Consider the following 115343-nt stretch of genomic DNA (forward strand, 5'->3'; position numbering starts at 1 on the left):
GGCCACCGCGTTCCTCTCCTTCGTTCTTGATCATCCATCTCGAAGGATCTACGCGGTGGCCGTCTCACGTCACGACGCCACGCTCTTCACCTGCGGAAACTCGTACACCACCTCCGTGGACGCAACCCCACGCGCGCCTTCTACCGTGACCAGAAGGCCACACTCACGGCGGATGAGTCGGTTCCTCTAATTGCTGCGAGAACCGATGAAGATCACGCGGACCAGGTCGCCGAACGCGATCTCGTCCTGGCCGCACTGCGAACCCTTCCGCCCCGTCAACGGGAGGTGATGGCCTGGACGATCGACGGGTTCCGACCAGAACAGATCGCACTGGAGTTGCGGACGACCCCCGAGAATGTTCGCAAGTCACTTCAGCGCGCCCGTGAGCGGCTCAAGGGCATGCTGGAGGCGCACGCTCAGAGGAGATACCAGTGACCGACGGTAAGTCTGGGAGGACGGCGTCTCGAGAGCTGATGGCAGACGCGGATTTCGACGCGCTCCTGTCTGACGCGGACATGCGTCGGGAAGCAGGGCTCCGCCGGTCGATCGACACGGCCGAGCGGCTCTCGGCTGCGCTTCAGAAATCGGCACTAGGCCCAGTCCAGGGAGAGCGCCCCTGGTTCACCCGGCGTCCAGTGAGCACGATCCGCCCAGGCGAACACGCGTGGCTGGCGTTCAGCGCCGAGCCAGAACGCGACCGCGTTATCGGAGCCTTCATTCGGGACGCCCTCGAGATGAACGAGAAGATGGTGTACATCACCGACAGCGGTCCGAAGCAACTCTCTGGCGTGCTCCCCCGACACGGCTACGACTTGCCCACGCTCACCATGACCGGGCACTTGTGCTTCATTCCGCGCGAGAAGGCCTGTCTCGACTCGCGCGGCCGGTTCGATGTCGACCGGATGTCGAAGACCCTCGAGCAGCAGGCGGCTGATGCCTTCGACCAGGGTTTCCGCGCGGTTCGGATGACCACTTGGCTATGACGGTCGTAAGTGGCCCCGGCAGGACGTCTTGAACCGGCCCCACCCCGTGATCGTTTGGGGTGGGTAAGGATGAAGTGACGGTCTGAAGTGGCCCCGGGGCGCCTCTTGCGGTGGGACGCTTGACGTGTTCTCACCGGTCAGGGGGACTTCGGGTGTCTTTGACCAAGCAAGAGCTGTTTCGCTCCATTCGCCACGACTCGTGGCGGGAGGGGCTGTCGGTGCGCGCGTTAGCGCGTAAGTACGGAGTGCATCGGCGGCTGGTCCGTGAGGCCCTGGCGACACCGGTGCCTGCCCCGCGCCGGACACCACAGCGCAGCACGCCGCAAATGGGCGCATTCACCAAGACGATCGATGAGTGGCTACGTGCCGATCTGGAGGCACCGCCCAAACAGCGGCACACGGCCCGGCGGATCACCGCTCGACTGGCCGAAGAGTTCGCCGTCCAGATCCCGTACCCGACAGTGCGGGACCATGTCCGCAAGCGTCGGACGGTGGTCGCGACGGAGGCGGCCGCTCCGGCGGAAGGGTTCATCGTCCGTCACAACCGGCCCGGCTATGACGCCGAGGTCGACTTCGGCGAGGTCTGGGTCCGTCTGGACGGGCAGATGACCAAGTGCTTTCTGTTCGCGTTCCGGATGGCGTACTCGGGCAGAGCGGTGCACCGGATCTCATCCTCGTGCGGGCAGCAGGCGTTTCTGGCTGGCCACGTGCACGCGTTCACCACGCTGGGCGGCGTTCCCGCTGGTCAGATCCGCTACGACAACCTATCCGCGGCAGTGTCGCGGGTGATCTACCGCAGCCGGTCGCGCCAGGAGAGCCCCAGGTGGCGGGAGTTTCAGACGCACTATGGTTTCACCCCGTTCTACTGTCAGCCGGGCGAGCGTGGAGCGCACGAGAAGGGCGGGGTGGAGGGGCAGATCGGCTACTTCCGCCGCAACTACCTCACGCCCGTCCCCGAGGTCGGGGCGCTGACGGAGCTGAACGCTCGGCTCTTGGCCTTCGAGCGTAAGGAGGACCAGCGCCGCATCGGGCATCGGATCCGCACGATCGGCCAGGACTTCGAGTTGGAGGCGGCGGTGTTGCTGCCGCTGCCGGCCGAGCCGTTCGGAACCGGCCTGACCTTCACGCCCCGGGTGGACCGCTACTCACTGATCACGGTGAAAATGTGCCGCTACTCGGTACCGGTTCACCTGATCGGCCGCAAGGTCCACGTCGTGCTGCATCCCGAAGAACTGCTGGTCTATGACGGCCGCCGCCAGGTCGCCCAGCATCCGCGGCTGAGCGGCCGCGGCGCCGAACGCATCGTGCTGGACCACTACCTGGAGGTGCTGCTGACCAAGCCCGGAGCACTGGCCGGATCCGAAGCACTGGACCAAGCCCGCCGTCAAGGCGTCTTCACCGCGGTGCACGAGGCGTTGTGGGCCCAGGCCACCGGGCGGCTGGGCGAGACCGAGGGCACCAAGACCCTGGTCCAAGTCCTGCTGCTGCACCGCCACCTGCACGGCGACGACGTGCTGGCCGGCATCAGCCGCTGCCTGCACTCCGGCACCGTCTCGATCGACGCGATCTCTCTGGAGGCCCGCAAATCCGCCGAGGCCCACGGCCGTTCACCCACGGTCACCAGCGAACTGGAGCCGCCCCCACCAGCGGTGCAGGCCGACCAGTCCGCGGTGACCAGCCTGGACGAGCATCGCCGCGCCCTGCTGCACGACACCCGGCCGCCGCCACGCCTGGAGAACTGGGACCAACTGCTGCACCGCACCCGCAAAAGCGCCCGGAAGGAAGGACCGCGATGACACGCCAGCACAACCTGACCGACCCGGCCGTCGACGCCGCGATCGACACCGCCTGCCGGTCTCTTCGCCTGCCGACCATCCGCGCCCAGTTCACCGACCTGGCCGACCGCGCCGAACGCGACCAGCTCACCTACCGCGGGTTCCTGGCCGAACTGCTGATGGCCGAGTGCGAAGACCGCGACCGCCGCCGCTCCGAACGCCGGATCAGGGCCGCCCGCTTCCCCCGTGAAAAGTCGCTGCGCGACTTCGACTACGACGCCAACCCCAACATCCCACCCGCTGTCATCAACACTCTGTCCACCGGCGACTGGGTCCGCCGCGGCGAACCGCTCTGCCTGATCGGCGACAGCGGCACCGGCAAGTCCCACCTGCTCATCGCACTCGGCACCACGGCAGCCATGGCCGGATACCGGGTCAAATACACCCTGGCCGCCAAGCTCGTCAACGAACTGGTCGAGGCCGCCGACGAGAAACAGCTCACCAAGACCATCGCACGCTACGGACGCGTCGACCTGCTCTGCATCGATGAGCTGGGCTACCTCGAACTCGACCGCCGCGGCGCCGAGATGCTCTTCCAGGTTCTGACCGAACGCGAGGAAAAGAACAGCGTCGCGATCGCCTCCAACGCCTCCTTCAGCGAATGGGGCAACACCTTCTCCGATCCCCGCCTCTGCGCCGCCATCATCGACCGACTCACCTTCAACGGCACCATCATCGAGACCGGAAGCGAGTCCTACCGCCTCGCCCACTCCAAAGCCCGCCAGAACCTCGCCTCCACCCGCTGACCCCACGACATCACGCAGCTTGATCCAAGCTAACGGTCAGTGAAACCTGGCGGTAGGCGGCCAAAGATCTGGTGGCACTCGGCCAGCGGAACCGGTGGCGGTCGGCCACGGAAATGGTGATCGACGGTCAGCCCGAGTTGCGGTGGATGGAGAGTCTGATCACTGCAAGGACCCGGTTGCTCGGTGAGGCCGTTTTTGGCCTTTGTCCAATAGACGTGCGGCGGTGGTTCCAGGATGGTGCTCATGCGCAATGGCAGGGCCTGGTGGCCGTGGTTGGCGGTCGTGTCGGTGGTGGTCGGGGTGGTGGGGCTGGGGGTAGTGACGTTCGCCCCGCTGGCCGGCAAGGGCGGGTTGCAGGTCGCGGCGAACCGCGCACAGCTCACCGGAGGGTTCGTGCTGGCCGCCGCCGTGGCGCTGGTCTCGACGTCTGTGTGGGCTCGGCGCCGCTCCCGCGCCCTGGCCGAACAGAGCGTCTCTTCTCCCGACGAGGTGACGCGCGCCAAAGACCTGCTGGCCGAGATGGTGGCCGAGCAGTGGAAGGACGAAGCTCGGCTGCGGTCGCTGGATGACCCCGACCCGATCCCGGTGCGCTGGCGCACGCCCGCGCCCGGCGAGCACACGCCCGCGATCATGGATCATCCCGGCCTCATCGACCCCGTCGCGGGCGCGGGTGGGGGTGGGTTGTGGTGGACGGCCTCCAGTACCGACATCGCCGCGCTCACCGGTCGGTTCCGCCAGACCCGGCGGCGCCGCCTGGTAATCCTGGGCGGGCCGGGGGCCGGCAAGACCACCCTGGCGGTGCAGCTACTGCTGCACTTGCTGGCCACTCGCCGTCAACACCCCGATGAGCCGGTTCCGATCCTGCTCCCGATCGCCGGCTGGGACACCGAACGGTTCCCCCGGCTACACGACTGGCTCACCGACCGGCTCCTGGGCGACTATCCCGCGCTGCGCGCCTCCGGCTTCGGCGAACCGGCCGTGCGGGCGCTGGCCGCGCGCGGGCACCTGCTACCGGTCCTGGACGGCCTGGACGAACTCCCCGCACCCGCCCAGAGTGATGTGATCGGCGCGCTGAACCGGTCGCTGGGCGGAGACGACCAGCTCATCCTCACCAGCCGCACCCGCGAATTCACCCAAGCGGTCACCCAAGCCGGGGGCGTGATCACCTCCGCCGCCGTGCTGGAACCTCGCCCCCTGGACCCCGCCGCCGCGGCCAACTACCTCGCTCGCTGCCTGCCACCCGATCCCGGACAGCGTTGGCAACGCACCCTGACCACCCTGCGCCGCACTCCAGCGCCCGACCAGCGGCCACCCGGCAGCGGGCACCCGGCGGCCGCACTTGCCGACGTCGCTGCGACCCCGCTGGGGCTGTGGCTGCTGCGCACCGTCTACCTCACCCCTCGCGCCGACCCCGGCCCGCTCACCGACCCCACCCGCTTCCCCACCGCCACCGATTTACAGGCCCACCTTTTCGACCAGCTGATCCCCGCCCTGATCGCCGCTCGCCCACCCAACAACAACCCCACCGAACCGTTCCGCCCCCGCCGCCGACACGACCCCGACCAGGCCCGCCGTTGGCTGGGCTACCTGGCCCACCACCTCACTCACCAACCTGCCCCCGCCGGGACCGGCACCGGAACCCGCGACCTGGCCTGGTGGCGCCTGGCCGCCACCACCCACGCCCTCAACCCCGCCACCCGTCTCGCCCTAGCCCTCTTCATCACCCTGGCGACCGCGTTCGGGGCTGCGGTCGCAATCGGGCACGGGGCCAGACTCGGGGGCGAGTTCGGGAGCGGGTTCGGGGGCGCGTTCGTGGTTGGGGTCTTGCTGGTCTTCATCGGGGCAGGGGTCTGGGCCGAGGCTGAAAACTGGGCGGAAGAGCAACCAGGCTATGTAGATCTGCAGGTTCCCCAACGCACCGCCGAACTCATACCCAGTATCGTGCGCGAGCACGGGGTCGTGCTCGCAATCGGGCTCGGAGGCGCGCTCCTGATGGCGCACGACGTCGGGTTCGCGGGCGGGGCGACTTTCGGAGTCCTGTACGGGGTCTTATTTGCGTTCATGCGCATAAGGTTCGCGGAAAGGTCGGCGCAGGCACGCCATGCTCTTACTCCGATGGACACATGGCGCGCTGACCGTGCCCTAAACCTTCTCCACGTTAGCGCCGGCGGGCTTGGGATCGGGCTCATGGCCGGGTTCGCGGTCGGGCTCGTGGCTGGACCCACGGCCGGGCTCGCGGCCGGGCTTACGGTCGGGCCCACGGCCGGGTTCGGATTCGGCACCCTGGACAGTGACCATCGGGCCTGGCTGGCGTATCTGGTGGCCACTCACCGGTTGGCCCGGGCTCGTCTTCTCCCGCGCCGGTTAATGCCGTTCCTGGACGACTGCCACCGCCTCGGGCTTCTCCGCGCGGTCGGCCCCATTTACCAGTTCCGCCACGCCGAACTACACGACCACCTCGCCGCCACCTACCGACCACCCAGCTGACGAACAAAGTGCTGACCACAGGTCAGGCGAGCCTCCAGATACGGTGTCCGGCTGCCACCCAGACCGTCTACCCCCAGTCCCAGATGGCTGTCAACAATCCACAAGCCCTGGGGCCAGACCAAGCCGTCCTGCGGGGCCACTTCAAACCGTCACGACGTTCCGAACCGGCCCCATCAGTGGAGCCGGTTCAAGACGTCCGGCCGGGGCCATTTACGAACGTCATAGCCAACCACTGACCTTACGTGGACGCTCAAGGAACCGGGACGCTCCGGATTCAAGAGGATGCTCGGATGCGAGGATCGTCTCGGCGATGCGGTCTTCTCCACTTCGATGGCCATGGCGATCTGCCAAGTGGACAAACGCCATTGCACCCCGGAGGAACTGGTCGCCCTGGCGGACGCTCACGAACTCGTCGTAGAGCCCAATCCGGAGTACGACGACGGAATCTTGCGCATCACCCGCACTTTCTCACCTTCGGGACTACGCATCGAAGGGGAGGTCGACTGGACACACCTGCCGATCCTCACGAAGTTGCTCGGATCGAGCGAAGTGCCTGCCGAACCGGTACACCTTGAACTCTCACGGCTTGGCTTTATCGATCTAGGGGCACTCAACGCCATCGCACGTCATGCACGCCAACTACCCAGAAATGCTCCACTGACACTGCACAACGTGCCTCCCCGCATTCTGTACGTGATCCAAAAAATAGGATGGCAGTATTTGCCTGGCATCGTTCTCAAGCAACTGTGAGCAAACTCCAGCCCGGCACCTCAATGCACCTCACCGAAAAAAAGGGGGGTTGCCGTGTCGAGGATTCGACCCCAGCTAGGCTCAGCACAACTCTACTGGTAACGGTCTATATGAATGCTCTAGAAGAAATACCGACTAGATAGCGGACCTCTTTCACAGGTCCGCCAGCGCTCATTTAGAGGGCTGATGCCGCACTATCAGCCTCCAACGCTCTGCCCTAACCGTCGTTACGTCAGATATTCGTCGGCCAGTGACGGGAGATGTAGCGGCAGGGGGAGGGTGGAGGCGATGTCGGTGTGGAGGGCGGCGCGGCGCAACGCTTGGGTGTAGGCGGCCCAGGCAGGCCGATCGTCTCCCGGCTGGACGAAGGCGGTCACGATCTCGATCGGGTTGTTGTTGCTGCCCTGTTTTAGGGCGTTCGCGCTTTGGTCGGGGTCGAGTTTGGTGATCGTCAGCGGGGTTTGCATCTGGTCGGATCTGGGGTTGACCGCGTAGTAGACGTGGTCGTTGAGGGGGTAGACACCGCTTGTCCGGCCGTAGGCCTCTTCCTTGGTTCCGAGCCCTCGTGGGACTTCCTCTTGGCTGTCGCGTTCGCGGATGCGAAAGACGCGCAGGCCAGGACATTTTGCGGGTGGAAGATGTTCGACGCCGTCGTCTGCGGGGTCGAGGCCCGGGATTATGAGCTTGTCGGGGGTCAGGTGCTTGTCTTGGAGCCAGTCCCAGCCACGGGTGCGGAAGGTGCTGGTTCGGATGAAGATGGCGCGGTCGTGGGTGGCGTGGTCGATGCCGAGTGCCGCGGTGAGGAATTCGGCGATGCGGATCCGGAAGTTGTCGTTCTTTGTCCTGGGGATTCGTCCTTGACCGGCAGTGAGGGCGAGGGGCAGGTCGGCGTACGGCAATTGTTCGGTGCCGTCGCTGGTGGCGAGTTGGGCAGTCGCGGTGCCGTCGTTGGCGATGCGGACGACGATGGGGATGTCGGCGCCGTTGTGGGTTTCGAGCCAGATGCCGATCAGTTCGAAGTCGCCGGTGATGCCGGGAGGGGCAGGGAGTACGCCGATTCGCCCAAGCGAGCGGAGAGCATCCTGCACGGCTGCGCTCGCGCGGTGGATGTCGCCCAGGGTGAATTGTGTGCCGGGCAGAGTCTTCTTGATCCGTTTGGCGTCGGGTTTCGGGGTGTAGAGGTTGATCGGGTGGATGCATTGCAGGCGTCGGTTCAGCGGTGGGAACGCTTGCTTGAGGGTGCGGTACGGGTCGTCCTTGTTGATCGCTTCGAAGTAGGCCGGCTTGCGGATCTCGACGATGGCGGCGCGGCGGTCGTCGCTCCTGCCGATCATCTGCTCGATGTGCTGGATGCGGTGGGTGGCCTGGGTTCCCTGCTTCTCGCCTTTGGCGGGTCGGGGGATGCCTGCGGCGATGTCGTGCTGCTCGCGCAGTTCCACCGTGAGCTCGCAGGGGCCGGTGTAGCTATGAGATTCGATGATCTCGCCGTTGTCGGTGGTGCGGGTGGTTGTGGCCGTTTGGGTGTAGCCGAGGTCCTGGGTCACTGCCGCGAGCAGGGCTTGCCGGGTGACCGGTGACTCGGTCCACATTTCAAGCGTGTAGGACGCCTGGGCGTCTGCGGCCGGGCGGAAGAGCCGGGGGACGGTGGTCTTGGCCTTCTTCAGGTCGGGGACCGGCAGGATTCCCAGCGGCTGCAAGATCTCCCCCACGCTGGTGTGGAGGTCGTAGTGGTCGACGGGCAGGAACCCGGTCTTGGCCGCGTGCAGCACCGATTTCGCTGTCTTGTCGTCGGTGTCCTCGTCGTCGGGGGCGCTGAGCTTGGTGCCGGTGGAGTACAACACGTACGCGGATAGGGGCTGGTTGGTGTAGGCGGCCGGTGCGATGACGACGTCGTGCGGGTCAGGGAAGGCATGATGGGTGAGGTTCGCTAGGGCGTGGGCGAGTCCGGGCTCCCAGGCCCACTGATATGTGCCGTTGATGCGGCGTCGCCCGATGCGGGCGCTGACGAGCGTGGGGTGCTCGGTCGCGCGGAGATAGCCGGAGTCGGCGAGGAGCCAGAGCGTCAGGCTCGGGCCTCGGCCGCCTCTGCTTGGCACGTAGCGGACGGGTTGGAGGGGGAAGCGGACGGTGCTGAGTTCGGCGTGGACGCGGGCTCGGCCGTGGGTCGGTACGGTCTCCACGTGGAAGTCGATCTTTGGGGCCCATAGACCGGACCCGAGTTTGGGGTCGTCCAGGCGTTCGGGTGGCCACCAGATGGCGGAGCGGTGGCCGGAGTTGTCGACCGGGCCGAGGATGAATCGCCGGTGTTCACCGCGGATCTGCATACCGGTGGTTGCGACAAGGCCGGCGAGGTAGCCGGGCAGCATCCGGAATACGGCCGTTTCAGGTTTCGCGGTCCCGCTGGGGTGAGTGTGGACTGCTAGGAGGTCGAGCTCGGTCGGCTTCCAGTCGAGTTCTTCGTCGTCGAGCAGATCGAACCAGTCCAGGTCGGGCCGGTCGGGGGTGATGCGGGTCGAGGCCCAGACCGCGACGGCCGTGCGGACGACCTGCCGGTCGACGCGGGCGTGGCTGATCAGCCAATGCTCGTCGTCGAGGCTGCCGGCCACGTGGATGATGTTGGGGTCGAGGGTGTCGAGGAGTTCGACGAGGGACCAGGTGGGCAGTTTGCGGTCGTCCCAGGAGGGCGCCTGGCTGCGGATCCGCCGCAGCCACCGTGTCGGGAACCGCGCGGCTAGGCTTGTGACCGGGAGCGACGCTCTGGGAGCGATCTCGTTGACCAGGAGTCGGAGGTGCTCGTAGTACGGCATCAGTGCCCCATGTCTCGATTGTGGAACAGGTCGCCGAGCAGGCTCCAGGTGGCTTCGGCGATGGCGTGGTCGCGGATCTTCTCGGGGGATGCGGTGCCGGTGGGCTCGGTCAGCAGGCTGGTCAGGTGCCGGTCAGCCGCGACGATCAGGCTGGTGCGCTGGGTGTCTGGTGCTTGCTCGTCCGGGTCGGCGTGCCGTGGGGCGAAGGCCGCGTCGGTCAGGATCACGTGGGTGGGCTGGTGGCCGCGGATGCTGCGGCCGATGGTCTGGCCCATCGGGACCAGGGCGTTGGCGACGAACGCGGGCCGCTCGGTCCGGTCGTCCAGCCGTCGGAAGAACACCGGACGGCTCATCAGGTTGTACCAGTCGGCCCGTGCCTTGTTGCCTAGCTTCTTGGCGGCCTCGGCGATCGAGGACAACGGCATGGCGGTCCCGGCGGGATCCAGGAGGTAGGCCATGGCGCGCTGGTTGATGAGGGAGAGCGGGAACTTGGGATCGGTGGGCGGTGGGTGAATGCGCGCCAGGTAGAACACCGCTCCGAGCGCAGCGGTGCGATTAGCGTTGAGGATGTTGTAGCCGCGCTGGATCGCCATTTCCGCAGCGACGAGTATGTCGTCCCCGGACTCGGGGAACTTCGTGATCATGCGGCGGTGCAGACCGTACTGGCCTGGGTCGTCGGCGTCCGGGGTCACATTGCGGGCGCTGTAGGGGGTGCGCAGGTTGATGTGCTCGGCCACCAGCTTCGCTTCGGCGCCGCTGAGCACGACGAACAGGACCTGCTTGCGGTCCTGATCGAGGTCGGCGCGGACCTGCTCCAGCAGGCTGACCACCGCGCCGGGGCGAGGCATGCAGCTCCCGCTGACGAGTTGTCGCAGGGCATCGTTACGTTCGGCGCCTTGGCGGCCGGACACTGCGACGGGCTTCTTGCCGTCCGGGCGCAGGCTCTTGCGGAACCACAACTTGCTTTGAGCCAACGCCTCCCGGTCCTCCGGGGGTTCGCGGAGGACCGCCGATGGCGCGATCGGGACGTGGTAGAACGACGAGCCCGGCGCCCAACTGGTGGCCGAGGTGAGGATGACGTGCGGCCCCTGGATGCCTTCGGGTTCCAGGAGGTCATGCATATGGTGCAGGAGCCACCGGCCGACGCCACGGATCCACATCACCCGCAGCGCACCGGTGTCGCCCAGCCGGTTGGGCAGCCATTGCAGGGCGAGCAGGTTCCCCATGGGTGCTTCGGGGATCAGCGGCTGGTAGTCGCGGGGAGGCTGCTGGCGCCAGAAGGTTTCTTCGTCATCCAGCGGCAGGGTTTCGGCCACCGCGGGATAGAGCGTGGACATCTCGAAGAACGACGTGGTGATCCGGCTCGCCCAGAATCCTGCCTGGAACAGCATGGTGAGCATCGCGAGGTTCGCCCGTACATGGTCGCGCTGCCCCTGTGGGGCGTGTTCGGTCAGCCAGTCGCTGATCGCCTCGTCGATGGTGTCCTCGTCAGGGATATCGGCTTGGAGCGCGGTGACCATCGGGGCGATCCCGTCAGGGACCGCGGCGAGGACGCCTTCGGTGAAGATCTCCAGGTGCTCGCGGAAGAAGTCGTCGGCGGCATCCTCTATCGCGGCGTTGTCGTCCATGCGTTTCAGCGGCAGTCCGTGCATGATCCGGGCGACCTGCAGTAGCAGCGAGAACCCGGTGAAGGGCGCCTTGCCGATCACTTCGTACAGGCCCTCGTCATTCAGGACGAGTTCGTAGAGCTTGTCGATGGCGCGCTGATGGATCCGGTCGTAGTCGTTGAAGCGCCTCACGTTGCGGTCTCGGAGCTGACGCCGGCCGATTCGATCGAAGCCGCCCACTTTGCCGATCGTGGTCCGATCGGTCCACCCTTCACCAGGGGCGACGAGAGTTTCATACTGCACGAACCGGTCGTCAAGGTCCTGCTGGACGTTGTCGGCCTCGTCGATGATGATCAGGTCGCTGTGATGTTGACAGGCCTCAAGCCACCGCATCTTCGCTTTCGCTGGCTCGGCTCGGCTGGCGACCAGGCCGGGCGCTGTCGTCACCCACACCTGGGCCTTGGCGACGCGCCGTTCGGTCTCCTGGTGCGGGCAGACCGCCAGCAGCGGGCAGTCGTGGAGCTTGTTCTCCCCGTCGGTTGATCTCAGAGCATTCCGGCAGGGAAAGCTGTCGGGGGTGAGTGGCGCCCAGTCGGACTGGTTCGTCTCGCGCAGCGGGTCGAGCAGGCAGATGGTGTTGACGAAGTCGGCCGCCGGATCCTCATCAGCGGGGAAGACGCCGGCCGAGGTCGCCAGTGTCGAGCGCCAGTAGCGTGCCGCGTGCTCGGTGCGGCTGTTCTTGCCGACCAGCGGCACGGCGTCGATCCCGACACTCCGCAGGAAAGACACCTTGGCGTAGACGTCGGTGACCGACCCGACCACCAGGGTGACGTGGAAGCCCTTCTCTACCCGGTCGCCGGTGATCAGGTCGGCCAGCGTGGACTTGCCGCTGTTCATCAGCCCGACGATGTGCTCGACCCCGTCGATGTCGAAGGTCGCGGGCATCTCGACGAGCTTGCCGGTGTCGTCGTCGACCGCACAGAAGACAATCTTCTCCAGACGTTCGACCCAGTTCCGGTTCGATATCTCAGGCTGGTCGGCTAGCGCTGCGTCGAAGCGTTCGGCGACCTTCGCCAGGTCTTCCTCGAAACTGAGGCGCCAGGCTTCGCGCTCCCGCTGTTGCCGGGGCGCCAGCGCGAGCGGAGCTGGTAGGACCTCGACATCGTCGGGGATACGGACGCGTTCCTCGACCTTGTCCCGCTGCAGGAACGTGTAGAGCTCGCCAGGTGCGGCTTGCGGTCGGGCCGGCTCGAGCGCATAGGGCACCGGATCGGTCAGTGCCGCCTCATAGCGATCGAACCGCTCCGGACACACCGAGGAGCGGCGGGGGACGAAGCAGGTCTGATCGTTGATCTTCTTGGTCGGGTCGTCCGTCCGGTCAAAGCCGCGGACCTCGGCAGGCAGTCGACGATAAAGGTCGAGGGACAGCCGCCAGTATCCGCGCCGGCTCATGTCACCCATCCGGTGCCTGAGCCTGCGCACCACCGGCTCAAGCTCGGGCTCCACGACCACGTACCCGGACAGGATCGGCCACAGCGCCCCGATCGGCTCGCCTTGGAAATGACGGTGCAGAAAATGCAGGCCGAGTTCGAGCGCAACCAGGTCACGCGCCGTAAGACGCCCCTCCGGTAGGACACCGCCGGCCTGGAGCTCGGTCACCAGCTCGCGGTACCACGACGAATGGTCCCTCATCGTCCCGCCACCTCCCCGGCCTTGGCGGTAACGCGCGCGACGAAAGTGTCCTCGCTGACCACCGAGACGCCCGACACCCGCCCCTGCAACTCCGTCGTCAAATCAGCCACATAGCCCGGCTGATCGGCGCGGTGCTTGGGCAACACCAGGAACCGTCGGTCGCACGGCGGATCGGGTCGCCAGGTGAAGCCGAGCCCCAGCAACCCCGGACTCACCTGGTCCTTGGCGTCCGCGCCCCACACCTCGACCACATCGGATCCGGACAGGAACGACACTCGGATGTCGTAAGCGTCCAGGCCCGGCCACGCCTCGACGTTGATGGCCCCTTCCGCCTGCACGTCCGCGAGCCGGTCCAAGACCCTGGCCTCAACCAGTCCAGGATCGTGGAAGAACCTGCGGGTCGCGCGGTGCTGGACGTAGTAGCCGCCCACCGCTTCGACGTTGAGACTGGTTCGGCTGCCCGAGCAGCCCGCGGTGCCGCAGTCATCGACGCCCTGCTGTATCGGATTGCCGCATCCGTCGCACACACCGATCGTGACCGGCCCCTGGGCTGCCCGCCGTACATAGGCCACCTGGACGAAACGCTGCACGATCGGCTGCCCGTTGCTCCCCCGCTTGGGAAACCGACAGACCAGGCGCCGTACCTGCGTTTCGGTCAGCACCGGCATGTCGATGAGGAGCCGACGAAGCTCACAGTAGTTGGCCTGGACGTCATCTTCGTCCTTGGCGTTCATATCCGCGACGAGCATCAGCTCCCGGAACACGTGATTTTCCACGAGCTCGGCCTCAACGTCCCGCACTGACAGCCGCGCTGCCTGTTCGGCCATCGGAGTCAGCTCATCGTCATCGAGCAGGCTCTGCTCCAGATCGGCCACAGACAGACGGAGTCTGATCGGCCACTCGTTGAACGGCGTCCGGCACAGCTCGAAAAGCGCTAGATCATTTCGCGGCGGATCCTTCTTCTCAGTACGAAACCTCCACCACAACCGCGTCATCCCCGACCGCCAGGGCACCGCAAGCAGCCCCTGCTCCGCCGACGTCCGAGTCAGATACTCACCGGCATCCATACGCCGCCGATCGTCCCTGATCCGCGCGAGCCCCGCCGCCAGCAACATCACGGTGACGTAGTCGCCATCTTCCTGCCGGAACGACAATCCGTCGGCCCAGCCGACGCCCTCGACCGCGTCAGGAGCCTCGGCTACATTCTCGTTCTCCAGGATGGTCACCCCGACATCCGCCTCATCACGAGCCCATACAACGACGCCGCCCCGAACAGGCGACACCGAGGGCGAGCGCCCAGCGATTCGTTCATGATTCCGCGCAATCTTGAAGATGGGTCGCCTTGGCAGGCAGACAATTCGATCTTGCGCCCAGCCTCAATCCGGCACGACGGCGCCGCGATTGAGCGCGACTGGCTGAGCGCAACCAAGGTACGCCGCCCCACCGACATTTCGTCGGACACAGACGAACCCGGGGCATCCGACGCCCCCGTCGTCATCATTTGGACTATTTCTGGCGCCACTGGCTCCGCTCTGATGGTCCGCACTAAAGGTGCGGAACGACACGAAGCCGCGAGTTCGAACAGCCAAACCCACACCCGGTCACCGCGAAGGACGAGTTGATCTACATCTCCGGTCCCACCAGGCTGAGCCCCGAGAAAGATCCAACCCGCTCGGGCGACCGAGGCGGACAAACCCAGAGGCGCCGCAGTGGGGCCCGACCGAGGTCACGACTGTCCGTCATTACGCTGCATGAAATGCGTTCTGAGCGGCCTGGACGGTGCGTACCAGGTCTGAGAGGTCGGCATCCTGAAGCTGGAGCGATAATTCGGCCCATCTCCTGAGTCACATCGGACGCCTCTCCGGCATCCCGGCAAGGCCCGGAACCGTCCTGGGTTGGTGGCGACGCTGGTGGCTACCCTACTGCGGGTCCAGGAACCCCAGCCTCGGACGGCCCAGCCGGTGCTGCGTTGCCGGACACTTACTGGCCCACCTCCCGTCCTTGGCCTCGCCTCAGGACCTTGTGCCTGATCCTGCCCAGGAGCCGACGTAGCCGCCCGGACCAGCGTCGTATTTCGCTGGTGCCGAATGAGGTTTCGGTCTGTGTTCTGATGGGCGCGCGATCGACGTCGATGTGGTCCATTGGTCGGCGCGGGAGCCATCGAACCTTGCTGCCGTGGATCCAGTAGTGCGAGCGGCAGGGAAAGTTCCAGTTCCCGATGGAAGGTTCCAGTGAGACGGTCTGGCCGTCGAAGATGAGCCGCCAGTCGCGCGGGGTCAGCGGAGTCACGACTTCGCGGCCGCATCCGCAGCAACATAGGTGCAGCGCGGAGGTAAAGGGGATCGAGATGTACAGGATCCCCTCCTTCAGCGTCTCCGGGGCGTGGTCGACGAACTGGTGCGCCAGGGTGACGACCCTGGTCACGGCGCGTCCTCGTTGGTGATCAGGTTTCCGCCGATCTGGTAGATGCTGTGCCGCTCGTGTTCCTGGTCGGCGTAGTAGCCGCGCAGCTTCTTCCACTTGATCACCGCGAGGACGGCGTTGAGGGCGTTGAGGTCGACGACCTGGATGTTGCGGTTGTAGTCGTTGTCGGGGCCGACCTGGTACGGCAGACGCTGGTCTTCGGCATCGTGATCCCCGCCGGGCATTCCGGTGGTCACCCTGATCAGGCCGGACAGGGCACCGTCGGCCTCGTACACCCCGAGCCCGACGTCGATGTAGGGAATCTGAAACCCCCGGAGGCTCCGGACGATCAGGCGCCTGGAGGGCCCGTCATCGATGGCGATGAAGACGAAGTCCATCTCGCGGAGTTTGTCGACGTTGGTGTCGTCGATACGGACACCATGCGCGATGATCCCGCGGCGCATCCTGCCGTAGACCTCGGCGAAGTGGACGGCCTTGTTCGGACCGCCCGCAAGATCCTCGCACGGGGTCGCGCCGGGCGCGCGGAAGGGGTTGTGCTGGCGGAAGGCATCGCCGTCGAACAAGTGGATCTCCCGCACCCAGGTCTTGGCCAGCAGGTCCAGGATGTGGGAGCCGGTCCCGCCCAATCCCACGATGGCGACGCGGTCCTGCTCAAGCTTGGTATTGATCGCGCCGAGCCCCGCCCTGCTGGAGGCTGTGTCGGTGTAGAGGAAGACCGAGTCGGGATCGGACTCCTCGATTACCGGAAACGTCCTGGCTGTCGCGTCCGGCTGCAGGTGCTGGGCATATCCCGAGAGGATGGCCACGTACGTGGTCATCTTCTCGTAGTAGTCCCGGTAACCGGCCTTCGGCTTGCTGGAGAAGGTACAGCTGATCTTCAGGTCGGGCGCCAATTGCTGCTCGCTCTGGCTGTGCAGGATCCGGCGCAGCGGCCGCCCGTCGGCGTCGCAGGGGATGCCGCCGGCGAACATCGCAACGTGCGTGCTTGGCCGCGCGGTCACCTCCCCTTCCAGGGTGAGTTCGGACACCAGCGTGCCGTACCGGACGTCGGTGTCCGTGTCGACGTAGGGAACGTGGCCGACGAGCAGATACCCGTCGCGTACCTCGACCTCGTATCCCTCTTCCCGCAGTCGTGCCAGGTCGGCGCTACGACTTATCAGTTGCGGTGGCATCGAACACCGTCCCGTTCTTGATCCGGACTGTCTGGCCGGGCAGGAGGGTCCCCGCTTGCGGCTGCTGGTGGGCGTGCCGGTAGCCGACGGTGAACTCCCAGTGCGCGCCGACCGGCACGGGGTCGAAGGCCAGAGCCAGGACGTCGTGGAAGGACAGCGTCTCCTGCGTGACGACCCGCTGCCGGGTGTTGACAACGATCTTGTACTCGCGGGGGCGCTTGAGCTCCTCGCCCTGGTGATCGGTATCCATCACGTCTCCTCCCCATCGCTTTCATTGAAGACAGTGAAAGCATAGCTCCAGTGGGACGCGGAAGTACAGCCGAGGTCCGGATCGCGCTTCGCCGCCGTTCGGTGGCATGCTGGACGATCGTGCACTTCAGGCTCGCCGGACCCCGGCCTCTTCTGCGTTCCCGGCGGCTCCTGGCACCCGACTGCTCGGGCGAGTTCGTTATCGACGCACGGGCGCTGAGCTTCGCTACCCCGCTGGAGCTCACCGCCATGACCGCCCTGGCGCATTCGCACGCCGCCGAGGGAGAGCGGATGCGCCTGCTCCTGCCCGATGAGCCTGCCGTAACCTCTTACCTCGAACGCATGGACCTGCTGAACCGGCTCCCCGACCAGTGCAAGTCCAACCGCCGGGTACCGGCTCGGGGCCGCGCCGACCGGTCGCACAGCCTGCTGGAGATCACGCCGGTCAGGAGCCCCCACGACGGCGAGCTCGCCGGTGAGCGGGTCTTCGGCATCGTGCGCGGCAATCTTGGTGACCGCCTTGGAAAGCTCGCTTTCAAGGTCGTCGGCGAGCTGATCGACAACGCGGTGAGCCATGGCAGGAGCGAGACCGGTTCCTTCGTCGCCGCCCAGGTCTACCCGAGACAGCGGCGGCTGGAGTTCGCCGTGTGCGACACAGGCGTCGGAGTCCTGGAGCACCTGAAGGGCAACCCCCTACACCGGGACTTGGAGCGAGATCAGGAGGCGCTGTTCCGGGCCTTGCAACCGGGAGTGACCGGCGAGCGGGAGGACCGCGGCAACGGCCTGCCCGACCTGCTGGACATGGCCGGTGGCGCTGGCCTTACCAGGCTATTGATCCGCAGCGGCGATGGGTCATTGGACGCCTTCCGCGGAGTTCCAGGCCCCACCACTCGGATTGGTTCAGTTCCCGACCCCGTCAAGGGAACGTGGGCCTGGCTCCGGGTCAGATTCCCCTGACTGTGCCCCATGTGTTTCAATGCGTTCAATGAACCCTAGGGACGCTGGCGGTCGCGTCGTCCTCTCCGTGCGAGACGACGGCCCAGAGGTCCTGGCCATGCGCGCGGCAGGCGCGGAGCTGCGCCAGAAACTAGAGAAAGCCCTCAAACCCACCGAGGACCGGCTGATCATCCTGGACTTCGCTTCGGTCAAGGCTATAACCAACAGCTTCGCCGACGAGTTGGTGGGCAAACTCTACATCTCCCTCGCAGGCGGAACCCTCACCAGCGGCGGTGTCCACCTCACAGGCCTGGACGAGGAGACCCGCGAGGCGATCGTGGTCTGCCTGGAGCGCCGCAAACTCATCGCCGTCGACGCAGACGAGCAATCCCTGCTCGCCGCGGAGGACTTCCTCCAGACGACCCACGACCAGGCAAAGCGACTGGGCACCTTCATAGCCGCAGACCTCGCCTCAGACCTGGCCATCACCCTGCCGAACGCCAACAACCGACTCAAGCGCCTGGTCGACGCCGGCGCTCTCGTCCGCGTTCCAGACCCCGGCCGCGAACGCGGCGGCAAACAGTACAGCTACTCCATCCCGGACCAGAACGTTTCAACGACAAACTAGGGCTACGACGGCAGCAATACGGGGACGCTGATCACTCACGGCAGTGACCACGTCGAGCGCTGTCCCGTTGTGTCTGGAAGGGTGATTGAGGCAGGGAGATCTGGCCGTCACCCCTGCCTTGGCATCCTGGCCCCGAATAGGGACCGGGCAAACTATTGCCCCGACGGGGTACGGGTGCGCAGGTGGAACGTGCCGGTGATCACGAGCTGACCGGTTGCGGACCTGGCGCAGGCCCCTCCTATCTGTGGTGTACCCCCTACCGGGTTCGAGCCGGCGCTAGGTCTAACGCATACCAGGTGGGGTCAGGGACGCCTGAGCTCCCAGATCTGGTCATCACTGCTGGGACGGCCCGTCAGGCGAGCCAGCGGCGGTCCCGGTGCGGCCAGGTGCTTGCGGGCGATGTTGACGAACTCGCGGCGCTTGGCCTCGATCCCTTCCCGCAGCGTGAACCAGTCGGCATCAGACGTCCAGCCGCGGGCCACCTGGAGACCGACCGGCCAGAACGCCACATCAATCTCCTGGGCCGCCGCTACCACCTCATGGTCCGCGATCAAGGCCACCATGGCCAGGGCCTCGTTCCACGGTCGCCAGTCGAGTGGCGTTGGGATACACACGCCCTCTTCTGCCGGAGGTATGCGCTGACCGTTCAGTCTTCCCAACTCCACGAGCACGTTGGAAGACTCGCGCAGAACCAGAGCGCAGACGTCTGCTCGCCGGTCACGTGACCACTGCCGTTGCTGCAGACGATGACTCAACGCACCACCCACGAACACACCGACCAGCGTGGTGAGCACAGCTCCGACGGTAGTGATGAAGAGGCTCATGTCCAGGAGTGTGGGCGCGGCCCGTGGTTCGTTCTGCCGACCAGGTCACAGAGTTGGCCGCCTTCCGGGCCTGGAACCGGAAGGCGGGGCGGACATCGCGGTAGGCCAGTCTCTCGTTCACGGCCGCCGGGCCTACTGCTTTCGGGCCGCCTTGAGGAGTGCCTCAGCGTCAGGTTCACGACCGGCAAGCCGAGCCGCCTCGCGGACTTCGGTGTCCGACATCAAGCGAGCTGTGGCGATCGCATCGTGAACGCCGTCTCCGTTGCCGAAATCCAGGGCTCGGAGGTACCAGCGCACAGCTTGAACCCGGTCGATATTCCCGCCGACCCCTTCGCGGCAGTAGGAACCCGCCTTCAACATGGCAACGGGGACTCCCCCTTCAGCCGCATCGAGATAGCACTCTCTGGCAAGCCGTTCCTCGCCACGCTCGGCGTGCCAGTCACCCAGTCGCAGGCCGGCATGTGCCACGCCACCGTCCTTGGCATCCTTCAGGAGCGAAAGAGCACACTGCTCGTCCTTGGTGACTCCTTGTCCGTTCAGGAGCAGGTTCCCCAGGTTGAACGCGGCGACGGCGTCCCCCGACTCGGCCGCCGACTGAAACAGTCCCGCCGCTCTGGGCAGGTCTCGTTCCACGCCGACTCCATTGACCAGCATGTATCCCAGCCCACGTTGCGCGGCGGCGTTGCCCGCATCTGCTGCTCGCTGAAAGAACTTCAAGGCGGTGGGTGGATCGTTCAGGTAATCGAGCGCAAATCCCGCGGCCAGGGCCTGTGCCTCCACATGCCCCGATTCTGCGGCTTTCTCGAGCTCGGGAAAAAGCTGCTGCAATCTCTTTCTGGCCTGCGGATCACCCTTTTTGAGATCGGCCAGCACGGACATGCCTCGTCGGACGAACTCGTCCTCCAGGTCGTCGCCCACCACCACTCCTCTCGCGACGGCCTCGCCGGAGTGCGCGACGGGCCCATGTACCGGACGTTCAGCCTACCATCGACCTGTGGGACGTATAGTTTATTCGGTGAACACATAACGTCCACTGGGATCCACCACCACGATGGTTCGTTTGTGGGCCTTCGCCGCGTCGGTAAAGAATTGGAAGCAGTCGTCGCAAAGGGGCCGGGTAACCGTTATCACGGCATCTTGCTCTAGGGTATATGCTTGCTTCTCGGCATGCGACAGGTAGTACGCACCCTCGCCTGCAGCGTTGTCTCTGAAGTCCGGTACTCGGGCCTTGCCGGCCGATTCCTGAACCTCCAGGATCTCATCGAGACTCGGCCTCACAAATCCTTCGGGAACCTCGCTGCTGTAGCCGCTCAGTACGTAGTTGCCATCGACGTGGGCTGCGGTCTTCGTGTCCTTGAATTCCGGGAAGCAGATCTTGTTGTCATTATGGACGAGTACGAAGATCGCGCCGACGGCGACGTAGTAGGTGTGGTCGTTCGCGACGGTGAGGTTATGGACGCGTTGCCCGGGTTTCGTCCACGCCTTGGTGGCGGTGATCTGGGTGTAGGTGCCGGCGCTGGTCCGAAGCCACATGCCGGGTTTGAGATCGGCCGCCTTGACCCATCGACCGGCACCGCCGGCGACCCAGAAGGGATGTTCGTCGGTAGCGATCACCGCGCCTTGTGCTTGTTCAGAGAGGCGGATCGCAGGTGTTGCGGCCGGTTGGGCTTTTGCGTCGTTCTTGGTGACCCAGTGCTTCTGACCGCGGCTTCCTAGCGTGATCTTTACAAGGTGCTTCGTGCCCTTGCTGGTGATGGTGTCCTGGACGGTCTGGGCTTCGGTCTTGCCTGTCCTGGGGTCGGTGGCAAGGACTTTGTCGCCCTTACTGATTTCGTCGATGGGCTTCTTGGTGCCGTCGGCCATTACCACCGCGGTGCCCGGAGTGAAGCTGCTTCTGCCGCGGCGACATGACTTGAAGAGATTGGACAGCCGTTTCAGTCCGCGAGGCAGCCTGGCGGCTGCCAGACCCGGAAGGGGAACGCCGACGACGTAGCCGACATCGCGACCGACCCGGAAGCCAGGGCTGTTACGGTTGACCGGGAGCGGCAGCCGCACCGTCGGTGGTTTCAGGTCCTTGGGTGGTTCTGCTTTGGGCCTTTGCGGGCCAGCGGGATTCTGCGAGAAGCCTACGAAGGAATTGAAGCTTTCCTTCATGTCGTTGCCCGCGTTTCTGGCGTAGTTCGCCAGGCCGTAAGCGTCGTCGATCGCTGCTTGAACTGCGCCCTCGGCCATGCCGGCGATCAGACCCGGGAGGCTGGTGATGCGTTCTTTGAGGGTGGGGATCTTGTGTCCGCAGGTGATGGGGTTGCGGATACAAGGTGGTAGGGGGATGAGGCCGTCGGGGTCGCTGAAAGTCACCGGGTTGTTGCCGCCGTAGGCGTAGCCATTCATCTGCTGCGGGTCGCCGACGTCGATGAGCGGGTCGACGGAGATGAAGCGGCCGTTGTTCGGGTCGTATTCGCGGGCGCCCAGGTGAGTGAGGCCGGTGGGGTCTTTGGTGCCGCCCAGGAATCCTCGTTGGTCGGGCCAGGTCTCTTCGTTGGTACCGCGTTCTTGGCCGAATGGAGTGAACCGGCGGGTGACGGCGGTTTGGTCGGTGACGTTGACCGCTATCTGGGCGGTTCCCTGGTAGTCGCCGACGAGGTGCTTGATCCCGGTGGAGTCGCGTAGAGCGACGGTCTGGCCATTGTGGTCGTAGTAGCGGACGCCTGCTGTGGTGGGGGATCCGTTGGTGAAGCGGAGTTCGGTGCCGGGCAGGTAGAGGGTTGCTCCAGTGAGGTCTTTGCGGATCAGGCGGTTGCCGTCGGCGTCGTAGATGAACCGGACGGTAGTGTCGCCCTGGGTGACTTTGTCGAGGTTGCCTTCGCTGTTCCATTCCAGGGTTTGGGTGGTGTCGCCGACGGTGCGGGTGGTGGGGTTGCCCGCGTCGTCGTAGACGTAGTTCTCGTCGTTGGTGTCAGGGCCTGTGAAGGGGTTGGCGCCGGTCTGGTCGACCTTGCCGAGCATGTGGCCCTTGACGGTGCCGCTGACGTTCGGCTCGCCCTGGTAGCGGTAGTCGCGGGTGGAGATCTGCGTGCCCGCCGGGTCGTAGAACTGTTCCTTGGCGCGGCTGCCGTCGAGTTTGTAGGTGTAGTGCATCCGGTACGGGGCCGGACCGCCCGACGTGGTCGGGTCTTGCGGACAGGTCGATGATGCGACGCTCCACGCATCGGTCAGGCGGCGCAGGTGGTCGTACTTGAAGCATTGGTTGTCGGTGCCCGCTCTGGCGACGTCGGAGATGCCGAGGATGTTGCCCGCATCGTCATAGGCGTAGGTGGCGTTGCGGTCGTTGCCTGCGACGTTCTCGCGCCGGGTACTGGCGGTGGAAAGGCGCTGGGTGCCGGGTTGATAAGTGAAGGTGTTCCAGGTCCGTTTGTCGCCGGAGCCCAGTTCGACCAGTTTGGGTTTGCCGGTGGGGGTGTACTCGGTCGCTCCGACATAGGTGGCCAGGCCGCTGGTCACTCGGATGGGACGCTGGTGGTCGTCGTATGTGCGGGTAAGGGTTTCCTGAGGCAATCCGCCCGCCGCGGGGAGTACTCCCTGGCGAGGTGTACCGTCCAGGTTGTAGGTCTGGGCATGGGTGTAGGTTCCGGTCAGCGGCCCTTCTGCGGCCGGGATGGTGACCGTGCTGGATTCAGGTCGGCCAAGAACGTCGTAGGCGGAGATGCTCTTGACATAGTCGCCGTCTTCTCCGTGTCGGGTGGCGGCGGCGAGTTTCCCCTTTCCGCGGGGCGCGGTGTCATAGGTCCAGGACGTCAGCAGCTTCCCGGTCGCCGATCCCTCGCGGGTCTGGGTGTTGCGGCCGAGCCCGTCGTAGCTCTGGAAGATCGTCTTGTTGCGGGCGTCGGTGGTGGACTCGACGCGGTCGAGGATGTCGTAGATGAAGGTGGTGACGCCGGTGTCGGGGTCGGCGACCCTGGTCCTGCGGCCCCGCAGGTCATAGGCGTTGGTCCAGGTCTTGCCGGACGGGTCCTTCACCGTGGTCAGACGTCCGGCCGGGTCGTAGCCGTAGGTGGTGGCGTCGTAGGCGCCTGATGGGCTGTCTCCGTGGTACTGGCGTTGTTCGGTGACCCGTCCACGCGCATCGATGATCTGCGCGGAGGGTGTGCCGCCCCGGGGCGGGTCGACGGCCACCCAGTTCCCGCCGTAGCTGATCGTGGTCCGCCATTTCTCCTCGGTCGTGGTTCCGTTACCGGCCACCAGGCGTTCCTGTGTGCGGCGGCCGAGCCCGTCGTGGGAGAAGTGGTTCTGGGTCTCGACATCCCCGGGAGAGTTGACGTTGAACAATGCGGGCTCGGGGGCGCCGGTGGCCGAATAGGTGGCGTAGGTCTTGTCGACTTGGCCGCGGTCGTCGTAGAACGTGTCGGCGATCAGGCGGCCTTCGGGACCCGTGGTTTGAATCTGGCGAGGGCGCAGGTGCCCGTCGTAAAGCGTGATGGCCGGCCGCTGACCGCCGGAATTGGTGAGCGTCTTGGTGGTGACAGCGACGATCTGGCCGTCGGCGATGCGGTAGGCATGTTCGAAGCTGGGTGTGTCGCCGGCGGTCTTGGAGCGGTCGGGCCGCCATACCTTCTGGATCCGGCCGAGCGCGTCGTACTGCAGGTCGGTGCGCAACGGCTTGTTGTTGCGGTCGGCATTGTTGTTGTCGATCCTGGCCGTTGTCGATCCCCAGGCCGGGTCGAGTTCATTGGTGACGGTCAACCCGGTGGCCCCGGGACTGGGGGCGGGCGTGGTGACGGCGACTTTGGTGGTCAGCTCGTTGGTGTCGGTGTACTGGGTGGTGGTGGTCTGGCCTGCGGCGTTGGTGACCGTCAAAGGCCGCCCGAAGGTGTCGTAGGTCGTCTTTTCGAGCGGGACGTAGGTGGCGTCATCGCCGTCGTGTCCGGCGATTCTCTCGGTCTGGGTGACGTTTCCCTTGGTGGGCGCGTCACCGAAACCGCCGCCGTCGTAGAAGGCCCGCGCGTCGGCGATGATGTGCTTGGATCGGTCGGGGTCGGTGCCGCAGGCGACTGAGACGGTCTCGGCGCGGGACTGGTAGGAGACCATCCATTCGGTGACGTTGTCGGCATAACTGGTGCGGGTGCACCTGTCATCGGCGGTGGAGGCGACGTCGCCGAGATCCTCGACCTGCTTGACCCGTCCGACCTTGGTGAAGTCGGTCTCGTAGTCGCTGGTGGTCTTGGTTTCGCGCCAGGTTCCACCGTCCATTGCCGTCCAGCTACGGGAGTTGCCGACCTTGACGGCGTTGGCGGTCACTGTGCCCCAGGACCTGGTCCGGGACGCGGTCTGGTGTCGCCAGGGCTCATCGACGCTCTTGTCGTGCACCGCCCCGCCCGGGGCGGTGTAGTTGACGGTCTTGAGGGTGAAGCCTTCAAGCCCTTCGTAGTCGGTGTGGGTGCCGCCTTCCCCGTCGGGGACGGTGACGGTCTTGGTGCCGCCGTCGGGGCCGGCGCGGTCGCCGTGCATGCCGCGCAGGTGGTGGGTGTCGGTCTGGGTGGACGGGCTGTCCACGCCGCCGGACTTGACGCGCACCTGGCCGTACCCACGCCATTGGGACCAGGTCTTGTACTTCTCGCGTGTCAGCCCGTCATCGTCGTCCCAGTGCCAGGCGGCGCCGCCGATGTACTCGTACTGGGTGGCCATGTCGGGGGCGTGGCCGGTGCGGTCCTTCTGCACTACCGAGGTGACGACGAACTTGTTGAACCAGTCGGTGATGGGCGCGGTCTGGCCGGGGAGGTGCCAGATCGAGGGGAAGCAGCGTCTGGTGTTGGTGTGCGGTGTGGGCGGGGCGGCGCGGGAGCAGTCCTGGCCGGTGTAGCCGATGTCGAGCTGGCCGCCGGACTCGTCGTAGATCCTGCTGACGCGGTAGCGGGTGTAGGGGGCGATGCCGTCGTTGGCCTGGTCGACCCGGTTGGCCTTGGGCGTGTGGTTGAAGGTGACCTTGGGCAGCGCGATGTTGTCATCGGGGGTGGGGCCGGCCAGGCCGGTGTGCTGGATCTCCTTGAGCAGCAGGTCGCGTTCTTCGGTGTCGGCGCCCCACTGGTGGTCCAGCGTCCAGGAGTCGACCGAGCGGTCCAGCCGGCCCGTGCCGGGGTCGATCTGTGTGGTGACGTGCTTGAGCCGGTAGCGGGACCAGAAGGTGGGCGAGGTGGAACCGTGCCCGTTCTCGCACCGGGTGCCGATGTCGCAGTTCATGTCCCACGGCACGTCCGGCCAGTGCTCGGGACTGGTCTTGATGGTGTCGGGGTGGCATCCGAAGGTGTCGGTGGGGATGCACCGCTCGGCCGGCTGGAACTCGACCGCGGCGGGGGGCCAGTCATCGAAGACGTTGTCGCCGCGCAGCCCGTATTCGATCGTCCTCAGGTAACCGCCGCGGGTGTAGGGCGTGGCGGCGGCCGGGTCGAGGTTGCGGCCGTAGTGGTTGGTCTCCTGCTCGTAGAGGTAGATGGCGGCGTTGTCGTTAGGGTCGACGACCAGGTCGAGGTTCCATCGCCACGCCTGCTGACACCACGAGTCGGCGAATCCCGACGCCTTGTGACACGGTTCGCCCGGGTCGTCGCCGAACACCGGTACCGCCCACGTCGAACCGCTCGTTGGGGTCGATCCCGAACCCCCGGGCAGCTGGTTCAGGCCGAAGTAGTAGCGGGTGCCGTCGGTGGTGGTGACCTTCCAGTACTCGCCGTCGTTGTCGTCGTTGTGCCTGGCGGTCGTGGTGATCTTCTCAAAGCGGGTGCCGTCGTCGTTCTTGAGCCGCCAGGTCCCGTCGGCGGCCCTGATCAGTTCGCCGCCCTTGCCGTTCCAGGTGACGGTCGCGTTCTCGTCCCCCCAGCACAGATCCCCCGGCGGCTTCCCACCAGGGCCGTTCGGCACGCCGTCGTCCTCACAAGCCTTGTAACGACGCTCGATGAACCCGGGCGAGAACTCAAAGCCCTCACCCGCCCAGGACGGCTGGTTGTTGGTGTTGCCCGTGCGGCCGTCCACACTCTGCGCCGAGTAACCCAGCTCGACCGGAGGGACGAGGCCGCCTCGGACGGGCGGAAGCCGCATCGGATAGGTCCAGGTGAAGTCACCGGTGTTCCTCGTCACCGACCAGGTCGCCGACGGCGACAGCTTGGTGGCCTTGAAGTCGCCCTGCGAGCCTTCGGGCGCGGCGACGGCCGCCAGCACCGTCGGAGCCGACGCGCCCGCCGTGGACGGGACGGTCTCCACGTCCGCTGCCAGGGTCTTGGTCTCACCGTCGTTCGTGGTGACGATGGGTGCAAAGGAACGGCATTCAGGTTTGGCCGGGGTGGTCAGGACGCAGGCGGGGAGATTCACCAGCCGGAGCCGGGTGCCGTAGGAGCCGCCGAAGGCCTGCGCGAAGGTCGAGTAGTCCACCCGGACTCCCACCCGGCCCGAGGTGGCCTCGGATTCAGGTGTCAGGGTGAAGACGAGCCCTTCAACCCCCGCCCGGCGGGCCGCGCCACGGTCGAGCACGGACACCCGGGCTTCACCCTTGAAGACGGGACGCGCCGCGGTACTTCCCGGATCGGCGCTCTTGGGCGCGGTGAGCGAAATCGGCAGGTCGCCCGCCCGTACCAGCTTCTCGCCACGCCCCGGCCGTTCAGCCTGCTCGCTCGTCAGGGTCACCTCGGCCGTGCCGGAACTGGGCCAGGACGCCTTGAGCTCCGGCACCGACCTGCCGGCCGGATCGGGTGTTCGGGGACGAACCTTCAGCTTCTTACCGTCGACCGTGCGCTCATGGTCGGTGACCTTCGGACGCTCGGAGCGCGCTGGATCGGCCTGCGCGTCAGGAGCCGTGGCCAGCCCCGCCGCCAGCGCCACCGCCATTCCGGCCGCCGCGGTCCGCAACGCCCGGCCCATGCGCAGCACCCGCCGCCTGCCCAGCCTCGTCACCAGATCCTCCACAAAAGACGGCCACCACGGCCGAACGGAAAGCAGCCAACGGTGCCGAGCAGCACAGCGACGCGTTCATCCGAGTCACGAAGGCGCAGGAAACGCGATGTCGAGTTCATCGGCACAGAGCCCCTCCAGACCGTTCCTGTCTTCGGCAGCATCAGCACGCCGCTTCTCCTCACGGACAGAGAAACCGCAAGACGCGCCATTGCTCACGTCTCACGGACACGCCAACTGTGATCGCCCTCGACAATGCGTCCACCACTAAAAATGATCAAGATGCACGGGCGGTCACCGTGCGTGGCGAACACACAGAAAAGGAGGTCAAATACCGAGACAAGTCCTTTTTCGGTCACCATGACAACCGACTCATAGCACCAGGCGTCCGCACGCGCGGCAAACAGGTGTTCAAAAAGGCCAAGATTGAAGTGACCCCAAAAGTCAAAATCGGTCATGAATGATCTCACGATAAGGAATTGGAACGTGGAGATCAGTGCGACCAGACCTGCCCACATCGCCTTGGGCCGGTCCTAGCACCCTTCCGCCCGGCATTTAACCTGCAGGTCACGGGTTCAGCCCCACCTGGGCAAACAAAGAAAATGCCCGGTTCGCCGACCGCCCGACGTGCCCCACTTCATCCCCACGGTCGCTCGACGCCCGCTCGGAGGCTCGCCCCAGGCTCGAGATGGCAGCAACTGGCCTGGTCTTCGGCCATCGGGTTCGCTTGCTCAGGTAGCACGTCCGGGCATCCCGCACTGCTCCTCAGCCCTGAGTGCGTTCGAGACACGGAGTAGCCCTGCTGCATGGCAATGCCTCGGTGCGTGTTTGAGGAGTTCTCGTAGTCGGTGCGGGTGCGTGACGTTTGGTGTCGCGTCGGTTCGGTCAGGGGGGCGGGGTGATTCGGCGGCCCCGGTTTCGTTCCGTTCCGCTGTCACCCTCAGTCCCGCTGTCAGACCAAGCCTCTACGCTCCCCGCATGACTCGGACCACGCCGCCACGGCCCGTCGACCTTGGCTCCGTTTTCCCCGAACTGTCTCGCCACGCGCGGACGGCAACACGGCTTCATCCCCGGCCCGGCTCACCGGGAATACGGGAAAGCTCGATCGGCGGCCCCCTATGGTGGCCGGCCGACGAGCCTTGGCCGATGTGTACGCAAAAGCACGACCCTTACGGACCGGTCGAGCGGCTCGACCACGAACGCCGTCGTCGCGAGGTCCTCGCGGAGGCTTGGAGCCGGATTCCGCTCGGCTCCAGCGCGGACTTCACCCCGCAGCAGCGGGCGGAGCTGGACCGCCCGGATGACACCGAGCCGTCCCCGCCGCCGGAGGGGCCGGTGCCGTTCCTGGCATTCGCGCAACTGTACGCACGCGACATCCCTGACCTGGCACCGCCACCGCACGCCGATCTGCTGCAGGTGCTGTGGTGTCCATGGGACCACGACTACCTCTCCTGCCCGGCGGTGGTCCTGCGGTGGCGGCGGGCGGACGAGGTCACCGTCGCGCTCGATCCGCAGCCCGAACCGGAACTGATGGAGTACGACACCTACCTGCCCGACCCATGCGTCCTGTATCCGGAGCAGATCGTCGAGTATCAGTACGCCGATTTTCTGCCCGACGACCTGCAGCGCAGGCTGAAAGAGTGGAGCCAGGAGACCGGCCACAGCTACCACGACCTGTCGATCGCCTCCGGGATGAAGGTCGGCGGCTGGTCCTCCTGGCACCTCACCGATCCCTACCCCATGATCTGTGAGTGCGGCGCCGACCTTGAACTACTGCTGTGCATCGACGGTTCCGAATGGGACGGCAACGGCACCTGGCAACCGGTCGAGGACATCGAGATCGAAGCGGCCGAGCAGTTCCACCGCCTTCCCCACCTCAACAGCCCGACCAACATCACAATCGGCCGGGGCTACGGCCTGTGGATTTTCACCTGCCCCGTTTCACACGACCACCCGCACCAGATGAGCATGCAATGAATGCGCCGCCTTGGCCGTGCTGATCCCGACAGCGCGAGCTACGGGCACGGTTCACTAACACCGCGAACCGGCAACCAGCGCGGCCCCAACCCACCCGGTGCACTTGCTGAACACTGCCCCGCGTCGTTGAAATCGAGGGCCACGTTCCAACTCTCGCCAGAGGTAGGAGTGCTGAAGGCGGCAAGCACAGCAGTCCCCGCTTGTTTGCTCGTTGTCTGCTCGGCGGTTCCGAAACGCGAGGGCACTGAGCGGGATTTAGCGGCACAGCAATGGGCCTCGATGAGGACAGAATGGTATAGGCCGACACTGAAAGCACTGCACTGATATGACAATTTCGGACTTTTAATCCGTAGGTTGTGGGTTCGAGTCCCACGCGACCCACCACCTGTGACCAGCCCAAACAAAGAAAATGCCCGGTTCGCCAGCCGCCCGACATGCCCCACTTCGTCCCCGCAGTTGCTCCATGCCTGCTCGGCGACTCGCCCCCGGGCTCACGATGACCCGACTGCTCTGGTCCTCCCTAGCCAGCCCAGCGGGAGTTGCCCACCTCCTGCCCCTGCCGGCATTGGCAGGGACCTGATCAAGCCGGCGCGCGGCGATCGTCCGCGGCGCCCGGCGGTGCCAGTGATGTGGGGTTCAGTGGGTGAGTGGTTCGAGTTGAACGGTGCGGTTCATCTGCCGCTGCCATGCGCGGTGTTCGCGTCCGGTCCACGTTTCTCCGGGCACGCCCTCCCCCAGTGACCTGGCTCTGACCTGGGAGGACGTTCCAACGAGGGGGCCGGCCGATGAAGGCGTACAGGCCAAGCGTGGATGCGCGGATCTCCGAGTCCGAGGGCCGCGCCCCGAAGGCGCCGTGTCAACGGGTGGATCTCCAACCGCTTGGGCCTCCGCCGGGTCGGCGTGCACCCGTCCAGAAGTCATGCGCGAAGTTCGCCATCGCAACGATCATGGGGGTGGCCGGGGGGTGCTGGCTGCCGGGTGCGCGCAGGAGGATCCGCCCGCTCCCCCGACGACTCGAACATGGCCGACCACTCAAGCGCCCAGCCCGACGACGTCGGATCCGAGTCCGACGAGCGAGGCTCCCGCATCGAGCCCTCGGCGGACGGCTCAGGAGCCGGAGCGGAGCCTTCCATCTGAGTGCAGGCACGCGGTAGGAGGGAGTGTGCGACACAGTTGCATTGAGGCGCCGGGAGTGTCGCCGAAGGAAGAGCAGATCCGGCAGTGGTGTCGGCGCCTCAACCCCCTGGCGACCGCCATACCCCCCGGCCGCCGGACCTTAGCCCAGCCCTCCAGTTTGATCGCCCTCCAGAGAGTGGAGGGGGCCAGGCCTACGCGCCCGCGCGTCGCAGTTTTTCAGGCTCGGGCACATTTCGTGGCCGGGCTAGTCGACGAGCAGGACGTGCTTGCGGAGTAGGTCCGGACATACATTTGCGTTTTATCATCTTGGTCCGGTCCACATGGCCTTTGAACTGGCGGTCTTGGCGATTGAGCGATATTCCCGCCGACGCGACGATCGAGCCAGTCGGAGCGCGTGCGCGCCGACTGGGGCAACTCAAGGCGCCGATCGGCGGGCAGTGCGTCCAGTTCGGCCTGGGTAGCTGGCGCCCACAGGCATGCTTACCTCCTCCGGAGGGCGAGAGCTCGTCTGCCTCACGCAGATCGAGCCACGAACTCCGGGCGGTTGAACCGGCTGCAGCCGGTCATGCGGCGGTCGCCCAGTGCTCGCGATCAGCCGTCTTCACCCCAGCATGCTTCTCCTTCGACGGGGCGATTGACCCATGCTTTTTGCCAGCGAATGAACCATCTGGTGGGTCTTTGAGCGTCGTAGATTCATCGGTGTCAGCAAGGAGTGCCTGGTGGGAAGCCGGGCCGGACAGCCGGGAGAATTTGTGAACGCCGCGGTCTCGAACCAGTCGAACGCCCCCGTTCTGGTCCGCTCCGAGAGCGCCGAGTCCCTCCAGGACGGCGCGACGAGCCTGATCACGCTGCTTGCCGACGCGGGCGCGACCGGTGGGGCGCTCACCGCCAACAAGGCCACGTTCCAGAAGGGTTCGCCGGGCGCTCCCACGCACTTCCACACCAAGGCGACCGAGATGTTCTTCGTCCTGGACGGCACGATGCGGATCCTGGTGGACGAGGAGATCCTGATCCTGGGCAGGGGCGACTTCCTCACCGTCCCGCCGACCGTGCCGCACGCGTTCGCGCCGGCTCCCGGCAGCGAGGCCGAGATGTTGGTGGTCTTCACCCCTGGCCTGGAGCGCTTCGATTACTACCGGCTACTGGAGCGTGTCTACCGTGGCGAGGCCACGGTGCAGGACATCCGCGACAGCTCGCAGCAGTACGACAATCACTACTTCGACAGCCCCGTGTGGTCGAAGGCCCTCGCCGAGGACTGAACCCGCCGCCGGGTCGCGTGTCCCGGCGGCCCGAACGGGTGTTCCTCCCCGCACTTCCGAAAGTGGTTTTCCCCATGCCCTCGGCACTTGGGCGAGCCCCGGCCGGTACCGCCGCGCTGCTCGCCTTCGTAGTGATCGCACCGGACGGGCCGCACGCCGGTGGCCGTTCGATGGACGTCGCGGGAGCGTCGACCTCGACGATCGGGGTCACCGCCGTGGTGTGCGCCCTGGTGCAGGGGGCCGGAGTCCGGATGGCTCTCGCCCGTGATGCTGACCGCCGCGCTCGCGGCGCCGTCATGTTCGCCGTTTTCATCGCGGTCGAACGGCGCCGCGCCGACCCGCTGATGCCGCTGCGGTTGTTCGTCAATCGCGAACTGAGCGTGGGGATGGCCGTCACGTTCTTGTACATGGGCACTTCCGATGGCCGCCATCGCGGTCGGCCTGGTCCTGCTGGTGGCCGTCGCCAGCGCGGGTTTGGACGGGCTTGGGGCCAGGTTCTGCGTACCGCGACCAACGGCGGACTGCGTAGACGATATTGATCGCCGCGGCGGGGCATCGCGGCGACCGCGCTGATCGCGCTCGGTCTGCGCGAGCACCGCACTACGCCGGTCGTCGAGCGTCAGGCGCAGACCGGCAGTCGATCGGTCATGCACATTTGATCGGTACGGGTCCGGCGTGCTGTCGCCCCCTTCGGGTGGCACCACGCTCTGGCGTTCTGGATCGCTTCGGACGGGGCGGTGCACCGGTCAGGCGTCGGAGGGCGGCGGCAAGGCGCGGCACAGCACGTCGAGTGCCGGTCGGTAGCGGTGGTCGGGAGGTGTGGCGTATCCGACGACCAGTCCGTCGCGGTGGGGTTGTGGGCTGTCAGGGTGGCGGAACGTTGCGAGGCCGTCGAGCGCCACGCCCGTCCGGGTGGCCGCCTGGACGGCCGGGCCCTCGGTACCGGGTGGAAGACGCAGGACCGCGTGCAGTCCGGCCGCGATCCCGGTCACCGCGATGTGCGGGGCGCGTTCGGCCAACGTCGCCACGAGCAGGTTGCGCCGGGCACGATAGCGCTGCCGCATGCGGCGGATGTGCTTGTCGTAGTTTCCGGACCCGATGAGCTCCGCGAGCGCCAGCTGGTCGGTTACGCCCGTCCACGCCTCGCGCAATCCTTTGGCCGTGAGCATCGCGTCGACCAGGTGCGGCGGCAGCACCATCCAGCCGACCCGGATCGCCGGGGACAGGCTCTTGCTCACCGAACCGAGGTAGACGACGTGATCAGGATCAAGCCCCTGGAGGGCGCCCACCGGTTCACGGTCATAGCGGAACTCGCCGTCGTAGTCGTCCTCCAGCACCACACCGCCACGGCCGCGCGCCCAGTCGACGGCCGCGGCACGGCGCGCCGGATGCAGCGGGCCGCCGGTCGGGAACTGGTGAGCGGGCGTGAGGAGAACGGCGCCTGCCCCGCGCCGCGACGCGATACCAGGGTGCGACGCCAGTTCGTCGGTCCGTGCGCCCCTCTCATCAAGGCCCAACGGGATCGTGCGCACTCCGGCGGCGGCCAGGATGTCGCGGTGGAAGGGCAGGCCGTACGGCTCGACGGCCAGCGGTCCAGACAGCACGCCGCCGAACAGCAGACGCAGCCCGTGCGCGAACCCGGCGCAGACGACGATCTGGTCAGGTGAGGCAGCCACGCCACGCGCGCGTGCGAGGTACTCGGCCAGCGCGCGACGCAGTTCGGGGCGTCCCTGCGGATCGCCAGGGGCGAACGCGTCATGCGGCGCGGCGGTCATCGCACGGCGGACGGCCGTGCCCCACGCGGCACGGGGAAAGGACGTCGCGTCGGGCTGTCCCTGCCGCAGATTGTGGGCGACGGCGCCCGCCTTGTGGCCAGGGGCCTTCCCGGGCGCAGGACGCTGCTTGGCGACGACGCGTGCGGCGACCCGGGTCCCGGAACCCTGCCGGGCGGTCAACCAGCCTTCGGCGACCAACTCGGCGTACGCGTCCGCGACCGTGTTGCGCGCCACCCCCAGATCCACCGCCAGCGAACGATACGGCGGCAGCCGGGTCCCCGGCGCGAGCCGCCCGCTGCGCACCGCCTCCCGCAGCGCCGCCGCCACCGCCGCCCGGCGAGGCCCCGTGGGCGACAGCTCAAGATGCAGGTCAGAGCCCGCCTCACGGGCAGAATTGACCCGAGAGTCCGGCACTCGGCCGCCCCTTCGATCGGTCTATCGGCCCCTTAGACTAGCCGCCTGACCGACAGCCCCTGATCTCCTGCCCCTCCCGGGTGGACTTCCGCATCCCCGCCGCGCATGTTCAAGCTCCGCAACGGCTTCGCCGCCGCCCGCCACTCGATCAGCTCCGCGCAGGGGCCGGTGAGCGTGTTCTTGCCGGGAGCGGACGCGAGTCCCAACCTCAACTATGACCAGGTCGAACGCGGCGACGGCCTCGTGAACAGCCCACCGGCCACATCGAGCCGTTTACGCGGTGGCGGTAAGCCAGGTGGAGAGCCAGACCGTCACCGCCTCCGGCAGCGACGACGGGACGGTGCGGGCATGGGACGCGGATGGCCTCGCAATGACAACCACCTTCGAGGACGAGATCGTTACCGTTGCAGCCGCTGCCGATGACGGACTCGCAGCACCTCTCGGCATTCTTCGTCGCCGCCTTGACCGAGAGTTCATGATCTGAGCGGGCTGAGAGCTTCACCTGCACCGAACAACACGATCGGATCCGCGGTCCCGCCCGCCTCGATCAGGCCGCCGGCCCACGCCTGAGCACCGCTCGCGTCTTCAGATCGGGCGCCACCATCCGGGCATGCTCCAGGGAGCCGTTCAGGTGGCATCACCAAGGCGGATTCGGACGGTCAGCGGGTCACGGTGACGACCGAGACGGTGTGGGAGCCGGTATTGGTGACGTAGAGGTAGTCGCCGTCCGGTCCTGAGGCGGTCCAGCGGGGGTCGTCGCCGACGGCGACGTCGCCGAGGACACGGTGGGTGCGGGTGTCGAAGATGCTGACGGTGTCGGAGCCGGAGTTGGCGACGTAGGCGATGCGGCCACCGCGGTAGAGGTTGAGGCCGCGGGGGTTGGCGCCGACGGTGATGGTGTCGGTGACGGTGCGAGTGCGGGTGCTGATGACCGAGACGGTCCCGCCGATGGTGTTGGAGATGTAGAGGGTCCGGCCGTCGGGGGTGACGAAGGCGCCGCGGGGTTCGTCGCCGACGGTGATGGTCGCGGCCACCTTCTGGCTGCGGGTGTCGATGACCGCGACGTTGTCGGAGTCGGAGTTGGCGGAGTAGGCGGTGCGGCCGTCGGGAGTGAAGGCGATGCCGCGCGGGGACAGGCCGACGGGGATGTTGCCGGTGACGGCGTGGGTGGCGGTGTCGATGACGGTGACGACGCCGGATCCGGTGCTGCTGACGTAGGCGTGGCGGCCGTCGGGAGCGACTTCGACCCAGCGGGGGGCGTCGCCGACGGTGACGGTCTTGATGACCTTCCGGGTGTGGGTGTCGATCACCGACAGGTCGTCGGAGTCGCGGTTGGGAATGTAGACGAAGTCACCATCGCGCACGAACGCGACGCCGTAGGGGAACTTGCCGACCTCGATGGTGGCGACCGCCTTCCGGGTCTCCACGTCGATGACCGAGACGGTGTTGGATCCGGCGTTGGCGACGTAGGCGGTCTCATGGTCGGGGTCGAACGCCACCGCGCGGGGGTTGAGGCCGACGTTGATGGTGGCCAGCAGGACGGGCTTGTAGGACGGGCGGCCCGCCGGGGCACCGTGGCCGGCGGGCTGGTCGGCGTGGGCGGCGGGGGCGGGCAGGGACCCGGCCGTGAGGAGCGCGGTACCGGCCAGGAGCGCGAGCGAGGCGGCACGGATTTTCGATGCAGGGCTGTGGTGAGTCATCGCGGGTTCCACATCAGTTCTGGGAGTAGGCCATCGGGCAGACTCCTGGGTTGATGGTCATCCGGCAGGTGAGCACTTTGGGTTCCTGGACGTTTTGAGTCCCTGACGAAAGATCGTGCCCTGCCGGTCGGCGGGAGAGTTGATCGCTGGGAGAGCGGGTGAGCGCTTGGAGGCGGGTTTACTTTGCGGGGGCGCGTGTCGGGGCGGAGGGCATCGCCGGGGCGTCGGGGGTGCGCTGGTGAAGGGCTTGGGCGTAAAGGCCGCCCATGAGGATCAGGGCGATCGGCAGGACGTAGTCGCCGTCGCGTTCCACGAATTGGAACCATTCTTGCCCGACGAGGGGCCGCAGCAGTTCGGTACCGAGTTTCCAGGCCAAAGTGAAGAGCAGTAGCGCACGCCACGGTTTGATGAGTATGGCCAGGCCGAGAAAGATCTCGAAAGTCCCGAACACCACCATGAGATGGGCGGACTCGACCGTGGAACGGGTTATGCCGAAGAAGTCGAAGAAGTCGTACCAGTAGGGCTTGTTCTCGAAAGCGCCGAATCCGCCGTGGCCGATGAGGAGCAGGGCCAGGCCGCCGCGGGCGGCCCAGTGCGCGGCGATGAGGGAGCGGTCGGAGACGGCGGTCGGCGCGTCGGCGCGCCGGAGCCAGCCGCGCACTGACCAGCCTCCCAGTCCGACGAGGATCAGCATGGCCGCCGGCATTCCGTAGTTGCCGCCGCGCTCCAGGAACTCCCACCAGCCTTCGCCGACGGCGGGGCGCAGCAGCGCGGTGAACACTCCCCACACGGTGGCGTGCAGCAGCAGGATCCTTGCGGGCCACACCAGGACGAGCAGTCCCACGCTGATGTCGATGGTGCCGGTGATGTAGAACATGTAGTCGAGGGCGAAGTCGGCGGAGATGCCGAACATGTCGTAGTAGGGCAGCCAGGCCCGCGAGCGACTCAGTCCCGCCCATCCGTGCCCCACGTATTCCACGGCCACTCCGATCCGCAGCAGCCAGTACAGTTTGGTCAGGGTCGGGGCCTGGACAATCGCCTCCCACCTGCCCGTCCATTCCCTCGGGGTGATCTGACTCATCTCGAACACCGCCAATCGTGGTCGAATTTCTCGGACACCGATGAAGGTAGGCGCGGGCGGCGCGGAGAAACAGTGCAATGCCTGCCAGCTTGCGGAGTCGATAGGTCTTCGGAATTGGGCACGGCAAATGAACGACTCCGCGCTCGACGACCGGCATTAATGGCCGAATTCGCAATTAAGTGCGAGACTGGAGGCAATTACGTGCGGCCTGGCGTCGGGCCGGACCGCACCGGTCGCGTGTGTCGCCCCGGGTTTCGGACACGGCGGGGCGTAAAGGTCGAGGAACGGCAGGGAGCGCCTGTTCCGCCGGGCCCGACGGGGCCCAGATGTCGCTGGGGCCCCGGTCAGTGCGGCCGGGGCACGCGGCGCACAATGCGCTGCTGGCGGAGCGGATCGTCAGGCACGGGGGCCTCCGGGGGGCGGGGGGCGGGGAGCGGGGCCGTCGGACAGCGGCCTTGACCTCATGAAAACACATCAATGACTATTGCATCAATGGTGTTTGATCCATCCTTGCTTCGAGAGCGGGCGGCCGCGCATCGTGCGCGTGCGACCCGGCGCGGCCGGCGATCGTCGAGGCACTGTTGCTCGGCGACCTGGCTCCGGGGGAGGTCGGGCGCCTGCGGGGCTTGCCGTCCAACCTGCCGGCCCACCACCTGGGGGTGTTACAGGCGGCGGGACTCGTCGAGCGGACGCGCTCGGAAGTCGACCGACGAGGCAGGTACGTGCGCCTGATTCCCTCCGTGTTGCGGGCGCTGAATCCGATCACGCCGCTGACGGTGCCGCGGATGGTGTTCGTTTGCACCCGCAACGAGGCCCGCTCCCCCCTGGCCGCCGCGATCTGGGCGGACCGTTCTCCGATCCCGGTCGCCTCCGCAGGCATCCGGCCCGCCCCGCGCGTTTCACCCACTGCCGCCAGCACCGCCCACTGCCCACCGGCACGGGCCGCGGTTGCAAAGCCGTGACACCGTGCACGTCGACGACGTGCTGGCCCCACCGATCTGCTCGTCGCCGTGTGCGACAGCGCTTACCGGGCGCTGGGCCCCGCCCCACAGCGCGTCCACTGGTGGTTCCCGACCCGGGCCCTGCCGACACCGAGAAGATCTTCGAGGAGGTCTTCGGCCAGCCCGCCGAGCGCATCGACTGGCTCGCCGCCATCGCCACCGCGACCCCGGCGGAACCCGCCACCACGAGCTGACCGGTCCGCCCGCTGAACGCCAAGCCCCAACCGCTTCTCTTTTCAGACCGTGACTGGCGCCGCACTGATCCGGTCCCCGGGTTGACGCTGTGTGCCAACTTCGGCTGTGCACCCTGCTCGCTGCCGCAGACCCTGAAGCCCGGTGGAACCTTCCCGGATCTCGGCCGGGCGATGCCCCCTACGTGCGGTCGTCCGCCCGCCGCGCCTGCTCTCCCCCGGCTTTCCGGAATCGATCTTGAGAGACCGCGGGCTTGGTGACGCCGAAGGAGGCCTCACGTCAGGCCCAAGCCGTATCCCCCAAGCTCCGTCGCAAAGCCCTGGAGCTTGTCGAATCCGGGCGAAGCGTGCACGAGGTCGCGGCAGTACTCGGCATCGCCGAGGCGTGCCTGCACCAGTGGCGTTCCCCCGATCGGTCGAGCGGGGAGCCAAGGCGCCCAGTACCAAGGCAGTCGAGTCGGCGGCTTTGGCCGCGGCCAACAATCACAGGAAGTGGGAATAGCCACCGCGAAAGGGAAGGATCCGGCAACGCCTCGAAAGGTGCCGTCCGGGCTTCGAGGTCCTGCGTCTTGGAAGGCGCAGCGCCTCCGCAACGGCACAGGTCTGGCCGCGGCCGGGTCGCCGGATGAGGTGATCCGCAATCTTCGGAACGTGATCGTGAGGTTGCTAGTGGGGTTGGCGGCGATCGGTGGGGCCCGTCTCATGCTGGCCGGGGGGCGGTGGGGTGGAGGCGGCCAACAGGATGCTGCTGTACGCCGCGATCGATCGGGTACTCAGTGGCGGTGCCGACTCCGGTGCTGGTCAAGCTGCTGCAGAGCATCGTGGGCGAGCCCTCGTGACAGCGCCCGCTGAGCAGTCACCCCGATCCGCTGGTCTCGGGTCGTTGCCGACCTGCGTGGCCAGGGGTGGCGGTGCTCGTGGCGCTGGTGGCCGGGGCGTGGATGGGGGTGTCGGTGCAGCTTTCGCGCACCGGTTTCGCCGATCGGGCCGAGCCCGTCTCCGGCGGCTCCGGTGAGCCCGGTGTCGGGATACCGGAATCTCAGGCTGATTCTCGGGTCGGGTAGATCCTCAAGAGCCGAGGGGTACACACAGACCGGCGATTCCACTCGTCCGCCCACGGATGCTGTCAACTGAGCCGGCCGTGCTCGTCGCCAAGGTGCGGATTCCCCGCCTGGACACAACGGGGCCGGGTTCGTCGCTGGTAGGACACGCCCGCTATCGCCAGGGACCATCCGTACCCGGCGAACCCGGTCGCGGCGGAGCAGCCGAGGAGGTACTCGGCGGCTGAGCCGTCCATGTCCAGCACGCCGGTGAACTGGAGGAGGAGGTAGATCCAGGCGCCCGTCCCATAGGACGCGAGGGTGGGCGCGATCAGCCAGACCGGCGATATGGGCAGGAAGCGCGGCACCCGCCTGCCGGACAGCCACAGCGTCCAGCGCGGGAAGATCATTCCCCATTCGCGCACCAGTCCTTGAAGCAGGAATTCGGCGGGAAGCGCGGTGCCGATGACGAAGGCGGGGATGAACAGGTCGCCAGGGGCCGCCAGGTCGCCGCCGCGAAACGGTGGTGCGTCGGCGAAACGCAGCAGGTGGCACGTGTAGTAGGGGACGACGGCCAGGCCGCCGAGGCGGGCGACGCGGTGGATGCGGCCGGACGCCGGAGGTGCGGGACGCACGACCGCCGCTACCGATCCCGGCGGGTGGGCCGCGCGGCCGCACCGTGGGCAGGTGCTCCGCGTGCGATGCCGCCACGACAAGGCCGTCGCGAGGAACAAGGCCGCCACGGCGGCGAAGCCGAGCCGCTGGCCGAACCCATCCCAGTCCGGGCGGCCTTCGCGGTCGCGCACGGTACCGTCCACGACCAGCTCGATGAGGTTGAGCAGCACGAACACGCTGCCCGCCAGCGCGAGCGCCACCGTCGTCCACAACCCGGCCGACACCACCGCCGGCGGTAGCCTCCGGCCCCACCCGCGCACCGTCGCCAGGGCCAGGCCCGCCGCCATGACGAGCACGGCCGCGGCCGTCCAGCCCAGGTACGGGACGCCATACAGCGTCCAGCCGCCCATGCTGATCGCGAGCAGGACACCGCCGTACAGCAAGGCCCATCCACCGGCGGCATAGCCCGCCCATAACGGCCACTGCCGCCACCAACGGAGCGAATCCGGCAAAGGATCGGACACGGGCAGGATGTTCACGCATGACCTCCACGATGCGTTCGTCCCCGCCAGCCTCCCCCCGCCGCCCGATCCCGCGCCTCGCCCGTAGGTACCCGCCCCCTCACCCGCACGAGGAAGGGCATTCAAGCCCGGCCTGTAATCCGTAGGTTGTTAGCGCATGGGCTCGGTGGGCTCAGTGGCCACACCGCCGGGGGACTCCACCCCGGGCAGGCTCCCCGTGTGGCGTGGAGAGGCCGAAGATGCTGATTCACCGCGCCCAGGAACGCCATCACCGAACCCAGGCACTCGTGGCTCGCTCCGCGTTGTTTCCTAACCCCGCGGCTCGATACCGACGAGACATCGACAACGGGCTCCTTGCCTCTGCTCCAGCCGAAGCCCATTGACAGCCGTTGGCGATTCTCTCAGCCCGCCCACCTGCACACTAATCGCTGAGGGCAGCCGGCCCATGCCGTCCTTGGCGTACCGATCGTCCAGCTCGGGCACTGGTGCTCGTCGAGCTGAGAGCTCGCTGGGGCGGGATGTCTCATTTGGCACGGTTCATTTCTCTTCCTCGCGACCAATTTGCAGGCTGATGTTACATGGGCTATATTCATGCCTGTCGGAACCGGAAACGGTTCGGGCACCACAGATGGCCGCGCCGTGGTGGAGGGTCGGCCTGCTTCTTTCGGGGGTAGGGAGCAGGTCGGCTCGACCGCTGAAGGAGCGGCCGTCATCCCGGGGGATATGGGCCGCCCCGGATCCGTCGCGCCGGTGGGCCTGCACCAGCGCGGCCAGCGGGTCAGCGTCCGCAACCGGGGGCTTCGGCGATCCCGCAGTCGCCGAAGAGAGCGGACGCCCCGCGGATCAGCACCCCCCGGTCTCGGGACCGGGGGGTGCGCGGTCAAAGGAGCAGGGTTGATGAAGACACCACAATCGGCGGCGGAGCCGCCTCAGGTCTCCACCGGGTAGGTCCCGCGCATACGCCCGGGATATATGTATTTCCTTACGCTGAACGGCTCGACGGTTACGACGTGAAGCGGTCGGTTCTCGACCAAGTCGCGACATCTTCGGAACGGTGGCCTGTCGGCTTTCGCGTATCAGTCTGTTGCCCGTCGGGTGGCATGGGTGTGGCTATTTTGCCTTAGCGACGGTGATTGTTCGCCGTGCTCACGGCGTGGAATCCTTCTATGATGTGGAAGAGAAATTCCATAGAGGGTGAGCCCATTCCAGGGCCTGTGCATGGACCGGCTCCGGCAACTTGTGGCGGGCCTGCGGAGGGACCGCATCCGTCGCAACCACCACGATCGAAGTGCGTCACTGAGAGCACCAGGGCCAACCTGACAGGCCGAACCGGCTTGAGAAGGACTGGATGCGCGAGGGCCGCGACCGTTAATAAAATGTGCATTCATGTCGCGTGTGCGGCCTTGGATGGATGCCCTGGACCGCACTTCAGCGTGTGGCTTGCAGAACAGAATTCAGGAGCGGTTCTACCAACTCAAGGATCCAGCATCGCCAGCCCGCGAACTCGCCTTCGGCGATATAGGTGGGCGGCGGGAGTGTGGTCACGCCATAGTGCTCGAAAACCTCGTCTAACCAGGAATTATCGCGTTCGGTGATGTCGTCCGGCCGGTCGTAGGCAATGAGCGTTCCATGATGCACGACGACAAGAGCCCCACCTTCGGGCGATACCAGATTCGCGTCAAAATCCCTGGCGATGGCCACGGATCCGAGATCGCCCACCCATCCTCCTCAACCCAGAAGAGCCTCCCCCAATACTGCCCTCCCAAAAAAGTAAAGGTACAGGAGTGGTCTCAGTTATGGTAGAGGCGTTATGAGATTTGACGTGTTTCCGTTCCAGTCGGGACCAGGACGGCTACACCAGACGACGTAGGACTCTTTCGGCGCGGGATACTTCCGTGCCAGGGAGCGGTGAGCGCCTCTTTCCGGCGTACGGCCCGAACGGCGGAGCCTGCGATCCGGGGTTGGAACGGACGATTTTGCAGCCCACACATGTTACTTTCCGCAGACCGAAGCTGCGTGATCGTCGAGACCGAACCTGTCTGGCGTCGATGTGATATCCGAAAAACACTAAGGGCCGTAGCTGCGCTTCTAGCGATCAGGATCTACCTTTCCCGAGTTCAGGTTCGACGCGCACGTAGCGCGTCCCGATGGTGGTTCGGAAGGACGTCCCACGCGAGCACGGGGTGAGGACGGGCATGAACCTGGCCGAGCTCAGGAGCCGGGGCGACATCAGGGAGCTGAAGTACCAGCAGGCCAAGGCCGAAATCCTCGCCTGAACACTGCTCACGCCTGACCCGGCCGCCGTCCGATAGGCCAGCCTTCCGGTGCCGATCTCATCCGCTGCGGGTGAGTTGCCGGGGTGATGGCGTCGCGAGACTGACCCCAGTCTTGGCCGGCGGGAACATCGGATTCGGGGGCTGAACCACATGTCATTGGAACAGAGCGGTCTCCTCGCCGACGGCCCGCCTGCCACGCAGCGCTGGCTCGCATGCGACGGGCCTATGGTGCCCCTCTCGGGCAGTAGGCGGCGTCGACGCCCCGCGGCCCGGCCCGCCGGGCAGCACACGACCACGGTGACGTGGGTTGACGACGGAGACCCCGTGGGCCTCGACGCCTTCCAGAAGGCCGTCGAGAACGCCGACCGGCGCGCAGAACCAGGGGCGAAGGTCGAGCACGCACTGTGCACGAGCGGCGCCGGGCTCAATGACGCGTGGTGCCGTTTCCTCGCCGAGCGGGACATGCTCGTCGGGCTCTCGGTGGACGGCGCCATGGCCACCCAGAACTCCGTTGAAGGCGGCACGGTGGCGCACCGGCAGATGTTCGAGGCCGCCCGGCTGCTGCGCAGGCACGGGGTCGACTGCAACGTCGTCTGCCTTGTGCATGCCGGCAACGCCGACCGTCCGCACGAGCTCTACCAGTGTTTCCGGGACGGGATCGGGATACGGCACGTCCAGTTCCTTCCCGTCGTGGAACGCACCGATCCCATCCGGCGCGGCGGGGACCTGCGAGCGGGCCCACCCACGGTCTCCGAGCGGACGATCACTCCGGAGCAGTGGGGCGCCTTCCTCGTGGCGGTGTTCGACGAGTGGGTGCGCCACGACGTCGGCCGGCAGTTCGTCAAGATCTTCGAGGACACGCTGGCTTCCTGGTCGGCCGCGACGCGGCGACCTCGGGCGGCACGCGCCGGAGGGGAGCGGCTGCCGCTCGACTGCCGCTGCTGCCCGGTCCTGTTCGCCTGCGAGGGAGGCCGTCCGGCCGACCGGTTCGCCGAGTCACCGCACGGGGAGCCCGGCCTGAACTATCTGTGCGCGGGATACCGGAGGTTCTTCGACCACGTTGACCAGCCGATGCGCGTGATGGCGGCCCTCCTCCGCGGTGGCCGTGACGCCGACGCGATCATGAAGATCCTGGCGCGATACGAGCGGGGGCGACCGGCCGCATGAAGGCGCTCCCGTAAACGTCGATCGTCAACTCTGCGCGACTCACCCCGGGCAGGTGATGCCGCGGCCGCCGGGTGCGCGGAGTCTGGAGGCCGGCGCCGGGATGCCGGGAGCACGAGCGGACGGGCGGAGAAATGGCAGGGCAACTGGACGGGCGGCGGACGGCCACCGGACCGGACGACCGGGAGCGCACCGACTATTCCGGCGCCGTGTACGGTTCGCTGCTGGCCGCGTCCGTGGTCGTGGGGGCGAGCCCACGGCACGACCCCGCCCCCGCGACGACGGTCATCGCTCTGCTGCTCGCGACCGGGCTGGTGTTCTGGCTGGCGCACGTGTACGCGGGCCTCGCCGGGGACCGGCGGGACGGCCGGCGGCTGGACCGGCCGGGAATCAGGTCGGCCGGACGGCGCGAGTGGCCGCTGGCGCAGGCGGCCGTCCCGCCCGCGGCGGCCGCCGCCTGCTGCGGGCTCATCGGCCTGTCCAACGCGACGGCGTCCTGGGCCGCCCTGCTCGTGGCCCTCGGAGGGCAGGTCGGCTGGGCCGTGGTCGCGGACGCCAGGTCACACGCCACCGGACGTCTGATCGTCATGTCCGCAGTGGTCAACCTGCTGCTCGGCATGCTCATCGTCGCCATCAAGGCGACGCTTACCCACTGACGGCACGCTCACCGGGCCGCTCACCGAGCCCGACTGTGATGACCAGCGCACATCGCGGCGTTCCCGCACCGTGTCCGTCGGCGGCGTCACCCGTGCCAGGTGATGTGCGGTCAACTCGCCCGATGGTGCGATCAGCCCGTGCCAGACAACTTCGTAAGGCGTCTCTCCTGTCGGCCGCGCCTGGCCGCGAGGCTGTGTCTGCTGTTCGTGGTCGCCGCCGTGACGCTGCTGCTGCTGTCCGCCGGGTTCAGGGCCCTCACCCTCCTAGCTATCGGGGCCGCCGGGTTGGCGGTCACGGCGGCCGCGCTGTGGTGGGCGCTGACACACCGAGGCGCGGCCAGGGTCGCGGCCCTGGCGCTGGCCGTGGGCGCGCCGGTCGCCGTCCTGGCCCGCTATGTCGCGGTCGGGCTGCTCTGGGCCGTGCTGGCCGCGCTGGTCCTCTGGGCGCTGGCGGTCCTGTGCGGCCGGGCCGCGCTGCGCGGGGCCGCCCGGCCCCGCGCAGAGCAGCCGGCCCCGCCTCCCCAGCGGCCCTTCCTCATCATGAATCCGCGGTCGGGCGGCGGGAAGGTCGGCCGGTTCAGGCTGAGCGAGCGGGCCCGCGAACTCGGCGCGCAGGTCCTCGTCCTCGATCCGGACCGCCCCACGGACATCGCCGCACTGGCCCGCCGAGCCATAGCCGGCGGGGCCGACCTGCTCGGCGTCGCCGGCGGCGACGGCACGCAGGCGCTGGTCGCCGAAGTCGCCGCCATGCACGGCGTCCCGTTCATGGTCATCCCGGCCGGGACCCGCAACCACTTCGCCCACGATCTCGGCCTCGACCGCACCGACCCGTCGCGCTCGCTGGCCGCCCTCACCGGCGCGGCCGTCGAACTGCGCGTGGACCTGGGGCTGGTCGGCGGGCGCGTGTTCGTCAACAACGCCTCCTTCGGCGCCTACGCCGCCGTCGTACACAGCCCCGACTACCGCGAGGGGAAGATCCGCACGACCCTGGACATGCTGCCCGGCCTGCTGGTCCACCACGGCGGCCCGCGGCTGACCGTAAAGGCTGGGCCGGCGGTCCTGGACGGCCCGCAGGCGGTCCTGGTGAGCAACAACCCCTACCAGGGCGGCGACCCCGCCGGCGCCGGACGCCGGGAACGGCTGAACTCCGGTGCGCTCGGCATCCTCGCCCTCACCGCCGACAGCGCCGGACAGGCCGCCCGGCTGCTGCGCGGCACACGCGGCAGACGCGGCGGCCTCACCACGCTGACCGCACACGTGGTGGTCATCGAGGCCGACGCACCGCAGATCCCGGTCGGCGTCGACGGCGAAGCCCTCACCCTCACCACCCCCGTCACCTGCGTGATCCGGCCCGGCGCCCTACGCGTGCGGGTACCACGCGACCACCACACACCGCCGCCCGCCAAGCCCCGGCTGGACTGGCGCGAACTCCTCCGGGTCGCGTTCGCCCGCGGCGGCACCCCGCACCCGGAGCTCGGCGCGGCCGCCGGGCCGTCCCGCCCACCGGATGACCGTCTCGATCAGGAGGGATGTACCGGCGATGACCGCTGAGAGGGCCAGGCGTATCGCGGAGTTCATCGAGCCGCTGAAGGTCGCGTCCGGGACGAGGGTGAACCTCACCGAGGACTTCGACCCGGCCTACAAGGCGGGGGTCGTGAAGAAGAGGGGCGGCGTGGACCTGCTCCGGACGGGGACCGAGCTGCTGGCCGACTACCAGCGGCGGCTCGCCGCCCACGACACGTGGGGCCTGCTGGTGTGTCTGCAAGCGCTGGACGCTGGCGGCAAGGACGGGACGATCCGGCCCGTGATGAGCGGCGTGAATCCGCAGGGCGTCCACGTCGCCGGGTTCAAGGTGCCGTCGTCGGAGGAACTCGACCACGACTACCTGTGGCGGTACGCGCGCCGTCTCCGGTCCCATTACGAGGAGGTTCTGGTGGTGCGCGTCCACCCGGAGAACCTGGACCGGCAGCGGCTCCCGGACGGCGCGAAGGGCAAGGACGTGTGGGAGCGCTCGCGGCGGGCTCCCCGGTACCGGGAGATCAACGACTGGGAGCGCTACCTCTCCGGCAACGGCTTCAAGGTCGTCAAGCTGTCCCTCAACCTGTCGAAGGAGGAGCAGCGGACCCGCTTTCTCAAGCGCGTCGACGTCCCCGAGCGGAATTGGAAGTTCTCGGATGCCGCCGTTCGCGAACGCGCGCATTGGGACGACTACCAGGCCGCGTTCTCGCAGATGCTCTCCGCGACGAGCACCGATTGGGCGCCCTGGTACGTCGTCCCGGCGGATCGCGAGTGGTTCGCGGGCATCTGCGCGAGCGTGGTGCTCGCTCACGCGCTGATCAAGCTCGATCCCCGGTATCCGGAGGTGGGCGGGGAGGCGCGCCGCGAGCCGGCGGAGGCCGGGCGGGGCCTCCTGAAGGAGGCTCCGAAGAGCGCCCCGGCCGACCCCGACCACGCGAAGCGGGTGATGCTCGGCGAGTTCGTCCTCGCCGTGATGGTCACCCAGATGGACGTCTTCCACCGGCTGCTCGGCACGACCGAACTCGGCCTGCGGCAGTTCGGGCGGGCGCTCGGCCCGGCGCCTGCGCTGCTCATTCTGTGGGAGCTGGGGAAGGCGCTGGCGCGCCGCCACGCCGTCCGCGCAGACACCACCCCCGCGGACACCACCCCCGCAGACGCCGCCCCCACCGACGCCGTCCCCCCAGACACCATCCCGGCCGGCGCGTCCGCGGGGCGTTGAGGCTGCTCATGGTGTCCCTGTCAGCAGTGCCCGGGTACCGCGCGCTCAGGTCCTATCGGCGCGAGTGGCTGGTGAAGGACGTCGTCGCGGGCGTCGTCCTGACCACGCTGCTCGTGCCGCAGGGCATGGCGTACGCGGAGCTCGCCGGGCTGCCGCCGATCACCGGGCTGTACACGTCCGTCCTCTGCCTGATCGGCTACGCGGTGTGCGGACCGTCGAGGGTCCTCGTCCTCGGCCCCGACTCCTCCCTGGGCCCGATGATCGCCGCGGCGATCCTGCCGCTGATGGCCTCCGGCGGCGACCCGGCGCGGGCGCTGGCGCTGGCGTCCATGCTCGCGATCATGGTCGCCGCGATCATGATCACGGCGTCCGTGGCCCGGCTCGGGTTCATCGCCGACCTGATCTCCAAGCCCACGATGATCGGCTACATGAACGGGCTGGCGCTGACCATCCTCGTCGGTCAGTTGCCGAAGCTGTTCGGGTTCAAGGCGGACGGCGACGGACTCCTGCGTGAGGCCGTCGCCTTCGACCGGGGGCTAGCGGACGGGGAGGCCGTCCCAGCGGCGGCCGCGGTGGGCGTCACCGGGGTCGTGCTGGTCCTCGTCCTGCAGCGGTGGCTGCCGAAGGTCCCGGCGGTGCTGCTCATGGTGGCGCTGACGATCGCCGCGGTCTCCGTCCTGGACCTGGAGGATCGTGGCATCGCCACCGTCGGCGAGCTTCCACAGGGCTTCCCTCCCCTGACCCTGCCCCGCGTCCGGCTGGACGACATCGCGCTGCTGCTGGCCGGGGCGGCGGGCATCGCGCTCGTCTCCCTCGCCGACACCATCTCCACCGCCACGGCGTTCGCCGCCCGCACCGGGCAGCGGGTCCGCGGCGGCCAGGAGATGGCGGGCATCGGCGCGGCGAACCTCGCCGCCGGGCTCTTCCAGGGGTTCCCCGTCAGCACCAGCGGCTCGCGGACGGCCGTCGCGGCACGGTCGGGCGCGAAGACGCAGCTCACCGGGCTCGTCGGTGCGGCACTGATCACCCTGATGATCGTCCTGGTGCCGGGCCTGTTCCGGAACCTGCCGCAGCCCGCCCTCGCCGCCGTGGTCATCACCGCGTCCCTCTCCCTCGCCGACCTCCCGGGGACGGCCCGGCTGTGGCGGCAGCGCAGGACCGAGCTGTCGCTGTCGCTCGCCGCGTTCCTCGGCGTCGCGCTGCTGGGCGTCCTGCCGGGCATCGGGATCGCGGTCGCGCTGTCCATCCTCAACGTCTTCCGCCGGGCCTGGTGGCCCTACGAGACCGTCCTCGGGCGCATGGACGGGCTGGAGGGGTACCACGACGTCCACTCCTACCCCGCCGCCGCGCAGCTGCCCGGCCTGGTGATCTACCGGTTCGACGCGCCGCTGTTCTTCGCCAACGCCAGGACGTTCCGGGAAGAGGTCATGAGCCTCGCGCGCGCCGAGCCCGCGCCCGGGTGGATCCTGGTCGCGGCCGAGCCGATGACCGACGTCGACACCACGGCGGCCGACGTCCTGGAGGAGCTGGACGAGAAGCTCAACGCCGACGGCATCAGCCTGGTCTTCGCCGAGATGAAGGACCCGGTCCGCCGGAAGATCGAACGCTACGGTCTGACCCGCACCATCGATCCCCGCCATTTCTTCCCGACCGTGGAGGCCGCGGTCACCGCGTTCCGCGCCGAGACGGGCGCCCGGTGGCCGCGTCGCGGCGACGGCGACCAGACAGGCGATTGAGAGTCCTCCCCGCCCGGCGCTCGTCCCGTCGTGCGGGCCGTCAGGCGGGGCGTCAGGCGGGGCGTCAGGCGGGGCGTCAGGCGGGGCCGTCGTGCGGGGCCGTCAGGCGGGCTCGGCGGTGACGCGGCCGTCGCGTGCGGCGGCGGCGAGGGCGTCGCGGTCGCGTTCGTTCTGGTCGGCGTAGGCTTCGGCGAACTCCACCAGCGCGCGGTCGAAGACGTGGCCGCCGCCGAGGTAGGCCCCGATCGCGATCGGGTCGCCGGACCGCGCGTGGGCGCGGGCCAGCGACGCGCCGCACAGCCGCCCGAAGATCGTCATGATCTCCGGTGTCATGGTCTCGGGCCGGGCGATACCTTTCCAGTCCCGCAGCTGCCGGACGTAGAAGTCGCGGCGCCGGCCGTCGATCCCCTCGACGGTCTCCCAGCCGAGGAAGATGTCGCTCGCCGCTTGCATCAACCGCTGCCCGGCGACGACGCGCTCGCCCTGGTTCGCGTACGCGCTGCTACCGGCGTAGGGGGCGAGGACGGACGCGCCCGCCTCCTTGGCCTGGAGCAACAGCGGGTCGTCGTCGTCGCGGCCCAGCAGCAGGATGATCCAGCAGCGGGTGCCGACGCTGCCGACCCCGACGACCTTGCGGGCCATGTCGGCCACGCGGTAGCGGCCGAGCAGCGCCCGGCGCTCGGAGGACAGGCTGCGGCCGTAGTCCTCGATCAGCCGGCGCAGCGCCTCCGCCAGCTCCGCCTCCTCGGCCTCGGGGAGCAGATCGCCGTCCAGGCGGGTGAGCTTGGCGTACGCCTGCAGGTTCGTGCGGGTGCGGGCCCGCGCCGTGGCCGCGGAGAACCTGCGGCGGGCGCCGGCGGGCAGCCGCCGCGCCCGGATCGCGCCGAGCTCGCCGGCGTCGTCCTGCGCGTACCAGATGTCGAGGGTGCGCATCCCGGCGAGCTCGCGCATCCGCTCCCGGTACGCCCGCACGCACCGGCGCACGACGGCGGCGCGCTCCCGGTCGGCGAACCCGTTCGCGCGCCCGGCGATGGCGAGGCTCGCGGCGAGCCGCTTGACGTCCCATTCCCACGGGCCGGGCAGCGTCTCGTCGAAGTCGTTGATGTCGAACATCAGGTGCCGTTCCGGGGAGGCGAGCAACCGGAAGTTCAGCAGGTGCGCGTCCCCGCACAGCTGGACGCGCAGCCCCGTGTGGGGCGCGGCGCCGAGGTCCGCCGCCATGATCGCGGCGGCGCCCCGGTAGAAGCGGAACGGCGACTCCAGCATGCGGCCGTAGCGGATCGGCACCAGTTCGGGCAGTCTGGCCGCGGACTGCCGCTCCAGGACGTCAACGGGGTCGGGCCGTTTCGCGGCGGGCTCGAAGCGCGCGTGGCCGGATCGGGGCACCTCGCCGCGCACCCGCCTCCCGTACGCCGCCCGTTCGGACGGGCTCAGCGCGCCGGTTCCGTTCGCGGTCATGTCCGGGCCTCCCCTCTCTGGCGTCCTGGCTGCATCCTCGATGATCCGCAGGGCGAACGGCCTCACCCGCACGAGGTGAAGCAGGACGCCGGACCACCCACGTGGCGGCGGGGAGACCGTCCTCGCCTCACGAGGCGGACTCCCCCGCCCGCGGTCCCCGCCGCAGGCCGGCTCCGTCGAGCCATCGGATCAGCTGGCGGTGAACGGCGTCGGCGCCGTCCAGTTCGCCGTTCACCGCCCACTCCGCGGGATGGACCAGCACGGCACGGCCCTGCCACCCGCCGAGCCCCCCGTGGCAGCCGACCAGTTCCTCGAACGCCGCGACCTCGGCGGTGGACGCGTCCACCCGGCTGTTGACGACGATGTCGCCGACGTGGGGCAGCGCGTCGTACCGCCGAAGGTCGGAAGCGGCGCGGGGACCGAACGCCGCCAAGGGGTCCTCGCCCTCCACCGTGACACCCTCCACCGTGTCGCCCTGGTGCCCACCGCCGACGCCGTCGGCGAGGACGCGGCGTCCACTCGGGCCGAGGACGATCGGCGCGCCCGCCTCCGAACGGACCAGCACGAACCCGATCCCGGGATGCTCCGCGAGGCCGGAGAGCAGGCCCGGGTACAGGGACTCGATCTCCTCCGCCGTCAGCCGCCCGGGACGCCGCGGGAAGTAGATCGACCCGAGATTCCCCGAGGCGAGCACGACGATTTCGGGGCGGCCGTCCACCTGCCCGCCGACGTCGGGCGGCGTCCGGCGCTCATGGCGGCGGAGCACACCCCGGCCGGCCCTGCCGGCGAGGGTCCGGTCCTCGCCCACCTCGGTGAGCAGCGTGCCGACGCGTCCCCACTGCTCATCACCGCCGGAGAGCGCGCCGGGCGCGGAGGGTCCGCCGGGGCCGCGCGGCGCCGCCGCGCCCTCCTTGTCCATCAGGCCGCGTACGAGGTCGTCGAGTGTCACGCCGTACCGCTGCCGGAACGTGGCCCCCTGGCTCTGCCCGTGGTCGGACAGCACCACGAACCGGTACGGGCGCGGCGCGACGGCGGCGACCGACTCCAGCGTGCCCAGCACCCGGTCGATGCCCTCCAGCGACGCCAGGGACTCCGGCCGGGTCGGGCCGGCATGGTGGGCGATCTCGTCGTAGTCGACGAGATCGCAGAAGACGGCCGGGACGCCGCGCATCATGTGCTCGGCCACGAGCGTCATGTTGAGGTCCCGGAGCAGCACGTTCGTCACACCGCGCAGCGCGACGTAGCTCGCGGACCGGGGGACGCGCGGCTCGATCCCCCGCACCCGCTGCCGCCGCGCCTGGAACACCTCCTTGACCATCTCCGCGGCGGTGAGCACAAGCGATCGCGTCAACCCGTAGGGATCGACGACATAGCCGCTGACCTCGCGGGACGAGCGGGCCCGACGCCCGCGAGGCCCGGCCGCGGTGCTCATCGTGAGCCTGCTGGCCGGCGCGTCACCGGAGAAGACGTTGCCGACGCTCACCCCGCCGTCGGCGAGCAGCCCGCGTCCGTCCGAGAGCCGCTCCTCGACGTACGCGCTGTCCTTCGGGTGGTTGGTGACGACGAGGCGGCCGGTGTCCTTCTCGTACCAGCGGAACGCGGGCACCTGGGCGGCGGCGCCGTGCAGCAGCCCGGCCTGGCTCGCCGGGGTGGTCGCGGGGAGCCCGACGTGCCACTCGGCGATCCGGTGGCCGCCCGACCGGATCCAGCGGCCGAGCGTCGGCAGGTTCCCCGACCGCAGTGACCACTCCAGCACCGGCGCGGACAGCCCGTCGATCTGGATCATCACCACACCGGGCGGCTCGCCGGCCCCGGTGCCGGTGCCGCGCGCCCGGCCGGTGGTCCGCAGCAGGTGACCGAGCACGGCGGTGTTGTCCCCGGCGGTGACGACCCACAGCCCGGCGCTGACGGCCGCCGCATAGATCCACGAACTGAGGAACGCGGTCCAGAACCCGTCCACGTGCATCCCAGGAGTGATCGTCAGGACCGCGTAGACCAGCAGGGCCTGCCCCAGCAGCCAGCCGGCGAACACGCCGGCCCACCCGATGACTCCGGCGAAGTACGCGAGCAGCGGCCGCAGCGGGGCGGCGACCAGGCCGAGCAGGACGGCGGCGGCGAGGACGTCCCAGCCCGCGTCCGCCGACAGTCCCGGGACGATCGCGATCGTGAGACCGAGGGCGACCCAGTCGAGCAGCAGGACCAGCACCAGCAGACGCGGACGCTTGAAGGGTCCGGTCACAGGCGCCATGCCATCACCCCGCCCGGCGCGAGGACGCGCACGTCCGTGCCAAGGCCGCGCGCCCGGACGGCATCGGCGAAGTCGTGGCCCGGTGTGCGCAGCCGGTGGCCGAAGAACGGCGACAGCCCGTACGGGAAGAGCGTCCCCCAGTGCACCGGTACCGCGAGGCGGGGCCGCAGCCGCGCGACCGCCTCGGCGGCGCTCCGCGGATCGAGGTGCCCCGCGCCGAGATTCGGCCCCCAGCCCCAGACCGGAACGAGCGCCATGTCGAGGCGGTGGCACAGCTTCCGCATCCCGTCGAACAAGGCGGTGTCCCCCGCGAAGTACACGGCGGTGTCCGCCGCGGCGACCAGGTAGCCGACGGCCGCGGCGCGCGGCCCGAACGGGCGGCGCGTCCCGTCGTGCACCGCGGGCGTCGCCGTCACCCGGACCGGCCCGGCGGTGTGCGACTCCCCCGGCCGCAACGTGATCACCCGGCGGAATCCGCGCTCACGGAGGAAGTCCCCGCCGCCCGGCGGCGCGACGATCTGCGGATCCGGCCCCAGCGACCGGAGCGACGGCAGATCGCAGTGGTCGTGATGCAGATGCGAGATCAGGACCAGGTCGGCCCCGGCACATGCCCCGTGCGGCACGGGCGGGACGACCCGCCGGAGGAACGCCACCCGCCCGCGCAGCACCGGATCGGTCAGCACCCGGACACCGCCGATGTCGAGGAGCACGGTGGCGTGTCCCAGCCAGGTCAGCGAGGTCATCCGGTCCCTTCCCCGCCGCCGGACCGGCTCGCCGCCCGCGGATTCGCCGCCGTCCTCACCGCCGCCGGGACATCCGGCGCGCGGTCCGCCTGGCCGTGCGGCGTGCCACCCTGCGCGTTCCGAACATGTCCGTCTCCTCACTGTCGAACTCACTGCCGATTCCCTGTCGCAGGCCGCCCGAGAGCGGTTCTGGTCATCCGCCGGTCCCGCCTCCGGCGGTCTCCATGGCGTGGAGCCGCTGCGCGTCCTCGGGGGTGTGCAGGCCGATGGCGACCAGGTCCAGCGGGCTGACGAACCCGTCGCCGATCCGGTAGCCGCCCGCGCGCAGCACCGCGTCCCGCAGCGGCACGGCCCAGTGGTGCTCGATCAGCAGCAGGGCGGCGGCGGTGCCGTTCGGGATGTCGTCGAGCACGTGCCAGGCGTCCTCGCTTTCGAGGAACACGTGCACACCCTCGGCGGTGACCTCGGCGCCCGCGATCGCGCCGGCCTCCATGCCCTCCTCGCCCTCGATGCCCAGGCCGATGAGCGCGCCGATCTTGCTGCCGAACTCGATCGCCTCCGCCTGGGTCAGATTGCTGAGATGCGCCACTTCCAGCTCGCCGTCCTCGTCCCTGTGGACGGCCAGGGCGTCGATCACCCGCACGGTGTCGCTGGCGCGCAACCGCTCCAGCTCGGCGATGATCTCGCCGTGGAACCTCGGGTGGTCGAAGCCCAGCACCATGAGTTGCACGGGTCCGAAGGCCATTGACGGGCTCCTCACGCTCGGGGCCGGCGATCGGCCGGCTCTCCTGCCAGCACGGTCACACCCCGGCGGCCCTGCGGACATCACCCGCCACGGATGAGCATTTGCCGCTTCACTGGTGCGACCCACCGGCACCTTCACGGATGCGACCCACCGGCATTTCACTGGTGCGACCCACCGGCACCGGCCATCGGCGGGGCCGGAGGCGCCGTCCCGGCATCCAGGTCCGTCCCCGCCTCCGCCTCCGCGGCGCGCCACGCGAGCAGCGTCACCCCGGCCTCGTACGCCGCCAGGACGAACAGGATCACGAGAAGGGCCACCCAGGACGCGAACAAAAGCGCGACGAGCGCCGCCGCCACGACGCCCGCGATCCGTAGCGCGTCCAGATGGCGGGCGACCTGCTCCCCGAACCGATCGCTGCGAACGGCCGCCCAGGCTGCGCGGGAACCTGAGACGGCGTACCGGCGCAGCGCCACCGGCACCCTGCCGGGGCCCGCCAGGTACAAGAGGACGGCCAGCGCGACACCCAGCCACAGCAGCAGGTCGCCGCGGTCGCGCAGCGTCCTGAAGATGTCGTGCACCGCCACCGACGCCGCCTGCCGGTAGAGGCCCTCGGGCACGCCCTCCAGGAGCCGGTCCCTGACGGCCCGCAGCACCGCCGACAGCACCATCACGCTGCCCGCGACGGCCACGCCGAACTGCAGCAGCGTCCGCCTGCGTCCGGACGCGACCAGCAGCGCGAGCGCGAGGCAGGCCAGCGTGCCGATCACGAGCAGCACGAGGCCGCGCTTGAACAGCAGGACCGCGTCCTGGAAGCCGGTCAGGTCGCCGTCCTGGTAGACGGCCATCTGGCCGAAGTCCGCGGGGAGCGTCACGCCAAGCGCGGTCTCCACCTTCTGCCGCAGGTCGGCGGGGACCTCACCGGACGAGAGAGCGGGCAACCGGAGCTCCTTGCCGAACAGCGTCGGCAGCTCCTGCGAGACGGTGACGAGCACATCGTTGATGACCGGCAGCAGGTTCAGCGTCACGGTCCCGTCCCGGACGCCGACCGTCTCGCTCCTGCCCTCGGCGACCGCGACGATCTGGGCGTGCGCGAACCGGTTCGCCTGCCGCCACAGCGCCGCGAATCGCTCGGTGCCCATGAAGTTCTGCACCCGGCCCCGCAGATGGTCGTGGACGGCGTTCGTCACGGGCCCGGCCAGGAAGGCGGCCCGTGGCGGCAGCGCCTCGACGAGCCGTCCCCGCACGTTCAGGTGGGTGAAGACCTGGTCGGTGAGATAGGTCGCCATGGCGGCGTTGACCTCAGGGTTCTCGGGCAGCGGCGCCACCGTGGCGACCCACCGGTCGGTCTCCAGCGTGGTGCGCGCGCCCCAGACACCGATCACCGACGCCACGAGACCGAAGCCCGCGAGGGCCACCAGCAGCGCGGCGACGGCCCGCCGCGTTCTCAGCAGGTTCGGGTCCGCGCGCTCCCGGCCCGCCGCCCCCGGCGGCGGCGCCGCGAGCCGGGCCCGCAGGTCGGCCACCTCCGCACGCAGCCTGCGCAGTTCCTCCGCACCGTCGGGGTCGATCGCATGCTCGTCCCCGCCGGTCGCGTCCTCGACGTCGCCCATCACGAGCCTCCAGACCGAAGAGCCTCCCCGCATCGTCGGCTTGGCGGCGCCCGCTCTCATCACCCCCCACGGGTGACGGCGCCGCGTGGCGAGGCCGCCCCGGCGGATCCGGCACCGACGTCCAGCCGCCCGAACCCCGCCGACTGGGCGGCGGTCATCGCAGACCGGAACGCCGACCCACACGGGTGGGCGCTCAGAGGAGCGACAGCTGGTGGGCTCGGCGGACCGCTTCGGCTCTGCGGGACACGGCGAGTTTGCGGTTGATGCTCTTCAGATGGGTCTTGACCGTGTTCACGGACACGTACAGACTCGCGGCGATCTCTTCGGTGGTCATCAGCTGCGCCACGGATCGCAGCACTTCCAGTTCCCGCGGGCTGAGCCGCTCCACCGGTGCGGCACACTCCGGATCGGGGGACGCCGTCGTTCCGGTTTTCACCGCCAAGCCCAGCGGCTCCAGGAGCGCGTGATGGGCATGCAGCATCTTGGGATCCTGGTGCAGGACGGGGAGCAGCCATCTCCGCGACATCGCGAAGGGGCGTCCGATCTCCTCGCGCCGGGCCAGGCTGAGGGCTCGGTCCAGGGAGCGGCGGCCCTGCCCGCGGTCGCCGTTCCGGTAGGACAGGCAGGCGTCGAGCAGCCAGGCGTCCACGTGCACGTCCAGCGGTGCGTTGGCAGTGGAGTGGCGTAGTGCGTCCCGGAGTGTCGCGGACGCGGTGTCGTACTCGCCTAGGCGCACTTCGACGCGTGCCAGTGCGAGGACCGATTCGAGGGCTGCGCTGCCACCGGCCCGTTTGACATCCAGGCGTGCGGCTTCGATGTCGCCGCGGGCCGCGTTGGCTTCGGCGGCCACGAGGGCCAGTCTGCGTTCGAGCCAGCCGGGTCGCGGGGTGATCTCGTTGGCCGCTCGAAGGTCGTCCAGGGCAGGTTCGGGCCGGCCCTGGCACAGGTTCGCGTGGGCTTTCACCAGGTAGTAGATGGCGTTCGACAGCGGATCGGCGTGACCGGGCGATGTCCGCGCCACCTTGCCCAGCTGGTTGCGGGCTTCCGGGAGGCGCCACCGTTCCACATCGGCCCACGTTCGCGCCAGAAGCGCCGGTGTCATCGCGCCGCCGTCCGGTGGGACCGGCACATCGGGGAGCCGGCGGGCGCGGCCGGCCAGCTCGGCGGCGCGCGCGGCGTTGCCGAGCAGCGCCTCGGTGAGCGCCAGGTCGCCGAGACAGCGCTGCTTCTGGAAATCCCCGCCCGCCTGCTCCGCCGCGGTCAGCGCCGCGCCGAAATGGCGTGCCGCCTGGTGCAGTTCGCCGTGCCAGACGTGCGCGGCCCCTCGTCCGGACAGAGCCAGCGCCCGCAGCTCGGGGCGGTCGTCGAGCAGCCGGTCGGGGGCCTGTCGCAGCAGGGCGGCTTCACCGGACGCGTCGGCCAGGTCGGCGAACCCGGCCGCTCCGGGACGGCAGAGCTCGACGGCCGCCAGGCACAGCCGCGCCGACCGGGCCGCGTATGGCGGCGTCCGGCGCAGAACCCCTTTGGCATGCCGCAGCGCGGCCGCGCGGGACGGCTCGTCCCGGCGCCGCGCCGCCACCGCGGCGGCCACGATCGCCGGTTCCGGCCCGGGGCCGGCGAGGATCGCCGCGTCCGGGATCCCGTCGAGGAGGCCGGTCAGCGCGTCGTGAGGCCGCAGGCCGAGGACGTGTCCGATCGCCAGCCGTTCGACCACCATCCGCGACGCGTACTGCCAGTCGTCCGCCTGGACGGCGTGGCGCACGGCGTCGGGCAACTGCCCCGACCGCTCGAACCATGCCGCCGCCCGCCGATGCAGCAGCGGCACCTCGTCCGGCGATTCGTGCCGGAGGATCAGCCGCAGTGCCTTGCCGAACATGGAGTGGTAGCGGTACCAGCCCTGACCGAGCGGCACCACGAACGCGTTCTGCCGGGCCATGTCCGGGAAGGCCCTGCCCGCCTCGCCCGCGAGCTCTCCCGCCAGGTCGGTGTTGACGCGCTCGGCGACGCTCGTCGACAGCAGCAGCCGGCGCACGTCAGGCGGCTGGGCGTCGACGACCTCCTCCATCAGGTAGCCGACGATGGCCTGATCGTCGCCGGCGAACCGCGCGGCGAACCCCTCCGGATCGGGGTGGTGCTCCATCGACATCGCGGCGAGCCTGATCGCCGCCGGCCAGCCGCCCGTCCGCTCGCGGAGCGCTCGCAGGGACGCGAGTGTCAGCCGGACGCCGTGCTGGGCCAGGACCTGGGCGATCTCGTCGTCCGTGAAGGCCAGGTCACCGGCGCGGATCTCGGTCAGCTCGCCCGCGAGCCGGTGGCGGTGCAGCGGCACCGGCGCACCGCTGCGGGAGAGGACGACCGCCCGGAACCACGGACCCGCGTGCCGCAGCAGATGAATCACGACATCCGCGGGTGCCGACCCGGGCCTGGCCGGGAAATCGTCCACGACGACCGCGATGGGAGCGGCGGCGTTCAGCAGGGCCGCCGTGATCGCCTTGAGCAGGTCCTCTTCGCGGACATCGGTGCGGGCAGGCCCTCGTCCCATGGGCGCGACGTCGATTCCGGCGCGAGTCAGGCTGTCGCCTAGGGCGAGGCAGAACCCGCGGACGGTCGCCGTCGAGTCATCGCAGGCGACCCAGCAGGCGTCCGGCCGCGCCCCGACCGTCCCGGCCGCGGCTCCGGATCCGGTCGCCGCCCACGCCAGCGCCGTGACGGTCTTGCCCGCCCCCGGCGGCCCGGTGATCAAGGTGAGCGGCTCCCGGACCGCCTCGCTCAACCGCTCGGACAGCTGAGGGCGCGGAACGGCCCAGCCGGGCAGGAGCGGCCAAGGGCCGGCCGCCTCGGGGCCCTTCCCCGTCGCCCCCGGCGACACCGGCCCCTTGGGCGGCGCTTTCGAATCCTTTGGAGATGCTTTCGCGGAAGTCCCTGTCGCACTCATTCAGCTCATCCCCCGACAGGGGACAGCACTGTGCTGTTTCCACGACGCCCGTCCCGGAAAAATCCCCCTATATCTCTCTTACCCTCCATTTCATCGTCAGAACGGCACCGAGCACCGGCCAGCCGCGCGGCGCGCCCGTTCGGACAGTGCAATTCACCGGGATCGGCGGGCGTGTCGACCAGAACGGCCACCGCAGCGACCGCTGGGTGGCCGCCCCTGAGACGAGGGGCCCCAGCCGCTCCCCCGGCATCCAAGGCTTACGGGATCGCCGCCCCGGTAGGGTCGTTGCTCGTCAGGACGGCCCTGCGGCCAATGATGACCATGTACGCGGCACGCGCCGGTCGGCCGGGGCCGCGCCGCCCCGATGAGCGGATCCGAGAGCCTGTGCGAACCTTTGCCGTCGCATTGCCAGGAAATTGCACGACGGCCGCGTACGCGCCCGGGTCGACTAAAGCGAAGTCCTCGATGCGGCCAAGGTCGCCCCGTAGCCCAGTGCCGTTGGCAGAGCACGTGTGGGTCTCGGCCGCGATGACTATGAATGGCACGTCGTGCCGTGACCTCGCGCCAGCGTCAAGCGCTTACGTCGCATCAACGCCCGCAACGCCGCCCGCGCGCAGATTCCTGATCAGGGAGGGGTAGGCGCGGCCCTATAACCGGGCAGGCCTCACCTTGTTCAGGTGATGCCTTCCGGCCACGGCACGGCTCAGCATGCGTAGGAGGCATCGCTCTCTGGCACCGCTGCTGATGGACCTGGTCGGCGCTGGAGAAACACAGCGTGGATCGGAGCGAAAACTTGGACCTCCAAGTACTGCCGCTGGCCGTCACCATGATGGTGGGACCCCAGATCATGTCCGCCATCGTTCTGGTGACCGCCAGGCATGCCGTACGCGCTTCCCTGGCTTTCCTGGTGGGCGTGACCGCCGCTACGACGGTCGGAGTCTGCGTCAGCCGCGGCGTCTTCGCGCTGCTGGGGAACCACGTCTCGCTGGGCGATCCGTCCAGCAAGGGATCGGCGGGGACCATCATCCAGATCGCGCTCGTCGCGCTTCTGCTCGCCGCCGCGGTGAAGAGCTACGCGAAACGGGAGACGGCCAAGCCGCCCAAGTGGCTCGGAACGCTGATGGAAGCGAGCCCGCGCAAGGCGTTCACCATCGGCGCTCTGATGATCATGCTGATGCCCTCGGACATCATGGTCATGCTGACGGTGGGGGCTCATCTGGAGCAGCGGGATCTGGAGCTGGCCGCGGCCCTTCCGTTCGTCGCCGCCACCGTCCTGATCGCGGCGTTGCCGCTGCTGACGCTGCTGCTCTTCCGCAAGCACATGAACCGGGCCATGCCGAGCGTCCGGGAATGGATGAACACCCACAGCTGGGTGGTCAACATCGCCGCCTACGTGATCTTCATTCTGCTCATCCTGTGACCCCGGAACCGGCTCGTCACCCGAACCGGTCCCGGAGCCGGCTCACCCCCAGGTTTCGGCTGCGGCCTGCCTTGAGTACCTCGCCAAGGCCCAGATCACCGCGATGTCCAGAGCGATGATCACGATGGACCACACCGGGTAGTACGGCAGGAACATGAAGTTGGCGACGGCGCTCAGCACCGCCAGGGCGATCCCGACCACACGCGCCCAGGTCCGCCCAGCGAGCACGGCGATCCCGGCCGCGATCACGATGATCCCGAGCAGCAGGTGGAGCCAGCCCCAGGCCGTCACGTCCCATTTGAAGACGTAGTCGCCGCGGATCACGTACAGGTCGTCGTCGACGATCGCGGCGATCCCCGCGATCGCCCCGAACAGCCCGCCCATGATCATCATGCAGCCGGCGAAGACGGCCAACCCGACCGCCCAGCCGCTCACCGACCCACGGCCTGCGTCGACCTGCGAATGCACTTTCTGGGTCATGTCGACCTCCCCATTCGAACGTGCAGATGCGCCTCATCGTCCGGCAGGGCGGCGGCGTCCAGATCACCCGCGGCGGATGAGTTCCCGCCCGCCGCGCAGGCCGTCCCTTCGCACGGCGATCACCAGCAGCCTCCCGCTCGGCCCGACTTCACCCGCCAGGGATGATGCGGGTTCCGGCCCGGCGCGGTGTGCTCATACGAAGGACCACACCCGGCTCCCTCAAGCGCAGGTGCGGAGCCGACGAGCAAGGGGGGACATCATGACCTCAGCGCCATCGGAAGCGTTCGGGCCTGCGAACCCGCGCACGTCTGGCGGCGGGGTCACGATGCGGCTGGCCACCGGCGCCTGGGGCGTCGGCGCAGCCGCCGGGATTCTCGCGGCACTGCTGGGCCTGGCCATCGTGACCTGGCCGGACGCCACCATCGGCGTCGTGGCCTTCCTCTTCGGCCTCAACCTGGTGATCCACGGCATCTACCAGATCGTGCAGGCCATCGCCGCGGACGAGGCGGGCGGAGCCGCACGCGTCCTGTTCACGCTGCTGGGCGTGCTGTCGCTGGCCGTCGGCGTGCTCGCCATGCGCGACCCGCTCCAGACCGTCGAGATCCTGGCCCTCCTCCTCGGCCTGTTCTGGCTGATCAGCGGCACGATCGGACTCGTCACCACACTGACGGAACCGGCTCCGGAGGGACGCGGTGGGACGGCCCTCCTGGCGAGCCTGTGCGTCCTCGCCGGACTCCTCCTGCTGGTCTGGCCCGGGATCACCCTGACCGCACTCACCTGGATCACCGGCCTGTGGCTCATCACCTGGGGACTGCTGACCACGGCCCTGGCCCTCTGGATCCGGCACGCCGGCAACCGAACAGCGAGCACGAACCGATGACCGATCCATCGGCCAGCCCCGGCTACGAGATCCGGATCAGAGGCCGCATCAGCGACGCGCTCCAGCACGCGTTCGAGGACCTCAACATCCGCGTGAACCCCGTCGAGACAGTCGTCTGGAGCCCCGAACTCGACCAGGCCGCCCTGTACGGCGTCCTGAAGACGATCGAGGCCCTGGGTCTCGAACTCGTCGAGGTGCACCGCCTCCCCTGCGCTCTCGCGCCGAACCGGCTTAACCCGTCCAACCGGTAAGCCCGGGAACCCGGGTGCTCTCCCGGCCAGAGCCCGTCCGGACGAGGCCGACACCGTCCTCTCCGACTCGTTCCCGAAGGGGCGCCGACCGTGCATCAACTCGTCCGGACAACGCAGCCCTTTGGCGAAGGGGACGGCACGACGACGAGCGTGTGGTGCAGTAGTGGTCGGCCCCGCGCAGAACCAGGACGTAAACTCTGCTCGCCGGTCGCGTGGCCATTGCCGTTGCTGCAGACGATGACTCGATGCCCCACCCACGAATACACCGACCGGCATGGTGAGCACAGCGCTGACGGTAGTGATGAAGAGCTCATGTCCAGGAAACGCTGGATGGCATCCCGTTCGTCAATTCATGTCCTGGATCTCATCTGCTGAGCTTCGGACTCACCGATCGGGAATCACATCACGTGGCAAGACAGTCGTCTTGATCAAGCGAACCACACCGACGTTGGATTTCCGGCCGTGAGCGACGCCATCTTGGACGCCCTGCTGGGGATCATGACGTCGCCGTGGATCTACGCCGCCTTGTTCGGGCTCGCCTTGCTCGATGCCTTGGTCCCCGTGGTCCCCAGCGAGACTCTGATCGTCACCGCCGGCGTGTTCGCGGCCCACGGGCACACGGTCCTCCCGTTGGTCATAGGTGCCGCGGCCCTCGGCGCTTTCTGCGGCGACCACGCCTCCTATGCCGTCGGCCGCTTCGCCGGGGGCCGTCTGGAACGCTGGATGCGGGACGGGGCCCGCAGACGCGCCGCGTATGAGCACGCCCAAAGGATCCTCGCCGAGCGTGGTGGTCTCCTCCTCGTTGTCGCCCGGTACATCCCAGGCGGACGGACCACTGCGACGCTCCTAATGGGCATCGTGCGGTATCCGCTGCGCTCGTTCACCTCCTTCGACGTGCTCGCCGTGGTCCTGTGGGCGGCCTACTCCGCCCTCATCGGCTACTTGGGCGGCGCGGCGTTCCAGGATCACCCGCTCAGGGGGCTCCTCCTAGGACTCGGCCTTGCATTGGCGGCCACAGCACTTGTCGAGGCGGGCCGCTACCTGCGCACACGGAACCGCCGTGGCAAAGACCGAGTCTGATCGTCCGATCCGGCGTCCGCCCACCGGCGAAACGGCAACGGCACGCTTGGGCACGGGCACCGGCTCATAGGTCCCGTCCGGTCCCGCGGCACGCTGATCCACAGCGGGCCGTCCCCGGCCTGCACGGTCTTGTCTTTGCCGCGGCCGTTGCGTGAGTTGCCGGAGCTGTTCCTGAGTGATCGTCTTGGTCATGGCCCGGGTGCACGGTCATCTCACCCTCCAGGGCGCGATCCAGGACCGCCTTGCGGCTTGGCCGCGTGGGGATCAGTGCGGGTCCGATCAGCCGCAGCGCCCGCTGCCCCAGGTGTCGGAGGTCAGCGCGGCATGGGGCCACCGCCGCCTCAGCGACCATGCCGCCAAAGGCGACCTGCTGCACCGGCCGACCGGCTCGGCCTCATGCACGGCGCCGAGCAGCTCGGCCTCCAGCCGGTCCATGTCCAGCCGCGCCGAGGTCTGTGACGGGCGGTGGTTCCCGCCCGTCGGCGTGCGCGGTGCGGATCGCGGTGATCGCCTTGGCCACGGCGTCCACGTCCGGCGGCCGGCGATCGTGTTCCTGCCACAACAGGGCATCCACTCCCTCCCCGAAAGGACCTGGCCCCCACGGTCGGCGACACGACCCTCTTGGATCAGTCCCACCGCCGTGTGATTGGCCACGAACGGCATGCTCCTCGTCATCGGGTATCGGGTCTACCGCGCCTTTGTAACCGATCCGATGGCGACAAAGTCGAAGCCGATGGCCACCGAGCCGTACGTGACCATCGGCGTCGGGCGGTCGTCAGTCCTTGCGCCGGCGGTGAACCTGAAAGGAGAAGTCGCTGCCGCGATGGTAATCCTGAGACAGCAGGATCGGCTTTCCGTCGCTGTCATTGTGCTCTTGAGCGAGCAGCAGCCAGGCTGTGTCCGATGGCATGCCGAGCCTTTCGGACTGTTCGGCGCCCAAATGTACGGCCGAGACGGTGGCGATGGCCGCGGAGATGGCGTGACCGGCCTCCTCGAACAGGGTGAACAGGGATCCGGTCCAGTCGATTTCCGATATCGGCTGATCGAAGATCGCTCGGTTGAAGACATCGATGCTGTAGACGACCGCGTCGTCATCGTGCGTTCGCAGGCGTTCCAGCCGGATCACCGTGTGGCCGGGCGACAGCCCTAGGGCCGCGCGTTCGGTGCCGGTCGGTTCATCGAGCTTCACCGACAAAACGGTGTTCGTGACCCGGAAACCACGGCTGGCGAGCATGTCCGTCACGCCTTCGAGGCGGGTGAGCGGGCGCTGCACCGTGGGGCGAGCGCGCACGAACCGGCCCAGCCCTTGGCGCGACTGCACGAAACCCTCTTGCTCAAGAAGCCGGAACGCTTCTCGGACGGTGGTCCTGCCGACCTTGTGATGGGCGATCAGTTCGTTTTCGCTCGGTAGCCGGTCGCCCGGTCGGAGGTTGGTCTCAAGAATCATTCTCTCCAGCTCGTCGCGCAGCGTGTGCGCCAACGACTGGGACTCGCCCGGCCCGGGCTGGGTGGAGATGTGGCGTTTCTCTGCCATGGGCGTGGTCGTTTCACTAGGCATTCGGTAGAGGTGAAGATGGCGCTGCGTCAGCTGGGCCGTCGGCGCCTCGTCCCAGAATGTGGAGCTAGTTCGCTTTCCCACGATTCGAGCTCTCGCCGGGTGGGATATGAGGGAGCGCAGAATCGCTTGGTCACTGAGTATGAGGCGACCGTGACGGCGGTCAAGCAGGCATGATACAAGGATGCGCCGGTTGACAGCCGGGCCGCGAACGCTCCCGCGAATGCGTCGCCGGCGCCCGTGGGGTCCACGGTGGCGACCTGTGGCGCCGCGAAATGGGTGGACGTCTCCGAATCGAACAGGGTCGCCCCGCACGCTCCGTGAGTGACGACGACGGCGGGGATGCCGAGGTGTGCGCTGAGCGCGGCCGGGATCTGCGCCGCCGGCGGTGCCGGCAGCCCGCAGGTGGCGAGGAGGTCGTGGCCTTCGATGTCGTTGACGATGAGGACGTCGATGCCGGCCCAGGGGTCGGGGTGGGTGCGGAACTGCTCGACCGGACTGGGGTTGCAGATGACGGTCACCCGTTCCGGCACGACGCGGGCGGCGTGCAGGCTGACGGTGAGCGGGATCTCCCCCTGGATGCTGAGGACGTCGCCCGCGCCCGCGCCGGCGAGTGCCCGGTCGACATCCGAGCGGGTGAGGGTGTCGGCGGCGCCCGGCCACGTGGCGACGATCTGCCGCGCGTCATCGGCGACGAGGATGAAGCTGCGCCCGGTGTCGGTGCCGGGGACACGGATGGTCCCCGACGTGTCGATGCCTTCCCGGTGGAGAAGCGTCAGCGCGTGAGCCCCGGCGGAGTCGGCACCGAGGTTGCCGACGAACCTGGTGGACGCCTCCAGGCGGGCGGCCGTGATCGCCTGGTTGGCGCCCTTGCCTCCGTCGCTGTCGGCCAGCGAGCGAACCGCCACGCTCTCGCCCGCGCGAGGCAGAGCACGGCAGGACATAAAGCTGTCGAGAATGTAGGCGCCGACGATGTGAACCGTCATGCGTTGATTCCCAGCCGTAGCGGGGCGATGGACGCGCTGTCCACAGTGACCTCCATGTCCGGGTGGTCGTGGGCGAGGGTCACCGGATACATGACATCGGGTTCGCCGGTGAGCAGGAGGACACGGACGATGAACTGTTTCCACGCGCCGCCGTCGGTGATGAGGTGCAGTTTCCGGGCGGACAGGATTTCGCTCATGCCGATGGTGATCGCCATGCGGGGAATGGTCTGGGTGTAGCCACCGGTGGTGCGGTGCGAGTGCGCGACGATCGTGTCCTCCAGCAGCGGGACGATGCGCGTCGTCGACGCCTTGAACTCCTCGACGGAATAGCGGTGCCAGCGAGTGGTGGGCGGCTCGTTGAAGGCGAGATGGCCGCGGTATCCGAATCCGGCGAAGCACGTGTCGGCGCCGCCGGCGTCACGCAGCCGGCTGGTGAATGCGCTGGGGTCGCGTACGTCGGGGTAGACGATGTTCTCCGGCGCCGGACGCAGCTCGGGGTCGAGCAGTTCGTAAAGGTTGCGGTCGCAGAACCCGCGGAAGCTGAACGGGTGGTCGGCCCCGATCTGCCGGCCCTGCCAGTCGAGGAATTCGTCCATGTGGAATGCGTGGACATCGCGCCAGTGGATCCGCTCCTCGTTGCAGATCCGGGCCAGCAGCGGATATTGGGACTTCGGGCCTACGGGCAGAATCCACCGGGTCGGCTCGCCGGCGTCGTTGTTGGCCTTGATCTCATCGGCCATGATCCGGGCGAGCCAGGAATAGAGCTCGTCGAGGGACGGCAGCACCCGGACCTTGTGTCGGGTCTCGGCGACCAGCTCATCGACGGGCATGGTGAGCTGCCGCTCGGTGAGGTCGTGGGCGCGTGGGGCGGTGGGCCGCATATGTGATCCTGTCGTTTGTCGGGACATGGGGGCGTGGTGCCGCCGGTGGTGGTGCCGCCGGGCTAGCCGGCGGATGCCTGTTCGACCGCGGCGGGATGCGCGTCGCTGCCGGTCAGGGTCGCGATCACGTGCCGCGCGAACGCGTCAGGGTCGGCGGAGACGGCGACGTTGACCGCGCGGTCGCCGCCCCTGACGACGCGGCCCTGGCTCGGGCCGCTGGTGACGATCGCGGTCTCCACCGTCTCGAAGCGGCAGATGCCGGCGTCGCCGAGATGCGAGGCGGTCAGCGAGTCCCAGCAGTAGTAGGGCTGCCCCGTGCATTCCCAGGTGCCGAAGGTCATCGCCCACAGGGTCGCTACGATCGTCGCGGCGCCGCCCGGGCTTGCCGCACGGGTCAGGTCGCCGACGAGTTCGCTCGTCACCGGTACGTGGTTGGTGGCGTCCAGCGGGTAGAGCGTCAGCGGCAGGGAGCTTTGCCAGACCCGGCGGGCGGCGTCGGGGTCCCAGAAGAGATTCCATTCCGCGTCGCCGTCGTGGCCCGGTCGGTCGACGTTGCCGTCGACGTCTAGTGCGCCACCCATGATCACGACTTCGCGGATCTTCTCCTCGATGTCCGGATGCTCGTCCAGGCTGCGGGCGAGGTTGCTCAGCGGGCCCGTGCAGACGACGGTCACCGGTTCCGGAGCGGCCAGCACCTTCCGGGCGAGGTCCTTGTGGGCGGGAAGCGGCATGTTGGCGGCGGACGGGCGGCGTGCCGGGTCGGGTTCCGATGGGTGGCCCGGGGACGGGCGGCGTGCCGAGTTGAGAATCGGAAGGTGGTCGACGCGGAGGCTGTCGACCCGCCAGGCCATGGGAAAGGGGTTCCGTCCTTCCAGGATCCCGGGTGCGGCGCGGACGTCGTCCCGCCCGGCGAGGCGCAGCATCTTCGCGGTGACGGAGAGCGCGGGTTCGAGCAGGCAGTCCGCGGGGGTGACGGCGACGCCGACCAGGGTGACGTGCTGGTAGCTCAGCAGGAGTTGCAGTGCGGCGAGATCGTCGAGGCCGCCGTCATGGTCGAGGTAGACCAGGGTCATATCTGTCCTTCCGGTGACATGCGGAGGGGGACGGAGCGCGGTCAGGGTCCGTGGAGGAACTGCTCCAGCACGTTCTCCGTGATGGCGGCCACGTTGTTGCGGCCGTGGTCCCACGTGATGCTGGCGTTCCAGGTGATGGATCCGACGGAGAACACCGCCCCGCCGCCGGGCAGGGTGCGCAGAGTCATGTCCGCTCGTACGGCGTCCGGGGCACCGGTGTTCGCGGCGTCGGTGTTCGCGGCGTCGGCGGCTTCCAGGAAGAACGGTGGGTGACGGCCCGCCGACGTGGCGAGCAGGAGCGTGTCCGGATGCCGCGGGTCGGGGCGGAAGCCGTCGATCTCGTCGCCCGCCGCGCCGTGCAGCGCGTGGCCGAACTCGCCGACGACCTCGTCGGGAACGCCGGCGAAGACGAAGGCGGCGGCCGTGCCGTAGGACGCGGGCAGCCTCCGGTAGCCGCTCGCGCGCGGCCAGCCCTGCGCGGAGAAGGCGACCCCGAGAAGGTGGTGGGGTGGCCGGCCGCGCAGCGACCAGAGACCACCCGGCCGACCGTTCGCGACCATGGTCGCCTCCTCCTCCGGGACGCTCCACCAGCCGCCGTCGCCGCGGCGCCGGACCTCGATCCGGTGCGGCGCGTCCGCCGCGCGCGACGCGATCCAGTAGAAGCCGTTGCCACCGAGGTACATCAGCCGGCCGCCGGTCCGGGTGAAGGCGGTGACCGCGTCGTGCATCTCCTCGCTGACGTACTCGGGATGGCCGCCGGTGATGAGGACGCGGTAGCCCGACAGCAGTTCGGCGCCCTGGTCGTGCAGGTGCTCGTCGGAGGTGACGTCGACCTGGTGGCCGGTGCGCCGCAGCCAGCGCAGGAACCGCAGATCGGCCGGGTAGTGGCGGTGGGCCCCGGTCAGCCACCAGCGGTAGTCGGGATCGATGCTGAGGATCGGCCGCAGCCGTGAACTGTAGACGGCGGCCGTGCCGTCGGCCCGTCTGTCGTAGAGAGAGGCGCCCAGCCGTTCGCTGGTGTTCAGGTAGGTGTTGTCGTCGTCCAGGACGACAGGGTGGTCGCTGACGGTCCGGTAGTCGCCGAAGAAGGACCGCTCGGAGCGTTGACGGTGGTTGGCGTAGGCCAGGTAGGTGAAAGTGGGGAGGAGCAGCAGCGCCCTGGCCGGTCGGCGGTCGCCGCCGGAGCCGGCCGCCGCTCGTGGTCCGGGCGACGCTGGTCGTCCGGGTGACGCTGGTCGTCCGGGTGACGCTGGTCGTCCGGGTGACGCTGGTCGTTCGGGTGACGCTGGTCGTTCGGGTGACGGGCTGACGATGAGCGGCAGGTCGAGGCGATCATGAGCGGTCGCGACGCGTACGCCGAGAACTCCGCTGCGTTGCCGCGCGCCGATCCGTACCCGGGCGACGACCGGCCAGCCGGCGTCGTCGAGGTCGTCGGAGCTCAGGTGGAGCGCGCGGCCTGCGCCGCCACCGTGGCCGCACAGCCCATCGGCCGGATGGTTGACGATGAAGAGGCGCGGCCCCGCCGCGGCCGCCCGTGCGTTCCCGTGCGTAACGCCGGGATCACCGGCGCTCTCCGCGGCGGGCCCGGCGGTGATGTCGGCGAAGTTCCACCCGGCGATGGTCGCCGCGTCCCCGGCGAGGAGCGCGGCCGGTCCGGGTTCGCCGCGGGCGTACCGTTCGGCCTCCTCCCGCCCGAGTTCCCGGCCGAGGATGACGAGGTCCTCGATCCGGCCGTTGAACGTGTCCGACGGCGCGGCGCCCGCCGCCGCACGCGCGCCTATGGTGACCTGCCAGCGGGAAACAGCTCCGGCCGGACGCTCCGGTCCGGCGGCCCCTGCCCGCCGGGTGCTGCCCTGGTCGTCGGTGAGCAGCAGATCCGCTCCGCCGGCGGTACGGACGAGGGTCAGCAGATACCAGGTGCCGGCGTCGAGCCGGATCCCGGTTTCGGTGGCATGCCCGGCGACGTCGATGACGACGACGCCCCGGCCGTCCAGGCTCCAGCGGGTGTGACCGAGCGGCGCCGCGCCCGGCGGGCCGGGGTGTTCGACCAGCTCGGCCAAGGTCTGCCGGCGACCGGGTACGGCGTTCTCCGTTCGCAGCCACATCAGCAGGCTGATGTCGTCGCCGATGTGGCCCCAGACGCCGGTCTTCATGAACGAGCCCGTGGGCAGCACGGCATCGGTGAGCGTCCGCGTGCGCTGACGTACCTCGGCCCCCGCCGGGCGATCACCCCCGTCCAGCGCGATCGGTTCGACGGTGAACGGCACCGAGGCGGGGACGGCGGCCGGCCGGTCCGCGAGCAGCGCGGCGTGGACGCCGACGAGTTCTCCCGGCGCGGCCGTCCACGTCGACAGGTAGCCCGCCAGCCGCCCCCCGGTCGCCGCCGTCATCGGTCGATCTCCCTTCGGCGGTAAGGGAGCCCGTCGGCCGCGGGCATCTTGAGCCGACGCGCGGAGACCACCAGCACGACGAGGGTGACCGCGTACGGCGTCGCGTACACCAGCTGGGGCGGTACCCGGTGGACGAGGCCGAACAGGACGATCCCGGCGACCCCCACGCCGAGCGAGGACAGGGATGCCCGGTACCGCCCGCGTAGCAGCAGACCGCCGCCCAGCACCAGGAGCGCCAGTCCGGTGAGGAGGATGAGGCCGCGCACCGCGCCGGACTCCCGAAGTTGGAGCGCGTCGGTGTACCCGAAGAGCAGGGACCCGGTGGCGGTGCCGCCCACCCGCCAGTTGCCGAAGATCATGGCGGCCAGCCCGATGTAGCCCCGGCCGGCGGTCTGCCCTTCCCGGTAGAGGCCGCTGGCCACCGTCACCAGGAAGGCGCCCCCGAGACCCGCGAGCGCGCCGGAGATGACGACCGCGACATATTTGATGCGGTAGACGGCGACGCCCAGGCTGTCGGCCGCGGCCGGGTTCTCGCCGATGAACCGCAACCGGAGCCCGAACGGCGTGCGCCACAGCACCAGCCAGGTCCCGGCGAACAGAACGACCGCGAGCAGGGTGAACCAGGAGACGTCGGCCACGACACCGCGCAGCAGGCCGGCCACTTCGGACAGCATGAACAGGTCGCCGCGTTCGACCGCACCGAGCAGGTCGGGGCTGTCCCATCCGCCGACGCGGCCGCCCGCCAGCACGGGCACGGTGAAGGCGCCGATCTCGCCCCGCACCGGTGGAGACTGGGTCGACCCGGCCTGCGGCAGGCCCGACCAGTTGATCGTCGACAGGTAGCGGACGAGGCCGGGTGCCAGGAGGTTGATCGCGACGCCGGATATCACCTGGTCGACACCGAAGGTGACCGTGGCGACGGCGTGCAGGAGACCGCCGAGCGCGCCGCCGATGGCTCCGGCGACGACCCCCGGCCATACGCCGTGGGCCGCGCCGACCCAGGCGGCGCTCCACGTGCCGAGGATCATCATGCCCTCCAGGCCGAGGTTGGCGACACCGGCGCGCTCGCTCCACAGCGCGCCCAGGGCGGCGAGCCCGATCGGCACGGCCAGCCGCAGCGCGGCTCCGACCAGCCCCGAACCGGTCATGGCCGGCACCCCGGCCATCTGGTGGGCGGTGGCGACGATGAACAGGCCGATCGCCGCCAGGCCGAGCATGCGCGGCATCGGGACGACGCGGAACCACGCCGTGGCGCCGCGCCGGGCGAGGGCCGTCACAGCGCCGCCGCCCGCTCGGCCGGGCGCGCGGAGTCCGCCGACCGGGCACGGACCAGCCGCGCGGTCTGCCGCGCGGTGCTCCTCCTGACGACCTCGTACGCGATCACCACTGACAGCACGATGACTCCCTGCATGATGGTCGCGATCTCCTTGGGGATGCCGTCCAGGTCGAGGATCTGCGCGCTGCGTTCCAGGAGGCCGAACAGCAGCGCCGCCGCCGCGATGCCGGCGGGCCGGTTCCGGCCGAGCAGGGCGACGGCGATGCCGGTGAAGCCGATGCCGGCCGGGAAGTCGAGCCCGTAGCTGTGGGACTGGCCGAGCAGATACGGCAGGCCGGCCAGGCCCGCGAGGCCGCCCGACAGCAGCATGGTGATGACGATCATGCGGCGCGGATCGATGCCGTTGGCCTCGGCGGCCGGTGCGTTGAGGCCGGTGGCGCGCAGCTGGTAGCCGTACCACGTCCTCGTCAGCAGGTAGTGCACCCCGGCGCCGATGACGAGCGCGATGAGCAGGAAGCCCCAGAGCGCGACGGTCGGCGGCAGAGACATTCCGAACGCCTCGGCGAGCGAGTTCAGGGACGGCATTCGTGCGCTCGCGGGCAGGGGCCGGGTCGCGGTGCCGGCGCTCGCGCCCGCCGTGGACGCGAGGTGGTTGGCCAGCAGGTACGCGGCGATGGCGATCGCGATGTAGTTGAGCATGAGGGTGGAGATGACCTCGTTGACGCCGCGGGCGACCTTGAGCCATCCGGCCAGGCCCGCCCAGGCCGCGCCGACCGCCGCGGCGATCAGCACGATGAAGGCGATGTGCAGCATGCCCGGCGGGTGGACGACGGCGCCCAGCGCCGCGCCGGACAGCGCGCCGAGCTGGTACTGCCCTTCGACGCCGATGTTGAACAGCTTCATGCGGAACCCGACGGCGACGGCGAGCCCGGCGAGGAAGTACGGCACGGCGCGGTTGAGCGCGGAGACGATCGACTCGGGGGTCCGCGCGTAGTCGATCATCAGGGCGAAGGTGCGCAACGGCGGATGCCCCGACAGGCCGAGCACCAGCGCGGCGATGGCCGTCGCCAGCAGCGCCGCCGACACGGGGGCGGCGGCGCTCAACGCGACGCGCCGGACCACGCCGCTCACCGCCGGCCCCCGTCGCCGTCACGGTCGCCGTCGCCGTCGCGGTCGCCGTCGCCGTTCCCGTCGCCGTTCCGGGAGACGTGACCGGCCGTCATCAGCGAGCCGAGCCGGCGAGGTGTGAGCCGGTCCGCCGGGATCGGATCGCTGATGCGACCCGAGAACGCGACGTAGATGGTGTCGGAGAGGGCGATGAGCTCCTCCAGATCCGCTGACACCAGCAGAACGGCCAGCCCTTGGTCTCGGGCGTCCCGCAGGTGCCGCCACAGTTGCGCCTGGGCCCCGACGTCGACGCCACGGGTGGGGTGGGCGGCCAGCAGGACCTTCGGGTGCGTCGACATCTCGCGGCCGAAAACGAACTTCTGCTGGTTCCCTCCCGACAGGGCATAGGCGGGCGTGGCCGGGCCGGGGGCCTTCACCCCAAAGGTGCGCAGGACCGCCTCGGTGGCGTGCTGGACGGCCCGCCGATCGATGCGCCAGGGCTTGAACGTGGCTCGCAGCCGCTCATTGCCGAGCAGCAGGTTCTCCCACAGCGCCGCGCCCAGCAGCATTCCGTGCCGTTGGCGGTCCGCCGCGATGGACGCCAGCCCGAGCCGGCGCCGTTCGACGACACCGAGCATCGTGATGTCGCGCTCGCCCAGGCGGATGGTGCCCGCCCGCACCGGCAGGAGGCCGAGTACGGCGTCGAGCACCTCGTTCTGCCCGTTGCCCTCGACACCGGCCAGCCCCACGATCTCCCCCGCGTGCACGGTCAGCGACGCCTTCTCGACCGGCGACCGGCCGTCCGCCGCGACGGTGAGGTCACGCAGCCGCAGTCCGACCGTGTCCCGGGGTACGGTGCCGCGCGCCGGAACGGCGGGCAGCCGCCCACCGACCATCATTTCGGCGAGGAGGGTCTTCGTCGCGTCCGCGCGATCGACGGTGCCGACCACCCGCCCGGCGCGCATGACGGTGATCCGGTCCGCGGCGGCCAGCACCTCGTCCAGCTTGTGGGAGATGAACAGCACGGATATCCCGCGCTCGCGGAGGCTCCGCAGGCTGTCGAGCAGCCGGTCCACCTCGTCCGGCACCAGGACGGCGGTCGGCTCATCGAGAATGATCACCTTGGCGTCCCGGTAGAGCACCTTGATGATCTCCACGCGCTGCCGCTCGCCGACCCCGAGGTCGCCCACGGCGCGATCGGGGTCCACCGAGAGCCCGTGGGAATCGCCGATCCGGGTGATCCAGGCGCGCGCGGACGCCCGGTCCAGCAGTCCCCGGCGCCGGGTTTCGGCGCCGAGGACCACGTTCTCCCAGACCAGCAGGTTGTCGGCGAGCATGAAGTGCTGATGGACCAGGCCGATGCCTGCGGCGATCGCGGCGCGGGGGGTGGTGAACCGCACTTGCCGGCCGGCCATGCTCAGGGTCCCCCGGTCAGGACGCTCCTCGCCGTAGAGGATCTTCATCAGCGTGGACTTCCCGGCGCCGTTCTCTCCGACGATCGCGTGGATCTCGCGGGGTCGTACGGTCAGGGACACCTCGTCGTTGGCCAGCACGCCGGGATACCGCCTGCTGATGTTCGCGGCCTGCAGCACCGCGGCTGCCTCACTGTTCATGGCGTGGTCGGCACCGTAATCTGGCCTGCGATGATCTGTTTCCTGAGCGCTTCCAGCCGGGGTTCGATGTCATCGATGAATCCACCGGAGGTCGAATAGCCGACCCCGTTCTCCGCCAGGCCGAACCGGACGCTGCCCGACTGCGGCCGTCCGTTCGCGTAGTCCTTCACGAACGTGGACACGGCCACGTCCAGGCTCTTCACGGCGCTGGAGAGCACATGGGATCTCTGTGCGGCATCCACGGTGTGGTACTGATCGCTGTCGACGCCGATGGCCCACTTGTCCGCGGCGACCGCGGCCTGGAAGACCCCGCGCCCCGACGCGCCGCTGGCGTGGTACACGACGTCCGCGCCGCCGTCGTACATGCCCTTGGCGGCCTCTTTCGCCTTGTCCGGCGAGGAGAATCCGGTGAAGTCCGGGGGCTGCGTCAGGTACTTGACGTCGACCTTGATCCGCGGGTTGATCTTGCGGGCGCCGGCCTCGTACCCCGCCTGGAACTTCTGCTGCGGCGGCGTCTGCACCCCGGCCACGAATCCGATGTGGCCGGTCTTGCTCTTCAGGGCGGCGGCGGCACCGACGAGATAGGACGCCTGCTCCTCGCTGAAGACGAGCCCGGTCACGTTCGGTGCCTTCACGGCGTCGTCGTCTATGACGGCGAACCGCGTCTTCGGGTAGGCCGGGGCGAGCTTCTTGACCGGATCCTGGAAGAGGAAGCCGACGCAGATGATCGGGTTGTAGCCGGATTCCGCGAGCAGCCGGAGCAGCTCCTGGCGGTCGGTTCCGCCGGCGTTGGGGCTGAGTTCCTTCGCCTGGATGCCGAGCTCTCGCTTCAGCGAGTCGATGCCCGCGCCGACGCCGTCGTTGTACGACTTGTCTCCGCGGCCGCCGATGTCGTACACCACCCCGAGCTTGACCGCCGACCGCTTCTTGCCGCCCGAGGCGGACCCCTCGCCGGACGTCGCGGCAGAGCCGCCGGAACCGCCGCATCCGGCGAGGACCACGGCGATGAGCATGGCGACCGCCACCGCTCCCGCCGTTCGAAGTCTGGGCATGAGCCCTCCTCAGATCTTGTACGGCGTCCGCGCTCGTCTTTGCCGACCCGATCGCGGCGACCGGTGGCCGCACGCTACACAGATAACTGGCAAGTGGCAAGCACTTGTCTGTTAAGTGGTTGTCCTGCGATGATCCGGCGATGCGATCACAGTCACCGGGCGGCCGGCCCACATCGGCGCCCCTGCCGCCCGACCGGATCAAGGCCCTGCCGAAGGTGCTGCTCCATGATCATCTGGATGGCGGGCTACGGCCGGAGACCGTCCTCGACCTCGCGGCCGAGGCCGGTGTGCCGCTGCCGGTCAGCGGGCCTCGCCTCCTCGCCCAGTGGTTCGCCGACAACGCGAACTCCGGGAGCCTGGCGTCCTACCTCAACGGATTCCGCTACACCTACGGCTTCATGCAGAGCGTCGCCACCGTGGAACGCGTCGCCTACGAAGCCGTGGAGGATCTCGCCGCCGACGGCGTGATCTACGCGGAGGTCCGCTTCGCACCGCAGATGCACATCGCGGCCGGCCTCACAATGCTGGGCGCGCTCCGCGCCGCGGCGGACGGCCTACGGGCCGGGGTCGCCGCCGTCCGGGCCGGCGGCGGCGACATCGACGTCCGCCTCATCGCCTGCGTGGAGCGAGACCTGCCGATCAACGACGACACGATGGACGCCGCCATCGCCGCATGGGAGCAGGACCTGATCGTCGCCGTCGACCTCGTCGGCCCGGAACTGGGCCACCCGGCCGCGGCCCACGCCGAGCAGTTCGAACGCGCCTTCCAGGCCGGCGTGCCCGCGACGATCCACGCGGGCGAGGCGGACGGCACCGAATCGATCCGGCAGGCGATCGAGCTCCTGCACGCCAGACGCATCGGACACGGTGTCACGCTGGGACGGGAGCTGACCGAGGGTGCCGAACCCGCCGACGGAACCGTCGCGAAGCTGGTGGCCGACCTGGGCGTCACGGTCGAGTGCTGCCCGTCGTCCAACGCGCACACCGGCGGTGTCGAGACGGTGCGCGACCATCCGATCGCCAAGATGACCCGCTGCGGGATCAAGACGACGATCAACACCGACAACCGGCTCATGAGCCGGACGAGCCTGAGCCAGGAGACGACACTGCTCAACACCGAACTGGACGCCGGCTTCCACGAGCTCCGCGACTACAACATCCGGGCCGCCGAGGCCGCGTTCCTCCCCACCCGGGAGCGCGACCAGCTCATCACTCGCATTGCCCGCTTCCGGCCGTAGCGCCGTCCGCCCAGGCTCGCACGTCGGCTACGGCAAGCACCGCCAAGACCAGGATCGCCGCGACGGCGATCATTCGTCCCCGCGAGAGGCGGCCGAAGACCACGCGCCTGAACAGCGTGTGCCCAGCAGGAACAGCACCGGGTCGGAGCGGCGGCGGATGATCGAGAGCCTGTTGTATCGGGTGTTGTGGTTGTGGGACACCTTCGAGACCGTCCGCACCATGCCAGATCCTCGCAGCCGCATCGCCGGTACACACCACCGGCACTCCTCACTCTTCTCACAAGGGCACGGTGGGTCTGCACTGGACGCATCGACCATCATGGACGGCGCCAGACTGGGCCTACCGAGGACGACAGCGCAGCCTCGGGCCAAGGGGGACCAGGTCCTCCTGGCTAGCTCCCACCACGGAAGTCGGGGCAACCCACGACTCGGTTGACGGCCCGATCTGGTTGCCGCCATTCTCCCCGCATGGGCTTGGGGGAACGCGTTCGCTACCAGACCTCCTTTACGGACTCGGCCCGCTGGGACGGGTTCGTGTTCCGTCCCGGCGACATCGTGATCAGCACCCCGGCGAAGTGCGGCACGACCTGGCTGCAGATGATCTGCGCCCTGGAGATCTTCAAGACCGCGACATTCGACCGGCCGCTCGACCAGATCTCGCCGTGGCTGGACGTCCTGCTGCGCCCGCTCACCGGAGTGCTGGCCGACCTCGAGGCACAGGCGCACCGGCGGTTCATCAAGACCCATACGCCCCTCGACGGATTGCCCTTCGACGACCGGGTCACCTACCTCTGCGCAAGCCGGGACCCCCGGGATGTGGCCGTGTCCTTGGACAGCCACGCCGGCAACACCGACCGGGCCGTGTCCCTCGCATTGCGGGAGGATGCCGTGGGCGCCGTGGTCCTTGACGAGTTGCTGGCCGCAGCTCCGTCCCTGCCGAGCGGGACGGCGCGCGAGCGCTTCTGGTCCTGGGTCAATCCGGCCGCGCCAGGGAAGGCCGTGTCCGACCTGGAGATCATGCTTCACCATCTAGACACGTTCTGGCAGGTCCGCGACCAGCCGAACATCGTGCTGCTGCGCTACGAGGACCTCCTTGATGACCTCGAAGGGCAGATGCGCTACATAGCAGCCCGCCTCGGGATCGCCATCACCGAGACGGCCTGGCCGGACCTGGTCCAGGCCGCCACGTTCGCGGTCATGAAGGGCCGGGCCGGCGAGCTCGCGCCCGAAGCCAGCCACGACGGCTTCTATCACGACCACAGCCAGTTCTTCCACAGCGGATCAACAGGCCAGTGGCGGCAGGTCCTCAGCGAGGAGGAGCTTCCCCGGTACGCCGCCCGAGTCGCCGAATGCGCGCCCGCGGACCTTGCCGCCTGGATCCACCGGCCCGCGCTGCCAGCGGCAGGCAACCTCTAAGAGCGCGGTGCACGAGTGAAGACGCGCCGGAGCTGACCGCGGAACCGGTGGCGGACGGCGCCGTGCCGTCGCAGCCGGTGATCTCGCCCGGCGGGTGCCGCGTCGCCTACGCCGCCGCTCCGGCTGGCTTCAAGACAGAGCGTCGAATGTGCGCGATTTGGCTGGCCGCCGTTGACGGTAGCTCACCATCGGCGAAGCCGACCGCCATCAGCCTGACCGCCAGGCCTGGTCCCCGAGGGCTCGGTGGATCGCCGTCCTGGGCGGCCCAGGGGCGGAGAGATCGGCGGCTGGCGGTGGCCGAATGCCGCCTGACCTCGGCATGCTCGCCCCAGGCGAGCCACACGATTCTGCTTGGACGGGCCGTCAGACGCTCAGCGGGATGGGGTGGATCTCGTCGGCGCGGTGGCCTGCACGCTCGTGGACGCGCTGCACGGCGGCGGCGTCGGGAGCCTCCGAGAGGCAGAAGACCGTGCCGGACTCCGGGTCCGCCCAGGCCCGCTCGAAGGAGACGCCTTCCTCAGCCTGGAGGGCCAGATCGGCCTCGTGAGCTTCCCTCAACTGGTCGCCAGATATGCCGTTCATCCCGTGGTGAACGTCCATGAACTTGGACATTGCCGTACCTCCGCCGGTTGGAAGCCCGGCTCAGAGCCGGGTTCATCACCAAGACGGACCCCGTTTCCTTGCACCGATCGCCGCTTCCACTGTATCGCCGCCCTGCCGAGGTGCGTCATGGCCCGTGGGGCGGATGGGCAGTGGGATTCCGATGTCACCGACGAGTGCACGCGAACTTTGCCGTCGAGAACCCACCGTGTCATGGCGGGCCACCCGCAGCCCGGTGGTGGCGGTCTCCGGGGAGGCCGAGCGCGACGACGCGCCCGTGATCGGCGGCGCAGCTGCTCGAACGGCCCTGCCGGGCCGGCCGGGCACCGCCACATACCCGCCTGCGCCACCACCATCGCGCCCAGGCGACCGGTCCCCGCGATCGCCCGAGCGCGTGCTCGCCGCACGCGCTCCTGCCCATATACAGCCTTCGCGGGAGGGCGTCGTCACGGATGCGCCCTCTTCCGACGCCGCGTCCGCCTCGCCTCGTTCGGGTCGTGGTGGTGAACGGCCCGGGAAAGAACCAGCTAGCCGGAGCGGTCTAGTTCTTCCTGGAGGATGGGGAGGCCGATTTCCAGTGTCTGGATGCCGATCGTGCTGGCGATTTCCAGGACGGTGACGATGTCGTCGGGTGTCGCGCCATGATTGACGGCATTGTCGATGTGGACCTTGAGACCGTCCGTGAACAGGTGGGTGGCCGACGCGTCTATTGCTATGTAGATCAGCTCTTTGACCTTCGGTTCGAGAATGCCCCTCTCCCAGGGGATCGCGGAGAAGTTCAGATAGGCGCTGAAGAAGGCGGGTGCGCGCTGCAGGACGTCTTCCCAGGACTCGTCCCAGTAGCCGCGGCGTCGGACGAATTCGGCCTTGGCGGCCTCGCGGTCGGTGCCGTCGTCTGGACGGGACGAGGGCGCCAGGTCGCGCAGGAGCGGGAAGCCGGTGCTCGCCGCGTGGATGCCGAGGACGGCCACGAGCTGGAACGTCTCCATGATCTCCGCGCGGGTCGCGCCGTGGTCGAGCGCCCCGCGCACATGGCGGCGGATGCCGGGCTCGTGGAGGTGGGTGACGGCGGCGTTGACCGCGAGCGCGATCAGCTCGCGGGTTTTGGCGTCGAGGGTGGAATGCCGGTGGGGGACGCTCGCCAGTTCGACGCAGGCGGCGAAGAATTCCGGGGCGGCGGCTCGGAGCGGCTCAAGACTGTGCGGCGGCATCCAGATCCCCGGTCATCGCACTTTGATGAAGCCTAGAAAGGGCAGCGCCTTGGTGAGCAGGTAGTACTCGCCGTGCGGCTTCGGCCATTGCGTGACGTTGCGGCCCGATTCGGCGTGGTAGTAGTTCGTGCAGCTTCCATCGCTGGACGAGGTGTTCTTGCGGATCTGGCCGTCGACCCACCGGACCCACCGGTCGGTGGCCGACGGGCGGGTGTCGACGGCGCGGAACCGCTTGCGCCGCATCGTGGCGACCGTCCGCGCCGCGACCTCGGCCTGCCGTTCGAGTTGCGCGATGACGGAGAACCCGCCGTTGGTGTTCGGGCCGTACAGCATGAAGAAATTCGGGTATCCGGGGACGGTGATGCCCAGGAACGCCCTCGGGTCGTCCTTCCACGTGTCGTGAATGGACACGCCGCCGGTGCCGCGCACGTCCAGCGACGCAAGGAACTTCGTCGTCTGGAAACCGGTGGCCATGACGAGGACGTCGATGTCGCGCTCTACGCCCGTGGCGTCCACGATTCCGTTCGGCGTCACGCGGGTGACCGCGTGCGGGACGAGTTCGACGTTCGGCCGGTTCAGCGCCGGATAGAAACCGGTCGACAACACCGGGCGCTTGCATGCCCACGGATAGTCGGGCGTCAGCTGGGCGCGCAGCTTCGGGTCCTCCACCGTTTTCTCAAGGTACTCGTGGCACAGCCGCAGAATCTTCCGCTGCGTTCTCCCGTGCGGATTGTATCCCTTGAACAGCATCCGGAATTTCCAGAACATGAACAGCCGCCGGACCTTCTGAACAAAGGGCAGCCTCCGGAAGAGGGCCCGTTCGCGGGGGGTGAAGTCGCGTTCGTCCTTCGGCAGGACCCAGCCCGGCTGCCGCTGGAAGACGTACAACTGCCCCGCCTTTCCGGCGATGGCGGGGACGACCTGGCTGGCGGTGGAGCCCGTCCCGACGACCGCGACCCGCTTTCCGGTCAGTTCGTGCTCGTGCTCCCAGCGCGCGGTGTGGAACTTCGGGCCCTCGAAGCGGTCCAGGCCCGGCCAGTCGGGGTAGCGGGGGCGGCTGAGCAGGCCGAGGCAGCTGATCACCACCTCGAACGGCTCGGCCGTGCCGTCCGCCAGGCGCACCTCGTAGCGTGCCGTTTCGTCGTCCCAGGTCGCCGATTCGACACGGACGCCGAAACGGCAGTGGCGCCGCACATCGAACCGATCGAGGACGTGCTCGGTGTACCGCTGCAATTCCTCCTGCCCGGCGTGGGTGCGTGTCCAGTCATAGGTCAGGAAGGAGAAGGAATAGGCGTGGGACGCGATGTCGACCTCGCAGCCGGGATACCGGTTGTCCCACCAGGTGCCGCCCGGTCCATCCGACTGCTCGAAGACGGTGAAGTCGGTGAGCCCCTTCTTCTTGAGCTTCACCGCTGCGGCGATGCCGCCGAGTCCGCAGCCGATGATGGCTACCCTGGGCCCTCGCGTTCCACTCACAGTGACATCAGTCTTTCCATTACTCGTACACCGAACCGGAGCGCGTCCACAGGGCAGCGTTCGTCCACGCCATGGAACATCGCCGGATAGTCGTAACCGGAAGGTAGGAGTATCGGCGTGAATCCGTACGTTTCCATACCGAGCGTGCGGAACCATTTGTTGTCCGTGCCGCCGCTGAACACGAACGGCGCGACGGCGCAGCCGGGGCTTTCTCCGCGCAGCGCCTCGGTGAGAAGGCCGAACCATTCGCTCTCGTGGTCGGACAGGACGGACGGGCTGCGCCGGAGCAGTGACACCTTCGTCCTGTCGCCGAGGCGGGACGCGAGGTGCTCGTCGATCTCCTCCTCGTGTCCTGGGACGAAACGGCAGTCGAACCGCGCCCACGCCTCGCCGGGGATGACGTTCTCCTTGTAACCGGCCCCGATCCTCGTCACGTTGACGGTGGTGCGGATCCCGGCGCCGAACATCGGGGCGAACGGCCCGGTCCGCGTCGCCAGGACGTCCGCGACGTCGGCGGGGTCGGTGACGGGACGTCCCGCGATCTCGGAGGCCAGCACCCGCATCGGATCGATCACCGTGTACGGGCGCGCGGACGACACCAGCCGCAGCGCCGTCTCCGCGAGCCGCGGGATCGGGTTGTCGCGCGGGATCATGCTGCCGTGCCCGGCGACGCCTTCCTCCCGCACCTCGTACCAGCGCAGCCCCTTGTCGGCGACCGACACGGCGAACAGCGGCGGGCCGCCGGACGAGACGGGCACGTTGAACCCGCCGACCTCGCCGATCGCCGCCGCGCATCCCTCGAACAGGTCCGGACGCTCGGTCACCAGATGCCCGGCGCCGAGCCGCCCGCCGGTCTCCTCGTCGGCGAGGAACGCCAGCACGAGGTCGCGGCGCGGCCGGCGGCCCGCGGCGAGCGTGCCGCCTACCGCGGCGAGGGTCATCGCGACCGCGTTCTTCATGTCCACGGCGCCGCGGCCCCAGACGTGGCCCTCCGCGATGTCGCCGCTGTGGGGGTGCCGCGACCAGTCGGAGGCGTCGGCGGGGACGGTGTCGAGATGGCCCTGGATGAGGAGCGCGGGCGCGCCGGGGTCGGTTCCGGCGACCCGGGCGACGACGTTGGTACGTTCCGGCTCCGCCTCGATGACCTGGGGGTCCAGGCCCATGTCCGACAGCAGTGCCGCGACGTACTCGGCGGCCTTCCGCTCGGTTCCGCCCGGGTTCGTCGTGTCGAACCTGATGAGGTCGGAGCAGATCTCCTCGACCGGCGCGGGCTGGTCAGGCATCGGTGCCGCCGAGCGTCAGCGCCGCGACGGCGTAGGTCCGGACGGCGGTGAGGTAGTCCTGGACCGCCACCCATTCGTCGTCCCAGTAGCAGTCCATCGAGCCGGGGCCGTAGGTGACCGCCCTGATGCCCGACTCCCAGAAGATCGGCGTGTCCGGCCAGGCGGGATGCGAATCGTGGGCGGCGGCCGCACCGGTGCTGCGGCGGTGCGCGGCGGCGACGTCGGCGAGGAGGGGTTCGCCGGGCGGCACCCGAAGCGAGCTGCGCGGGTTCTTCAGGCAGGTCGCCTCCAGTTCGACGTCCACCGGGAATTCGGCGAGGCGGTCGACGGCGCGTTCCACGGCGGCGCGAACGTCCCGCAGGACGTCGTCCTGCGTCTGCGCGGCGGGGAACCGGAAGTCGAAGGTGATCTCGCACCGTTCCGGGACGAGGTTGTGCGCCACCCCTCCGGAGATCTGCGCCGCGTTGCAGATCTTGACGTCGTCGAGCACCGCGCCGTCCGCGCCGGTGATCGGCATCGCGAGCACCTCGCGGACGATGTCCGCGGCCCGCGCCACGGCGTTCACGCCGATGTCGAGCGCGGTGGTGTGCGCGGCCCTGCCGCGCACGGTCACGGTGACGTAGGCGATGCCGCGCTGGCCGGTCAGGACACGCAGGCCGCTCGGCTCGCAGTTGATCGCGTACGCGCCGCGCAGCCCGTCGCGGAGCGCCTGCCGGGTGCCCTCCCCGCCCTCGAAATGGTTGGGGACGGCGAGGACGACGATGTCGCGCGGCAACGGTACCTCGGCCCTGGCCAGCATCGCCGTCGCCATCGTCATCGCCGCGGTCCCGGCCTTCATGTCGGCGACGCCGACGCCGTAGACGCGGCCGTCGTCGATCTCGCCGCCGAACGGGTCCCGCCGCCACGACCGCGACGGCGGATACACCTCCATGTGGCCGTTGAAGATGAGCGCGTCTCCCGGATCGCCCGCGCCGGATGCGCGTGCCAGGACGTTCGGCATGCCGTCCGTGCCCGAGCCCGGAAGCTCGACCGCGAGGCCCGCGTCGGCGAGCGGGGCGGCGAGATGCTCCGCCGCGGCCGTCAGCGCCGGTCCGTCGCCCCAGACGCTCGGGATACGGAGAAAATCGCGGAGGAAGGCGACGAGTTCCGCTTCGTGCCGGTCGATGAGGCCGAGCACGCGGGCCGCGTGATCGTCCGTCGCTACCGTTGCCATGCCGTTCGCCCTTCGGTCGTCATCGTGGGCCTGTCTCCGGGGGGCGGCCCCCAGGCCCCGGGGCATCGCTCAGCCCCGGCCACAGGCCGGACGGGCCGAACACGTGCGCGTGGAAACGTTCGCCGATGCGGCGGTATCCGGCCGCGTTCGGGTGGAGGCCGTCGTAGAGGTCGCCGGTGTCGTCCGGGCCGAACAGCGCCCGCCCGTCGAGGTGGCGCAGGTGCGGGTCGTGTTCCGCGCGCGTCCCGGCGATCTCCTCGATCAGCGTCCGGATGCGGGCGAGGGTCAGGCCGGACGACGGGTCGCCCGTCGCGTGGTAGCGGCCGGTCTCGTCCTGGACGGTCGGCCCGGCGCGGTCCTCGGCGGTGGGGCAGCTGATCGGCGACACCACGAGCAGCGGCGTCCGCGGATGCCCGTCGCGGATCGTGTCGAGGAACCCGTGCAGCGCCGGGACGAAGGTCCGCTCCTTGAGCGAGTCGAGGTTCTGCACGTTGATGCCGATCTTGAGCGTGACGACGTCGGCGGGCAGGTCCCGGATCGTCCGGGCGGCGAACGGGTCGAGATGGCAGTTCCCGGCGAACGCCAGCGACGTCAGGTCGAGCCCCGCCCGCCGGGCCACCCACGCCGGCCAGGCGACGGTCGGGCTCCCCGCCTCCGCGCAGTGGCTGATCGAGCTGCCGTAGTGCACCCAGCGGCGGCCGGGGAGCTCGCCGGGCGCGACGCTGCCGTCCGCGCGCAGTTCCCGAAGTTCCACGATCGCGGCCTGGGGCAGCCAGATCTCGACGTCCTTCCAGGACGTGCCGAGCCCCTCGAACCGGATCGTCTCCGGCTTGCCCCGCTCGGTCTCGACCACCTGACCCGCGCGGACGACGCAGACGTCGCCGCCGCGCACCTCCTCGGAGATCACCCGGCACCGGCTGACGACCGCGTCGAACGCGACGGGGAAGAGCGGGAAGTAGGCGTTGCGGAACCGGGTGACGAAGACGTCGAGCTCGACGCTGTCCGCCTCGGTGCGGAACACGAGCCGCACCCCGGCGGGCCTCGGCACCATCAGCCGCAGGTACGGGTCGGTGAGCTGCGGGCGGGTCCAGGCGGGCAGCCGCCGCGGGATCAGCCCGGTGGGCGTGCGCTCCACGTCGAGCGCGCCCGCGATGGTGACGGGGCCGTTCTCGAGGTCGATCACCGGCACGTGCGTCACCCGAACCATCGCAGGCCGCTCGCGCGGACGGCGTCGGCCGCCGTCTCGTACCCGGCGTCCGCGTACCGCATGATGCCGATGCCGGTGTCGGCGGTGAGCGCCGCCGTGATCCGCTCGTCGGCGGCGGCGGTGCCGTCCGCGACGAGCGTGACCCCGGCGCTCTGCATGTAGCCCGCGTAACCGCCGCCGCCGGCGTGGATCGCCACGAGGTCGGCGCCCGAACCGGCCGTGAGCAGCGCGTTCAGCAGCGGCCAGTCGGACACGGCGTCGGAGCCGTCCGGCATGTTCTCCGTCTCGCGCAGCGGCTGCGCGACGCCGCCCGCGTCGAGGTGGTCGCGGGTGAACGCGACCGGGCCGTGCAGCTCGCCGCTCCGCACGGCCTCGTTGACCAGCAGCGCGAGCCTCGCCCGCTCGCCGTGGGCGAGCCACGAGATGCGGGACGGCAGCCCGGCCTGCCGCACGTACTTCCGCGCGGTCGGGATCCACCGCTGGACGAGCGCGTTCCCGGGGAACTCCCGCACCACCATCGTGTCGATGAGGTCGATGTCGGCCTGCTCGCCGGACGTCGCCACCCACCGGAACGGGCCGATGCCCCGGCAGAACAGCGGCCTGATGTACCGCTCGATGAAGATCGGGATGCGGAACGCGTCGACGCCGTTCTCCGCCGCCTGCGCCCGCAGGTTGTTGCCGTACTCGAACACGACGGCGCCCGCGTCCTGCCAGGCGAGCATGCACTCCACGTGCGTCGCGATGGAGGCGCGGGCGCGGCGGGTCAGCTCGTCCGGGTCGCTCTCGCGGAGGACCGCGGTCTCGGCGGGCGTCATGTCCGACGGCACGTACCCGTACATCAGGTCGTGCGCCGCCGTCTGGTCGGTGACGACGTCCGGCGTCAGGCCGCGTTCGCGCAGCTCGGGGAGCACGTCGGCGGCGTTTCCGAGCAGCCCGATGGACGCGGCCGTCCGGGACGCGGCCGCCTCCCGCGCCCAGGCCATCGCCTCGTCGATCGAATCGGTGGCGCGTTCCAGGTAGCCGTTGGCGATCCGCTTTTCGATCCTTTCGGGGTCGACCTCGACGCAGAGCGCGACGCCGCCTGCCATGACGGTCGCGAGCGGCTGCGCGCCGCCCATGCCGCCGAGCCCGGCGGTCACGACGAGGCGTCCGGCGAGGTCGCCGCCGAAATGCTCGTCGGCCACGGCGGTGAGCGTCTGGTACGTCCCCTGGACGATGCCCTGCGACCCGATGTACTGCCAGTCGCCCGCCGTGTACCCGCCCCAGGCGATCAGGCCGCGCCGCTCCAGCTCGTAGAAGTGCTCGCTGGTCGCCCAGCGGCCGACCAGGTTGCTGTTGGCCATCACGACCAGCGGCGCCCGCGTCCCGGTCGGGAACACCCCGATCGGCTTGCCGGACTGGACGACGAGCGTCTCGTGCTCCTCCAGCGTCAGCAGCGCCTCGGTCATGAGCTTCAGGGCGGCGTGGTCGCGGGCGGCCTTCGCCAGGCCCGCGTACACGATGAGGTCGTCCGGACGTTCCGCGTGCGTGAGGGTGTTCTCCAGCATCCGCAGGAGCGTCTCCTGGCGCGGCCCCCGGCAGCGCAGTCCTCGGTGGGCGATGTCGGCGATCACCATGTGCGTCCCCTTCTCGCCCGCTTCGGGCGCCGTGCGGTTCTCAGTCCGGGTGAGGCCCCTCGTGCCCGCCCGGCAGGCGTGTGCGGGCCAGCGCGCCGCGCACGCCCGAGTCGCGGACGTCGTGCCAGAACGACAGGCACGCCTCTTCGATCCGGACGCCCAGGACGAGCGGCGCCACCCGCTTCTCCAGATCCGGGACGTCGACAAGGCGTTCCAGCATCTTCTGGAACTCCTCCAGCCGGCCCTGGTGGTAGCGGACCTGCGCCTCGGCGAGCCGCTCCGCCGTCCCCTCGTCGCCGAGCTCGCTGAAGAACAGCTTCAGCTCGGCCTCGTTGCGGACCTGGAAGACCTCGGTGGCGGGGTCCCGGAGCCATTCGCGCAGCGCCTCGCGGCCCGCGGGCGTGAGCGAGTACGTGCGGCGGCGGCGTCCCCCGGTCTCGGCGGACTCCTCCAGCAGCCCGGCCTCGGCCAGCCGCCGCGGCTCCACGTACAGCTGGCTGTGCGGGAACGGCCAGAAGTACCCGACCGAGCGTTCGACGGCCCGTTTGAGCTGGTAGGACGAGCTGGGCCCGCGCAGGCCGATCAGCCCCAGCACGAGGTAGGAGCTGGACGAGAGGTTGATCGCCATGTTGTGAACTGTACCATTCATTCTGGACTGTCAGCATGCACGGCTCCTCTCACCATCGGACGTACGGGTTCCGGTCAGCCCAGCAGCTGCTGGCGTCCGGCGCGGCGCTTCATCGGGGCCAGCGCCGCCATGTCGATCTCGATCAGGTACGGCCCGGTGCCGCGCTCGACCGAGCGGGCGAACGCGCGGTCGAAGGCGGCGGCGTCCGCCACCTTCTCGCCGGGCACGCCCATCGCGGCGGCGAGCGCCACGAAGTCGGGGGTGTGCAGGTCGACGTCGTTGCGGGCGCCGTCGAACGTGGCGTGCTGGACGTCGCGCAGCACGCCGTACCCGCGGTCGTTGAACACGCAGACCGTGACGGGCGCGCCCGCCTGCGCGAGCGTCGACAGCTCGCCGATCGACAGCATGATGCCGCCGTCGCCATGGACGACGACGGTGCGCTCGCCGCTGCCGATCGCGGCGCCGATCGCCAGCGGCAGGCCGGGGCCGATCGCGGCGGAGGCCGGGTGCAGCGACGTGCGCGGCTCCAGGACCGGCAGCAGCCGGTCGCCCCACGCGTACGCCGGGACGGTCGAGTCCCGGACGATCACGCCCGCCCTCGGCAGCGACCGGCGGATCGCCGCCACGATCGCCCGATGATCCGGACCGAGGGATTCCAGCGAGCTCTCGCGCGCCTCGGCAGCGGCCTTGCGGGCGGTCCCTGCCCATTCCCCGGTCGCGGCGGTGGCGGCGACGTGCTCGCCGAGCGCGCGCAGCGTCTCGCGGGCGTCGCCGTGCAGCGCGACGGCGGGCGGGTAGGTGCGGCCGAACACGCTCGTGTCGGCGTCGGCGTGGATCAGCGCGCCGGTGAGCCGCAGCCGCCACGCGTCGGTGGTGTACATCTGGAAGCGGGCGCCCACGGCGAGGACGACGTCGGCGTCCTCGACCACCTCGCGCAGTGGCGGCGTCGTGACCAGGGCGCCGAGGCACAGCGGGTGGTCTTCGGGCAGCGCGCCGCGTCCCTGCACCGAGGTGACGACGGGGATCTCCAGGCGCTCGACCAGGCGGCGCAGCTCGGGCCAGGCGCCCGCGCTGAGCACACCGCCACCGGCCCAGATCAGCGGACGGCGGGCGCCCGCGAGCAGCTCCGCCGCCGCGCGCACCTTGTCGCCGGGTGGCGCGGCCCGCGGCACCGCAGCCGCCTCCGCAACCCGCGGCGACGCCGGGACCCGCGCGTACTGCAGGTCGACCGGGATCTCGACGGCCGCCGGACGCGGCCATCCGCGGCCCGTCTCGCGGCCCGCCGCCACGACCGTTTCGGCGATGTCCTCGGCCCGGCGCACCGTCCATGCCTCGCGGGTCAGCGTGCGGAGCATGGCGAGCTGCTGCTCCGCCTCGTGCAGATAGCCCTTGGAACGGCCCAGGAAACGGCTCTCCACCTGGCCCGTGATGAGCAGGACGCGGGACCCCGCGAACTGCGCCTCGAACAGACCGCCCATCGTGTTCGCCGTGCCCGGGCCGGTCGAGGCGAGGGCCACGCCGAGCCGGCCGGTGACGCGTGCGTAGCCGTCGGCCGCGTGCACCGCCGCCTGCTCATGCCGGACGTTCACGACCGTGATCCCGCCATGCCGCCGGACGGCGTCCAGGATCGGCAGGTTGTGGACGCTCGCCACGCCGAACAGCGTCTCCACGCCGAGCGCCCGCAGCGCCTCGACGACCAGGTCACCGCCGGTGCGCTCACTCATCTCGCACTCGCGGTGTGCCGCTGGATCGCCTTCAGCTCGGTGAACTGGGTGATGCCGAACGCGCCCAGCTCCCGCCCGTACCCGGACTGCTTGTAGCCGCCGAACGGCGCGAGCCCGTTGAACGGCGCGCCGTTGATCTCGATGCTGCCGGCCTCCATCCGCTCCGCGAACCGCAGCGCGCGCTCCTCGTCCGCCGACCAGACCGCGCCCGCCAGCCCGTACGGGGTGCCGTTGGCGATCGACACCGCCTCGTCCTCGTCCACGTACGGGATCACCGCGAGGACCGGGCCGAACACCTCCTGCTGGGCGAGTGCGATGCGCGGGTCGTTGACCGTGAACGCGGTGGGGCTGGTGAAGTAGCCGTCGCGCGGCAGCTCGGCGTCCGGGAAGGACCAGATCGTCCGGGCGCCGTCGACGAGGGCGCGCTCGGTGGCCTCGGTCACCCGGTGCTTCTGGTTCCAGCTCGCCAGCGGGCCGACGTCGGCGTCCGGGTCGCCGGACGGCCCGATCCGGTAGCCCGCCATCGCCGCGGCCACGAGCTGCTCCGCCTCCGGCAGCGACTGGAACGGCACGAGCAGCCGGCTGAGCGCGGTGCACGTCTGACCGGTGTTGATCAGGACGGTCCGGACCACCCGGTCGACGGCCGCCGCCAGGTCCCCGTCCGGCAGCACGACCGCCGCGGACTTGCCGCCGAGCTCCAGCGTCACCCGCTTGATCGACCCGGCCGCGATCTCGGCGACGCGGCGGCCCGCGCGGGTCGAGCCGGTCAACGACACCATCGCGGTGCCGGGGTGGCGGGCCAGGTACTCGCCGACGTGCAGCCCGTTGCCGAACAGCAGGTTGAACGACCCGGGCGGGGCGCCCGCCGCGTGGAACGCCTCAGCCAGGATGAACGCATCGAGCGGCGCCACCTCGCTCGGCTTCAGCACGACGGGGCAGCCCGCCGCGAGCGCCGGGCCGATCTTCGCGGCGGTCTGCAGCAGCGGGAAGTTCCACGGGGTCATCGCGGCGACGACCCCGACCGGCTCGCGCAGCACGGTCGAGCCGCCGGAGGGCGCCGGGCCGTCCAGCGGCGCGGCGAAGTCGACGTCGGCGACGGCCCGCGCGGTGTTCCGGAACGTTCCGACGGCGGTGCGCACCTGGTAGTTGGCGCAATGCTTGCGCGGCATGCCCATCTCGCTGGAGATCAGCTCCGCGATCTCGTCCAGCCGGGTCTCCAGGTGGTCCGCGACGCGCTCCAGCAGCGCGGCGCGGTCCGCGGGCTCCATCTCGCGCAGGACGGGACGGGCCCGGCGGGCGGCCTCGACGGCCCGGTCCATGTCCTCGGTCGCCGACTCGCGGACCGTGGCCACGCACTGCCCGGTCGAGGGATCGATGACGGCGATGACGTCCTCGCCGTTGTTCTCGACCCACGTCCCGTCGATGTATGTGTCCGCACGATGATCCATGTCGCTCCGCTCACACCGGTCTCCAGGCGATCGGACCGAAGCCTAGAATCATCTGCCCGGAATGGGTTGGGGCTGGACCACCAAAGAAATCCGATGGTCATTATGTGCGCCGCACATGGCGGGCCGGATGGCGGGCCGCGGGTCAGGCGAACAAACGGGCGCGCAGATCCGTCCGCGCCTCTTCGCGGTCGCGGCGCATCTGGATCGCGTCGTAGGCCATCAGCGCGACATTGAGATCGACGATGTCGGTGATGCGGCGCATATCCCGTCCGGTCAGCGTCGCGATCTGCCGCAATCTGTAGGCGACCGTGTTCGGATGGACGAGGAGTTCCTCCGCCGTCCGCTGCAACGCCATATCGCAGGCGATGTAGACGCGGAGCGTGTCCAGCAGGTGCGGCTTCTCGACGAGCGGCCCGATGCGGGTCTCGATCAGCCGGTTCGACACCCACCGGTTGTGCGCGAGCAGCACTTCGAGGATCACGTCCGTGCACTGGGTGACCTGGCCGCGCTGGTCGCGGTAGATGCTGATCTCCAGCGCGGACAGCGCCTGCCGGCAGCTGTGCCCGGCGGCCGACAGCGACCTGCCCGGCTCGCCCGCCGACACGAACAGCGACCTGCCCGGCTCGCCGTCCAGCATCTCGGTCAGCAGCGGGACCAGCCCGGGACCCGTCCGGTCGAGCGGCACGAGGGCGAGAAGCACGCCGCGCCGCTCCCGCAGGAGGATCTCGCGGCGCGGGTCGTGCCGCCACAGCGCCTCCAGGACCCGGCGGCGGACGCGCGCCCACTGCTGCGCCGTGGGCGCCGGATCGTGGTAGGCGGCGACCGCGCGGAACGGCTGGTGCGGGTTGATGTTCAGCATCCTGGCCTGGTCGTTCACCGTGCTCGCGTCGACGGCGGGCCCGGCGATCAGGCAGCTCAGCAGGTCGGTGCTGACCCGGGTCTGCCAGCCCGCCAGCTCGTTGTAGGTGCTGGTGAACGACTCCAGCTCGCGGGTGCAGAGCACGTCGAACAGCTCCGCGAGGCGTCCGAGCACGGCGCGGACGTCGGCCATCGCGATCTCCGCGTGGGCGAGGACGTGGTCGGTCACGACCCGTTCCAGGAGCCGCAGCCACTCGACCGCCTCCACCACGGACCTGCCTTGCAGCGCTACTCGCGCGCCGCGCCCGGAGGGCAGCTCGCCGACCGGCCCGTCGCCGGCGAGGCCCGACGAGCACACGCCGATGACGCTCACCGCCATGTCGAACGCCTCGACGGGCGCCTGGCGGTCGACGGTTCCGGACTCGGCCGCCGAGACGTACTGCCGGACGAACTCGTTCGCGAGCGCCGTGGACGCGGATTCGAGTTTGCGGGCCACGGTCGCCAGCGGCTCGGTGACGCCGGTGGATGTGTCGGACGGTGCCATGTCACCCCCAGCCCGGCGGCCAGGAGCGACCTGCGTGACGCACCTGGCCCAGGTCGTGGAGGTGTATCACGCGGTTTCGTCCCACGTCAACGGAATGACCCCCGAGGCGGGCGGGGCCGGACGGCGGCGAACTGTGCCGCCCACACAGGCGCCCTCAGCGACTTTTGTGACCCGGCCCTCATGACATATGGCGAGCCGTAACCGTTGACTGGTCGGCATGCGGCAACGGAGGGATGGTGAATCGTGACGGCGAGTACCTCCGCGACGAGGCTGCCACCGGCCGGTGACGTCCCCGGCGTGCCGCCGCCCGGGCGGCGGCGCCCGCGGCGTCCGGACTTCGTCGCGATGGCGCTCGGCCTGCCGGTCGCCTTCATGGCGATCGTGTACGCCTATCCGGTCGGCGCGATGCTGCTGAAGAGCTTCACCGAGCCGGAGCCCGGCTTCGGGAACTTCAAAAGGGCGTTCACCGACGACGCCATCTGGGACGTCCTCGTTATAACCGTCCGGCTGTCCGCCGAGGTGGCCGTCCTGACCGTTCTGCTCGGCTTTCCGGTGGCGTATTTCCTGGCCCGGACGTCGAAACGCAAGGCGCGTTTCCTGGTGCTTCTCGTCATCATTCCGTTCTGGACGAGCATCCTCGTCCGGTCGTTCTCCTGGATCGTCCTGCTGGGCGACAACGGGCTGGTGACCACGGTTCTGGAACCGCTGACCGGCGACTCGCAGGGAATGCTGTACAGCGAGAGCGCGGTGATCATCGCGATGACGCACATTCTGCTGCCGTTCCCGATTCTCATCATCAAGGGCACGCTCGACCAGATCGACACCTCGCTGCCGCCCGCCGCGCGCTCGCTCGGCGCCGGGCCGCTGCGCGCGTTCGCGCACGTGTACCTGCCGCTGGCGCTGCCGGCCATCGTCAGCAGCGGGATGCTCGTGTTCGTCATCGCGCTCGGCTTCTACGTCACGCCCGCGCTGGTCGGGGGCCCCAAGCAGAGCACGATCGCCGTGGTCATCGCGCAGGCCGTCCAGGTCAACTTCGACTGGGGGATGGCGGCGACGCTCGCGACGATGCTGCTGGTGGTCGCCACCGCGCTGACGATGATCGTGCGGCGGCTCACCAAGGTGAAGGGCCTGGTGGCACTGTGAGCACCGTCGACGCGACCGCATCGCGGGAGAGAAAGGCCAGGCCCGCGCCGCCGCCCGGTGCGCGCCACCGGGGCCGCCGGTCGCCCGCCACACCGGTGGAACGGATGCTGCGCTGGGTCCTGCGGGGCGTGGTCGCGCTGGTCCTGGGATTCCTCGTGACGCCGATCGTCATCGTCGTCCTGGAGTCGTTCAACAGCGTCGACTACCTGTCCTTCCCGCTGGAGGGCTGGTCGCTGACCCATTACCGGCGGTTCTTCGCCGACTCGGCGTGGGTGGACGCGTCCCTGCTCAGCGCCAGGATCGCGCTGCTCGCCGCGCTGATCGCGACGGTCGTCGGCACGATCGCGGCCTGGGGCCTCGCACGCAGCCAGGCCCGCGCGAAGGGCTTCGTCTTCGCGCTGCTGTACTCGCCGCTGCTGATCCCGATCATCGTGCTGGCGATGAGCTACTACTTCACGTTCGCCGACCTGAAGGTGATCGGGCACTGGCAGCTGATCTCCGTCGCGTACTCGGTGATGGGCATCCCGTACGTCCTCGTCGCGGTGTCGAACGCGCTGCAGCAGTTCGACCCCGAGCTGGAGAACGCCGCCCGGACGCTCGGCGCCGGCATGACCCGGACCCTGCTGCGGATCACGCTGCCGTCGCTGACCTCGGCGATCTCCGCGGGCGCGCTGTTCGCGTTCGTGATCGCCTTCGACGAGGCGGTGATCATCCTGTTCGTGTCCGGCAGCGGCTCCGTCACGCTCCCGCGCAAGCTGTGGGACAGCGTCCGCTACGACCTCACGCCCACGCTCGCGGTCGCCGGCACGATCCTCATCGCCGTCTGCCTCGGGCTGTTCCTCCTCTCCGAGCTGATCAAGATCCTCCGTGAACGGCGGGAGCGCCGATGACCGAGCACGCGCCGATGACCGACGAGCGGCCCGCCGGAGGGCCCGCCGGGCAGGACTCCCCCGCGTCCGCCGGGCAGGTCGTCTTCGACGGCGTCCACAAGTGGTACGGGGACGCGCCCGCCGTCCACGACTTCAACCTCGCGATCGCGAAGGGCGAGTTCGTCACGCTGCTCGGACCGAGCGGCTCGGGCAAGACGACGAACCTGCGCATCCTCGCGGGCCTCGAATCGGCCACCGCCGGAGAGGTCTACCTGGCCGGACGCGCCGTCACCGACGACGTCCCGGAGAAGCGGAACATCGGCCTGGTGTTCCAGAACTACGCGCTGTTCCCGCACATGACCGTCGCGCAGAACATCGCGTTCCCGCTGCGGATGCGCCGCATGAAGAAGGCGGACGCGCAGCGCGAGATCGACCGCGTGCTGACGATGACGCAGCTGACCGAGTTCAGGGACCGCTACCCGCGGCAGCTGTCCGGCGGCCAGCAGCAGCGCGTCGCGCTCGCCCGCGCGTTCGTGTTCGACCCGAGCGTCCTGCTGATGGACGAGCCGCTCGGTGCCCTCGACCGCAACCTGCGCGACCACATGCGGCTGGAGCTGAAGAACCTGCAGAAGCGGATCGGCGCGACCGTCCTGTACGTCACCCACGACCAGGACGAGGCGCTCGCGCTGTCCGACCGGATCGGCGTCATGCACCTCGGCGTCCTGCAGCAGACCGCGCCGCCGGACGAGCTGTACGAGGAGCCGGTCAACTCGTTCGTCGCGAAGTTCCTCGGCCAGTCGATCTGCCTGCCCGCCAGGCGCGTGGACGAGGACGCCCGCCACACCGTCGTGGACGTGGCCGGGATGTCCGGGCGGATCCTGGTCGACAAGGCCAACGACGTCTCGGCCGACCCGGACGGGGAGTTCATGATCCGTCCGGAGCGGGTCCGGATCGGCGCGGACAAGCCGGACGCCGCCGAACGCAACGCCGTGGCCTGCACGGTCGTCACGCACGTGTACCTCGGCCCCCAGATCGAGGTGCACCTGCGCACCGCGGACGGCGCCGAGCTCCAGGTGGTGGTGCCGTCCGAGGCGCGGGCCGACTACACCGAAGGCTCGTCGCACTGGCTGAGCTGGGCCGCGGCCGACTGCCGCTTCCTCGCCCACGTGACCTGACCGCACACCGGAAACGCGCCTCCCGCCACGACCTCTGTTCGGCATGCCCCCGATTCCACGGAAGGGACGCGATGGAACTCCCGGCACTCAAGTGCTGCACCTGGCACATGGACGGCGACGTCGGTGTGCTCACGCTGAACCGGCCGGACCGGCTCAACGCGATCGCCAACACCGACATCGACGAGCTGGACCGCGTCATCATGCGGGCCGGCAAGGAGCCGTCCGTCCGGGCCATGGTGATCACCGGTGCGGGGCGCGGCTTCTGCTCCGGCGCGGACGTCAAGGAATGGGCCGCGCACGCCGACGCGGACGAGGAGTCGTGGCCCGCGAAGATGCACCGCACGATCGCGCGGCTGTACTGGCTGCCGATCCCGGTGATCGCGGCGGTGAACGGCGTCGCGGCCGGGTCCGGGTTCGACATCGCGCTCACCGCCGACATGCGGTTCGGCTCGACGGCCGCCCGGTTCGGCCAGGTGTACGCGCAGCGCGGCATCTGCCCGGACGCGGGCGGCTCCTACCTGCTGCCGCGCATCGTCGGCGAGGCCCGCGCGGCCGAGCTGATCTACACCGGCCGGATCATCGACGCGGACGAGGCGCTGCGCATCGGCGTGCTGTCCGAGGTCACCGAACCGGAGCGGCTGATGGAGCGCGCGCTGGAGCAGGCGCGGATCTTCGCCGCCGGGCCGACCGTCGCGATCGGCGAGGCGAAGCGGAACATCCGGTCCGGCCACACGCTGGGCATCGAGGAGGCGCTGCGCAACGAGCAGCGCGGCGCCCGCATCTGCGTCCCCACCGAGGACAAGGCCGAGGGCCTGGCCGCCGCGATCGAGAAGCGCCGTCCGGTCTTCGTGGGGCGATGATGGGCACCCGGCAGTTCGCGACGGAGGGCCACCGCCTGGACCGGCTGTTCCGTCCGTCCAGCGTCGCGGTCGTCGGCGCGTCCCCGAAGGGCGGCTACGGGCTGCGGACGCTGCGCAACATGCGCGGCGTCGGGTTCGCGGGACGCCTGTACGCCGTCCATCCGACCCACACGGAGGTCGGCGGGGTGCGGGCCTACCCGTCGCTGAGCGACCTGCCCGAGGTGCCGGACGCGGTCGCCGCCGCGATCCCGGCGCCCGGTGTCCCGGCGCTGGCGGCGGAGGCGGCCGGGCTCGGCGCGGGCGGCATGGTCGTGTACGGCGCCGGGTTCGCCGAGCGGGACGCGGACGGGCGCCGCCGCCAGGACGACCTCGTCGCCGCCGCGGGCGACCGGCTGCCGCTGATCGGGCCGAACTGCCTGGGTCTCGCCAGCTACCGGGGCCGTGCCGCGCTCTGGGGCATCGAGATGCCCTACGTCCACGCGGAGGCGGACGGCGTCGTCGCGCTGGCCGCGCAGAGCGGGAACATGGCGCTGACGACGATGCTGTCGGGCCGGCTGCCCGCGGTCGCCTACGGCGTCTCGGCCGGCAACCAGGCGGTCCTCGACCTGGCCGACTGCCTGGAGTACTTCCTCACCGACCCGGATGTGGAGGTCGTCTGCCTGGTCATGGAGGGCCTGGCCGACGTCCCGAGGTTCCGCGCGCTGGCGGAGCGGGCGGCGGCCCTGGACGTGTCGGTCATCGTCCTGAAGGTGGGCCGGTCGGCGGGCGGCGAGGCCGCGACGGTCGCGCACACCGGCACCTTGGCCGGACGCGACGCCTCCTACGACGCGCTCTTCCGGCAGACCGGCGTGCACCGCGTCCACGACCTGGACGAGATGATCGCGCTCGCCACGCTGCTGGCCGCCCCTCGCAGGCCGCGCGGCGGCAGGGTCGGCGTCTTCGCCAGCTCCGGCGGCGAGTGCGGCCTGATCGCCGACCTCGCGGACGACGCCGGCGTCCGGCTGGCCGAGCTGGACGCGGCCGCCGAGGCTGCGATCGCCGCGGCGCTGCCGCCGTACATGGGAGTGCGCAACCCGCTCGATCTCGGCGCGAACGCCTGGGGCGACCAGGACGTGTACCGCGCCGCCGCCCGCGCGATGGGGAAGTGCCCGGACGTCGACGTCGTCGCGTTCGTCGGCGACGCGCCCGCCCACGCCGGCCCGCTGGACGAGATCGGCTGGACGGAGATGATCGTCGGCGCGGGCGAGGCCGCCGCCGAGCTGGACGTCCCGGTCGTCCTGATGACGACCACCACCGACCTCACCCCCGGCCTGACCGACCTGGCCGGGCGGAACGGGGTCGTCCTGCTCGCCGGGACGCGCCCCGCCCTGCGCGCCATCGCGCTCGCCGGCGAGCCGCGCCCACCGGCGAGCGCGACGGCCCCCGCCACCGGCCCGGAGACCCTTCGCCGCGCCGCCGCGCTGCTCAAGGGCCGGACCGGGACGCTGTCCGAGGCCGAGGCGAAACGGCTGCTGTCGGTCTACGGCGTGGCGTCCCCGCCCGGCGAGGTGGCGGCCGGCGCCGACGCCGCCGCCGAGATCGCCGGACGGATCGGCTACCCGGTGGTGTGCAAGGTCCACGCCGCCGGGCTCGCGCACAAGTCCGACATCGGCGGCGTCGAGGTCAGCCTGGCCGACGAGAAGGCGCTGCGCGACGCCGTCCACCGCATCGGGGAGCGCACCGGCACGGCGAACGAGGTGCTGGTCGAGCGCATGGCGGGGCCGGGCGTCGAGCTGATCGTCGGCGGGCGCAACGACGCCGCCGGTTCGCTGGTGGTCATCGGCGCGGGCGGCGTCCTCACCGAACTGCTGGCCGACGCGGCGGCCCTGCTCTGGCCCTTCGGCCCCGACGACGTGAGGGCCGTCCTCGGCCGCCTGAAGATCGGCGCCCTGCTCGGCGGGCTCCGCGGCGCCGCGCCCGCCGACCTCGACGCGCTCGCCGGCACGGCCGTCCAGATCGGACGGCTGCTGGCCGACTTCCCGGAGATCGCCGAGATCGACGTCAACCCGTTGCTCTGCCGCCCCGACGGCTGCCTGGCGCTCGACGCGCTGATCGTCACCGGCGAGCCCGCGAAAGGAAACTGATGGACTTCGCGATCCCCGGCCATCTCGTGGAGTTCCGCGAGACGGTCCGCCGGTTCACCGAGACCGAGCTGATCCCGCACGAGGACTACGTCGAGGAGCACGACGGCCTCCCCGAGGACGTCGAGCGGCGCATCCGCGAGCGGGCCGTCGCCATCGGGCTGAACTCGATGGGCATGCCCGAAGAGGTCGGCGGCGGTGGAATGGACGTCCTCAGCCAGGTCCTCGTCACCGAGGTGCTGTTCCGCGCGGCCGGCGGCGTAGCCGAGACCGTGCCGACCACGCCGAGCGTCCTGCTGGCTTGCGACGACGACCAGCGCGAGCGGTTCCTGATCCCGTGCGTCCGCGGCGACGTCCAATGGTGCTTCGCGCTGACCGAACCCGACACCGGATCGGACGCGGCGGCCATCCGCACCCGCGCCGAACTCCGCGACGGCTCCTGGGTCATCAACGGCCGCAAACGCTTCATCAGCCACGGCGACACGGCCGACTTCGCCATCGTCTTCGCCCTCACCCACCCCGACCGCGACGAAGACCGCATCACCGCCTTCCTGGTCGAGAAGGGCACGCCCGGTTTCAGCGTCGGCCAGCTCCACAAGACGATGGGGCATCGCGGCTACCGGCAGGCGGAGCTGGTGTTCGACGACTGCGCCGTCCCCGAGGCGAACGTGCTCGGCGAGCCCGGCCGCGGTTTCAGCCTCGGCCACGGCGCGCTCAGCAACGGGCGCATCATGACGGCGGCGCGCTGCCTCGGCCCGATGGCCCGGCTCATCGACGACGGGATCGAGTGGGCGAAGCAGCGCGTGCAGTTCGGCCGTCCGATCGCCGACTACCAGGCCATCCAGTTCATGCTCGCCGACTGCGCCACCGACCTGCACGCGTCCCGCCTGATGACCTACGAGGCGGCGTGGTCGGCCGACCGCGGCGCGGCGCCCAAGATCGTCCACGCCAAGGCGGCCGCGGCGAAGCTGTTCGCCACCGAGGCCCTCGGCCGGGTCGCCGACCGCGTCCTGCAGATCTTCGGCGGCACCGGCTACATGAACGAGACGTACGTCGAACGCGCCTATCGCAACGCCCGCATCGAGCGGATCTGGGAAGGCACGTCCGAGATCCAGCGCGTCATCATCGCCCGCAACCTGCTCAAACGAGGAATGTTCCGCTGAGGTCACCCCCCTGATCCTCCGCCGCCCATCCGAAGAAGGACGATTCCCATGAAGATCCCCGGAAGATCACAGAGTTCCCCGCTCGCGCGCCGCGACATCCTGCGCGGCGGTGTCCTGCTGGCGGGCGGTATCGCCGCCGCCCCGCTGCTCAGCGCCTGCGGCGGCTCCGGCGGGGGCGGCGGCAGCAAGAAGGTCGTCGTCGCCGACTGGGGCGGCGCGCTCGTCGAGGCGGAGAAGAAGTACATCTTCGAGCCGTTCAGCAAGGAGACCGGGATCGAGGTCGTGGTGGCCGGCCCGCCGACCCCCGCCAAGATCAAGGCGATGGTCGAGACCGGCAACATCGAATGGGACCTGATCGCCGGCGGCCCCAGCACGGTCCTGCCGATCGGCCGCAAGTACTTCGAGCCGCTGCCGGACAGGCTGCTCAACATTCCCGGCATCGACCCGTCCTACGTCGACAAGAACTGGCTGACCTACTACCTGTTCTCGATCGTCCTGGCCTGGAACACCTCGGTCGTCGGCGCCGGGAAGAAGCTGGAGGGCTGGGCCGACTTCTGGGACACCGGCAAGTTCCCCGGCCGCCGCTCGCTCCGCGGCGCCGACAACGGCGTCCCGCCGGACATGGAGTTCGCGGTGCTCGCCGACGGCGTCGACATGAAGGCGGTGTACCCGATCGACGTCGAGCGCGCCTTCCGCAGCTTCGGCAAGCTCAAGCCGAACGTGCCGCAGTGGTGGACGTCCGGCGCCCAGCCGGGCCAGATGCTCGTCAGCAAGCAGGTCGGCGCGTCCAGCATCTTCTCCGGCCGCATCGGCGAGCTGAAGAAGAAGGGCGCGCCGCTCGAGTTCACCTGGAACGGCGGCATGTTCCAGCTCGCCGCCTGGTCGGTCGTCAAGGGCGCGCCGAACAAGGAGAACGCCTTCAAGCTGATGGAGTTCTCCGTCCGCCCCGACATCCAGGCGAGCGTGTGGAGCAAGTACCCGAACGGCCCGTCGAACTCCAAGGCCCTCGACCTCATGGACAAGGAGTTCGCGAAGACGCTGCCGTCCCACCCCCAGAACGTGGAGGTGCAGTTCCTCCAGGACGCCGAATGGTGGGGGAAGAACCGCGACGCCGTCCTGAAGCGCTTCCAGGAATTCGCGAAGTCCTGACAACACCCGACGCACCCGAGGAGAACAGATGGAGTCACTGGCAGGCCGCGCCTACCTGGTCACCGGAGGCGGCACCGGCATCGGCGCGGCCACCGCGCTCCACCTCGCCCGGCTCGGTGCGTCGGTGACCGTGATCGGACGCCGCGAGAAGCCCCTCGAAACGGTCGCCGCGGAGGTGGAGCGCCAGGGCGGCGGAGCCCTGGCGCATCCCGCGGACGTCCGCGACCCGGAGGCCGTCAACGCCGCCGTCGAGGCCGCCCTGGACCGGTTCGGCCGCATCGACGGCCTCGTCAACAATGCCGCCGGCAACTTCGTCACCCCCGCGGAACGCCTGTCGCCGAACGGCTGGCGTGCGGTCGTCGACATCGTCCTCAACGGCACCTGGAACTGCACGTCCGCGGTGGCCCGTCACCTGATCGACGCGGGCCGCCCCGGCTCGGTCGTCAGCGTGATCGCGACCTACGCCTGGACGGGCCACCCCGGCACCGTCCACAGCGCCGCGGCGAAGGCGGGCGTGGTCGCCATGACCCGCACCCTCGCCGTCGAGTGGGCCCGCTACGGCATCCGCCTCAACTGCATAGCCCCCGGCCCGACCGAGACCGAGGGCGCGGGCAACGCCCTGTGGGCGACGCCGGAGGACGAAGAACGCGTCCTGGCATCGGTACCGCTGAACCGCTTCGCCACGGCCCCGGAGATCGGCGACCTGGCCGGCCTGCTGCTGAGCGACCGCGCCGGCTACGTCACCGGCACGGTCCTCACCGTGGACGGCGGCCAGTCCCTCGGCGCCCAGATCTACGGCCCGCCCGTCAACGCGACGACGGTCACGTGACGGGTGGACGGTCCTGCGGGAAGCGGGGAAGGCCGGGTTCGGGTTGGACGTTGACGGTGTTCAGCATCGCGGCCACCGTCCAGTAGCGGCCCACGACGGCGATCAGGTCGAGGAGCTGCGCCTCGTCGTACTCCTCGGCCAGGGCCTTCCAGCTCTCGCCGGTCAGGCGGCCGTGGTCGTGTAGCTCGTCCACGGCGTGGAGGAGGGTCGACTGGAACTCCGTCCAGCCGTCGGCGGTGGGGCCGTGCGGGACGCGGTCGATCTCCTCGGGGGTCAGGCCGGCGGCGGCGCCCATGCGGACGTGCTGGCCGAAGGCGTACTCGCAGCGCGCGCGCCAGGCGATCCGGAGGATGGCCAGCTCGCGGTCGCGGGCGGGCAGCGGGGACTGGCCGAGCAGGTAGTTCTGCAGTGGACGCTGCGCCTTCAACAGGCCGGGGCTGTTCGCCCAGGTCCGGGACACGTGGGCGGTCCCGGTCAGGGCGTCGTCGCCGAACAGCTCGCGTTCGAGCCGGTGGTAGGCGTCCACGTCTACCGGGGCGATCCGGGGATCGGGATCGGACGGGTTCATGTCGCGTCCTCCATCTCGTGGCGAACCGTGCTCCGCACCCGGCCGTCCGGGTCGCGGTCCATGTCGATGACGGTGGGGATGGGGAAGTGGGGGGCGAGGATCACCGCGTTGCGGTCGGCCGCGAGGGCGGTGATCCGCCGGCGGCTGCGCACCGACTCGGCGGGCTCGTAGTCGACCGATGGCAGCCAGCACGGATGCTCCACGTGCACGGGATGGTGCAGGAGGTCGCCCGCCAGGATCGCGGCGTCATCGCCGTCCGCGACGAGGACGGACACGTGCCCCGGTGTGTGGCCGTGCGTGGGGAGGACGGTCACCTGCTCCGACAGCCCGAGCTCGCCGTCGTAGGTGTGGAGCCGCCCGGCGTTCCGGACGGCGCGGAGCCGCGGGCGGACGTTGCCGGCCATGTTCCGGTTGGCGTCGATGACGTCGACCTCGTCGCCCGTCCAGTAGGCGAACTCGCGCTCGTTGATGTGCACGGTCGCGTTCGGGAAGGTGAGGGAGCCCTCGTCGTCCTTGATCAGCCAGCCGCAGTGGTCGTCGTGGAGGTGCGTCAGGACGACATGGTCGACGTCGCCGGGCTCGATGCCGAGCCCGGCCAGCGCCGCGGGCATCGTGCCCGCGCCCTCCAGCCCGGGAATCTCGTGCGCGCGATGGCCGTAGCCCGCGTCGACCACGGTGACCTGCCCGTCGCCCGTGACGACGAACCCGCCGTACGTCACGGTCACCGGCGCGGCGGGGTCGGTGACGCCCATGGCGGGCATGAGTTCCGCCGGTTCGGCGCCGGTGAACCAGTATCTTCGCGGCCCGTGGGCCACGCCGTCGCTCACGTGCGACACCCGCGTCCGGCCGACCCTGATCGTCGCCAAGGACATCCGTCCCCCTCCGCCTGACCCGTTCAGGCCGCTCGCCTGTAGATGACCCGCCACCTGACCTGGCGCTCTTCCCAGGCACGCGGCCCGGGTTGGAGCGGTGGGACGCCGGGTGGTCTCGGACGCGGGTCCTCCGCCTCGTAGACCGCGTTGTACCGGGGACACCTCGGTGCGGGATGCCTGAACTCGTGCCAGAGCAGGAAGCGGGTACCCCGGTCGTACCCGAGCTTCGAGACGATCTCCGGAAGGTGCGTGCGCGTGTAGAAGTCGTCGAACTCCGCGATCTCGGCGTCCGTCGCGTCCCCGGCCGGGTCCATCCCGATCATCGCCATCTTCCCAGGGGACAGATCCGGCATTCCGACGGCCCCGGCCCTCTCCCAGATCATGCGCCATACGACCGCGGCACGGTAGAACGAGGGCGGGCCGGTCGTGTACACCGGCCGCCGCTCGCCCTGCCGGTCGAGGAAGCGGCGCGCGGCGTCCTCGTTCTCGATCCCGTAGACGGCCATCCAGGAGGGGACCGTCTCGTCGTCCAGGGGGCTGGTCAGCTCGTACCGGGCGCCGCTGACGAACCCTTCGTTGAGACGGACGACCTCCGCGAGATGGACCGTGTCGTAGTAGTCGGCGAGTGCGCGCAGCTCGGTCTCGGGCTCGTCCGGACGCGGCCTGAGCCCGACCGCGAGGAAGAACGGGCAGCTCAGCGGTTGCCTCCCCATGGACGTGCACCCCTCCCGCCACAAACAGTTCACTACAAACCATACATTCTGGACGGTATCAAACGTCAGCGGGCGGACGAGCCCGGCCCGGGGGCGATGTCGAGGATCTCCTTATTGTGCTGGCCGATCGAGGGCGGCCCCGCGGCGAACGCCGTGCCGACCACCGGCAGCGGCGAACCAGGGACGATCACCTCGCCCACCCCGCCTTCCAGCGGGATCGACCGCACCATCCGGCGGTGCCGGACGTGCGGGTCGGCCGCCAGCGCGTCCACGCTGAAGACCGGGCTGCAGGGCACGCCGACGTCGCCCATCCGCGCGACGACCTCGGCCACCGGATGCGCGCGGGTCCACGCCTCGATGGTGCGGTCCAGCTCGTCGCGGTGGTCCAGCCGTGTGTCGGCGGCGGGCGCGGTGAAGTACGGCAGCAGCTCCGGCGCGTCCAGCACGCCGGCGAGCGCCGTCCACATCCGCAGGGTCATCGGCGCGAGGTACACGTAGCCGTCCGCCGCGGTGTAGGTGCCGGCGTAGGAGCGCCGCACCTTGCTGCCGACCCGCATGGGGCTCGCGCCGAGCTGGACCGCCTCCGCCAGGCACGGGCCCAGCAGCGACATCATGCTGTCGAGCATGCTCAGGTCGGTGAACGAGCCCTCGCCGGTGGCCTCCCGCCGGCTGAGGCCGAACATCACCGCGAGGGCGGCGTAGAGGCCGGTGACGTGGTCGGGCACGAACAGGCCCGCCTGCATCGGCATCCCGTCGGGCTCGCCGGTCAGGTGCACCAGGCCCGACATCGCCTGGATGATGCCGTCGAAGGCGGGCCGCTTCGCGTACGGGCTGTCGTTGCCGAACCCGCTGGCGTGGACGTAGACCAGCCGCGGGTTGACGTCCCGGGCCCGCACATGGCCGAAGCCGAGGCGCTCGGGGATGCCGACGGCGTAGTTGGTGACCACGACGTCGGCCGAGCGCAGCAGCGTGACCAGCGCCTCCTGCCCCGCGTCGGACTTCAGGTCGAGCATGACGCTGCGCTTGTTGCGGTTCAGCGCGTGGAAGTAGACGTCGTTGTACGACAGGGTCTCGGTGCCGCGGCTGGCGTCGCCGTCCGGCGGCTCCACCTTGATCACGTCGGCGCCCTGGTCGGCCAGGATCTGGCTGCAGAACGGCCCGGCGATGTAGTGCCCGAACTCCAGTACGCGGATGTCGCTCAGGGGCGCGGCGTCCATGGGGTCCCCTCCCTTGCGGCGTCGCCGTTCCGGGGCGCCGCGGCCTCGCCGTCCCGGGACGCGGCCGCGTCCCGGCTCGGCATCCAGATGCCCTGCTCGGCGGCGAACTCGACCGCGCGCTCGTAGCCGGCGTCGGCATGGCGCACCACGCCGCTGCCGGGGTCGTTGGTCATCACGCGCTCGATGCGCAGCGCGGCGAGCGGCGTGCCGTCGGCGACCACCACCATCCCGGTGTGGACCGACCGGCCGATGCCCGTGCCGCCGCCGTGCTGCACGCCCACCCACGTCGCGCCGCTGGAGGCGTTGAGCAGCGCGTTCAGCACCGGCCAGTCGGCGATGGCGTCGCTGCCGTCGATCATCGCCTCGGTCTCCCGGTAGGGGGAGGCGACCGATCCGGAGTCGAGGTGCTCGCGACCGATCGCGACGGGCGCGCTGACCTTCCCGTCGCGGACGAGGTCGTTGATGACCCGTCCCGCGCGGGCGCGCTCCCCGTAGCCGAGCATGCAGGTGCGGGCCGGAAGCCCCTGCACGCGGACGTGCTTCGCCGCCAGCCGCAGCCACCGCGTCACGGACGGGTTGTCGGCGAACTCGTCCAGCATCGCCGCGTCGATCACGGCGATGTCGGCCGGGTCGCCGGACAGCGCGATCCAGCGGCAGTGCCCCTTCGCCTCGCAGAACAGCGGGCGGATGTAGGCGACGATGAAGCCGGGGTAGTCGAGCGCCCGCTTGAAGCCGCCGAGGTCGGCCTCCACGCGGAGCCCGTTGCCGTACTCGAACACCTCGACGCCCCGGTCGAGCAGCGCGCACAGCGCCTTGACGTGGTCGGCCATGCTCGCGCGGGCGCGCAGCACGTACGTCCGCGTGTCGTTGGCGCGCAGGTCGTCGGCCTCCTCCTGCGACATTCCGGGCACGGCGTAGAGGAGCGGGTCGTGGGCCGAGGTCTGGTCGGTGGCGATGTCGACGGGGACCTCCCGCGCGACGATCTCGGGCAGGACCTCGGCGGCGTTGGCACGGAGCCCGACCGAGAGGGCGCGCCGCTCGTCCCGGGCCGCCAGCACGAGCGCCAGGGCGTGGTCTAGGTCGTCGGCCTGGGCGTCGAGGTAGCCGAGCCGCATCCGCCGGTCGATCTTCGCCTGGTCGACCTCCACGCAGAGGACCGCGCCGCCGTTCATGGTGATCGCGAGCGGCTGCGCGCCGCCCATGCCGCCGAGCCCGGCGGTGACGGTCAGCGTGCCGGAGAGGGTTCCGCCGAAGCGATTGGACGCCACCGCCGCGAACGTCTCGAACGTGCTCTGCAGGATGCCCTGCGACCCGATGTAGGCCCACGACCCGGCGGTCATCTGGCCGAACATCGTCAGCCCGGCGTCTTCGAGGCGGCGGAACTCCTCCAGCGTCGCCCACTCCGGGACGATCATCGCGTTGGAGATCAGCACCCGCGGCGCCCACTCGTGCGTGCGGAACACGGCCACCGGACGGCCCGACTGCACCAGCATCGTCTCGTCGCCGGCCAGGCGGCGCAGCGTGGCGACGATCGCGTCGAAGTCCCGCCAGGACCGTGCGGCGCGGCCGTTGCCGCCGTAGACGACGAGGTCGTCGGGGCGTTCGGCGACGTCCGGGTCGAGGTTGTTCATGAGCATGCGCAGGGCCGCCTCCTGCGCCCAGCCCTTGCAGGTCGGCTCGCGCCCGTGGGGCGCCCTGACCGTCCGCGGTCCCGCCATCGCCTCTCCTTCGCTCACGTGGGCTGCCACCTACTCCCCCGCCCCGGCGGACCGCGGCCCGAACGGCTCGGGCCGGAACGGGTCGTCGCGGGCGCCGAGGAAGGCCCGCAGGCCGCCCTCGGCCTTCGCCGCGTTGAGCCGCTCGCGCTCCGGCCCGTAGGACGAGTGGGCCATCGCGTTGAGCGCGCCGTTGAGCAGCAGCCCGCTGTCGATGCCCGCCGCGCGCAGGCCCTGCATCGTGATGGCCTTGTTCAGCCGCACCGACGCGGCGGGCACCTGCGCGATGCGCCGGCCCAGCCGCCGGGCGGCCGGCAGCAGCTCACCGGGTTCGACGACCTCGTTGACCACGCCGATGCGCAGCGCCTCGGCGGCGTCGAAGTGGTCGCCGGTCAGCGCGTAGCGGTTGGCGTTCTTCCACCCGCACAGCGCCGCGAACAGGAAGATGGAGCTGGACGTCATCCGCACCTCGGGCTGGGCGAAGACGGCGGCGTCGGAGGCGATGGTGATGTCGCAGGCGAGGGCGTACCAGAACCCGCCGCCCATGCACCAGCCGTTGACCGCCGCGATCACCGGCTTGGGCAGGCTCCAGATCTCCCTGAGGTGGTCGAGCTCCACCTGGCCGCGCTCGTACCAGCCGCCGATGACGTCCGCCGGGTAGCGGGACGCCGGGTCGGACGCCCCTTCCACGGCCGCCATGTCGTAGCCGGAGCAGAACGCCCGCCCGGCCCCGGTCAGGACGATCGCGCGGACGTCCGGGTCGGCTCCCGCGCTGCGCAGCGCGTCGTGCAGTTCCCGTTCCAGGTCGGACGACAGCGCGTTCATGACCTCGGGCCGGTTGAGGGTGATGGTGGCGACGGCGTCGTCCACCTCGTAGAGGATGGTTTCGTATTCCATGGCGGACCGTTCCTAACGTGTCTGGGTCGGTTGGACGATCCGGAGGTCGAGCACCCGCACGCCCTGCCCGCGCGGCAGCACGGCGACCGGGTTGAGGTCGATCTCCACCGCGGCGTCGCGCAGGTCGGCGGCGAGCCGCGCGACGCGCAGGACCAGGTCGGCGAACGCGCCGGCGTCGGACGGCGGCGAGCCGCGGTACCCGGCGAACAGGCGCGCCAGCGGCGTCCCGGCGATCATCCGGTCCATCTCCTCGGGCGATACGGGGGGCAGCGCCAGTGCCGGGTCGGGCTGGAGCTCGACGAGCGTCCCGCCGGCTCCCAGCGCGAGGACCTGCCCGAACACCGGGTCGAGCCCGCACCCGACGAACGCCTCCACTCCGCCGGTGACCATCTCCTCCACGACGACCTCCGGCGACGGCTCGCCGATATGCCGCGCCACGGACGACGTGACGGCCTCGTACGCCTCGCGCACCTGCGAAGCCGTGGCCGGCCCGACCGCCACTCCGCCGACGTCGCTCTTGTGCACGACTCTCGGCGACGCGGTCTTGAGCACGACCGGGAAGCCGATCGACTCGGCCGCCGCGACCGCTTCGGCGGCGGAGCCGGCGGTGGCCCGCCGCGGCAACGGCAGCCCGTACGCCCCGGCCAGCTCCTCCAGCACCTCGCCGGACACCTGCCTGGACGGCGACGCGTCCAGTGCCCGCCGCACGGCCTGCGATGAGGCCGCCCGGGGCTCGACCGGTTCGACCTCATCGGCGACGCGGGCCCGGTACGTGGCCGCGGCGGTCACGGCGTTGATCGCGGCCATGCCGGCGCGGGTGCCGTGGACGACGGGGATGTCCGAACCGGCCAGCGCGTCGGCGGTGAACGGGTGGAGCCCGCCGCCGTAGTTCGACAGCACCATGACCGGCGTGCCGGAGCGCTGCCGGACGCCCGGCAACGTCGCCAGCAGTCGGGTGTAGGACGTGGCCAGCCGATCGCCCAGCGACGGCGGCGCGTCCAGGACGACGGTGAGGAGATCGACGCCCGGATCGTCCGCGACCGCCGCCGCGAGCCGTCCGAACCTGTCGGGTTCGCCGACGAGCTGGCCGGTGCCGTCGAGGGGGTTGGCGATCGTGGCGAAGCCCGGCAGGATGCGCGCGAGTTCTTCGCGGGTGCCCGCCGACAGCTCCGCGAGCCGCACGCCACCGTCGACGGCGGCATCCGCGACCAGCCCGATCTCGCCGCCGGACAGCCCGACGAACGCGACGCGGTCGCCCGCCGGGGCGGTGCGCAATGCCGACAGGCCGGCCAGCGCTTCGGTCAGCTCGTCGAAGTCGTCCACCGTCACGATCCCGGCGCGGCGGCAGAACGCCGCATAGGCGCGTGCGTCCCCGGCGATCGCGCCGGTGTGGGACGCGACGTTCCGTGCGCCCAGCTCCGTCCGGCCGGCCTTCAGGGCCACCACCGTGACGCCGTTGTCGTGCCCCTTCCGGACGGCCGCCATGACGCCGCCGGCGTCGCCGATGCCCTCCACCACGAGGCCGACCGCCCGGGTGGACGGATCCTGGACGAGATAGTCCAGGTAGTCGGCCAGCCCGGTCACGGTCTCGTTGCCGCTGGAGACGACGTAGGAGAACCCCAGCCGCCCGGAGCCCGCCAGCAGGATGCAGCCCGACCCCGACTGGGACACGACGGCGACCGGCCCGGCGGGCAGGTCCGCGCCGAAGTCGGTGCCGGTCAGCCACAGGGCCCGGCCGGGGTTGAACAGGCCCAGGCAGTTCGGGCCGACCAGGCTCATGCCGTAGCGCGCGGCCAGTTCCCGCAGGCGGGCGGCCCGCGCCGCGCCGCCGGCGGTCTCCTCGAACCCCGAGGCGTAGACGACCACGCCCCGGCAGCCCTTCTCGCCGGCCTCCTCGACCAGCGCGGGCACGGTGTCGCCCGGCGTGCAGACCAGCGCCACGGACGGGGTGTCCGGCACGTCGGCGAGCGTCCGGTACACCGCGACCCCGTCGACGTCCCGGCCGCCCGGGTGGACGCCGTGGACCGCGCCGCCGAAGCCCGCACGGCGGAGGTTGCCGAGGATCCGCCGGCCGGTCGAGCCAGGACGCGGCGACAGCCCGACGATCACGACGCTCTTCGGGTTCAGCAGGTCGTCCAGCGCGGGCTGGCGGTACGTCCGCCCGCTACCGCTCATGGGGCACCGCCGCCACCTGCGTCGTGTCGAGGTAGGCCGTCAGCGTGCCGCCGTGCCGGATCGACTCGCGGGCGTCGCGGGCCAGGGTGGCGCGCAGCGTGACGCCCTCGCCGGTGCGCAGCGTGACGCGCACGCCGTTGCCCAGGTACAGGTCGTCGAGGACGTGCAGCTCAAGGCGGGCCGGGGCCGGGCCCGACGGCGTCAGGCTCAGCGCCTCCTCGGGGATGCTGAGGCCGACCCGCTCGGCGGACGGCTCCAGCGGCTGCCCGCACATGACCTCCATGTCGCACCCGGCGAACCCGACGCGCGCCTTGTCGCCGTCGAGCCCGGCCAGGGTGGCCTCGGCGACGTTGTGGCCGCCGAAGAAGCTCGCGACGAAGGCGTTGCGCGGGCGGGTGTAGAGCTCCTCGGCGGTGCCGACCGCGTCGATGCGGCCGTCGTGCATGATGACGATCCAGTCCGAGAGGGTCAGCGCCTCCTCGCGGTCGTGCGTGACGTAGACGGTCGTCGCGCCCGCCTCCTTGTGGAGGCGGCGCAGCTCAACCGCCATGCGCATGCGGAGTTCGCGGTCGAGGGCGCCGAGCGGCTCGTCCATCAGCAGGAGCTGCGGACGGAACGCCAGCGCGCGGGCGACGGCGACGCGCTGCTGCTGCCCGCCCGACAGCTCGCGCGGGAGCCGTCCGCCCAGCTCGCCCAGGCCGACCAGCTCCAGCATCTCCGCCACCCGCCGGTCGCGTTCGGCCTTCGGAAAGCGGCGCATCTTCAGGCCGTAGGCGATGTTGTCCGCGGCCGTCATGTGCGGGAACAGCGCGTAGTTCTGGAACACCATGCCGATCTCGCGCGCCGCCGGCGGGATCCGGGTGACGTCGCGGCCAGCGATGAGCACCTCGCCCTCGTCGGGCGCGAGGAAGCCCGCGACGACGCGCAGGATCGTGGTCTTCCCCGAGCCGCTCGGCCCGAGGACGGTGACGAAGTTGCCTCGGCCGGCGACGAGGTCGATGCCCCGCAGCGCCTCCGTTCCGCCGAAGCGCTTGACGAGCCCGCGCAGTTCGAGCCCGGCCTCCGTCCCGGCGGGGGCGGGCGGCGCGGCGGGGCCGGGACCCGGCTCGGCCTCCGCCACCTGCCGCGGTTCCTTCCGTGCCCTGACGTTCATACCTTCCTCCGCAGCAGAAACGCGAGCGAGCCGACGACGCCGGTGCCCGCCATGAGCAGGGTCGCGATCGCGGTGATGTTCGGATCGAGTCCCGTCTTGACGTTGTCGAAGATGGCCTTCGGGAGCGTCACCGTCCCGGGGCCGCCGAGGAAGTTGATGAGCACCGCCTCGTCGAAGCTGGTGATGAACGCGAAGATGTAGGACGCGCCGATCGCGGGCAGCAGCTGCCGCAGCGTGATCCCGACCATGGCGCGCGGCCGTGACGCGCCGAGCGTCATCGCGACCAGCTCCGTCTCCGCGGGGAGCCGGGCCATCGCCGAGCCGAGGATCAGCAGGACGAACGGCAGCCCGTGCACCGCGTACGTCAGCACCAGAGCCACCATGTTGCTGGTCAGCCTGAACTGGACGAACAGGGTGTAGAGCGCGACGGCGTAGGCGACGCCCGGGATCACGAGCGGGCTCAGCCCGACGGCCTGGAGCAGCCCCTTCAGCGGAAGCCGCGACCGGTGCAGCGCGAACACCGCCGGGACGCCGATCAGCAGCGAGATCGCCGCCGACACGGTGGCCAGCTTGAACGACAGCACCATCGCGTCGACCCAGGTGTCCGAGCCGAGGAACGACCGGTACTGCCGCAGCCCCCATTCCTCCGGCGGGAACTGCAGCACCTCGGCGTTGGAGAACGACAGCACGACGACGCACAGGATCGGCACGCCGAGGAACAGCACCGCGAGCGCGCGCACCAGAAGGTCGGCGGCCTTCACGCCGCGGGTGAGGGCCCGGCGCCCGGCCGTGTCGCGGACGGCCCGCGGCGCGGTCTCGGGCGCGGCGTGCGAGGTCAGGGTCTCGGTCGTCATCCCAGCGCCCTCCGCAGCCGCTCCCGGCCCACCAGGCGGAGCCCGCCGAGGATGACCAGGCCCGCGACGATCAGCAGCAGCACCGACGCGACCGCGGCCTGCGCCGGTTCGAACAGGTTGAAGATGTCGTCGGCGATGAGGCTCGCCGTGAACGGCGCCGTGGCGCCGCCGAGCAGGACCGGCGTCAGGTAGTACCCGACGCAGATCACGTAGACGATCACCGTCGAGGCCAGCAGGCCGGGCAGCGCCAGCGGCGCCACCACGTCGCGCAGCGCCCGCACCCGCGAGGCGCCCATGCTCTCGGCGGCCTGGACGAGGTTCAGGTCGATGGTGACGTAGACCGCGTACAGCGGCAGCACCGCGTAGGGCAGCATCTGGTAGGTCATCCCCGCCACGACCGCGAACTGGGTGCGCAGCAGCTGCATCGGCTCGTCGATGACGCCCAGCGACGTCAGGGTCCGGTTGACGACCCCGAAGCGCTCCAGCAGGACGGTGAAGACGTAGATCTTCATCACCGCCCCCATCCACAGCGGCATGAACACGGCGAGCGCTATCACCATGCGGGTCAGCCGGCTCTTGGTCGTGCGCAGCGACCAGGCCAGCACCGCGCCGGCCGCCACGACGATCACCGTGACGATCAGCGAGGTGAAGCAGGTCGTCCACAGCGTCCGGCGCGCGGCCGGGCTCTGGAAGAAGTCGCCGACGTTCCCGAACCCGTTGGGCTCGCCGAACGCCGTCCGCAGCAGTTCGACGAACGGGTAGACGATGAACACGCCGGCGGCGACGAGGAAGGGCGCGATCAGCCCCAGCCCGGTCAGGCCGGAGAAGGTGGACTGCCAGCCCCTCCTGCGTGTTCGGCGGGTCATCCGAAGCATGTGCTCATCTCCTGGTCATCTCCCATCCCTGCTCGCCATCCGTGCTCGCCGGGAGCGTGCCGGCGGCCCGGCCGCGAGGCCGCCGGCACGCCGCTATCAGCCGACGAGGATCTCGCGCAGCGCCTTCCCGAGCTCCTGCTGCTGCCTGGCCCCCGCCTTACCGTCGACGAGGGTGACGCCGGTCTTGTTGATGGGCAGGTTCTTGATCACCTCAGGCGACAGGTACTTCTGCATGTCGCGCCCGCCGGTGCCGCTGTAGATCTTCTCCGTGAACTTGGCCTGGGCCTCGCGGTGCTCGGCGTACCACTTGATGAACTTGAACGCGGCCTCCTTGTTCTTCGCGCCCTTCGGCACGCACCAGCCCTCGTCGAACAGCAGGCCGCCGTCCCAGTGCAGCTCCAGCTGGGGGACCTGCTTCATCGCCGAGACCAGGACGGTGTTGGGCGCCTGCATGATCGCGACCTCGCCGTCCACGACGGCCTGCTGCATCTGCGCGGGGCTCGTCGACCAGACCTGCACGTTCGGCTTGATCCGCTTGAGCGCGTTCATGGCACGGTTCACGTCGACCGGGAAGTACTGCGCCGGCTGGACGCCGTCCCCCGCCAGCGCGAACAGGCTGGTGAAGATGGGGTTGTTCGCCGTGATGCCCCGCGTGCCCGGGAAGTTCTTCACGTCCCAGAACTCGCGCGGGTTCGTCGGGCACTTCTTGACCAGCTTGGTGTTGCAGCCGATCAGGTTCACCGTCCCGCCGTGGTCGAGGTAGTACGGTTCCGACGGCCCCGGCCGGATCGCGCCGTCGGCCACGAGCGGCGTGATCTCCTTGACCAGCGAGCCGGGCAGCTTCTCCAGGTTGCCGTCCAGGACGAGCTTCGAGGTGTCGCCGCCGGGCGCCTCCAGCAGATCCCACTCGATGTTGTTGCCGGCGCGCTGCGCGGCGACCTTCGCCGCGAAGCCGCCGCCGGGCGTGGCGATGGTGACCTTGATCCCGGTGTCCTTCTGGAACTGGTCGTAGAAGAACTCCTTGTTCGCGGCCGTGAACGACCCGCCCCAGCCGGCGATGACCAGGGTGTCCGAGCCGCCGCCCGAGTCGGAGTCCGAACCGCAGGCGGCCGTGACGGTCGCGACGGCCACGACGACCGCGAGCGCCGCCGCTATCGGGCCCCGCCGGCCCCGCCTGACGCCGCGAACGTGCGTTCTCTGGGAAGACATGTCATCCTGCTCCTTTTTGTGGGGTGGGCGAAGACCCTGTGAACCCCCGGTGTGCACCCCTTTGGTGAGCGGCTTTCCGGTGCACGTCCTTCTGGTGAGCGGCGTCCTGGTGAGCGGGATCCGGATTGGCGGCGTCCGGGTCGGCGGCGTCTGGGTCGGCGGCGTCTGGGCGGGCGAGGCCGTCGCGTGCGACGGGCGGCACCCTCAGATGCCAGTCGGTGTGGCGCTGGTAGGCGTCGGCGACGCGCAGCACCGTGCTCTCGGCGAACGGCCGTCCGACCACCTGGAACGACAGCGGCAGCCCCGCCTCGGTGAACCCGCACGGAACGGCGGCCGCCGGCAGGCCGGAGGCGTTCCACGGGCCGTGGAAGCCCGGCCGGAACAGCGCCGCCGCCAGGTCCGCCGACGCGATCGGCGGGGCGGCCGTGAACGACACCGGCGTGAGGAGCACGTCGACCTTCGCGAAGACGTCCGCCAGGCCCCGCCGGAACAGCGACCGGACCCGCTGCGCCTGGACGTAGTCGGCGCCGGTGAAGAACGCCGCCCGCGCGAGCAGCTCGCGGGTCGTCCTCCCGTAGTCGTCCCACCTGCCGGCCAGGTTCTTCCGGTGGTAGGCGAACGCCTCGGAAAGGAACGTGATGTTGTTGGCGTCGTTCGCCTCCTGCGCGTGCGGCACGACGACGTAGGTGAGCGTCGCGCCCGCCCGCGCCAGCTCGTCGGCCGCGCGCAGCACGGCGGTGCGGACCTCGCCGTCCAGCAGCGGCGAGTCCAGGAAGTACCGGGTCGGCACCCCGACGCGCAGGCCCTCGACCCCGCCGTCGCGCGCGCCTTCGGCGTAGCGGCCCGGCGGCAGCGGCGAGGAGTACGGGTCGCCGGGGTCGTGGCCGGCGATCGCGTCGAGGATCAGCGCGCAGTCGTAGGCGCTGCGGGCCATCGGGCCGACGGTGTCGAGGGTGAACGCGCACGGGACGACGCCGTTCTTCGGCACCCGGCCGAAGGTGACCTTCAGCCCGGTGCAGCCGTTCGCCCCGGCGGGGCCGCGCACCGAGCCGCCGGTGTCGGTGCCCAGCCCGCCGAGGGCGAGCCCCGCGCTGACCGCGATCGCCGTTCCCGAGCTGGAGCCCATCGGCGTGTGCTCGGCGTTCCACGGGTTGCGCGGGAACGGGAAGCGGGCCGTGCCGTCGGGCAGGCCGCAGGCGAACTCGTTCGTCGTGGACTTCCCGAGCAGGACGCTCCCCGCCTCCCGCAGCCGCGCCACCGCCGGCGCGTCGACGCCGTCGCCCCAGCCAAGGGCGAGGACCTCGCTGTTGGCGCGCGTCGGCGCGTCCCGGGTGGCGATGAGGTCCTTGACCACCAGCGGGACGCCCTGGAGCGGCGACCTGTCGCGTCCGCGCGCGAAGTCGGCGTCGGCGCCGGCCGCGGCGGCGAGCGCGTCGTCCTCGGTGACGGTGACGTAGGCACCGAGCGCGGGGTCGAGCCGGGCGATGCGGTCGAGCACCGTCCGGGTCAGGGCCGTCGAGGTCATGGCGCCGGTGCGCAGGGCCGCGGCGGCGTCCTCGATGGTGAGCGGCAGGGCCGGGGGCGTCATGGGCGGGCCCCTTCGCCGGGTAGCGCGGAGGTCCGCGTCATGGCGACGGGGTCGATCGGCGGGTCGTCGCGCAGGTCGAGGGCCGACAGCGCGCCGGCCTTAGCGCGCAGCGCGTCGTAGCCGGTGGCGAGCCGGACGGTCTCGTCCTCGGAGAGCGACAGCCCGGCCGCGCGCAGCGCATACTCCGCCGCGTGGACGGCCGCCTCCGCGCCCTCGCCCGGGGTTCTCATGACAGCCCCGCCCGCCACCGCTGGAGCGCCGGGACGAGCGGGCGCCCCTCGGCGCCCCGGCTGATCCACAACCGCCGCAGGCGGCGCTGGTGGCCCGGGTCGGACGGGTCGTCCACGAACCCCGTCCGCGAGTGGATCACCGTGTGGTTGTTGACGAACTCCATGTCGCCGGCCCGCAGGTTCACATGGACGGCGGTCCCCGGACGCCGCAGCAGCGAGTCCAGGTACATCAGGCAGGTCATCTCCTCGGCGCCGAGCCGCGGGACGTCCTCGAACCGCATCGCGCTGATGATCCGCTTGGTCGCGAGCGAGCAGGTCAGCGCGCCGCCCGCGGCGGAGAAGATCGGCCGCGGGCTCCAGCCGGGCTCGCCGTCCGGCTGCTCGCCCTCCCAGTCGGTGGCGTACTCCCGGTAGACCAGGTCGAGCCACTCCGGGTGCTCGCGGACCAGCGCGTTGTAGACCGTCGCGGCGCTGGCCACCACCCGCGCGCCGCCGCTCCTCGCGGGCGCCAGGCAGAGGTAGCTCACGACGTCGGTTGGGTCGGTGTGGAACGGCGCGCCGGCCTTGCTGGCGTAGGTCCCGCCGCGCTGGGCGGGGTGGTGGGCGTCCTCAAGGACGCGCACCAGATCGCCGTCACCGTTCTGCGGGACGATCTCGCCGAGGCGCTGAGCGAGCGTCCAGTGGATCCTTGACGCCTGCTCGGGCGTGTACCGCGTTCCGAGCGGCAGGCCGCGCAGGACGGCGTAGCCGATCCCGCTCTCCAGCCGCTCCACCAGTTCGGCCGTCAGGTCGGCTGGGGCGGCGGCGTCCTGGTCGAGCGCGTTCTCGTCGTGCGCGTTCTGGTCGAGTGCATCCAGTTCGGCGTCGGTGAGGTGCCGGACGTACGGCTCGCCGGACTCGAAATCGGCGGCCGTCCACACACTCGGGCCCGTCACCGGCCGGTTCGGTATCTCGGTGCTCATGCCGACCTGGCCCATTCCAGGCGGGAGATGCCGCTGCGCCAGTAGTGGTACTCGGGGCACACGACCCGTCCGGTGTCGGGGCGGCTGACCCACAGCCGCAGCAGGTGCCGCTGGAACGCCGGGTCGTCGGGGTCGTCCACGAAGCCGGTCCGGCTGTGCAGGGTCACGAAGTTGTTGACGAACTGGATGTCGCCGACCTCCAGCGTCATGTCCAGCGCGACCCCCGGCCGGGTCGGGATCTCGTCGAGGAACAGCAGGCACGCCACCTCGCGGGCGCCGAGGCGCGGGACGTCCGGGAACCGGGTCGCGCTGAGGATCCGGCCGGTGCGGTACGCCGCCGACAGCAGCCCGTCCACGTAGGAGTAGAGCCGGGAGTAGTACCAGCCGGGGCTGCCGGGCGGCTCCTCGCT

General features: G+C 69.8%; 93 protein-coding genes and 1 tRNA gene (1 of these 94 running past the window's edge). 36 read left to right on the top strand and 58 right to left on the bottom strand.

What is annotated here, in order from left to right:
• Positions 1–90: 90 nt before the first annotated feature.
• The 6 genes from ACH34S_RS06390 to ACH34S_RS06415 all read left to right on the top strand — a co-directional run bounded on the left by ACH34S_RS06390 (position 91) and on the right by ACH34S_RS06415 (position 6801).
• Positions 91–435 (top strand): sigma-70 family RNA polymerase sigma factor, encoded by a 345-nt coding sequence (locus ACH34S_RS06390; protein WP_395952413.1) that lies wholly within the window; start codon positions 91–93, stop codon positions 433–435.
• Entirely contained in the window at positions 432–983 is a 552-nt protein-coding gene (locus ACH34S_RS06395) for an MEDS domain-containing protein (protein WP_395951463.1), read from the top strand. Before ACH34S_RS06390 ends, ACH34S_RS06395 begins: the two co-directional genes overlap by 4 nt.
• 152 nt (positions 984–1135) lie before the next feature.
• A complete protein-coding gene (gene istA, locus ACH34S_RS06400; RefSeq protein WP_395951464.1) occupies positions 1136–2779 on the top strand; it encodes an IS21 family transposase in 1644 nt (547 codons plus the stop codon).
• Positions 2776–3564 carry an IS21-like element helper ATPase IstB gene (gene istB / locus ACH34S_RS06405; protein WP_395951465.1) on the top strand — a complete coding sequence of 263 codons (789 nt, stop codon included), beginning with the start codon at positions 2776–2778 and terminating at the stop codon, positions 3562–3564. The genes istA and istB overlap by 4 nt, the downstream gene beginning before the upstream one ends.
• 243 nt (positions 3565–3807) lie before the next feature.
• Positions 3808–6051, top strand: coding sequence for an NACHT domain-containing protein (locus ACH34S_RS06410; protein WP_395951466.1), 2244 nt, complete (start codon positions 3808–3810; stop codon positions 6049–6051).
• Positions 6052–6333: 282 nt separating this feature from the next.
• Positions 6334–6801 carry an STAS domain-containing protein gene (locus ACH34S_RS06415; protein WP_395951467.1) on the top strand — a complete coding sequence of 156 codons (468 nt, stop codon included), beginning with the start codon at positions 6334–6336 and terminating at the stop codon, positions 6799–6801.
• 227 nt (positions 6802–7028) lie between these two features.
• On the opposite strand, the gene ACH34S_RS06420 is transcribed toward ACH34S_RS06415, so the two are convergent.
• From ACH34S_RS06420 to ACH34S_RS06445, 6 genes are all read right to left on the bottom strand, one after another.
• Positions 7029–9608, bottom strand: a complete 2580-nt coding sequence (locus ACH34S_RS06420; RefSeq protein WP_395951468.1) for a pPIWI_RE module domain-containing protein — start codon at positions 9606–9608, stop codon at positions 7029–7031.
• Complete coding sequence (locus tag ACH34S_RS06425; RefSeq protein ID WP_395951469.1) at positions 9608–12874, bottom strand: hypothetical protein; 3267 nt, start codon at positions 12872–12874, stop codon at positions 9608–9610. Before ACH34S_RS06425 ends, ACH34S_RS06420 begins: the two co-directional genes overlap by 1 nt.
• A gap of 29 nt (positions 12875–12903) precedes the next feature.
• Complete coding sequence (locus ACH34S_RS06430) at positions 12904–14133, bottom strand: hypothetical protein (protein ID WP_395951470.1); 1230 nt, start codon at positions 14131–14133, stop codon at positions 12904–12906.
• Between the two features lie 754 nt (positions 14134–14887).
• Positions 14888–15331, bottom strand: a complete 444-nt coding sequence (locus ACH34S_RS06435) for a DUF6527 family protein (protein ID WP_395951471.1) — start codon at positions 15329–15331, stop codon at positions 14888–14890.
• Positions 15328–16503 (bottom strand): ThiF family adenylyltransferase, encoded by a 1176-nt coding sequence (locus ACH34S_RS06440; RefSeq protein WP_395951472.1) that lies wholly within the window; start codon positions 16501–16503, stop codon positions 15328–15330. The genes ACH34S_RS06435 and ACH34S_RS06440 overlap by 4 nt, the downstream gene beginning before the upstream one ends.
• Positions 16478–16753, bottom strand: coding sequence for a multiubiquitin domain-containing protein (locus tag ACH34S_RS06445; RefSeq protein ID WP_395951473.1), 276 nt, complete (start codon positions 16751–16753; stop codon positions 16478–16480). Before ACH34S_RS06445 ends, ACH34S_RS06440 begins: the two co-directional genes overlap by 26 nt.
• 50 nt (positions 16754–16803) lie before the next feature.
• Between ACH34S_RS06445 and ACH34S_RS06450 the strand changes: the two genes are divergently transcribed.
• Both ACH34S_RS06450 and ACH34S_RS06455 read left to right on the top strand, forming a co-directional pair.
• The gene (locus tag ACH34S_RS06450; RefSeq protein ID WP_395951474.1) at positions 16804–17709 is read left to right on the top strand and encodes an ATP-binding protein; all 906 of its coding nucleotides are present in this window, start codon (positions 16804–16806) and stop codon (positions 17707–17709) included.
• Positions 17710–17737: 28 nt separating this feature from the next.
• Positions 17738–18316 (top strand): STAS-like domain-containing protein, encoded by a 579-nt coding sequence (locus ACH34S_RS06455; RefSeq protein WP_395951475.1) that lies wholly within the window; start codon positions 17738–17740, stop codon positions 18314–18316.
• 302 nt (positions 18317–18618) lie between these two features.
• Here the strand turns inward: ACH34S_RS06455 and ACH34S_RS06460 are convergent, their stop codons facing one another.
• The 4 genes from ACH34S_RS06460 to ACH34S_RS06475 form a co-directional block, all read right to left on the bottom strand.
• Positions 18619–19140, bottom strand: a complete 522-nt coding sequence (locus ACH34S_RS06460; RefSeq protein ID WP_395951476.1) for a hypothetical protein — start codon at positions 19138–19140, stop codon at positions 18619–18621.
• Between the two features lie 132 nt (positions 19141–19272).
• Positions 19273–20058, bottom strand: a complete 786-nt coding sequence (locus tag ACH34S_RS06465) for a tetratricopeptide repeat protein (RefSeq protein WP_395951477.1) — start codon at positions 20056–20058, stop codon at positions 19273–19275.
• Between the two features lie 90 nt (positions 20059–20148).
• Positions 20149–27087, bottom strand: coding sequence for an RHS repeat-associated core domain-containing protein (locus tag ACH34S_RS06470; protein WP_395951478.1), 6939 nt, complete (start codon positions 27085–27087; stop codon positions 20149–20151).
• Entirely contained in the window at positions 27072–27242 is a 171-nt protein-coding gene (locus ACH34S_RS06475; protein WP_395951479.1) for a hypothetical protein, read from the bottom strand. The genes ACH34S_RS06470 and ACH34S_RS06475 overlap by 16 nt, the downstream gene beginning before the upstream one ends.
• A gap of 69 nt (positions 27243–27311) precedes the next feature.
• Between ACH34S_RS06475 and ACH34S_RS06480 the strand changes: the two genes are divergently transcribed.
• The 5 genes from ACH34S_RS06480 (at position 27312) to ACH34S_RS06500 (ending at position 31984) form a co-directional block, all read left to right on the top strand.
• Positions 27312–27536 carry a hypothetical protein gene (locus ACH34S_RS06480; RefSeq protein WP_395951480.1) on the top strand — a complete coding sequence of 75 codons (225 nt, stop codon included), beginning with the start codon at positions 27312–27314 and terminating at the stop codon, positions 27534–27536.
• Between the two features lie 682 nt (positions 27537–28218).
• Complete coding sequence (locus ACH34S_RS06485; RefSeq protein ID WP_395951482.1) at positions 28219–29049, top strand: hypothetical protein; 831 nt, start codon at positions 28219–28221, stop codon at positions 29047–29049.
• Between the two features lie 271 nt (positions 29050–29320).
• Positions 29321–29433, top strand: a tRNA-Lys gene (locus tag ACH34S_RS06490).
• Positions 29434–30938: 1505 nt separating this feature from the next.
• On the top strand, positions 30939–31445 hold the full coding sequence (locus tag ACH34S_RS06495) for a cupin domain-containing protein (RefSeq protein WP_395951483.1): 507 nt from the start codon (positions 30939–30941) through the stop codon (positions 31443–31445).
• A 74-nt stretch (positions 31446–31519) separates the two neighbouring features.
• Entirely contained in the window at positions 31520–31984 is a 465-nt protein-coding gene (locus tag ACH34S_RS06500) for a hypothetical protein (protein ID WP_395951484.1), read from the top strand.
• A 207-nt stretch (positions 31985–32191) separates the two neighbouring features.
• Here ACH34S_RS06500 and ACH34S_RS06505 read toward each other — a convergent pair whose 3' ends face one another.
• On the bottom strand, positions 32192–33634 hold the full coding sequence (locus ACH34S_RS06505; RefSeq protein WP_395951485.1) for a PLP-dependent aminotransferase family protein: 1443 nt from the start codon (positions 33632–33634) through the stop codon (positions 32192–32194).
• Between the two features lie 295 nt (positions 33635–33929).
• Between ACH34S_RS06505 and ACH34S_RS06510 the strand changes: the two genes are divergently transcribed.
• Positions 33930–34118, top strand: coding sequence for a hypothetical protein (locus ACH34S_RS06510; protein ID WP_395951486.1), 189 nt, complete (start codon positions 33930–33932; stop codon positions 34116–34118).
• Between the two features lie 175 nt (positions 34119–34293).
• Here the strand turns inward: ACH34S_RS06510 and ACH34S_RS06515 are convergent, their stop codons facing one another.
• Together ACH34S_RS06515 and ACH34S_RS06520 are read right to left on the bottom strand one after the other, a co-directional pair.
• Positions 34294–35334 (bottom strand): beta-propeller fold lactonase family protein, encoded by a 1041-nt coding sequence (locus tag ACH34S_RS06515; protein WP_395951487.1) that lies wholly within the window; start codon positions 35332–35334, stop codon positions 34294–34296.
• Between the two features lie 178 nt (positions 35335–35512).
• Positions 35513–36415, bottom strand: a complete 903-nt coding sequence (locus ACH34S_RS06520) for a hypothetical protein (RefSeq protein WP_395951488.1) — start codon at positions 36413–36415, stop codon at positions 35513–35515.
• A 1063-nt stretch (positions 36416–37478) separates the two neighbouring features.
• Here ACH34S_RS06520 and ACH34S_RS06525 point away from each other — a divergent pair.
• Both ACH34S_RS06525 and ACH34S_RS06530 read left to right on the top strand, forming a co-directional pair.
• On the top strand, positions 37479–37610 hold the full coding sequence (locus tag ACH34S_RS06525) for a hypothetical protein (RefSeq protein ID WP_395951489.1): 132 nt from the start codon (positions 37479–37481) through the stop codon (positions 37608–37610).
• A gap of 254 nt (positions 37611–37864) precedes the next feature.
• Positions 37865–38236, top strand: a complete 372-nt coding sequence (locus ACH34S_RS06530) for a transposase (protein WP_395951490.1) — start codon at positions 37865–37867, stop codon at positions 38234–38236.
• 497 nt (positions 38237–38733) lie between these two features.
• Here the strand turns inward: ACH34S_RS06530 and ACH34S_RS06535 are convergent, their stop codons facing one another.
• Positions 38734–39705: a hypothetical protein gene (locus tag ACH34S_RS06535; RefSeq protein WP_395951491.1), complete on the bottom strand. Its 972-nt coding sequence runs from the start codon at positions 39703–39705 to the stop codon at positions 38734–38736.
• Positions 39706–41211: 1506 nt separating this feature from the next.
• Complete coding sequence (locus ACH34S_RS06540; protein WP_395951492.1) at positions 41212–41502, bottom strand: hypothetical protein; 291 nt, start codon at positions 41500–41502, stop codon at positions 41212–41214.
• A gap of 428 nt (positions 41503–41930) precedes the next feature.
• Between ACH34S_RS06540 and ACH34S_RS06545 the strand changes: the two genes are divergently transcribed.
• The 6 genes from ACH34S_RS06545 (at position 41931) to ACH34S_RS06570 (ending at position 48352) form a co-directional block, all read left to right on the top strand.
• Positions 41931–42059: a hypothetical protein gene (locus ACH34S_RS06545; RefSeq protein WP_395951493.1), complete on the top strand. Its 129-nt coding sequence runs from the start codon at positions 41931–41933 to the stop codon at positions 42057–42059.
• A gap of 324 nt (positions 42060–42383) precedes the next feature.
• Positions 42384–43226: a hypothetical protein gene (locus tag ACH34S_RS06550; protein ID WP_395951494.1), complete on the top strand. Its 843-nt coding sequence runs from the start codon at positions 42384–42386 to the stop codon at positions 43224–43226.
• A gap of 131 nt (positions 43227–43357) precedes the next feature.
• On the top strand, positions 43358–43879 hold the full coding sequence (locus ACH34S_RS06555; RefSeq protein ID WP_395951495.1) for a hypothetical protein: 522 nt from the start codon (positions 43358–43360) through the stop codon (positions 43877–43879).
• A 138-nt stretch (positions 43880–44017) separates the two neighbouring features.
• Positions 44018–45430, top strand: a complete 1413-nt coding sequence (locus tag ACH34S_RS06560; RefSeq protein WP_395951496.1) for a diacylglycerol/lipid kinase family protein — start codon at positions 44018–44020, stop codon at positions 45428–45430.
• Entirely contained in the window at positions 45420–46616 is a 1197-nt protein-coding gene (locus ACH34S_RS06565; protein WP_395951497.1) for a PPK2 family polyphosphate kinase, read from the top strand. Before ACH34S_RS06560 ends, ACH34S_RS06565 begins: the two co-directional genes overlap by 11 nt.
• Before the next feature lie 11 nt (positions 46617–46627).
• Positions 46628–48352 carry a SulP family inorganic anion transporter gene (locus ACH34S_RS06570; protein ID WP_395951498.1) on the top strand — a complete coding sequence of 575 codons (1725 nt, stop codon included), beginning with the start codon at positions 46628–46630 and terminating at the stop codon, positions 48350–48352.
• A 102-nt stretch (positions 48353–48454) separates the two neighbouring features.
• On the opposite strand, the gene ACH34S_RS06575 is transcribed toward ACH34S_RS06570, so the two are convergent.
• The 6 genes from ACH34S_RS06575 to ACH34S_RS06600 all read right to left on the bottom strand — a co-directional run bounded on the left by ACH34S_RS06575 (position 48455) and on the right by ACH34S_RS06600 (position 58025).
• Positions 48455–49810 (bottom strand): DUF2252 domain-containing protein, encoded by a 1356-nt coding sequence (locus tag ACH34S_RS06575; RefSeq protein ID WP_395951499.1) that lies wholly within the window; start codon positions 49808–49810, stop codon positions 48455–48457.
• A 127-nt stretch (positions 49811–49937) separates the two neighbouring features.
• Positions 49938–52058, bottom strand: coding sequence for a phage holin family protein (locus tag ACH34S_RS06580; protein ID WP_395951500.1), 2121 nt, complete (start codon positions 52056–52058; stop codon positions 49938–49940).
• On the bottom strand, positions 52046–52801 hold the full coding sequence (locus tag ACH34S_RS06585; protein WP_395951501.1) for an MBL fold metallo-hydrolase: 756 nt from the start codon (positions 52799–52801) through the stop codon (positions 52046–52048). Before ACH34S_RS06585 ends, ACH34S_RS06580 begins: the two co-directional genes overlap by 13 nt.
• Before the next feature lie 193 nt (positions 52802–52994).
• Entirely contained in the window at positions 52995–53546 is a 552-nt protein-coding gene (locus ACH34S_RS06590) for a hypothetical protein (protein ID WP_395951502.1), read from the bottom strand.
• Positions 53547–53704: 158 nt separating this feature from the next.
• Entirely contained in the window at positions 53705–55156 is a 1452-nt protein-coding gene (locus tag ACH34S_RS06595; protein WP_395951503.1) for a hypothetical protein, read from the bottom strand.
• A 193-nt stretch (positions 55157–55349) separates the two neighbouring features.
• Positions 55350–58025, bottom strand: a complete 2676-nt coding sequence (locus ACH34S_RS06600) for a LuxR C-terminal-related transcriptional regulator (RefSeq protein WP_395951504.1) — start codon at positions 58023–58025, stop codon at positions 55350–55352.
• A gap of 859 nt (positions 58026–58884) precedes the next feature.
• Between ACH34S_RS06600 and ACH34S_RS06605 the strand changes: the two genes are divergently transcribed.
• Complete coding sequence (locus ACH34S_RS06605; RefSeq protein ID WP_395951505.1) at positions 58885–59511, top strand: GAP family protein; 627 nt, start codon at positions 58885–58887, stop codon at positions 59509–59511.
• A 42-nt stretch (positions 59512–59553) separates the two neighbouring features.
• On the opposite strand, the gene ACH34S_RS06610 is transcribed toward ACH34S_RS06605, so the two are convergent.
• Positions 59554–59991: a hypothetical protein gene (locus ACH34S_RS06610; protein ID WP_395951507.1), complete on the bottom strand. Its 438-nt coding sequence runs from the start codon at positions 59989–59991 to the stop codon at positions 59554–59556.
• Between the two features lie 259 nt (positions 59992–60250).
• Here ACH34S_RS06610 and ACH34S_RS06615 point away from each other — a divergent pair, with 259 nt between their 5' ends.
• The 3 genes from ACH34S_RS06615 (at position 60251) to ACH34S_RS06625 (ending at position 62202) form a co-directional block, all read left to right on the top strand.
• Positions 60251–60871, top strand: coding sequence for an HdeD family acid-resistance protein (locus ACH34S_RS06615; RefSeq protein ID WP_395951508.1), 621 nt, complete (start codon positions 60251–60253; stop codon positions 60869–60871).
• Positions 60868–61122, top strand: coding sequence for a hypothetical protein (locus ACH34S_RS06620; RefSeq protein ID WP_395951509.1), 255 nt, complete (start codon positions 60868–60870; stop codon positions 61120–61122). The genes ACH34S_RS06615 and ACH34S_RS06620 overlap by 4 nt, the downstream gene beginning before the upstream one ends.
• 462 nt (positions 61123–61584) lie before the next feature.
• Complete coding sequence (locus tag ACH34S_RS06625) at positions 61585–62202, top strand: DedA family protein (protein ID WP_395951510.1); 618 nt, start codon at positions 61585–61587, stop codon at positions 62200–62202.
• 279 nt (positions 62203–62481) lie between these two features.
• Here the strand turns inward: ACH34S_RS06625 and ACH34S_RS06630 are convergent, their stop codons facing one another.
• The 10 genes from ACH34S_RS06630 to ACH34S_RS06675 form a co-directional block, all read right to left on the bottom strand.
• Positions 62482–62637 carry a hypothetical protein gene (locus ACH34S_RS06630; protein ID WP_395951511.1) on the bottom strand — a complete coding sequence of 52 codons (156 nt, stop codon included), beginning with the start codon at positions 62635–62637 and terminating at the stop codon, positions 62482–62484.
• 340 nt (positions 62638–62977) lie between these two features.
• Positions 62978–63736, bottom strand: coding sequence for a GntR family transcriptional regulator (locus tag ACH34S_RS06635; protein WP_395951512.1), 759 nt, complete (start codon positions 63734–63736; stop codon positions 62978–62980).
• 50 nt (positions 63737–63786) lie between these two features.
• A complete protein-coding gene (locus tag ACH34S_RS06640; RefSeq protein ID WP_395951513.1) occupies positions 63787–64743 on the bottom strand; it encodes a PfkB family carbohydrate kinase in 957 nt (318 codons plus the stop codon).
• Complete coding sequence (locus ACH34S_RS06645) at positions 64740–65624, bottom strand: hypothetical protein (RefSeq protein ID WP_395951514.1); 885 nt, start codon at positions 65622–65624, stop codon at positions 64740–64742. The genes ACH34S_RS06640 and ACH34S_RS06645 overlap by 4 nt, the downstream gene beginning before the upstream one ends.
• Positions 65625–65686: 62 nt before the next feature.
• The gene (locus tag ACH34S_RS06650; RefSeq protein ID WP_395951515.1) at positions 65687–66697 is read right to left on the bottom strand and encodes a nucleoside hydrolase; all 1011 of its coding nucleotides are present in this window, start codon (positions 66695–66697) and stop codon (positions 65687–65689) included.
• A 41-nt stretch (positions 66698–66738) separates the two neighbouring features.
• Positions 66739–69087, bottom strand: a complete 2349-nt coding sequence (locus tag ACH34S_RS06655) for a N,N-dimethylformamidase beta subunit family domain-containing protein (protein WP_395951516.1) — start codon at positions 69085–69087, stop codon at positions 66739–66741.
• Positions 69084–70364 (bottom strand): ABC transporter permease, encoded by a 1281-nt coding sequence (locus ACH34S_RS06660; protein ID WP_395951517.1) that lies wholly within the window; start codon positions 70362–70364, stop codon positions 69084–69086. The genes ACH34S_RS06655 and ACH34S_RS06660 overlap by 4 nt, the downstream gene beginning before the upstream one ends.
• On the bottom strand, positions 70361–71494 hold the full coding sequence (locus tag ACH34S_RS06665) for an ABC transporter permease (RefSeq protein WP_395951518.1): 1134 nt from the start codon (positions 71492–71494) through the stop codon (positions 70361–70363). The genes ACH34S_RS06660 and ACH34S_RS06665 overlap by 4 nt, the downstream gene beginning before the upstream one ends.
• A complete protein-coding gene (locus tag ACH34S_RS06670) occupies positions 71491–73083 on the bottom strand; it encodes an ABC transporter ATP-binding protein (protein ID WP_395951519.1) in 1593 nt (530 codons plus the stop codon). The genes ACH34S_RS06665 and ACH34S_RS06670 overlap by 4 nt, the downstream gene beginning before the upstream one ends.
• The gene (locus tag ACH34S_RS06675) at positions 73080–74135 is read right to left on the bottom strand and encodes a BMP family protein (protein ID WP_395951520.1); all 1056 of its coding nucleotides are present in this window, start codon (positions 74133–74135) and stop codon (positions 73080–73082) included. Before ACH34S_RS06675 ends, ACH34S_RS06670 begins: the two co-directional genes overlap by 4 nt.
• Positions 74136–74275: 140 nt before the next feature.
• Between ACH34S_RS06675 and add the strand changes: the two genes are divergently transcribed.
• Together add and ACH34S_RS06685 are read left to right on the top strand one after the other, a co-directional pair.
• The gene (gene add / locus ACH34S_RS06680) at positions 74276–75373 is read left to right on the top strand and encodes an adenosine deaminase (RefSeq protein ID WP_395951521.1); all 1098 of its coding nucleotides are present in this window, start codon (positions 74276–74278) and stop codon (positions 75371–75373) included.
• Positions 75374–75841: 468 nt separating this feature from the next.
• Entirely contained in the window at positions 75842–76789 is a 948-nt protein-coding gene (locus ACH34S_RS06685; RefSeq protein ID WP_395951522.1) for a sulfotransferase domain-containing protein, read from the top strand.
• Between the two features lie 363 nt (positions 76790–77152).
• Here ACH34S_RS06685 and ACH34S_RS06690 read toward each other — a convergent pair whose 3' ends face one another.
• From ACH34S_RS06690 to ACH34S_RS06740, 11 genes are all read right to left on the bottom strand, one after another.
• Positions 77153–77401, bottom strand: coding sequence for an SCO4226 family nickel-binding protein (locus ACH34S_RS06690; RefSeq protein WP_395951523.1), 249 nt, complete (start codon positions 77399–77401; stop codon positions 77153–77155).
• Between the two features lie 515 nt (positions 77402–77916).
• A complete protein-coding gene (locus tag ACH34S_RS06695) occupies positions 77917–78600 on the bottom strand; it encodes a carboxymuconolactone decarboxylase family protein (protein WP_395951524.1) in 684 nt (227 codons plus the stop codon).
• A gap of 12 nt (positions 78601–78612) precedes the next feature.
• Positions 78613–80076, bottom strand: a complete 1464-nt coding sequence (locus ACH34S_RS06700; RefSeq protein WP_395951525.1) for a flavin-containing monooxygenase — start codon at positions 80074–80076, stop codon at positions 78613–78615.
• Positions 80073–81359 carry a M20/M25/M40 family metallo-hydrolase gene (locus tag ACH34S_RS06705; RefSeq protein WP_395951526.1) on the bottom strand — a complete coding sequence of 429 codons (1287 nt, stop codon included), beginning with the start codon at positions 81357–81359 and terminating at the stop codon, positions 80073–80075. Before ACH34S_RS06705 ends, ACH34S_RS06700 begins: the two co-directional genes overlap by 4 nt.
• A complete protein-coding gene (locus ACH34S_RS06710) occupies positions 81352–82572 on the bottom strand; it encodes a M20 family metallopeptidase (RefSeq protein ID WP_395951527.1) in 1221 nt (406 codons plus the stop codon). The genes ACH34S_RS06705 and ACH34S_RS06710 overlap by 8 nt, the downstream gene beginning before the upstream one ends.
• 19 nt (positions 82573–82591) lie before the next feature.
• A complete protein-coding gene (locus tag ACH34S_RS06715; RefSeq protein ID WP_395951528.1) occupies positions 82592–83770 on the bottom strand; it encodes a GDSL-type esterase/lipase family protein in 1179 nt (392 codons plus the stop codon).
• Positions 83767–85395 carry a urocanate hydratase gene (locus ACH34S_RS06720; RefSeq protein ID WP_395951529.1) on the bottom strand — a complete coding sequence of 543 codons (1629 nt, stop codon included), beginning with the start codon at positions 85393–85395 and terminating at the stop codon, positions 83767–83769. Before ACH34S_RS06720 ends, ACH34S_RS06715 begins: the two co-directional genes overlap by 4 nt.
• Positions 85396–85435: 40 nt before the next feature.
• Positions 85436–86023 (bottom strand): PadR family transcriptional regulator, encoded by a 588-nt coding sequence (locus ACH34S_RS06725; protein WP_395951530.1) that lies wholly within the window; start codon positions 86021–86023, stop codon positions 85436–85438.
• A gap of 74 nt (positions 86024–86097) precedes the next feature.
• On the bottom strand, positions 86098–87747 hold the full coding sequence (locus ACH34S_RS06730; RefSeq protein WP_395951532.1) for a thiamine pyrophosphate-binding protein: 1650 nt from the start codon (positions 87745–87747) through the stop codon (positions 86098–86100).
• Positions 87744–89195 carry an aldehyde dehydrogenase family protein gene (locus ACH34S_RS06735; protein WP_395951533.1) on the bottom strand — a complete coding sequence of 484 codons (1452 nt, stop codon included), beginning with the start codon at positions 89193–89195 and terminating at the stop codon, positions 87744–87746. Before ACH34S_RS06735 ends, ACH34S_RS06730 begins: the two co-directional genes overlap by 4 nt.
• Before the next feature lie 142 nt (positions 89196–89337).
• Positions 89338–90597 carry a PucR family transcriptional regulator gene (locus ACH34S_RS06740; protein WP_395951534.1) on the bottom strand — a complete coding sequence of 420 codons (1260 nt, stop codon included), beginning with the start codon at positions 90595–90597 and terminating at the stop codon, positions 89338–89340.
• Between the two features lie 243 nt (positions 90598–90840).
• On the opposite strand from ACH34S_RS06740, the gene ACH34S_RS06745 reads away from it, so the two are divergent.
• The 8 genes from ACH34S_RS06745 to ACH34S_RS06780 all read left to right on the top strand — a co-directional run bounded on the left by ACH34S_RS06745 (position 90841) and on the right by ACH34S_RS06780 (position 99905).
• Complete coding sequence (locus ACH34S_RS06745; protein WP_395951535.1) at positions 90841–91740, top strand: ABC transporter permease; 900 nt, start codon at positions 90841–90843, stop codon at positions 91738–91740.
• Positions 91737–92630, top strand: coding sequence for an ABC transporter permease (locus ACH34S_RS06750; RefSeq protein WP_395951536.1), 894 nt, complete (start codon positions 91737–91739; stop codon positions 92628–92630). The genes ACH34S_RS06745 and ACH34S_RS06750 overlap by 4 nt, the downstream gene beginning before the upstream one ends.
• Positions 92627–93784 (top strand): ABC transporter ATP-binding protein, encoded by a 1158-nt coding sequence (locus ACH34S_RS06755; RefSeq protein ID WP_395951537.1) that lies wholly within the window; start codon positions 92627–92629, stop codon positions 93782–93784. The genes ACH34S_RS06750 and ACH34S_RS06755 overlap by 4 nt, the downstream gene beginning before the upstream one ends.
• A gap of 71 nt (positions 93785–93855) precedes the next feature.
• Positions 93856–94644 (top strand): enoyl-CoA hydratase/isomerase family protein, encoded by a 789-nt coding sequence (locus ACH34S_RS06760; RefSeq protein WP_395951538.1) that lies wholly within the window; start codon positions 93856–93858, stop codon positions 94642–94644.
• Positions 94641–96767 carry an acetate--CoA ligase family protein gene (locus ACH34S_RS06765; protein ID WP_395951539.1) on the top strand — a complete coding sequence of 709 codons (2127 nt, stop codon included), beginning with the start codon at positions 94641–94643 and terminating at the stop codon, positions 96765–96767. The genes ACH34S_RS06760 and ACH34S_RS06765 overlap by 4 nt, the downstream gene beginning before the upstream one ends.
• Positions 96767–97927, top strand: a complete 1161-nt coding sequence (locus ACH34S_RS06770) for an acyl-CoA dehydrogenase family protein (RefSeq protein ID WP_395951540.1) — start codon at positions 96767–96769, stop codon at positions 97925–97927. Before ACH34S_RS06765 ends, ACH34S_RS06770 begins: the two co-directional genes overlap by 1 nt.
• Before the next feature lie 48 nt (positions 97928–97975).
• Positions 97976–99076: an ABC transporter substrate-binding protein gene (locus ACH34S_RS06775; protein WP_395951541.1), complete on the top strand. Its 1101-nt coding sequence runs from the start codon at positions 97976–97978 to the stop codon at positions 99074–99076.
• A gap of 28 nt (positions 99077–99104) precedes the next feature.
• The gene (locus tag ACH34S_RS06780) at positions 99105–99905 is read left to right on the top strand and encodes an SDR family oxidoreductase (RefSeq protein WP_395951542.1); all 801 of its coding nucleotides are present in this window, start codon (positions 99105–99107) and stop codon (positions 99903–99905) included.
• Here ACH34S_RS06780 and ACH34S_RS06785 read toward each other — a convergent pair.
• The 15 genes from ACH34S_RS06785 to ACH34S_RS06855 form a co-directional block, all read right to left on the bottom strand.
• Complete coding sequence (locus tag ACH34S_RS06785) at positions 99898–100473, bottom strand: carboxymuconolactone decarboxylase family protein (RefSeq protein WP_395951543.1); 576 nt, start codon at positions 100471–100473, stop codon at positions 99898–99900. The two genes, ACH34S_RS06780 and ACH34S_RS06785, sit on opposite strands and share 8 nt — an antisense overlap.
• Positions 100470–101345: an MBL fold metallo-hydrolase gene (locus tag ACH34S_RS06790; protein ID WP_395951544.1), complete on the bottom strand. Its 876-nt coding sequence runs from the start codon at positions 101343–101345 to the stop codon at positions 100470–100472. Before ACH34S_RS06790 ends, ACH34S_RS06785 begins: the two co-directional genes overlap by 4 nt.
• Before the next feature lie 23 nt (positions 101346–101368).
• Positions 101369–102058 (bottom strand): hypothetical protein, encoded by a 690-nt coding sequence (locus ACH34S_RS06795; protein WP_395951546.1) that lies wholly within the window; start codon positions 102056–102058, stop codon positions 101369–101371.
• Between the two features lie 65 nt (positions 102059–102123).
• Positions 102124–103275 carry a CaiB/BaiF CoA transferase family protein gene (locus ACH34S_RS06800; RefSeq protein ID WP_395951547.1) on the bottom strand — a complete coding sequence of 384 codons (1152 nt, stop codon included), beginning with the start codon at positions 103273–103275 and terminating at the stop codon, positions 102124–102126.
• Complete coding sequence (hutU, locus tag ACH34S_RS06805; protein ID WP_395951548.1) at positions 103257–104993, bottom strand: urocanate hydratase; 1737 nt, start codon at positions 104991–104993, stop codon at positions 103257–103259. The genes ACH34S_RS06800 and hutU overlap by 19 nt, the downstream gene beginning before the upstream one ends.
• A 30-nt stretch (positions 104994–105023) precedes the next feature.
• Entirely contained in the window at positions 105024–105887 is an 864-nt protein-coding gene (locus ACH34S_RS06810) for an enoyl-CoA hydratase/isomerase family protein (protein WP_395951549.1), read from the bottom strand.
• Positions 105888–105899: 12 nt separating this feature from the next.
• On the bottom strand, positions 105900–108062 hold the full coding sequence (locus tag ACH34S_RS06815; protein ID WP_395951550.1) for an acetate--CoA ligase family protein: 2163 nt from the start codon (positions 108060–108062) through the stop codon (positions 105900–105902).
• Positions 108052–109215: an ABC transporter ATP-binding protein gene (locus tag ACH34S_RS06820; RefSeq protein ID WP_395951551.1), complete on the bottom strand. Its 1164-nt coding sequence runs from the start codon at positions 109213–109215 to the stop codon at positions 108052–108054. The genes ACH34S_RS06815 and ACH34S_RS06820 overlap by 11 nt, the downstream gene beginning before the upstream one ends.
• Entirely contained in the window at positions 109212–110069 is an 858-nt protein-coding gene (locus ACH34S_RS06825; RefSeq protein WP_395951552.1) for an ABC transporter permease, read from the bottom strand. The genes ACH34S_RS06820 and ACH34S_RS06825 overlap by 4 nt, the downstream gene beginning before the upstream one ends.
• Complete coding sequence (locus ACH34S_RS06830; RefSeq protein WP_395951553.1) at positions 110066–110944, bottom strand: ABC transporter permease; 879 nt, start codon at positions 110942–110944, stop codon at positions 110066–110068. Before ACH34S_RS06830 ends, ACH34S_RS06825 begins: the two co-directional genes overlap by 4 nt.
• Before the next feature lie 96 nt (positions 110945–111040).
• Entirely contained in the window at positions 111041–112153 is a 1113-nt protein-coding gene (locus tag ACH34S_RS06835; RefSeq protein ID WP_395951554.1) for an extracellular solute-binding protein, read from the bottom strand.
• A gap of 1 nt (position 112154) precedes the next feature.
• A complete protein-coding gene (locus ACH34S_RS06840) occupies positions 112155–113741 on the bottom strand; it encodes an amidase (protein WP_395951556.1) in 1587 nt (528 codons plus the stop codon).
• Positions 113738–113971 carry a hypothetical protein gene (locus ACH34S_RS06845; RefSeq protein ID WP_395951558.1) on the bottom strand — a complete coding sequence of 78 codons (234 nt, stop codon included), beginning with the start codon at positions 113969–113971 and terminating at the stop codon, positions 113738–113740. The genes ACH34S_RS06840 and ACH34S_RS06845 overlap by 4 nt, the downstream gene beginning before the upstream one ends.
• Positions 113968–114933 (bottom strand): TauD/TfdA family dioxygenase, encoded by a 966-nt coding sequence (locus ACH34S_RS06850; protein ID WP_395951559.1) that lies wholly within the window; start codon positions 114931–114933, stop codon positions 113968–113970. The genes ACH34S_RS06845 and ACH34S_RS06850 overlap by 4 nt, the downstream gene beginning before the upstream one ends.
• Positions 114930–115343 carry the 3' portion of a TauD/TfdA family dioxygenase gene (locus ACH34S_RS06855; protein WP_395951561.1) on the bottom strand. Its footprint extends 597 nt past the window's final position, so 414 of the gene's 1011 nt are visible here — the last part of the coding sequence; its start codon lies beyond the right edge, outside the window — the gene reads right to left on this strand; it ends in the stop codon at positions 114930–114932. The genes ACH34S_RS06850 and ACH34S_RS06855 overlap by 4 nt, the downstream gene beginning before the upstream one ends.

It is taken from the genome of Actinomadura sp. 3N508 (assembly GCF_044326375.1).
Lineage (GTDB): Bacteria > Actinomycetota > Actinomycetes > Streptosporangiales > Streptosporangiaceae > Spirillospora.

Coding starts and splice junctions, on each gene's coding strand:
- istB (WP_395951465.1), top strand. CDS start 2,776: ATGACACGCCAGCACAACCTGACCGACCCGGCCGTCGACGCCGCGATC.
- ACH34S_RS06410 (WP_395951466.1), top strand. CDS start 3,808: ATGCGCAATGGCAGGGCCTGGTGGCCGTGGTTGGCGGTCGTGTCGGTG.
- ACH34S_RS06415 (WP_395951467.1), top strand. CDS start 6,334: ATGCTCGGATGCGAGGATCGTCTCGGCGATGCGGTCTTCTCCACTTCG.
- ACH34S_RS06420 (WP_395951468.1), bottom strand. CDS start 9,608: ATGCCGTACTACGAGCACCTCCGACTCCTGGTCAACGAGATCGCTCCC.
- ACH34S_RS06440 (WP_395951472.1), bottom strand. CDS start 16,503: ATGCCACCGCAACTGATAAGTCGTAGCGCCGACCTGGCACGACTGCGG.
- ACH34S_RS06445 (WP_395951473.1), bottom strand. CDS start 16,753: ATGGATACCGATCACCAGGGCGAGGAGCTCAAGCGCCCCCGCGAGTAC.
- ACH34S_RS06455 (WP_395951475.1), top strand. CDS start 17,738: ATGAACCCTAGGGACGCTGGCGGTCGCGTCGTCCTCTCCGTGCGAGAC.
- ACH34S_RS06460 (WP_395951476.1), bottom strand. CDS start 19,140: ATGAGCCTCTTCATCACTACCGTCGGAGCTGTGCTCACCACGCTGGTC.
- ACH34S_RS06485 (WP_395951482.1), top strand. CDS start 28,219: ATGTGTACGCAAAAGCACGACCCTTACGGACCGGTCGAGCGGCTCGAC.
- ACH34S_RS06500 (WP_395951484.1), top strand. CDS start 31,520: ATGCCCTCGGCACTTGGGCGAGCCCCGGCCGGTACCGCCGCGCTGCTC.
- ACH34S_RS06515 (WP_395951487.1), bottom strand. CDS start 35,334: ATGACTCACCACAGCCCTGCATCGAAAATCCGTGCCGCCTCGCTCGCG.
- ACH34S_RS06520 (WP_395951488.1), bottom strand. CDS start 36,415: ATGAGTCAGATCACCCCGAGGGAATGGACGGGCAGGTGGGAGGCGATT.
- ACH34S_RS06545 (WP_395951493.1), top strand. CDS start 41,931: ATGGTGGTTCGGAAGGACGTCCCACGCGAGCACGGGGTGAGGACGGGC.
- ACH34S_RS06555 (WP_395951495.1), top strand. CDS start 43,358: ATGGCAGGGCAACTGGACGGGCGGCGGACGGCCACCGGACCGGACGAC.
- ACH34S_RS06565 (WP_395951497.1), top strand. CDS start 45,420: ATGACCGCTGAGAGGGCCAGGCGTATCGCGGAGTTCATCGAGCCGCTG.
- ACH34S_RS06575 (WP_395951499.1), bottom strand. CDS start 49,810: ATGACCGCGAACGGAACCGGCGCGCTGAGCCCGTCCGAACGGGCGGCG.
- ACH34S_RS06580 (WP_395951500.1), bottom strand. CDS start 52,058: ATGGCGCCTGTGACCGGACCCTTCAAGCGTCCGCGTCTGCTGGTGCTG.
- ACH34S_RS06585 (WP_395951501.1), bottom strand. CDS start 52,801: ATGACCTCGCTGACCTGGCTGGGACACGCCACCGTGCTCCTCGACATC.
- ACH34S_RS06590 (WP_395951502.1), bottom strand. CDS start 53,546: ATGGCCTTCGGACCCGTGCAACTCATGGTGCTGGGCTTCGACCACCCG.
- ACH34S_RS06595 (WP_395951503.1), bottom strand. CDS start 55,156: ATGGGCGACGTCGAGGACGCGACCGGCGGGGACGAGCATGCGATCGAC.
- ACH34S_RS06610 (WP_395951507.1), bottom strand. CDS start 59,991: ATGACCCAGAAAGTGCATTCGCAGGTCGACGCAGGCCGTGGGTCGGTG.
- ACH34S_RS06615 (WP_395951508.1), top strand. CDS start 60,251: ATGACCTCAGCGCCATCGGAAGCGTTCGGGCCTGCGAACCCGCGCACG.
- ACH34S_RS06620 (WP_395951509.1), top strand. CDS start 60,868: ATGACCGATCCATCGGCCAGCCCCGGCTACGAGATCCGGATCAGAGGC.
- ACH34S_RS06630 (WP_395951511.1), bottom strand. CDS start 62,637: ATGGACCGGCTGGAGGCCGAGCTGCTCGGCGCCGTGCATGAGGCCGAG.
- ACH34S_RS06635 (WP_395951512.1), bottom strand. CDS start 63,736: ATGGCAGAGAAACGCCACATCTCCACCCAGCCCGGGCCGGGCGAGTCC.
- ACH34S_RS06640 (WP_395951513.1), bottom strand. CDS start 64,743: ATGACGGTTCACATCGTCGGCGCCTACATTCTCGACAGCTTTATGTCC.
- ACH34S_RS06645 (WP_395951514.1), bottom strand. CDS start 65,624: ATGCGGCCCACCGCCCCACGCGCCCACGACCTCACCGAGCGGCAGCTC.
- ACH34S_RS06650 (WP_395951515.1), bottom strand. CDS start 66,697: ATGACCCTGGTCTACCTCGACCATGACGGCGGCCTCGACGATCTCGCC.
- ACH34S_RS06655 (WP_395951516.1), bottom strand. CDS start 69,087: ATGACGGCGGCGACCGGGGGGCGGCTGGCGGGCTACCTGTCGACGTGG.
- ACH34S_RS06670 (WP_395951519.1), bottom strand. CDS start 73,083: ATGAACAGTGAGGCAGCCGCGGTGCTGCAGGCCGCGAACATCAGCAGG.
- ACH34S_RS06675 (WP_395951520.1), bottom strand. CDS start 74,135: ATGCCCAGACTTCGAACGGCGGGAGCGGTGGCGGTCGCCATGCTCATC.
- add (WP_395951521.1), top strand. CDS start 74,276: ATGCGATCACAGTCACCGGGCGGCCGGCCCACATCGGCGCCCCTGCCG.
- ACH34S_RS06685 (WP_395951522.1), top strand. CDS start 75,842: ATGGGCTTGGGGGAACGCGTTCGCTACCAGACCTCCTTTACGGACTCG.
- ACH34S_RS06690 (WP_395951523.1), bottom strand. CDS start 77,401: ATGTCCAAGTTCATGGACGTTCACCACGGGATGAACGGCATATCTGGC.
- ACH34S_RS06695 (WP_395951524.1), bottom strand. CDS start 78,600: ATGCCGCCGCACAGTCTTGAGCCGCTCCGAGCCGCCGCCCCGGAATTC.
- ACH34S_RS06705 (WP_395951526.1), bottom strand. CDS start 81,359: ATGCCTGACCAGCCCGCGCCGGTCGAGGAGATCTGCTCCGACCTCATC.
- ACH34S_RS06710 (WP_395951527.1), bottom strand. CDS start 82,572: ATGGCAACGGTAGCGACGGACGATCACGCGGCCCGCGTGCTCGGCCTC.
- ACH34S_RS06720 (WP_395951529.1), bottom strand. CDS start 85,395: ATGGTGATCGCCGACATCGCCCACCGAGGACTGCGCTGCCGGGGGCCG.
- ACH34S_RS06725 (WP_395951530.1), bottom strand. CDS start 86,023: ATGGCGATCAACCTCTCGTCCAGCTCCTACCTCGTGCTGGGGCTGATC.
- ACH34S_RS06730 (WP_395951532.1), bottom strand. CDS start 87,747: ATGAGTGAGCGCACCGGCGGTGACCTGGTCGTCGAGGCGCTGCGGGCG.
- ACH34S_RS06735 (WP_395951533.1), bottom strand. CDS start 89,195: ATGGATCATCGTGCGGACACATACATCGACGGGACGTGGGTCGAGAAC.
- ACH34S_RS06740 (WP_395951534.1), bottom strand. CDS start 90,597: ATGGCACCGTCCGACACATCCACCGGCGTCACCGAGCCGCTGGCGACC.
- ACH34S_RS06755 (WP_395951537.1), top strand. CDS start 92,627: ATGACCGAGCACGCGCCGATGACCGACGAGCGGCCCGCCGGAGGGCCC.
- ACH34S_RS06760 (WP_395951538.1), top strand. CDS start 93,856: ATGGAACTCCCGGCACTCAAGTGCTGCACCTGGCACATGGACGGCGAC.
- ACH34S_RS06765 (WP_395951539.1), top strand. CDS start 94,641: ATGATGGGCACCCGGCAGTTCGCGACGGAGGGCCACCGCCTGGACCGG.
- ACH34S_RS06770 (WP_395951540.1), top strand. CDS start 96,767: ATGGACTTCGCGATCCCCGGCCATCTCGTGGAGTTCCGCGAGACGGTC.
- ACH34S_RS06775 (WP_395951541.1), top strand. CDS start 97,976: ATGAAGATCCCCGGAAGATCACAGAGTTCCCCGCTCGCGCGCCGCGAC.
- ACH34S_RS06780 (WP_395951542.1), top strand. CDS start 99,105: ATGGAGTCACTGGCAGGCCGCGCCTACCTGGTCACCGGAGGCGGCACC.
- ACH34S_RS06785 (WP_395951543.1), bottom strand. CDS start 100,473: ATGAACCCGTCCGATCCCGATCCCCGGATCGCCCCGGTAGACGTGGAC.
- ACH34S_RS06790 (WP_395951544.1), bottom strand. CDS start 101,345: ATGTCCTTGGCGACGATCAGGGTCGGCCGGACGCGGGTGTCGCACGTG.
- ACH34S_RS06795 (WP_395951546.1), bottom strand. CDS start 102,058: ATGGGGAGGCAACCGCTGAGCTGCCCGTTCTTCCTCGCGGTCGGGCTC.
- ACH34S_RS06800 (WP_395951547.1), bottom strand. CDS start 103,275: ATGGACGCCGCGCCCCTGAGCGACATCCGCGTACTGGAGTTCGGGCAC.
- hutU (WP_395951548.1), bottom strand. CDS start 104,993: ATGGCGGGACCGCGGACGGTCAGGGCGCCCCACGGGCGCGAGCCGACC.
- ACH34S_RS06810 (WP_395951549.1), bottom strand. CDS start 105,887: ATGGAATACGAAACCATCCTCTACGAGGTGGACGACGCCGTCGCCACC.
- ACH34S_RS06815 (WP_395951550.1), bottom strand. CDS start 108,062: ATGAGCGGTAGCGGGCGGACGTACCGCCAGCCCGCGCTGGACGACCTG.
- ACH34S_RS06820 (WP_395951551.1), bottom strand. CDS start 109,215: ATGAACGTCAGGGCACGGAAGGAACCGCGGCAGGTGGCGGAGGCCGAG.
- ACH34S_RS06825 (WP_395951552.1), bottom strand. CDS start 110,069: ATGACGACCGAGACCCTGACCTCGCACGCCGCGCCCGAGACCGCGCCG.
- ACH34S_RS06830 (WP_395951553.1), bottom strand. CDS start 110,944: ATGCTTCGGATGACCCGCCGAACACGCAGGAGGGGCTGGCAGTCCACC.
- ACH34S_RS06835 (WP_395951554.1), bottom strand. CDS start 112,153: ATGTCTTCCCAGAGAACGCACGTTCGCGGCGTCAGGCGGGGCCGGCGG.
- ACH34S_RS06840 (WP_395951556.1), bottom strand. CDS start 113,741: ATGACGCCCCCGGCCCTGCCGCTCACCATCGAGGACGCCGCCGCGGCC.
- ACH34S_RS06845 (WP_395951558.1), bottom strand. CDS start 113,971: ATGAGAACCCCGGGCGAGGGCGCGGAGGCGGCCGTCCACGCGGCGGAG.
- ACH34S_RS06850 (WP_395951559.1), bottom strand. CDS start 114,933: ATGAGCACCGAGATACCGAACCGGCCGGTGACGGGCCCGAGTGTGTGG.